This window comes from Methylobacterium sp. HJ2 (assembly GCF_056431005.1).
In genome coordinates this window covers 164,306-263,065 of the sequence record NZ_JBWJYM010000009.1, presented here as the reverse complement: position 1 = coordinate 263,065, position 98,760 = coordinate 164,306, and the positions used below count along the sequence as shown (strand labels likewise).

Genomic DNA, 98,760 nt, shown 5'->3' with positions numbered 1-98,760 from the left:
GGCCGGGTGCGGGCGGGCGCCCGGGCGCAGCCGAGCGGGGTGATCGCGACGGAGCCCCCGGCCGGGCCGGCGAGCGGCCGGACGGGCGCGGCGACGCGCGCGGTGCGGACGAGCGCGGCGGGCCGGGCGCGCGCGGCAACGAGCGCGGGGACCGCGGCGACCGGGACGGTCGTGGTGACCGGGATGGCCGCGCCGACCGAGACGGCCGCGGTGGGCGCGAGGGCCCCGGTCGGGCGGAGCGTGGCGGTCGCGGCGGCGAGGTGCGGGGCGCGGCGAGCCGCCTCGACACGACGCGGCGCACCGAGTTCCGGCAGTCCATCACGCGCTCCGGCGTCGAGCGGGTCCGCAACGTGAACTTCGCGATCAGCGTCGGCACCGCGATCCCGCGCTCGGTGCGGCTCCACCGGCTTCCGCCGTCGATCCTCAGCATCGTGCCGGCCTACGAGGGCTACGACTACATCCTGGTCGAGGACGACATCCTGATCATCGATCCCGACACCTACGAGATCGTGGACGTGATCCCGGCCTGAACGGGCGGACGGCGCATTCCGGCGACCGGGTCGCCGGCTCGTCGGGATGCGCCCCGGACCTCAGACCGAGCCAGGCTGGCCCGAACCGGTCAGGTCGGTGAAGCCCCTCGCTTGCGGCGCCGCGGCGGAGAACGCCCTAGCGCGGCCCGTCGAGGAGCTTCGAGACGACCCGCGCAGTGTAATCCACCATCGGCACGATGCGGGCGTAGTTCAGCCGCGTCGGACCGATGACGCCGACCACGCCGACGATCTTCTGCGTCCCGTCGCGGAAGGGCGCGGCGATCAGCGACGAGCCGGAGAGCGAGAACAGCTTGTTCTCCGAGCCGATGAAGATCCGCACCCCGTCGCCGCCCTCGGCACGCGAGAGCAGATCGATCACGTCCTTCTGCGTTTCGAGGTCGTTGAAGAGCAGCCGGATCCGCTCGAGATCCTCGACCGCGCGCAGGTCGTCCAGGAGATTGGCCTGACCCCGCACGATGAGCTGGCGCGCCTCGGAGGGCCCGACCGGGGTGGCGAGCCCGGCATCGACCAGCCGCTCGGTGATGGCGTCGAGCTCCCGCTTCATCGCCTGCCGCTCGGTCTCGATCTCCTGGCGCAGCATCCCGAGCGTCCGGCCCTGGAGGCGCGCGTTCAGGTAGTTCGAGGCTTCCTGCAGCGCGCTCGCCGGCAGGCCCGGCGGCAGATCGAGCAGCCGGTTCTCCACCGAGCCGTCGTTCGAGACGAGAACCACGAGGGCGCGGCTCGGATCGAGGCGCACGAACTCGATGTGCTTGAGATGCACGTTCGACTTCGTGGTGAGCACCACGCCCGCCCCGCGCGACATGCCCGACAGCAGCGTCGAGGCCTCGGCGAGCGCGGAGTCGAAGGTGTGCCGCGAGGCGGCGGCCCGCATCTGCGCCTCGATGCGCTGCTGCTCCTCGTGCCCGACATCACCGAGCTCCAGCATCGCGTCGACGAAGAAGCGCAGGCCCTGCTCCGTCGGCAGGCGGCCGGCCGAGGTATGCGGCGCGAAGATCAGGCCGGAATGCTCGAGGTCCGACATCACGTTGCGGATCGAGGCCGGCGACAGCGCCATCGGCAGGATCCGCGCGAGGTTGCGCGAGCCCATCGGTTCGCCCGTGGTGAGATAGCTCTCCACGATCTGGCGGAAGATCTCGCGGGCGCGCTCGTTCAGGGCGCCGAGCGGCGGGATGGGGGAAGTCTCGGGAAAACTGCTGTGTTCTGTCACGGGTACGATCCTGGCCGGACGATTGTGTCCGCAGCGCGCCGGTCGATCAATCGCCACGGTCGATCGGCGATAGGTTGTGTCCTGCGGGACGCGCCTGCGCGGTGGCGCGGGTTGCCGCAGGAGCTTCCGGGCCGTATGAGCCCGGCCTCCATTCGGACGTGAGGAGCGGGCATGCGGCCCTCGAAGCGCGCAGCCAACGAGCTGCGCAAGGTTACGCTGGAGCGCGCCGTTGCGCGCTACGCCGAAGGCTCCTGCCTCGTCACCTTCGGCGAGACGAAGGTGCTGTGCACGGCCTCGCTGGAGGACCGCGGGCCGCCGTGGCTGCGCGGTTCGGGGAAGGGCTGGGTCACGGCCGAGTATTCCATGCTGCCGCGCGCCACCCATACCCGCACGCGCCGCGAGCTGTCCTCCGGCAAGCCTTCGGGCCGGACCCAGGAGATCCAGCGCCTGATCGGCCGGTCGCTGCGCGCCGTCACCAACCTGCCGGCGATGGGCGAGCGCCAGATCACCGTGGATTGCGACGTCCTGCAGGCCGATGGCGGCACCCGCACGGCCGCGATCACCGGCGCCTGGGTGGCCCTGCACGATTGCTTCACGTGGATGCGGGGCCGCTCGATCATCTCGGTCGACCCGTTGCGGGAGCACGTGGCGGCGGTCTCCTGCGGCATCTCCAAGGGGACCGCAGTGCTCGATCTCGACTACGCCGAGGATTCCGCGGCCGAGACCGACGCCAACTTCGTGATCACCGGTTCTGGCGGCCTCGTCGAGGTGCAGGGCACCGCCGAGGGCGCGCCTTTCACCGAGGCTCAACTCCTCGACATGCTCGGGCTCGCCAAGGCGGGCGTGGCCGATCTCGTCGCCCTCCAGAAGCAGGCCATCGCGTGAGCCGGATCCTCTCGGGCCGGGTCGTGATCGCGACCCACAACGCCGGCAAACTCGTGGAGATGCGCGAGCTGCTCGCGCCCTTCGGCGTCGAGGCGGTCTCGGCGGGCGAACTCGGCCTGCCCGAGCCGGAGGAGACCGGAACGATGTTCGCGGAGAATGCCGCGATCAAGGCGCACGCCGCCGCCGCGGCCTCCGGCCTGCCCGCCTTCGCCGACGATTCGGGCCTCTGCATCGATGCCCTCGACGGAGCGCCCGGCATCTTCTCGGCACGCTGGGCCGGCGCGTCAAAGGATTTCACCGGGGCGATGGATCGGATCTTCGCCGAGCTCGACCGGCGCGGCGCCACCGACCGGCGGGCGCATTTCGTCTCGGCCCTCGTGCTTGCCTGGCCGGACGGCCACAGCGAGCTGTTCGAAGGCCGGGTCTTCGGCGACCTCGTCGCCCCGCGCGGCGCCGCCGGGTTCGGCTACGACCCGATGTTCCGGCCGGACGGCCTCGACCGCACCTTCGGGGAGATCTCGTCGGCGGAGAAGCACGGGGTGAATTGGGAGAGCGGCGACGCACTCTCGCATCGGGCCCGGGCCTTCGTGGCGCTGGCGGCCGCCTGCCTGCGCCGCCCGGGATGAGGGGAGGGGGCGTTGCCGCCGGGCCGGCGCGCCCTCACATCGGGACCATGCCGCCGATTTATCATCCCACCCGCGACGCGGGGTTCGGGGTCTACCTGCACTGGCCGTTCTGCGCGGCCAAATGCCCGTATTGCGACTTCAACAGCCATGTCCGCCACGCGCCCGTCGACGAGGTGCGCTTTCTCGCGGCCTTCCGCGCCGAGATCGCGCACGTCGCGGCCCTGACGCCGGGGCGCGTGGTCACCAGCGTGTTCCTCGGCGGCGGCACGCCCTCGCTGATGCGGCCGGAGACTGTGGCGGGACTGATCGAGGCGGTCGATGCCGCCTGGGGCATCGCCGCGGGCGCGGAGATCACCCTCGAGGCCAACCCGACGAGCGTCGAGGCGGGGCGCTTCCGCGGCTACCGCGCCGCCGGGGTCGGCCGCGTCTCCCTCGGGATCCAGGCCCTCGACGACGCGTCGCTGCGGACCCTCGGGCGGCTGCACAGCGCCGCCGAGGCGCTGGCGGCGATCCGGATCGCACAGGAGAGCTTCCCGCGCAGCTCCTTCGACCTGATCTATGCCCGGCCGGGCCAGACCCCCGAGGCGTGGCGGGCGGAGCTCGGCCGCGCCCTCGATCTCGCGGCCGAGCATCTCTCGCTCTACCAACTGACCATCGAGCCCGGCACGCCCTTCTTCGGCCTGGCGCAGGCCGGCAAGCTCGTGCCGCCTGACGACGAATCCGCCCGCATCCTCTACGACGTGACGCAGGAGGTCTGCGGCGCGGCGGGGCTGCCGGCCTACGAGATCTCGAACCACGCCCGCCCCGGCGCCGCCTCGCGCCACAACCTGCTCTACTGGCGCTACGGCGAATATGCGGGGATCGGACCCGGCGCGCACGGACGCCTCGTGACGGCGGCCGGCCGCATCGGCACCGTGACCCTGCGCGCCCCCGAAGCCTGGCTCGATCGCGTCGAGGCCGTCGGCCACGGCATCGCCGAAACCGAGGCGCTGTCCCCCTCCGATCAGGGCGACGAATTTCTGATGATGGGCCTCCGGCTCACCGAGGGCATCGATCCGGCCCGCTACGCCGCGCTGAAGGGCCGCCCGCTCGATCCCGACCGGCTCGACGCCCTCGTGCAGGACGGGCTCGTCGCGCGCCTCGGATCCGGCCGCATCGCCACCACCGTCCGCGGGGCGCCCGTCCTCAACGCGGTGGTGGCCGAACTCGGGCGCTGATCAGGCGCCGGGGCTCACGTCCCGGGCTTGGGAAGCGCGCGCGGCGCTGGGCTCACCGTCGTCACCGCGTTGTTGCGGATCTCGTAGACCGCGAGCGAGCGGTCGCTCATTCCGTCCGGCCGCAGCCGGAAGGTCCCGTCGATCCCGGCGAAGCCGGAGGGGGTGGTGAGCGTCGGCTCGGCGAAGCGCTGGGAGCCGTATTGCCGCGTCAGCGCCGCCGCGAGCGAGACGGCGTCGTAGGCGAGCGAGGCGACCCGCGGCGGGCTCGCGCCGAAGCGGGCCTGGTAGCGGCCCGAGAACGCTGCGAATCCCGCGGCATCCGGCGCGGCGAAGCGGCCACCCTGGAGGGCGGGCAGGGCGAACAGGCGCGGCTCGTTCCAGACCGCCGTGCCGATCGGCCGGACCCGGGCCGGGTTGAACCCGGCCTTCATCAGTGCCGCCGAGACGGCGGGCAGCCCGGACGCGGTCTCGGGCAAGAACAGCGCATCGGCCTGGGCAGCCCCGGTGATCAGCCCGGCGAGGCGCTCGACCGCGGGACCGGGCTGGCCGGCCGCGTAGCGCTCGATCGCGGCGAGGCGCGCGCCCCTGCGTGCCACAGCCTCGCGGAACTCGGCCTCGACGGCGTTGCCGTAGGGGCTCTCCGGGATCAGCGCCGCGAAGGAGCGCTTCCCCGAGGCCACCGCTTCGTCGACGATGCGATCGACCTCGGTCTGCGGCAGGAAGCTCAGCAGGTAGACGCCGCGCGCGGCCACCGTGGCATCCGTCGAGAAGGCGACGACCGGCTTGCCGGCATTGCGCGCCGGGAGGGCGGCGGCCTGGACGCTGCCGGCGAAGACCGGACCGAGCACGATGTCGGCGCCCTCGGCGAGCGCCGCCTGGGTCGCCTCGCGGGCACCGTCCGGCGCGCTGCGGTCGTCCTTCACCAGGATCTGGAGATCGGGCTGCTGGAACTCCTCGTAGGCGAGTTCGGCGGCGTTGCGCATGGCGGCGCCGATCGCGGCGCCCTGGCCGCTCAACGGCAGCACGAGGGCCACCTTGACGGAGCCCGCGCCGATGCGGCCCGGCCCGGCGGGGAGGGGGGGCGCGGGTGGCCCGGGCGCCTCCGCCTGCGCGGGGGGCGCCTCGACGGGAACCTGACGGACCTGCCGTCCGCCGTCGGGGCCGCCGATGCAGGCGCCGAGCGCGAGGGCGAGACCGGCCAGCGCGGTGAGAATGCCCACAGGAGGCTTCGAGCGCGCCATCGCAGGTCTCCTCGCGGTTCGGGACAGGCCACGCCTAAAGTCTACGCGAGAAAAGTAAACGCACCCGCGGGAAAGGTGAAAGATTCCCTCGCGGTCCGTGGCATTGTCGCCGCGATGAGCCAGCGTCCCGATCCCACCAGACCCCCTGCCGACCGTCCCGAGCCCTCGAGACGCCAGGGACCCGCCACCTTCACCGCCTTCGGGCTCGCCAGCGAGGCGGAGGCGCTGGATCCGGGCCTGCACATCGTGGCCACGCCGATCGGCAACCTGCGCGACATCACGATCCGGGCTCTGGCGACCCTCGCGGCGGCCGACGCGATTCTCGCCGAGGATACCCGCGTCACCCGGACCCTGCTGATGCATTACGGGATCACCACGCCGCTCCTCGCCTATCACGAGCACTCGACCGACGCGGTCCGCGAGCGCATGCTGCGCCGCCTGCAGGAGGGACAGGCGCTGGCCCTGGTCTCGGATGCGGGGACGCCCCTCGTCTCGGATCCCGGCTTCAAGCTGGTCCAGGCCGCGATCGAGGCCGCGATTCCGGTCACGCCGATCCCCGGCCCCTCGGCGGTGATGACCGCGCTGGTCGCCGCAGGCCTGCCCACCGACCGCTTCTTCTTCGAGGGCTTCCTGCCGCAGAAGCCGGGCGCCCGGCGCAACCGCCTCGGCGACCTCGTCCGGGTTCCCGGCACCCTGGTCCTGTTCGAATCGCCGCATCGCCTCGTCGAGATGCTGGCCGATGCCGCGGAGGTGCTGGGTCCCGAGCGACCCGCCGCGGTGACGCGCGAACTGACGAAGCTCTACGAGACCGTCCGGCGCGGCACCCTCGGCACGCTGAGCGCGGAATTCGCGGCTGCCGGCGCTCCCAGAGGGGAGATCGTGGTGCTGATCGGCACGGGTCCCGAAGCGGTGCCGGATGCCGCCTCTGAGGCCGACCTCGACGCCGCCCTGCGGGTCGCGCTCGCCCGCCACTCGATCAAGGACGCGGCGAGCCTCGTCGCGGCCGAGACCGGGCAGAAGCGTCGCCTCGTCTATGCCCGTGCCCTCGCGCTCAGCCGCGCGGAGGACGCTCCCAGGGAGGGGGACCGCGATGACGCCTGAGGCGGCGCAGCGCCGGGCTAGCGACCGGCGCGGCCGCCGAGCCGAATGGATCGCGCTGCTGGCGCTGATGCTGAAGGGGTACCGCCCGCTCGCAATGCGGGTCGGCCTCGCGGGCGGCGAGATCGACCTGATCGTGCGCCGCGGTCGCACGCTCGCCTTCGTCGAGGTCAAGGCGCGCGACCGGCTCTCCGACGCCCGCGTGTCGATCACCCCGGACAAGCGGCGGCGCTTCTCGCGCGCGGTTCGGGCCTGGCTCGCCCGCTACCCCGCGGATCCGCGCCTGACGCTGCGCGCCGATGCGGTCTTCCTCGGGCGCCGGGGATGGCCCGAGCACCTGCCCGATGCCTTCCCGATCGAGGGGGCGTGAGCGGGCGCGCCCGCGGTCGATCAGCCTCTGGCGGACCGGATCGCGCCGACCAGGGTGCGCTTGAGATCGGCTTGGCTGAAGGGCTTCTGCACCACCGGCCGGTCGCGGAACGGCTCGCGGATGCCGGCGCCGCCGTAGCCCGTCGAGAACACCAGGGGCAGCTCGCGCTTCGCGATCGCCTCGGCCACCGGGTAGATCGGCTCGCCCGCAACGTTCACGTCGAGGATCGCGACGTCGTAGCTCTCGGCCTGGGCCATCTCGAGGGCTGTCGCGAGACGCGCGGCCGGCCCGACGACGTCGCAGCCGAAGTCGAGGAGCATGTCTTCGAGCAGCATCGAGATCGCAGCTTCGTCCTCGACCACGAGGACCCGGACGCCCTGAAGAATGTCCTCGTTCGGTTCCGCAGTCACGCCGAGCTATCTTTCCTTCGATCCGCTCCGCACCGGAGCTGAGCCTTTCGGCACGTCCGGACGTGTGACCTGCCTGTGCAGATCATCTCCAGGACGTCGTTCCGGCACGCCGATGGGGCCTGCGGCACGGGTCGAGCCGTCGCCCGGAACGTCGAACGTGTCAAGCGTCGCGATCCGTCGACGGGCGCGCAGCCGAGCGGCAATGTTACGCAGTTATACATTTCGGCGAGATCGTGCGGCAGGCGCGCCTCAGTTGGGGCGGATCCGCAACGGGAGACCGGCGGGGTGCGCGCCCCTCACTGGTCCCGGAAGATCACCGTGGCACCCTTCTCGACATGGGTCGCGAGGTCCCGCGCGCTCCAGTTGGTGAGCCGGATGCAGCCGTGGGATTCGGTCTTGCCGACCTTCTCCGGCTCCGGGGTGCCGTGGATGCCGTAGGATTCGATGGCCAGGTCGATCCAGACCGCGCCGACCGGATTGTTCGGGCCGGCCTTGATCGTGAACTTCTCACGCGCCTTGACGCCCTTGAACGCGTATTTCGGATTGTAGGTATAGGTCGGATCGAAGGCGACCCGCTCGACCTTGGTCTCGCCGCTCGGCGCCGGCTTCTCGGCGCTGCCGATCGAGGCCGGGTAATAGGCCAGGAGCTTGCCCGCCGCATCGAAGGCCCGCACGTCGCGGCTTCCCTTGTCGACCTCGATTCGCGCGACTTTCGGCTCCTGCGGCAGGTCTTTCGCCTTCGGGTTATCACTGCCCATCGGGGTCACCGCCGCGACGAGAAGCGTCGTGCCGGCCTTGTCGAACGGTTTGCCCGGGTTCAGGGCGCTGAGCAGGTCGCGGCTCATGTGGAAGCGTTCGGCCAGCATCTCTCGGGCATTGGTGTAGCCGAGACCGTCGAGATCGGCCTGCTCCTCCATCTTGGGCGGGATGCGCGGCGTGAACGCGGTCTTCGCGTCGGCCTCCGACACGGTGTACGCCGTCACGACCGGATCGCCATCGGCGGCGAGCTTCCCGAACAGCTCCGGCGTCGGCTTCGACTCGGCGGGCAGGCCGTTCGCCGTCGCGTAGGCCGCCAGGGCGCGACGCAGGTTGTCGCCATCCTTCCCATCGATGGCGCCGGGCGAGAAATGCGCCCGGTCCAGCAGAACCTGGATCCTGATCCGCAACGGGTCCACCTGCTGTGCCGATCGCGCGCCCGCCGCCGCGGAGGGCTTGGCCGCCTCCGGTGTGTCCGTCACGCGCGCGCCGTTGATCGCCTCGGCGGTGAGCACCGGAGGTGGGCCGGCGCGCTCCTTCGACCGTTCGGCTGCCGCACCTGCGCCCGCCCAGACGATCAGCACCGCACCGATCAGTACGCCGCGCGTCGAGAACGCCCCTGTCATAGCCAAGCCGACTCCGGGAGCACCGCGCTCCGGCCGAACAAGTCACGCCGGCTTTGGCCTGTTCCGTCGCCTCTACTCACAAAGCCGGTGGCCGTTGCTGCGCTCCCGCTCGTCCAGATGCAGGTGGTTGGCGTGGGCCGCGTTGGTGCCCGGCCCCAGCACGGTCCGGAACATGCGGCAGGCCCTGGCCCGCACCGCGTCGAGGAAGCGCGCCTCGTCGGAGCCGGCTTGCTGCGCCGCCACGGCGAGCGCCGGGCGGCCTTCGAAATTGAAGCTCATCACATCGACGCCGTTGGCGAAGGCGTGCTCGCTGAGTTTCGCGTCCACGTCGTGGTTCTGGCCTCGGCATTCGTAGGACGTGCCGATCGCGATGCCGCGAAGGGGCGCTTTCATCTCGCGCTCGGCCACAACCTGCACCTCGGTCGCCCAGCGGGCGAGAGCCTCCGCGGCGACGCAGGTGAGCGTCGCCGATTGCGGCAGCGCGATCCCGTCGCCGAGCGCCGTGAGCTTGAGCGGCAGCGGCGCACCGCACTGGCCGTTCTCGAGGGCCGGCAGCGGCTCGAAGGCGACGCCGAGACGCTTCAGCCGGATCCGGCAGGCCGCGTCGTCCGGCGCGGCCACCTTCAGGGCGAGAGCGTCCGGGCCGGACAGATCCTGCGGTCGCGCTGGCGGCAGAGGCGGCGGCTCGGGAAGGCTCGACGGCTCGGAGGGCTTCGGCGGCTCGGCCGCCTTCTCGGTGCCCACGACGGGGCGCTCCGGGCGCAGGTCTGCGGGCCGCTGAGGCGGCGGCGGCACATCGCGCAGGGGTTCGGACGGCGCGGGTGGCGGGTCGAGTTCGCGCGGTCGCTCGGGCGGAAGCGGGGGCGCCGGTACGCCCGCCGCAGGCGCCTGCCCGGCGACCGGTGCGGCGGTCGCGATCGAGCAGCTGGCCGCGAGGAACAGGAGCGCCGCATGGACCACCCGTCTCCGGGGCCCGCCCCGCGCCCTTTCGTCGCGCGGGCGACGAAGGGCCGGGATCGGATCGTCGAATGTCAGCGCCACGTCGGCCCTCGCGCAGATTGCCCCCGGCGGGCGCCTCTGCCGCCGACGATCGGGCGGACCGGGCTCGGCCGCAAGGGCAACGCCGCAACGGTCGCACCGCGGCAGCGCGGCGAAGGCCCGGGCAAGGCCCGCCGGAAGCGTCACCGCCGCAGCGGGCGCGGAACGGTTCTCGCAGCTCGGTTTCGGCGGCAGGATGGCCCGAAAGCCGTGGCCAGCGTTCGGGCCAATGCTCTAAGGGTCGGGTCATTCCGCATCGACACCCCCGCGCCTGCCGGCCGGACCATCCGGGGCAGGCCGTTCACGACGAGGACAGCCATGACGGATCCGAACGGCGGGCTTCCGGCGCTCGACGCGCAGAACCCCTTCTCCGAGGTGCAGTGGGGCACGCCCTACGAACTCGCCCCCTTCGAGCGGATTCGGCCCGAGCACTACCTGCCGGCCTTCGAGGCGGCGCTCGCCGCGCACGAGGCCGAGATCGCCGCGATCATCGCGGATCCGGCGCCGCCGCGTTTTGCCAACACCGTCGCGGCGATGGAGCGGGCGGGGCAGGCCCTCGATCGGGTCTCGTCGGTCTTCTACAATCTCACGGGCAGCCACACGAACGCCGAGCTTCAGGAGATCGAGCGCGCGGTCGGGCCCAAGCTCGCCCGCCACGGCAGCGCGATCTATCTCGATGCCGCCCTCTGGGCGCGGATCTCGGCCGTCGATCCGGACGCCGAGGGGCTCGGTGACGAGGAGCGCCGGGTGCTCGACCGCTACCGCATCCGGTTCCGCCGGGCCGGCGCCGATCTCGGCCCGGAGGCCAAGGCCCGCATGGCCGCGATCGCCGAGCGCCTCTCGGAACTCGGGACGCAGTTCGGCCAGAACCTGCTCGCCGACGAGAGCAGCTTCGTGCTGCCCCTCGATGGACCGGACGACCTCGCCGGATTGCCCCCGTTCCTGCAGGCCGCGGCGGCGAGCGCGGCCGCTGAGCGGGGCGGTAGCCACCGCCACGTCATCACCCTGTCGCGCTCGCTGATCGAGCCGTTCCTCGTATTCTCGACCCGGCGCGACCTGCGCGAGCGCGCCTACGAGGCCTGGATCCGCCGCGGCGAATCGGGCGGCGCGACCGACAACCGTGCGATCATCGCCGAGACGGTGCGGCTCCGGGCCGAGCGCGCCCGGCTTCTCGGCTACGAGAGCTTCGCCCATTACAAGCTCGACGACACGATGGCCGCCTCGCCCGAGGCGGCGACCGGCCTGCTCACCGAAGTCTGGACCCAGGCCCGCAAGCGGGCCGCGGCCGAGCGCGACCGGCTCCAGGCCATCGTGCAGGCGGAAGGCGGCAATTTCGCCCTCCAGGCCCATGATTGGCGCCACTATGCCGAGAAGCTGCGCCGGGCCGAGCACGATCTCGACGAGGGTGAGATCAAGGCCTACCTGCCGCTCGACGGCGTGATCGCCGCAGCCTTCGACACGGCGAGCCGCCTGTTCGGCCTGACCTTCAGCGAGCTGTCGGACGTGCCGCGCTATCACCCCGACGTCCGGGTCTGGCGCGTCGGCAACGCCGATGGCTCCGAGGTCGGCCTGTTCCTCGGCGACTATTTTGCCCGCGCCTCGAAGCGCTCCGGTGCCTGGATGAGTGCCTTCCGCTCGCAGGAGCGCCTGAGCGGCACCGTGACGCCGATCATCGTCAACGTGATGAACTTCGCCAAGGCCCCGGCCGGGGAGGCGGCCCTGCTCTCCTTCGACGACGCCCGCACGCTCTTCCACGAGTTCGGCCACGCCCTGCACGGCCTGCTCTCCGACGTGACCTACCCGTCGCTCTCGGGCACGGCGGTCGCGCGCGACTTCGTGGAACTGCCCTCGCAGCTCTACGAGCACTGGCTGGAGCAGCCCGAGGTGCTGCGCGCCCATGCCCGGCACCACCGCACCGGCGAGCCGATGCCGGAGGCGCTGCTGGGCAAGCTGCTCGCCGCCCGCACCTTCAACCAGGGCTTCGCCACGGTGGAGTACACCGCTTCGGCCATCGTCGACATGACGCTGCACCTCTCGGGCGCGGGCGAATCAGGCCTCGACGTGCAGGCCTTCGAGGCCGATGCCCTGCAGCGGATCGGGATGCCGGCCGAGATCGGGATGCGCCATCGCAGCCCGCACTTCGCGCACATCTTCTCCGGGGACGGCTACGCGGCGGGCTATTACAGCTATCTCTGGTCGGAGGTGCTGGACGCCGACGCCTTCGACGCCTTCCGCGAGGCCGGGGACATCTTCGACCCGGAGACGGCGGCGCGGCTGCGCCGCTACGTCTACGGGGCGGGCAACCTGCGCGACGCGCGCGAGGCCTACACGCTGTTCCGCGGGCGGCTCCCGACGACGGCTCCGCTGCTGCGCCAGCGCGGTCTCGCGGCGTGAGCGTATCGTAACGGTTCGGTAAACAAGCGTCCTTAACCAAAGCTTTCGGGATGACGGCCTGACAGCTCGGGTGTGAGGACGATGACGACGAAGACCACCGGATCGCCCGCCGCGAAGGCGCCCGCCAGCTTGCCGGCCGGCGCCTCGCCCGAGGCACTGCTCAAGGCGGCGGTGAGCGGGGCCGCGGCTCCACCGACGCGCGCGCGGCGCCTCGACCCGCTGCTCGCGGGCATCGCGGGTGGCGGCCTCGCCCTCGGCCTGATCTGCGGCGCCGGGATCACCGCGGCCTCGCTGGCGCGCTCCGGGGGCGATCCCGCAGCCGAGCAGGTGCGGGTGGCTCTTGAGGCAGCCCGCGCCGACACGATGCGGCTGACCGCGGAGCTGGACCGCCTCGGTCGAACGCTCACGGCCCTGCAGGATTCCGACGCCGGCGCGCGCAAGGACGCGGCGCGCGCCGCGCAGACGCTCGGCGACCGCCTTGGCAAGGTCGAGCAGTCGATGAATGCCAAGCTGGCGAACCTCGGCGAGCGGATCGAGCAGGCCGGCCGCGAGCAGGGCGCGCAGATCGCGGCTCTCGCAGAGAAGCACGCGGCCGCCGCGCCTGTGCCCCCGCCGAAGGTGGAACCGGCCCGGATCGACGCCGCGCGCGCCGAGCCTGTGCAGACGGGAAGCCTCGCTGAGCGGAAATCCACCGCGCCCGAGCGGCCGCCGGTGATCGACACCTGGGCAGTGCGCGACGTCTACGATGGCACCGCCGTCCTGGAGGATCGCCGTCGTCGTCTGGTCGAGGTGGTGCGGGGCGATTCGGTGCCGGGCATCGGGCGCGTCGAGGCCCTCGAGCGGCGCGGTCGCGATTGGGTGGTGGTCACCCGTCAGGGCGTGATCACGCCGCAGCCCTGGTAGGTCCGATCTCCAGGATCGTGCCGCAGTCGCTCAGCTCGCGCTGAGCGGCGTCGGGGCCAGCGTCTCCGGGCCGGACGAAAGCCGGGCCTCGGGCGCCGCGGAAGCGGTCGGCAGGAAGCCGAGCTTGGCCCGGCGGCGTCCGTTGGCGAGCGCGCTGACGCGCTGGGCGCGCGTCGGGTGCAGGATCGCGGCGAGGCGCGAGAGCTCCTCGAGATCGGCGTCCAGACTCTTGGTGTCGAGGACGGGCATGGCGAGCCTAGCAGCAGCGACGCGGTGAACGGGGCGGGCCCAAACACCTGGGCCGTATGAAGAACGGGGAAAGCGCGGAAACGTTCCGCATTTCTCTGGCCCCGAACGATTTTTTAACTATTGCACCGCTTCGGCCCGGTTGCGGTGCGACTTCACACCCGCCCGGCCCGGCCGGAACCTGTTTTGACCGAGATCTTCGCCGAGGCCGGCCCCCACCCGGACGGTCAGCGCGTGTCCTCGCGCAGCAACTCGGTGTTGACCGCGAAGGCCGCCATCGCGCCCTCGGCGGCCGCCACGACGGCGAATTGCACCCGGCGCGAGGCATCGCCCGCGACGAACAGGCCCGGCACGTTGGTCCCCTCGTAATCGCTCGTCGGGACCACGCCCTTGGCGGTGAGGTCGCAACCGAGCCCCTCGATGAGATCCGAGGGCCGGCAGCCCGCAGGCATCAGAAACAGGCCCGCACAGGCGATCTGCTCCCCGTCCGCGAAGCGGATCCGCTCCAGCCGCCCGGCATCCCCCTCCAGTCCGGCAACCGGCGCCGTGACGATCCGGACGCCATGGCGGGCGAGGCGCGCCCGGTCCCCATCGTCGAGGTCGGTCGGCTGGCCGTCGGTGCAGAGGGTGACGTCTCGGCTCCAGGCGGTGAGTTCGAGCGCGAAGCCCTTCGCCGCCGGCCCGTGCGCGTAGGCCGCGAGCGGCCGGTCCCGTACCTCGTAGCCGTCGCAATACGGGCAGGTGTGGACGCCGGTGCCCCAGAACTCCGCCATGCCCTCGATCTCGGGCAGATCCTGATGCAGGCCGGTGGCGAGGATCAGGCGACGGCTCCGCGCCTGCCCGCCATCGGCAAGATCGACGATGAACGCATCGTCCTCGCGCCGCGCCCCAACCACCGCCACGTCGCGCCGTTCGACGTGCGGGTAGCGGTCGAGATCGGCCTGCGCCCGCGCCCGAAGCTCCGCGGGCGGCGTCCCGTCGCGGGTGAACACGCCCCATGTCCGCGGCGTCGCGGCGTTTCGGGGCTCGCCGATATCGCAGAGGAGGACGCTGCGGCGGCATCGCCCCAGGATCAGCGCGGCGTTGAGGCCGGCGGGACCGCCGCCCACGATGATGACGTCGCGCATCGGTGCCCTCTCCGGATCGCCTCCCGCTCGCCCGGGATCGCGGGAGCGGCTCCCGTGACGGGGCGGAAGAACCCTGCGATCCCGCCGAAGCCAACGGTGGGGCGGGCCGAGGTTTCCGGCAGCGGGCACGAAAAAGGGCGCCCGCGGGCGCCCCGATCCGTTTCGGCTATGGAGAAGCGGCTCAAGCGGCCGACTTCACCGGCACGCCCTTCTCGGCGAGGAAGGTCTGCAGCTCGCCCGACTGGAACATCTCGCGGGTGATGTCGCAGCCGCCGACGAACTCGCCCTTCACGTAGATCTGCGGGATGGTCGGCCAGTTGGAATAGGCCTTGATGCCCTCGCGGATGCTCTGGTCGGCCAGGACGTTCACACCCTTGAACGGCACACCGAGGTAGTTGAGGATCTGCACGACCTGGCCCGAGAAGCCGCATTGCGGCATCTGCGGCGTGCCCTTCATGAACACGACCACGTCCTGCGACTTGATCTCGGTCTCGATGGCTGCGTTGGCGTCCGACATGTGAGTGTCCCTACTGAATTATCCGTCAGTTAAGCGCTGGCCTCGGATCGTTTCAAGACCTGGGGTCCTCGAGACCTCGGCGTTGCCTACGAGACCGCGACCCTTGCAGGGCTTCAATCCTGCGGCAGCCCCGTGGTCAGCGCAAGCGCGTGCAGCACGCCCCCCATCCGCCCCTGGAGCGCACCGTAGACCATCTGGTGCTGGGCCACGCGGGTCTTGCCCTTGAAGGCGGCCGAGAGGACCGTCGCGGCGTAGTGGTCGCCGTCGCCCGCGAGATCGCGGATCTCCACCTGCGCGTCCGGCAGGGCCTCGCGGATCATCGCCTCGATCTCGCGCGCATCCATCGGCATGGGGCTAACTCCTGACGAGAATCGGGATCTCAGGCCGCGACGGCGGCCGGCTGGCGCGCCATGTAGTCCGGCAACCATCCCTCGTGCGCCTTGCGCAGGTCGGCCACCGGTATGGTCTCGCCGCCCGGCAGGGTCAAACGGTCGGATCCGGTGACGCCGATCACCGCCGCGTCGATCCCCTGGGCCGAGGCGCTGTAGAGAAGGTCGGAGGCGGCCTCGGCCTCGACGGCGAGCAGGTAGCGGCCCTGGTCCTCGCCGAACAGGTAGGCGTGCGCCGGGAGGTCCACCGGCACCTCCGGCAGGGCGGCGCCGATATCGCCCGCCATCGCCATCTCGGCCAGCGCGACGCCGAGGCCGCCGTCCGAGAGATCGTGGACGGTGTCGACGACCCCCGAGGTGATGAGGCCGCGCACGAAGTCGCCGTTGCGGCGCTCGACCGAGAGATCGACCGGCGGCGGCGCGCCCGCCTCGCGGCCCTCGATCACCGCGAGGTAGGCCGACTGGCCGAGCCAGCCTTCGCCCGACCCGATCAGCACCAGCACATCGCCCTCGCGCTTCAGGGCGAGCGTCGCGTGGCGCGCCACGTCGTCGATCACGCCGACGCCGCCGATGGTCGGGGTGGGCAGGATGCCGACGCCGTTGGTCTCGTTGTAGAGCGAGACGTTGCCCGACACGACCGGGAAGTCGAGGGCCTTGCAGGCCTCGCCGATGCCCTGGAGGCAGCCGACGAGTTGGCCCATCACCTCGGGCTTCTCCGGGTTGCCGAAGTTGAGGTTGTCGGTGATCGCAAGCGGGCGCCCGCCGACCGCGGTGATGTTACGCCACGCCTCGGCGACGGCCTGCCGGCCGCCCTCGACAGGGTCCGCCTCGCAGTAGCGCGGGGTGACGTCGCAGGTGATCGCGAGGCCCTTCGGGCCGTCCTCGACGCGCACGATCGCGGCATCGCCCCCGGGCTTCTGCACGGTGTTGCCCAGGATGTAGTGATCGTACTGCTCGTAGACCCAGCGCTTCGAGGCGAGGTCGGGCGAGCCGACGAGCCGGCGCAGGACGTCGCAGAGGGAGGTCGGTGCCGACACCTCGGCGGGCTTCAGCACGGGCAAGTGGGTGTTGGCGATGTGGGGCCGGTCGTAGAGGGGCGCCTCGTCGCCGAGTTCCTTGATCGGCAGGTCGGCCACGGTCTCGCCGTGCCACTTGATGACGAAGCGCAGGGTATCCGTGGTGCGCCCGATCACCGCGAAGTCGAGGCCCCACTTCACGAAGATCGCCTCGGCCTCGGCCTCCATGCCGGGCTTGAGCACCATGAGCATGCGCTCCTGGCTCTCCGAGAGCATCATCTCGTAGGGCGTCATGCCCTCCTCGCGGGCCGGCACCTTCTCGATGTCGAGCTCGACGCCGAGGTCGCCCTTGGCGCCCATCTCGACGGCCGAGCAGGTCAGGCCCGCCGCGCCCATGTCCTGGATCGCGATCACGGCGCCCGACCGCATCAGCTCCAGGCAGGCCTCGAGCAGCAGCTTCTCGGCGAAGGGGTCGCCGACCTGAACGGTCGGGCGCTTCGATTCGGAGGCCTCGTCGAACTCGGCCGAGGCCATGGTGGCGCCGTGGATGCCGTCGCGTCCGGTCTTGGAGCCTAGATAGACGATCGGGTTCCCAACGCCGGTAGCCGCCGCGTAGAAGATCGCGTCGGTCCGCGCGAGGCCGACCGCCATGGCGTTGACCAGGATGTTGCCGTCGTAGCGCGGGTGGAAGCCCACTTGGCCGCCGACGGTCGGCACCCCGAAGGAATTGCCGTAGCCGCCGATCCCCGCGACCACCCCGGAGACGAGGTGGCGGGTGCGCGGATGATCCGGCGAGCCGAAGCGGAGGGCATTGAGCGCCGCGATCGGGCGCGCGCCCATCGTGAAGACGTCGCGCAGGATGCCGCCGACGCCGGTCGCGGCGCCCTGATAGGGCTCGATGAAGCTCGGGTGGTTGTGGCTCTCCATCTTGAAGACGCAGGCCAGGCCGTCGCCGATGTCGATCACGCCCGCGTTCTCGCCCGGTCCCTGGATCACCCAGGGAGCGCTGGTCGGCAGGCCGCGCAGGTGCTTGCGTGACGACTTGTAGGAGCAGTGCTCGTTCCACATCGCCGAGACGATGCCGAGTTCCGTCAGCGTCGGTTCGCGCCCGATCAAGCCCCGGAAGCGCGCGTACTCGTCCGGCGTCAGACCGTGCTGACGGACGAGCTCTGGCGTGATCGGCACATCGTTGCGGAACATGCTCTGGGTCTCGACAAGTAATGGCCATGCCAGATGCATGGCCAGCGGACGAGGCCGGACCGGGCCACGCGTGCAAGCCGCTTCGGCTCTAGTGCGGTGCACGCACAGGTGCAACATCCGTCGGGACGCTTCCGTCGCATGGACGCACAGGGATGTTATCCAACCTCAGGTATCAATTCAACGCCGCCTGCGCCCGTTCGGGAGACACGGACGGGCCCTGCCGACAGCGATCGATCGCTGCGTGGACCGGCTCCGGTCCGGCGACGAAGGCGATGTAGTCGAACCCGTCCGCGCGCCGGCTCGCCATCAGGAGCTGGAAATGCATGCGGAACAGATTCCAGCGCCGGCGGGCCACCGTGGCGGGCTCGATCAGGTCCTCGATCTGCACCCGCATCACGGCCGGCCGGCCCGGCCCGGGCGAGGGGATGCCGGAGGCCGTCAGAGGGTCGCGCAGGTGGATCGACAGCCAGTCCCACGGCGCCCGGACGTCGAGCCAGCGGATCGCCTCCGCCCCGGCGACGCGGGCGAGCGCCGCCCGCACCGGCGCTGCGGCCGGGTCGAGGCCGATCCAGGGGATCACGCTGCCGAGCGTCACGAAGGAGACCGGTCGGCCGCGGCGTCCGAAGTCCGGATCGCGGTCGAGCACCCGCGCCAGCACCTCGGCGCCGAGGAAGCTCGACGAGGAATGGCCGATCACCACGATCTCGTCGGCCTCCCCGTCGGCGGCGCGGATCCGCTCGGCGAAGGCATCGAGGCGGCCCGCCATCGCCGGCACGCGGCCGGCGGCGTGGTCGTGGGTGAAGGCGGTGTCGTCGACGAGATGGGACACGTAGAAGGGCTTGCCGCGGGTGATCCAGGTGAGGCCCGCGAGGATCGCGTAGGTTGCCGGCGGCACCAGGGGGATCGCCCACAACCGCAGGTCTGCCGGCAGGGCGAGAAGCGCACCGACGGCGAGGGCGAGACTGAGGAGGGCGAGCCCGAGATAGATCCGGTGCACCCCGACGATGACGGTCGAGAAGCGCCGCGCCTCCCGGCGCAGGCGGCGGGCGTAGCCGCTCCGCCTCAGGCGCAGCATCAGGGCGGGCACCGCCAGAAGGCGGCGCCATTCCGGGCGCGGGAAGCGCTCCCGGACAATGTCGTCCCAGCGCAGCAGGCTGTAGCGGGTGCGCGTGCCGCCGACCTCGATGGTCCAGTCCAGGCTGAGTCCGTCCGCGCTGCGCAGGGCCTCGGTCACGGCGATGGCCAGGCCGCGCCGCTCGGCCGTGAGCCGCGCCTCGCGCCGGAACAGGCCCCAATAGGTCTCCGGCTGGCGCGGGTCGAAGCCCGGACAATAGAAGACGGTGCGGGTCGCGACCGGCCGGGGCGCTCCGCCGGGCAGGGTGGCGTCTGGTCGGCTCTCGGAAATGGGGCGTGCTCTCTCGGGGGCGGGCTCTGACGGCGTCACGCCCCTCCTACGCAACCGGCACGACACAGACGAGGGAAAATCGCGGGGCCTCCCGCGCTCCCGGCCGAGGGTGGACCCGATCGGGCGGACATGGGAGAGACCCCGACCTGCGGCCGCCTCTCGATCGGCGGCCCCCTATCGTCAGGATGGATTCCAGCATGAGCGAACGCATCATCCTCCGCGCCGGCGAGGCCCTCGTCGCGGGCGGTCCGCCCAACACGGCCGCCGAGCCCGAGGTGATCATCGGCGAGCTCGACGGGCCGGTCGGCACCGCGCTCGCGACCCTCACGGGCGATCAGGTCGTCGGCCACAGCCGCGTCTTCGCCCTCCTCAACACCGACATCATGGTCCGCCCGGTGACGCTCTGCGTCTCCAAGGTCAGCGTCACCGAGAGCAAGTACACCTCGATCCTAATGGGAACGGTGCAGTTCGCCATCGCCAACGGCGTGCTGGACGCCGTCCGGGCCGGCTACATCCCGAAGGAGAAGGCCAACGATCTCGGCATCATCTGCTCGGTCTGGCTGAGCCCCGGCGTGATCCAGGCCGAGACGGTCGATCACAAGGCCCTGTTCGAGATTCAGCGCAGGGGCATGACCGAGGCGATCCGCAAGGCGATGAGCAACGAGCCCTCGATCGACTGGCTCCTCGAGAACCAGGACAAGATCACCCACAAATACTATCAGATGGGTCTCGACGGGAAGATCTGAGCCTCGCCGGCCGCGCGGGTCTGCAATTTCAGGTTGTAGACCCGTGAGTGAGGAAATCTGCGATGGCCGCGACGAATTTGTCGCCGTAGGCCTCGCGCTTGCGCTCGCCGACACCGTGGACCGTGCGCAGGGCCCAGAGGTCCACGGGTTTGGCCCGCGCCATCTCGATCAGGGTGCGGTCGGGGAACACCATGAAGGCGGCGATGCCCTCGCCGCGCGCGATGGTGGCGCGCAGGCCCCGCAGGTGCTGGAACAGGGCCTCGTCGCCCTCGCTCAACGCCAGCGCCTCGTCGTCGCGGGCGGCGGGGGCGCCGCGGCGGCGCTCTCGGGTCTCGGTCTTGGGCTCCGGGTCGGGCCGCAGCTGCACCGGCTCGCGCCCGAACAGGATCGCCTCGCCCTTCGGCGTCATCGAGAGCCCGCCGTAGCCGTCGGTGTTCTCGGCGACCGCGCCCGCGGCGAAGAGCTGGCGCAGGATCGCGCGCCAGGCCGCCACCGGCTTGTCGGCGCCGACCCCGAAGGTCTTGAGCTGGCCGTGGCCGTTGCGGCGGATCTGCTCGCTCTCCTTGCCGTGGACCACGTCGCAGATATAGGCGGCGCCGAATCGCTGCCCGGTGCGGACGATCGCCGACAGCACCTTCTGGGCGGGGACCGTGCCGTCCACGAGCTGGACGCCGCCGCGGCAGAGGTCGCAGCGCCCGCACGGCGCGCTCGCCTCGCCGAAATAGCCGAGCAGCGATTGGCGCCGGCAGCTCGCGCCCTCGCAGAGGGCGATCATCGCCTCGAGCTTGCGCCGCTCGACGCGGCGGCGCTCGTCGGGCACCTCCTTCTCGTCGATCTGGCGGCGGCGCAGCGCCATGTCATCCAGGCCGTAGAGGGTCAGCGTGTCGGCGGGCAGCCCGTCGCGGCCGGCACGGCCGATCTCCTGGTAGTAGCCCTCGACGTTGTTCGGCATGTCGGCGTGGCAGACGAAGCGCACGTCCGGCTTGTTGATGCCCATGCCGAAGGCGACGGTCGCCGCCATGACGATCCCGTCCTCCTGCAGGAAGGTGTCCTGGTTGCGCATCCGCGTGCCCTGGTCGAGGCCGGCATGGTAGGGCAGGGCGTTGAAGCCGTCGGCCTTCAGGCTGTCGGCGAGCTGCTCGGTGCGCTTGCGCGACGAGCAGTAGATGATCCCGCTCTCGGCCCGGCGATGCTTCAGGAAGCGCTCGATCTGCCGGGTCGGGTTGTCCTTCGGAGCGAAGGTCAGGCGGATGTTCGGCCGGTCGAACGAATGCACGAAGGTGCGCGGATCGCGCCCGGCCGGGAACAGACGCTCGGCGATCTCGGCCCGGGTGGCGGCGTCGGCGGTGGCGGTGAGCGCCAGCGTCTGCACGTTGCCGAGCGCCTCGCGGGCGCGGGCGATCTCCCGGTACTCGGGCCGGAAATCGTGCCCCCATTGCGAGACGCAATGCGCCTCGTCGACGGCGAGCCGCCGGACGCCGGCCCCGCGCAGGGCGTCCATGCAGCCGTCCATCAGCAGGCGCTCGGGCGAGACGAAGAGCAGGCGCAGCTCGCCCGCGCGGATCTTGCGCCAGGTCTCGCGCGAGGCGGCCTCGGCGATCGAGGAGTTCAGCGTCGCGGCCTCGAGCCCGAAGGCGCGCATCTGCTGCACCTGGTCGTGCATCAGCGCGATCAGCGGCGAGACCACCACCGTGAGGGAATCCTCCACCAGGGCGGGCAACTGGTAGGTCATCGACTTGCCCGACCCCGTCGGCATCACGGCGAACACGTCGGCGCCGTCGAGCACCGCGCCGATCACCTCGTCCTGGCCGGGGCGGAAATCGTCGTAGCCGAAGGTCTTCTGAAGCGCGGCGCGGGCCTCGTCGAGGCGTTGGGACATGGGGACTCGGCGGCTTGGACGGGGACGAGACGACTCGGCGGATCGCCGCAATCTGGGACGGCGCCCACCCTACAGCGGCACCGCGACGGTCGCAGCCGAGACATGTGCCGCAGCACCCGGTGACCGGCAAGGTGACCGACCGGGCGCCGCGTACGTGGCAGCCCGGGTGCGGCTCGACAAGAGCGGTGCCATGCGCCCGGCACCTGTCAACGCGTCGCGTGTCTACCGCGCGGTTCCGGCGAATGCGCCGACGTCGCACCCGGTGAGGGAGGGCGCGTCGGCCGGACCGGATCGCCCGATCCGCAGCCGATGTCGGCTCTGCATCGAATGGAGCCTCACCGCGTCGCGACGGCCAAGGCCGCGCCCGCCATCACCGTACCGGCTCCGCGATTGATCGCCCGCCGCGCGCGGGCGGAGACGAACAGGCGCCGGACCCGCGCCGCGGCGAGCGCGTAGGCGGTGAGCGTCGCGCTGAGCACGACCCCGATCGTTGCGGCGATCTCGATCATCCCGAGCGGGGTGAGATGCTCCAGATCGATCACCGTCGGCAGGAGCGCGAGAAAGAACAGGACCACCTTCGGGTTCCCGAGCGTCAGGCCAAGGCCACCGAGAAAGAGGCGGGCGCCGCTCTCGCCGCGGACCGGCTCGCTGGCGAATGGTTCGACCGGTGCGGTCCAGGCACGCCACGCAAGATAGGCGAGATAGGCCGCACCGAGATAGCGGATGGCGAGAAAGAGCGCGGCGAAGCTCTGCGCGAGCAGGGCGAAACCCGTCGCCGCGACCGAGAACCAGAGCAGGTCACCGGCGAGGAAGCCCGCGATGAAGGCGGGGACGCCGCGGGATCCGCGCGCCAGCACGCGGGCGACGAGGGCGACGATGCCCGGGCCGGGTGAGGCGACCGCGACCGCGTAGACGAAAGCGAACAGGGCGAGGCTCGACAGGGGCATCCCACGGCTCAATCGGTCTGTGAGGACACGACGCGCCCGTCCGCGATTCGGATCACGTCGGCCCGGTCCTGCAGTTCGGCGAACATCACCGGATCGGCGCCCGTCATCCAGACCTGCCCGGGGAGCGCTTCCAGAGCGTCGAACAGCCCGGTTCGGCGGCGTGGGTCGAGATGGGCGGCGACCTCGTCCAGCAGAATCAGCGGAGCGATGCCGCTCATCGCCTGGACGAGGCGGGCATGGGCGAGCACCAGCCCGATCAGCAGGGCCTTCTGCTCCCCCGTCGAGGCGGTGGCGGCGGGCACGTCCTTCGGCCCGTGGCGCACGACGAGGTCGGTGGTCTGCGGGCCGATCAGGGTGCGGCCGGCGGCGCGGTCGCGGTTGCGGCCCTGGCGCAGGGCGAGGCGGAAGCGGTCCTCGGCCTCGATCGCCGGCCAGACCGCGACGAGGTCGTCGAGGTCGCCCTCGAGCCGCAGGGCGGCCCAGGGAAAGGGCTGCGCGTCGTCCCGGGTCTCGCCGATCAGCCGGTCGAGGCGCTCCGCCGTCTCGCGGCGGGCCAGCGCCACCGCGACGCCGAGTTCGGCCACCTCGCGCTCCACGGCGTCGAGCCATTGCCCGTCGCCGGGGCGCTCCTCCAACAGGCGGTTGCGCGAGCGCAGCGCACGCTCCAGGGCCGAAACGCGGGCGCCGTGCGCGGCGTCCACGGCCAGGACGAGCCGGTCGAGGAAGCGGCGGCGCTCGCCCGCCGGTCCCCGGAACAGGCCGTCGAGATCCGGCGTCAGCCAGACCACCCGCAGGAATTCCGAGAAGGCCACGGGCGAGGACACCGTGCCCCCGTCGATGCGGCAGATCCGGCTGGGGCGCCCGTCATAGCCCGGCGGCTCCATCCCGGTGCCCAGACGGTGCTCGTCGCCGTCGCGGGCCAGCGTCCCCGACACCGCGAAGCCCCCCGGCCCGCTCTCGCGCGCCATCACCGACAGATCGGCCCGGCGCAGGCCGCGGCCGGGCGAGAACAGCGAGATCGCCTCGAGCAGATTGGTCTTGCCGGCACCGTTCTCGCCGACGAGGGCCACGAACCGGCGCGCGACGACGAGGTCGAGGTCGGCATGGTTGCGGAAGTCGCGGGCGATCAGCCGGGTGAGACGCTGGGCGCCGTCGAGGGGCTCCATGCCGATATGCGTCCTGCTTCCGTCCTGTCGTCCGACGAGGGCTCCGGCCCCTGCCTGCGAGCGATCCTTACCAGGGTTCGAGCCGGCTCCGAGCGTGCGATCTCAGCGCGGTGCGGCGTGCCGGACCAGCATGTAGAGATAGAAGGCCTCGATCGCGAGAAGGATCGTGCTGCCCACGGCGGCGTGACGCAGCGCGCCCGCGCCGTCCCCTCTCCGCGTGCGCTCGACGAGGCTCGGGATCAGGGTCGCGGCTCCGAGGACCGGCAGGACGGCGAGGGCCATCCGCCGCGGCAGCGTCCAGTTGACCGCCTCGTCGAGCCCCCATTGCATCGGCAGCCGCTCGATCCCGGCAAAATGCCGGTCCGCCCAGAACGCGAGAGCGCAGACCAGCGCGAGGCCGCCCGCCGCGACGAGCCAGGCCGTAGAGCCGGGCCGGCGCCCCATCACACCCGCATCGGCATCAGCACGTAGAGAGCGGGGGCGCCTTCCCGGTCCTGGATCAGCGTCGGCGAGCCGGGATCGGCGAGCTTGAACAGGGCGGTGTCGCCCTCGAGCTGGCTGGTGATGTCGAGGAGGTAGCGGGCATTGAAGCCGATATCGATGCCCGCCGCCTCGTAATCGACGTCGAGCTCCTCGGTGGCGCTGCCCGAATCCGGGTTGTTGACCGAGAGGGCGAGGCGACCCTCGCCGAGGCCGAGCTTCACGGCGCGGCCGCGCTCGGAGGAGATCGTCGAGACGCGGTCGACGGCGCGGGCGAAGGCCTCGCGCTCCACCGTCAGGCGCTTGTCGTTCCCGGTCGGGATCACGCGCTGGTAATCCGGGAAGGTGCCGTCGATCAGCTTCGAGATCAGGGTCACGCCGCCGGCGAATTGCAGGCGGATCTTCGCCGGGGAGAGGTCGATCGCGACGCTCTCGCCGCCGTCGTCCACGAGCTTCTGGATCTCGGCCACGGCCTTGCGGGGCACGATGACGCCGGGCATCCCGGCGCTGCCCTCCGGCGCGTCCATCTCGACCCGGGCGAGGCGGTGTCCGTCGGTCGCGACGGCGCGCATCTTAAGGCCGCCCTCGGTCTCGATCGTGTGCAGGTAGATGCCGTTGAGGTAGTAGCGCGTCTCCTCGGTCGAGATCGCGAACTGGGTCTTGTCGATCAGGCGCTTCAGGTCCGCCGCGGCGATCGAGAAGCCGTGGGGCAGCTCGCCGGCGGCGAGGTCTGGGAAGTCGCCCTCCGGCAGGGCGCCGAGCGCGAAGCGCGAGCGGCCCGAGCGGATCGTCATCTGGCCGCTCTCGCCGCCGGTCTCCAGGGAGACCTGGGCCCCGTCGGGGAGCTTGCGCACGATGTCGTAGATCACGTGGGCCGGCACCGTGGTGGCGCCGGGATCGACCACGTCGGCCGGCACCCCTTCCGTCACCTCGATGTCGAGATCGGTCGCGCGGAGCTGGAGCGCGCCGCCCTCGGCCCGGAGCAGCACGTTCGACAGGATCGGGATCGTGTTGCGCCGTTCGACGACGCGGTGCACGTGGCCGAGCGATCGAAGGAGGGCCGCGCGCTCGACAGTGACTTTCATCGTTCGAACTCTGACTGCTGACAGGCCGCCGCGCGCGGCGGCCTCCGTACCGGAGGGGGCCGTTCAGCTTGGCGAAGGGGCGTTGCGAAGGCAAGGGCGTCGGCCCCGGCCCCGCACAGGCGGAAGCACCCCCGCGACGCCCGCGCGCGGGCGGATTGCGCAGGGACGCTTCCCGGAAGCCGCGAGGGCGCTCGGCCGTCTCAGTCCTGCAGCATGCGCTTCAGGAGCTCGACCTCATCGCCGAGCACCGCGTCCTCGCCGATCTGCTTCTCGATCTTGCGGACCGCGTGCAGCACCGTGGTGTGGTCGCGCCCGCCGAAGCGACGGCCGATCTCGGGCAAGGAGCGCAGCGTCAGCACCTTCGACAGGTACATGGCGATCTGGCGCGGCTTCACCACCGCCGCGGTCCGGCGCTCGGACAGGATGTCGGAGCGCGAAACGTTGTAGCGGGACGCGACGAGCTTCTGGATGTCCTCGATCTTGATCCGCTTCGGCTCGCGGTTCTTCACGAGGTCGCGGATGGCCGTCTCGGCCGTCTCCATCGTCACCGCCGTGCCGGTCAGCGTGGCGTGGGCCAGGAGCCGGTTGACGGCGCCTTCGAGGTCGCGGCCGTTCGCGGTGATCGAGCGGGCGACGTAGGTGGCCACCGTCGGGGAGACCTCGAAGGCCGGATGGGCGGCGCGGACCGCGGCGATCCGGGCCGAGAGGATGGAGACCCGGAGCGTCTCGTCGAGATTGCCGATCTCGACGACGAGGCCGCCCGCGAGGCGCGAGCGCACCCGCTCGTCGAGCGCCTCGAGATCGCTCGGAGGCCGGTCGGAGGCGACGACGACCTGACGGCCGGCATCGATCAGCGCGTTGATGGTGTGGCCGAACTCGGCCTGGATCGACTTGCCCTGGATGAACTGCACGTCGTCGAGGATGAGGAGGTCGATGCCGCGCAGGCGCTCCTTGTAGGCCAGCGCGTTCTGCGTCTTCAGTGCGTTGACGAAGCCGTACATGAAGCGGTCGGCGGTGAGGTAGATCACCCGGCGCCCGGTCTCGCGGGCGGAATGGCCGATGCCGTGCAGCAGGTGGGTTTTGCCGAGGCCGACGCCGGCATGGAAGTAGAGCGGGTTGTAGAGCGCGCCCTCGCCGTCGTGCCGGGCGACGCGCTCGGCGGCGGCATGAGCGAGCGCGTTCGAGCGCCCGACCACGAAGCTCGCGAAGGTGAGGCGCGGATCGAGCGGCGTGCCGTTGAGATCGCCGGGCTCGCCGCCTTTCTCGGGCATCGCCGCGACGGCGGGCACCGGCGCCGGCTGCGGTGCGGCGTGGAGACGGGCGAGCGGACCGCTCGTCGGATTGGCCTTCGAGGCGCCGGCGGCCGCCGGCCGGACCGGGGCACCGGTTCCGCGCACGCCCACCTCGATCCGGGCGACCTCCTCGACCTCGGCCTTGAAGGTGGTCAGCACCCGATCGAGGTAATGGGATTCGATCCAGCTCTTCAGGAATCGGGTCGGCACGGTGAGCCGCGCAGTGCCCTCCGCGACTTCTTCGAGCTCCAGGCGCGCGAACCAGCTCGCGAAGACGTCCTCGCCGAGTTCGGCCCGCAAGCGTCGCTTCACCCGTGCCCAGGCCGCCGAGATCTCGGAGCCGTTCTGGCCGTTCCGGCCATTTCCGTCGTCGCCCGCAATGGTCCCGTCGACACGCATCAATCGCTCTCCTCGTCCCGGGGACGGGAACCGCCGACGGGACGTACGCACTACGCTGGGAGCCCCGCGAATACGGGCAGGGCGCAGTTCACGAACGGAGTCAAGGACCGCGTCCGCGACATTCGTCGATGAGAGGACGCTATCAACAAAGAGCTAGCGTAGATTTAACAGTGGGATTTGCGGGGACAGCGTCGCGCGGCCTGCAGCCAGCTTGCGACGGGGTGTTTCGGGCACCGCTATCACTTTGCCACGCCAGCAGATTCGCGATCGTACACGGTCCCGGTGCTGTGGATCGCGCACGCGGTCTCCACCGATCGCGCGCCGCACGGGGCGACCGGGCATTCGCCGGACAGAGTCAACGGGGCGTTACGGGGATCGGGCCTGAGTCGGACGCCGCGTTCGGGGCAGCGCCGAGGGTGCATGCATCGCGCGCGGGCGTGCTGAAGCGATCAGCATCCGCGAGCGAAGCGTCGACGGTCCGGCGGGCGCGACCGGCCGAGCAGCGGACATGAAAAAGCCCGGCGCGCGGGCCGGGCTCTTTCGGATCGGACGGTGTAGGCCCTGATCAGGCGGCAGCGGCCGGAGCGGCCAGGGCCTTCACGCGAGCGGCGAGGCGCGAAACCTTGCGCGACGCGGTGTTCTTGTGGACGATGCCCTTCTGGGCAGCGCGCATGATCTCCGGCTGAGCGACGCGCAGGGCGTCGCCGGCCTGGGCCGAGTCGCCGCTGGCGATGGCTTCCTCGACCTTGCGGAGGAAGGTGCGCATGCGGGAGCGGCGCGAGCGGTTGATCGCGGTACGCTTGGCGATCTTGCGGGTCATCTTCTTGGCCGACACGGTGTTGGCCATGGGCATCCTCGTCTCGTCGGGCGATACCGACGGGCCGGTACATACCGGGGGTCGGTCAACGCGTGCAGGTTATCGGGCAATAGCGAGGCCGCAGCGCGCGAACGCTCCGCTCCGGCAGAGCGGGCTCTATAGCCATGAGGGGGCGACGCGTCAACGCGCGGAGGATGTACAACGGCTTCGGAGGGCCTGGATCGCCTTGCTCCCGGTCTGAACGGTCGAGATGGTAGGCGAAATTGTTAGCGGAGGACCGTGGCGTGGCGGATCGGGAGACGGCGCATCGGATCGGCGAGGCCGACGCGGCGCGAATCGCACGGTTCAGCCCGGCCTCCGGAATGGTGACGCCGCGATTCTCCGGACCTGCCAGCTTCATGCGGCTGCCGATCCGCGCGCCCGACGATGCGGAGGGCGTCGAGATCGGCCTCGTCGGGATCCCGTTCGACGGGGCGACCACGAACCGGCCCGGCACCCGGCTCGGGCCGCGCGGCGTGCGCGAGGCCTCGACCGGCACCCGCAGGATCAACCACGCCACGGGTGTCGCTCCCTATGCCCTGGCCGCCTGCGCCGATCTCGGCGACGTGCCGGTCAACCCGATCGATGCGGCCGAGACCTGTCGGCGCGTCGAGGCGGCCATGGCCGACCTGTGCCGCGCCGGGATCGTGCCGCTCGCGGTGGGCGGGGATCATCTCGTCACCTACCCGATCCTGCGCGCGCTCGGCGCCCGGCGCCCGCTCGGGCTCATCCACATCGACGCCCACAGCGATACCGACGACGCGCAGTACGGAGACACCCGGCTCACGCACGGGACGCCGTTCCGGCGTGCGGTGGAGGACGGCGTCCTCGACCCTCACCGCACCGTGCAGATCGGCATCCGGGGCAGCCTCGACGCGGCGGACGAGCGCGACTGGGCCTGCGCGCAGGGGATCCGGGTCATCACCATGGACGAGGCGGTCGCGCGCGGCCTGCCCGAGATCGTCGCCGAGGCGCGCTCCATCGTCGGGACCGGGCCGACCTACCTGAGCTTCGACATCGACGCCCTCGATCCGGCCTACGCGCCGGGCACCGGGACGCCCGAGATCGGGGGCTTCACGAGCCGCGAGGCGCTCTACCTCGTGCGGGCGCTGCGCGGGCTCGATCTCGTCGGCGCCGACCTCGTGGAGGTGGCTCCGCCGCTCGACCCGTCGGGCGTCACGGCTCTGGCCGGCGGACAGATCGCCTTCGAGATCCTGTGCCTGCTCGCCGATGCGGTGGCCGCGCGCCGGGCCCTGGCGGCGGACCCGGACCCGGTCTGAGCGGGCCGGCCCTCAGGCGAAGGCGTAGCCGCCCACGATCTTGAGCCCGACCGCGCGGCCGGCCTCGTAACGCTCGCCGTCGAAATCCTCGACGAGAAGCGGGCGGCCGTCGCGCTCGACCTCGATGCGCTGGCGGCCCTGGCTGCGGTGCGAGGCGCGCACGCTGCCCTGAAGATGGGCCGCCGCCGGCTCCGTGAGCTGGAATTGCCACGGGCGCACGTAGAGCTTGACCGGGCCGAGCAGGCCCGGGGGCGCCACGACGCCCTGGACCGGACGGCCCTGGACGCGGACCTGTCCGCCATCGGCGATGGCCTCCACCTCGACGGCGTCGCCGAGGAATTTCAGCACCGTGGCCGAGGCCGGATTGTCCTGCACCTCGTCGGGTGTGCCGACCTGCTCGAGGCGGCCGCGGTCGAGCACCGCCACGCGGTCGGAGAGTTCGAGCGCCTCGTCCTGGTCGTGGGTGACGAAGATCGTGGTCTGGCCGGTGCGATCGTGGATCTCCCGCAGCCAGCGGCGCAGGTCCTTGCGCACCTGGGCGTCGAGGGCGCCGAACGGCTCGTCGAGGAGGAGCACGCGGGGCTCGACCGCGAGCGCGCGGGCGAGCGCCACGCGCTGGCGCTGGCCGCCGGAGAGCTGCGACGGGTAGCGGTCGGCAAAGCCCGAGAGCTTGATCAGGTCGAGAAGGTCGCCGACCCGGCGCCGGATCTCCGCCTTGGCCGGCCGGTCCGCGCGCGTCCGGGCGTTGAGCCCGTAGGCGATGTTGTCGGCCACGCTCATGTGCTTGAACAGGGCGTAGTGCTGGAACACGAAGCCCACGGCGCGCTTCTGCACGGGCAGCCCGGTGGCGTCGTCGCCGCCGAACAGCACCCGCCCGCGATCGGGGAAGTCGAGCCCCGCGATGATGCGCAGCAGCGTGGTCTTGCCGGACCCCGAAGGACCAAGCAGGCCGAGCAGCTCGCCCGCGCGCACGTCGAGGTCGAAATCGTGCAGGACCGCGGCCGTGTCGAAGGTCTTCGACAGGCTCTCGACCCGAATCGCCGTCGAATTGCGCGCCGTCTCGCTAATGGCGCCCGCCCGCGGCGAGCGCTCCGGCGTAGCGCCACTCGAGGACGGATTTGACGAGGAGCGTGACAAGGGCGAGGCCGGCGAGGAGAGAGGCGACCGCGAAGGCAGCGACGAAGTTGTACTCATTGTAGAGGATCTCCACGTGGAGCGGGATCGTGTTGGTGAGGCCGCGGATGTGGCCCGACACGACGGAGACCGCGCCGAATTCGCCCATCGCGCGGGCATTGCAGAGGAGCACGCTGTAGAGCAGGCCCCAGCGGATGTTCGGTAGCGTGACGGTGAGGAAGGCGTGGCGCCCGGAGGCGCCGAGCGTCAACGCGGCTTCCTCCTCGGCGGTGCCCTGCTCCTGCATCAGCGGGATCAGCTCGCGGGCGACGAACGGGAAGGTGACGAAGATCGTCGCCAGCACGATGCCGGGCAGCGCGAACAGGACCTGGATCCCGTGCGCGGCGAGGAAGCCGCCGAACAGGCCCTGCGAGCCGAAGACCAGCACGTAGATCAGCCCCGACACCACCGGCGAGACCGAGAAGGGCAGGTCGATCAGGGTGACGAGCAGGCTCTTGCCCGCGAACTCGAACTTGGCGACCGCCCAGGCCGCCGCGATGCCGAAGACGAGGTTGAACGGCACGGCGATCGCCGCGACCGTGAGCGTCAGGCGGATCGCCGCGAGCGCGTCCGGCTCGCGGAAGGTCGCCAGATAGGTCTCCCAGCCCTTGGCGAAGGCCTGCGCGAAGACCGTGGCCAGGGGCAGCACCAGGAACAGGGCGAGGAAGACCACGGCGATCGCGATCAGGATCGTGCGGACGACCGGGCCCTCGCTCACGGCGCTGGCGGGCTGCCGGGACGCGCCCGCGGGGCGATCGATGGCGATGCTCTCAGACATAGCCGAACCTCCTGCGGCTCCAGGCCTGGATCAGATTGATGGCGAGCAGGGTGAGGAAGGAGATCGCCAGCATGATCGTGGCGATAGCCGCGGCGCCCGCGAAATCGTACTCGGAGAGCTTGATGACGATCAGGAGCGGCGCGATCTCCGAGACGTAGGGCAGGTTGCCGGCGATGAAGATGATCGAGCCGTACTCGCCCACGCCGCGGGCGAAGGCGAGCGCGAAGCCGGTGAGCACCGCGGGCACCAGCGGCGGCAGGACCACGCGGGTCAAGGTGCCGAACCGGGTGGCGCCGAGCGTGGCGGAGGCTTCCTCGACCTCCTTGTCGATCTCGGCGATGAGCGGCTGCACCGTCCGCACCGCGAAGGGCAGCCCGATGAACACCATGGCGATGAAGATGCCGACCGGCGTGTAGGCAGCCTGGATGCCGAGCCGCGCGAGCTGGGCCCCGACGAGCCCCGTCGGCGCGTAGAGGCTCGCCAGCGCGATGCCGGCCACCGCCGTCGGCAGGGCGAAGGGCAGGTCGACCGCCGCGTCGACGATCCGGCGGCCCGGGAAGCGGTAGCGGCTGAGCACCCACGCCACGACGAAGCCGAAGACCGAGGCCGTCAGCGCGGCGAGCAGCGACACCCCGAAGCTGATCTTCAGGGCGCTCGCGACCCGCGGGTCCGTCGCCACCTCGACGATGCCCGAGAGCCCGAGCCCGGAGGCGCGCAGGACGAGGGCCGCCAGCGGCAGCAGGACGACGAGGCTGAGGCAGGTCAGCGTGTAGCCGAGCGTGAGGCCGAAGCCCGGGATCACGCTCGGCTGGCGCAGGCGCCGGCGCGGCCTGACGGGTGCGGTCGCCGCGGCCCTGTCCGGACCGTTGCCCACGCTCTTGGTCGGATCGGTCATGGCGACCTCAGCGCCCGGCCCTGCTCAGTTGATCGAACAGGCCGCCGTTGTCGAAGTTCCGCTTCTGGATCTCGTCCCAGCCGCCCTGCAGATCCTCGATCTTGAACAGCTTGATCTCGGGCAGGAGCGCGAGGTCCTTCGGGTCGGCGGCGGCGCGCTTGATCGGCCGGTAATGGTGCTTGGCGAAGATGGCCTGCGCCTGGTCGCCGTAGAGGAACTGCAGGTAGGCTTCGGCCTGCTTGCGGGTGCCCTTGGCCTCGACGTTGGCCTCGACGAGGGCGACCGGCGGCTCGGCGTAGATCGAGGTCGGGGGCACCACCACGTCGAACTTGTCCGCGCCGAACTCCTGCAGAACCAGGAAGGCCTCGTTCTCCCAGGTCGGCAGCACGTCGCCGAGCCCGCGCTGGGCGAAGGTCACGGTCGAGCCGCGCGCGCCGGTGTCGAGCACCGGGACGTTCTTGTAGATCCGGCCCACGAAGGCGTCGGCCTTGGCGTTGTCGCGGCCATCCCGCTCGTAGGCGTAGCCCCAGGCCGCGAGGAAGTTCCAGCGCCCGCCCGCCGAGGTCTTCGGATTCGGGGTGATGACCTTGATGTCGGGCTTGGCGAGGTCGTCCCAATCCTTGACGCCCTTCGGGTTGCCCTTGCGCACCAGGAAGACGACGGTCGAGGTGTAGGCCAGCCCCTCGTTCGGCAGTTTCGTGCGCCAATCGGCCGGGATCTTCTTCGAGAGCCGGGCGATGGCGTCGATGTCGGAGGGGATGCCGAGCGTCACCACGTCGGCCGGCACCCCGTCGATCACCGTGCGGGCCTGCGAGCCCGACCCGCCATGCGAGGCCCGCACCGTGAGATCCTCTCCGGTCTTGGCCTTCCACGCCTCGGCGAAGGCCGCGTTGATGTCGCGGTACAGCTCGCGCGTCGGATCGTAGGAGACGTTGAGGAGCGCGGTCTGGGCCGAGGCGACGCCCGGCAGCAGGCCGAAGGCGAAGACCAGGGTCCGCACCGCCCGACCGAGCCGGATTCGGGCATCGCTCCGGTGCGCATCGCTGTGGTCGGTCACGTCGCCCTCCTGGCTGCGGCGCACGCGGTGCGCGCCCTTTCCGAGGCGGATCAGGTGTTCGTTTTATAGAACGAAGTCAAGCACCGCCACGCTCTTTGCCGGTGTGATGCGTAGCCTCGCACTTCCGAAGCTGTCCGTCTTTCCGGTCGCGGATCGATTGACGCGGAAGAGTTTTCCGCGAGCGCGCTCGTTAGGAGATGAAGTCCGCTGCCATTCCGGTGTTCTATAGAAAGAACGATTTGTACGCTCATGGCGCATGATGGCCTGCTGCCGGCGCAGAGGATGTCGGATCGATCGCGGCGTCCTTCCTGATGTCCCCGGATTCCCAAGACGGCATCGGGGGATCGGACCAACCGCTGATCTGCGCCTCCACCATGACGACGCGCCCGCGCCGCCGTCTTCCCGGTTGACGCTGCGATCCTCCACCCCCTAGACACGACGGGCTCGCAGCGCGGCATCGGGAAGGGTGGCCGAGCGGTTTAAGGCAGCGGTCTTGAAAACCGCCGTGGGGGCAACTCCACCGTGGGTTCGAATCCCACCCCTTCCGCCAAAGTCTCCGATCGCCTTCGTCAAAGGCTGGCCATTTCGAATGCGATCAGTCATCCTCCGCCGCCGCGTCTAGTCGCTTGCGGGCTGGCTCGCTCTGTCCTTGGCTTCCTTCTCGCAATAGGTGCAGTAGCCGGCCGTTACCCACCCGCCGGATGTGTCGTTGCAGCTCTGTTTCCAGTAATAATCTTTGTATCCGATGCCGGCGGCGCTGTAAGCCCCTCCGCCCTTCCATTGCGAGCGGACGAGCCAGTCGCAATAATTGGCCGGTTTGAAATATGGGTCCGGATGCAAATACTTGGATTTCCAGCCCCTGTTGGTTCCGAAGATCGTCCCGCGAAGCGACTGCTTGAGCTCCTTCTGTCGGAGCCCCTTCTTGAAGATGTCGTCGCCACCGTCGAGCTCGAGGATATGCGGGCAGCTGTTGTTCTTCTGCCGGATCTCAGCCAATTGCGCCTCGTCATCGGCGTCCATATGGCGACTGACTGCTCCAACGCCGCTGTAGATCTTCACAGCGATCTGAGCGACGGTCCAAGCAATACCCGCAGCCATACCAACCTCCATGCTCGCGCGTGCTGAACGCGGTAAGGGTGAGACGCTGAGACGCTGAACCTCACTGTGCGCGACGATCGTCAAGATTGCGCGATGACGGCGCAAATAAGCATTGCCCGAAGAGCACGCTCGAAAGATCGAGCAGCGCCGCGCAAGCCATAACCCGAATCAGTGACCGTTCTATTGAATAGAAGACACTTTGCAGCAGGGACTCAATATCCCATCTGAAAGACGCCGAGCACACACCCAATCAAGGATGATTCGCACATCGTCTCGCGGCGAATGCCATGCATCTCACGAAGTCTGACGCGTGTCGCCGCCGATTGATTCGGGGTCGGGGGATGGCCGGAGGAGCCCGGCAAGACGCGCGGCCTGTCGATGCGCGCCGGGCAGGTCGTGCTCGCGCACCGCCGGATCGCGATGGGCACAGCCCAGGGCGGAGGCCCTTTTCGCGAGGACGGCGGCCATCGGTGGGTACGGTGACGCGCGCTGGCGGAACACCTTGGCAGCCTGCCGGTCGCACAGGCTCCCCGGTCGACAATCTCGGCCGGCGGGGGCGATCGCGGCTGCGTCGTCGCGCCCTCCGGCCCTGCCCGTCGGTCAGGCCTCGGGCTTCGGAAGGCGCAGCTTGAGCTGGTCGATCGTCCAGCGCCAGGACCGGTCGGCCTGCAGGCGCGCGACCTCCACGGACAGGCCGCCGTTCGGCAGGCGGGCGAAGGTCAGGGCGAGATCGCCGTTGCGGATCGCGGGCAGGATCTCGGCCTCGGGGAAGCTGGATCGCCGGCCGAGGAGGTCGGTGTAGAAGCGGCGGATCTCGTCATGGCCCGTCGCCACCACATCGCCCGCGGCCAGCACGGCGTCGGGCTCGTAGAGCGCCACCAGCCCTTCGACGTCGCCCGCATTGGCGCGGCGGTTGAAGAGGCGGGCGAGATCCTCGGGGTTCCTGGCGTGATCGCTGTCGCTCATCATCGTCCCTCCTCGGCGGCGCTGAGGGAATGGCCGGGATGCAGGCGGGTTCCGGTTCGATCGCTGACCGTGACCGCCACCGGCACCCCCACCTTGACGCTCTCCGATACGGTGCAGAACCGCTCGAACTGGGCGAGCACGCGGTCGATCCGGTCCATGTCCGCCGCCGCGGCGCCGAGGGTGATGTCGACGGCGATCCCGCCGATCCGGAGCCGGCCCTCGGCGTTGCGCGTCACCTGGCACCGCGCCCGCGCCTCGAGCCCGCGCGCGTCCTGCCGGAACTTGCCGAGTGCGAAGACGAGGCTGGCGCACAGGCAGTTCGCGACCGCCGTGACCAGCATCTGCTCGGGGAACGGGCCCGAACCCGTGCCGATCGGCTCCGCCTCATCGACCGTCAGCGCCGGCCAGGACGGGCCGAAATCCACCAGGAATTGATAGGCCGAGACCTGCCGGAGCGTGATGCTCGGTTCGGGTGCCATCGCATCGCTCCGCGTGAGGTCGTGATCGGTTCAGGGCAGGTGGGGGTCACGGCCGCGCGGACTTGCGGGCCCCGACCCGTACAGAGGAGGTCGTTTTGCAGCGCAACACTGTCCTCGTTGCGGTCCGGTCGAGCTTCCGAGAGGCATCCACGACCCTCGCCGGCGCGATACACAGCAGACGACCGATCCGGCCGGCGCAAAATTGACGATCCATCGATTTTGTCTCGTCGAAACGGGGCGCCGTCGGGTCCGCGCCTTGACCGCCTCGGCGTACTGGCATACCACATACCATTATAGAACGAACGGTCGGATCGTTAGTCGACCGGATGTTTCGCCGGGGCCCGGGTCGGGATCCCGGAGGGAGGGGCCGAATGCCGTGATGCGTTCACGTCCGTTCACAGCGTCGCCCGGTTTGGCCGAATAGTCCAGACCACGGCACGTATCGCCACAGCACCGATCCGCGATCCTGCAGTCTCTGTGGGACGATGGCGGTCCTCGTTCTGCGCGGATGCAGAACGCTCCATGTCAAGTCTGCCTCGGAAGCGAGATGAACCACGCCACCGATCAGAACGCCGTCATCGCCGCCATCGCCGACGCCGTCGTGGTCTCGGATCACAACGGGGCGATCACGGTCTGGAACGCTGCCGCGGAACGGATCTTCGGCTTCACGCAGGCCGAGGCGCTCGGACAAACGCTCGACATCATCACCCCGGAGCGCCACCGCCGCCGCCACTGGGACGGCTACCACAAGACCATGGAGACCGGCGTCACGCGCTACGGCACCACGCTCCTCAAGGTCCCCGCCCTGCACAAGGACGGCCGGACCCTGTCGATCGCCTTCACGGTCGGGATGGTGCGCGACGCCGAGGGCGCCGTCACCGGCATCGTGGCGCTGATCCGCGACGAGACCGAGCGCTTCGAGGAGGAGCGCCGTCTGCGCCGCCGCCTCGCGGAACTCGAGGCCGACGCCGCCCGGCTGGTCCAGGCCTGACACGATCTCGCCGGGATGGCGCGACCGTCCCGCGAACCCCGTCCTCGCAGAGGTCATCCAAGAGGAGCGTGCCGATTTCCAGGTGAGAGCCGCAACCGACCGACTTCACGCTTAACGCATCAACAACCCAGGGAGACGACCAAGATGAGCAAGCCGCTCGAGGGGATCAAGATCATCGACTTCACCCACGTCCAGGCGGGGCCCGCCTGCACGCAGCTTCTGGCCTGGTTCGGCGCCGACGTGATCAAGGTCGAGCGTCCGGGCGCCGGCGACGTCACGCGCACCCAGCTGCGCCACGTGGACGATGCCGATGCGCTCTACTTCACCATGCTCAACTCGAACAAGCGCTCGCTGACGCTCGACACCAAAACGCCCGAGGGCAAGGCCGTCCTGGAAAAGCTGATCCGCGAATCCGACGTCATGGTCGAAAATTTCGGCCCCGGCGCGCTCGATCGCATGGGCTTCTCCTGGGCCCGCATCCAGGAGCTCAACTCGGGCATGATCCTGGCCTCGGTGAAGGGCTTCTCGGACGGTCACCACTACGAGGACCTCAAGGTCTACGAGAACGTGGCCCAGTGCGCGGGCGGCGCCGCCTCCACCACCGGGTTCTGGGACGGCCCGCCCACCGTCAGCGCTGCCGCTCTCGGTGATTCGAACACCGGCATGCACCTCGCCATCGGCATCCTCACGGCGCTGCACCACAAGAACAAGACCGGCAAGGGCCAGAAGGTCGCCGTCTCCATGCAGGATTCGGTGCTCAACCTCTGCCGCGTGAAGCTGCGCGACCAGCAGCGCCTCGACGCGCTCGGCTATCTCGAGGAGTACCCCCAGTACCCGCACGGCGAGTTCTCGGACGTGGTGCCGCGCGGCGGCAACGCGGGCGGCGGCGGCCAGCCGGGCTGGGTGCTGAAGTGCAAGGGCTGGCAGTCGGATCCGAACGCCTACATCTACTTCACGATCCAGGGCCATGCCTGGGCGCCCATCTGCAAGGCGCTCGGCAAGCCGGAATGGATCGAGGACCCGGCCTACAACACGGCCCGCGCCCGCCAGGACAAGATCTTCGAGATCTTCGCCTTCATCGAGGATTGGCTCGCCGACAAGACGAAGTTCGAGGCGGTCGACATCCTGCGCAAGTTCGACATCCCGTGCTCGCCGGTGCTCTCCATGAAGGAGATCGCCAACGACCCGTCGCTGCGCGCCAGCGGCACGGTGGTCGAGGTGCCCCATCCGAAGCTCGGCTCGTACCTGACGGTCGGAAGCCCGATCAAGTTCTCGGACATGCAGGTCGAGGTGAAGGCCTCGCCGCTGCTGGGCGAGCACACCGACGAGGTGCTGCAGGATCTCGGCTACACCCCCGAGCAGATCGCGGCGCTGCACGAGGCCCGCGCGGTCTGAGCCGCGTCATCGGCTTGCGCCCGCCGGGTTTAGCCCGCACGGCGCAGGTGGCATGAGAGGACGGCGCGTCCCCGCGGGGCGCGCCGTCTTCGTTTGTCACCATCCCAACCCCTCCGCGCACGAGGATCGACGGCATGCGCCTGAGCCTGCGACACGTTCTCCCGGATCTGCCGCCGATGAGCACGCAGGAGCGCCTGCGCTCCGCCTGCGGCGCTCTCGTCGGAATCCTGGCGACCGCCCTGATCGGGCGGGCGGCGGTGGGCACCGGCGCCGCGCTTCCGGCGATCATCGCCCCGATGGGCGCCTCGGCCGTGCTCCTCTTCGCGGTGCCGGCGAGTCCGCTGGCGCAGCCCTGGTCGATCCTCGTGGGCAATCTCGTGGCGGCGCTCGTCGGCGTCACGGCGGGCCGGCTGGTGGCGGATCCGGCCGTGGCGGCGGCGCTGGCGATCGGCTGTGCCATCGGGCTGATGAGCCTGCTCCGCTGCCTGCATCCGCCGAGCGGGGCCGTCGCCCTCACGGCGGTGCTCGGCGGGAGCGCGATACACGATCTCGGCTACGGCTTCGTGCTCTGGCCGGTGGGCGCGAACTCGCTGGTCCTGCTCGCCGCCGCGCTCCTCTTCAACAACCTGACCGGGCGCGCCTACCCGCACCTGCCGCCCCGCGCCGCCCTCGATCACGGGACGGCCGATCCGACGCCGTCGACCCGCACCGGCTTCTCCTCGGCCGATCTCGACGCGGTGCTGAAGGACTACGACCAGGTGCTCGATGTCGGGCGCGGCGATCTGGAGATGATCCTCCGCCAGGCCGAAATCCGCTCCTATCGGCGCCGCTCAGGCCAGACCCGCTGCGCGGATATCATGTCGCGGGACGTGATCGCGGTGGCGCCCGGCGCACCGTTGCGCGAGGCCCTCGACCTGATCCGGCGTCACCACATCAAGGTGCTTCCGGTCACAGACGAGCGCGCCCAGGTGCTGGGGATCGTGACCCAGACCGACATCCTCGACAAGGCGGTCTGGGACGGGGGAGGGCCCCGCATCGGCCTCGGCCGCCGCCTGCGGCTCACGTTCAGCCGCGGCCGGGCGCCCTCGGGCGCGGTCGAGGACATCATGACCACCGCCGTCGAGGTAGTGCGGCCGGAGATGTCGGTGGCGGAGGTGGTGCTGCGCATGTCCGATGCCGGCCTCCACCACCTGCCGGTGGTGGACGAGCGCGGCAATCTCGCGGGCATCGTCTCGCAATCGGACCTCGTCGCCGCCCTGCTGGCCGACGCCGCCGAGCACAAGGCGGACGGGGACCAGCCGTCCGTCCTGCCCGAGCCGACGATGCTGCCGCGGGTGAAGCAGCCGAGCGGAACGCCGGCCTGACGGGCCCGACTGTCAGTCCTCCAGGAAGAAGGCGACGGCCTGGGCGACCACGTCCGGGTCGTAGGCGTGCGGGCCGTCGTACTCGACATAGGTGAGGTCGTAGCCCGCCCGCCGCAGCCCGGCGGCGTGGACGCGGGCGCTGCGGTCGATCGGGATCTGGGTGTCCCGGGTGCCGTGCGAGAGGAAGATGCAGGGCGCGCCGGCCTGAACCTGCACGGCGAGGAATCCCGCCGAGGAGACGATCAGGTGGCTCGCGAGGTCGCCGTTCGTCAGACCCATCGCCAGGGTGTAGCTGCCCCCGTCCGAATGGCCCGCGAAGGCGAAGCGGCCCGGATCGATCAGAAACCGCGCCGAGACCGCGGCGAGCGCCGCATCGAGCCGCTCGCGGTCCGGTCCGTGCCCGGCGATGACGAGGTCCCAGGTCGGGTATAGCGACTGGGGGGCGAGGAGCAGGAAGCCGCGCGCCGCGGCATGGCCCTCCAGCATCGGCAGGATCCGCTCCGCGCTGCCGCCGCCGCCGTGGAACAGCACGACGAGGGGCGCAGGCCGGCGGGCGTCGAGGCCCTCCGGCACCACCAGCACCGCGTCGCGCTCCGGGAACAGGCCGAGCGCGTGCCGGCCCGGGGGGAGGGGCGGCTCGGTCGGCAGGCGCGGGCGGAACGTGAGCCGGCCGGCGAGGGCGGGGTCGAGGATAGGACCGTCGGTCATCGCAGCACCGGAATGAAAAGACGTGCGGACCGGAGGTCCGCACGTCGTGGCGTTCGTCAGAGGGCGGTCGGCCTTCCGGCCGGCCGGATCAGGCCTTCTTCTTCAGCGTGCTCTGCGGGTTCAGGCTGCCGATGTTGCCGCTCTCGCTGCCGGCCTCCGGATCGATCACGGCATTGATGAGGGTCGGACGGCCCGAATCCATCGCCTCGTTGACCGCGCGGGAGAGCTCGTCCGGCGTCGTCACGTGGGCGCCGACGCCGCCGAAGGCCTCCATCATGCGGTCGTAGCGGGAATCGGCCACGAAGACCGTGGTGCCGGGATCGCGCCCGGTCGGGTCCTTGTCGGTGCCGCGATAGATGCCGTTGTTGTTGAACACCACGATGCAGACCGGCAGGTTGTACCGGCAGATCGTCTCGACCTCCATGCCGGAGAAGCCGAAGGCGCTGTCGCCCTCGACCGCGAGCACCGGCTTGCCGGTCTCGACGGCCGCCGCGATCGCGAAGCCCATGCCGATGCCCATCACGCCCCAGGTGCCGACGTCCAGGCGCTTGCGCGGCTGGTACATGTCGATGATCCCGCGGGCGAGGTCGAGGGTGTTGGCGCCCTCGTTGACGAGGATCGCGTCGGGCCGGGCCTTGATCACCGTGCGCAGGGCGCCGAGCGCGCCGTGGAAGTCCATCGGCGCAACGTTGCGGCGCAGCTTCTGATCCATCTTGGCGATGTTGGCGTCCTTCTTCGCCTTGATGGTGTCGAGCCACGCGGCCGGCGGCGCGGTCCAGCCGCCGCGCATGCCGTCGAGCAGGGCTTGGACGCAGGAGCCGATGTCGCCGACGAGCGGAGCGACGATCTCGACGTTCGAGTCCATCTCCCGCGGCTCGATGTCGATCTGGATGAACTTCTTCGAGCCCGGCGCGCCCCAGGTCTTGCCTTTGCCGTGCGACAGGAGCCAGTTGAGGCGGGCGCCGACGAGGAGCACCACGTCGGCGTCCTTCAGCACCGTGGAGCGGGCCGCGCCGGCCGATTGCGGGTGGGTGTCGGGCAGGAGGCCCTTGGCCATGCTCATCGGCACATAGGGGATGCCGCTCCGCTCGACGAGCTCGCGGATCGCCTCGTCGGCCTGGGCGTAGGCGGCGCCCTTGCCGAGGATGATGAGCGGGCGCTCGGCGCCCTTCAGGACGTCGAGGGCACGGGCGACGGCCTCGGTGCCGGGCCGCTGGGCCGGGGCCGGGTCGATCACCTTGACGAGGGACCGCGCGCCGAGATCGGCGTCGATCACCTGGGAAAACAGCTTGGCCGGCAGGTCGAGATAGACGCCGCCGGGACGGCCCGAGACGGCGGCGCGGATGGCGCGGGCGACACCGATGCCGATATCGGCCGCGTGCAGCACGCGGAAGGCGGCCTTGCACAAGGGCTTGGCGATGGCGAGCTGGTCCATCTCCTCGTAGTCGCCCTGCTGCAGATCGACGATCTCGCGCTCGGAGGAGCCCGAGATCAGGATCATCGGGAAGCAGTTGGTGGTGGCGTTGGCGAGCGCGGTCAGGCCGTTGAGGAAGCCGGGCGCCGAGACCGTGAGGCAGATGCCGGGCTTCTTGGTGAGGAAGCCGGCGATCGCGGCGGCGTTGCCCGCGTTCTGCTCGTGGCGGAACGAGATCACCCGCATGCCCTCGGCCTGCGCCATGCGGCCGAGATCGGTGATCGGGATGCCCGGCACGCCGTAGATCGTGTCGATGCCGTTGAGCTTCAGCGCGTCGATGACGAGGTGGAAGCCGTCGGTGAGTTCGGTCTCCGCCTCGTGGCGGGTATGGCCCGCATCCGTCGCGTGATTCATCGGGTGTTCCACGGAATCCTTGGCGGAGGTGGCGTGGTCGTGCGCGCTGCGGTCCATGACGCGTCCTTCTCAAGTGTCTCAACGCGCCGGCCGGGCGGCGCGATCTGTCGGGTCCGGGGTGATGGCGGTCCGGCGCAAGGGTCGGACCGCCGTGTCGTGGGGTGCTCGCGCTATTGCGCGGGGACGGTGGAGAGCCCCTGCTCGGGCTTCGTGTAGGCGGCGCGCATCGGCTTGAGCACGAAGAGCGCCATGAAGGCCGCCAGGATGTTGAGGCCGGCGGCGAGCAGGAACACGGTGTGCCAGCTGCCGGTCATCGTGGTCAGGATGCTCGTGTAGGGCACGATCAGGGCCGCCGTGCCCTTGGCGGTGTAGAGCAGGCCGGCGTTCGTGGCCGCATATTTCGAGCCGAAGATGTCGCCACAGGTCGCCGGGAACAGCGAGTAGATCTCGCCCCAGGCGAAGAACACGAGACCCGTGAGCAGCACGAAGGCGATCGGATCCTGGCCGAACACGCTGAGCGCGTAGATGCCGAGGCCCTCGATGCCGAACGAGATGAACATGGTGTTCTCGCGCCCGATCCGGTCGGAGACCCAGCCGAAGAACGGCCTAGTCACGCCGTTGAGCACCCGGTCGAGCGTCGCCGCGAAGGTGAGGGCCGGCAGGGTGATGCCGAGCAGGCTGACCGGCACGTCGGCGATGTGGAAGTCCTTGGCGATCGGACCGAGCTGGGCGGTGGCCATCAGGCCGCCGGCCGCCATCATCACGAACATCGCGTACATCACCCAGAAGATCGGGGTGCGCACGGTCTCGGACGGCTTGTAGTCGCGCCGGCTCTGGCTGACCTTGTTCACGGCCGGAACATCGCCCTTCTTCGGCGCGACCAGGAACAGGGCGAGCAGCATGACGATGAGGCCCTGGCCGATGCCGAACCAGAAGAAGGCGGCCTCGTAGCCCTGATACTTGATCATCGCCTGGATCGGCACGACGGTGAGGGCCGATCCCGCTCCGAAGCCCATCGCGGTGAGGCCGGCCGCGAGGCCGCGGCGGTCGGGGAACCACTTCAGCGAGTTACCCACGCAGGTACCGTAGACCGCGCCGGCGCCCGTGCCGCCGATGGCTGCGGCGATGTAGAGGACGGTCAGGCTGTCGGCATAGGCGTTGATCACCCAGGCGAGGCCGCAGAGAAAGCCGCCGATCAGGGTGACGATGCGCGGGCCGTACTTGTCGACGAAGTAGCCCTCGATCGGCACTAGCCACGTCTCGGTGACGACGAAGACCGTGAAGGCGATCTGGATGGCGGCACGGTCCCAGCCGTGACGCTCCTGGATCGGGTTGACGAAGAACGTCCACCCGTACTGCATGTTGGCGATCATGCACATGCACACGATGCCGAACACGAGCTGCAGCCAGCGGCCACCGCTCGGTTTTTGGCCTTGCTCAATCATCTGTTTCCTCCAAGGGTTCTTATTTGATGACGGCGCTGTTCGTCTCCGGTCGAGCTTCGGACGACGTCGCGCGCTGATTGAGCGGCAGCTCTGCCGCGACCCCCACTCCTCCGATCCGCGTCTTCTGGTCGACTGTATACCAGATGCAAGACTGTTCCGATTCGAGTCGCGCTGTCAATCAATGGCGGGTGAAGGTGCCGTGAATCTGTCACCTTGGCCGGGCTTCGGGCGAGGAAAGCGGCACTTTAGTGCCGGGCCGCGGATCCATCCCGCCGGGTCGGCCGCAGGAAAAAGGCCCCGATCCGGGGATCGGGGCCTGCAGAACCTGATGGATCAGGGCGTTCGGAACGGGTGTCCGAACGCCTCCGTTCCTCGGGGCGTTACTTCGAGACGACGGTGCCGTCCGGCCCGACCTTGACCTCCTGCTCGCGGTCGGCCAGCGCGACCTTGATCTCGTACTGCACCGACGACCCCTCGCGCTCGACCTCGGCCTCGTAGGCCTTGCCGCCGCCGGCCTTCTGCTCGGCGATGGCGAGGGCGTCCTTCAGCGAGGTCTTCGCGTTCTGGAAGTCGCTGACCTTCAGGCGCGTGAAGTAGCGCTCGATCGGCTGGTTCTCGCTCTTGTAGAGCGCGCCGGTGTCGGCGTTGATGCCGTACTCCACCAGCTTCCCGTCGGGGTAGACGACCTTGATGCTGTAATGGGCCGGGTTCTTGCTGTCGGCCTTCTCGAAATCGGCGTCGATGGCACGGCCCTTGTCGCCCTGGCTCTCGGCCGTGGCGAGGGCCTGGCCGAGGCCGATCTTGCTCTTCTGAGCGACCTGGTACTCCTTGAGGTTGCTGTCCGACTGGCTGGTCGCCGTGCCGGTGGTCGCCGGGTTCTGGGCGAGCGCGAGACCGGTGGTCAGGGCGAGGATGGCGGCGGTGGCGGTCAGGCGGCGGATCATGGCGGGGTCTCACGTTTCGGGATTGTAACGGATCCGAGCAACGCCGTGCCGTCCGCTTGGTTGCGCGGTCCCCTCAGCCCGGATGCCCGCGACCGTTGAGCGGGGTTGCGCCGCGCCGTCCCGCTTGGCATCCCGCTCGCGAGGCCGCGCCGCCGGGCGCGGCACGCCCGCGAGCCGCCTGGATGATTCCGCGCCTGCCCCAACCCTCAGAGGCCGTGCCGCTCTACGCCGCGGCCTGCGCCGAGCTTGCCGCGCGGGGCTTCGAGGGCGACCTCACCCTGGCCGACGGCGATCGCACGGTCTTCGCGACGGACAACTCGATCTACCAAGTGGTGCCGGGGGCGATCGCCTTCCCGCGCACCCAGGACGACCTCGTGCGGATCGGGCGCCTGCTCGACGATCCGCGCTTCGCTGAGATCGTGGTGCGTCCCCGCGGCGGCGGCACCGGGACGAACGGGCAGTCCCTGGGCGAGGGGCTCGTCGTCGATCTGTCGCGTCACATGACGCGGATCCTGGAGATCGACCCGGTCGCGGGCTTCGTGCGCGTCGAGCCCGGGGTGGTGAAGGATCAGCTCAACCGGGCGCTGAAGCCGCACGGGCTGTTCTTCGCCCCGGAACTCTCGACCTCGAACCGCGCCACGATTGGGGGCATGATCGCGACCGACGCCTGCGGCCAGGGCTCGTGCCTCTACGGGAAAACCCGCGACCACGTGCTCGAGCTGACCTGCGTGCTCGCCGACGGGAGCGTGCTGCGCACCCGGCCGCTGGATGCGGCGGACTTGGACGCCGTGACGGCCCGCGACGACCGGGCCGGCGCGATCCACCGCGCCGTCGACGCCGTGGTGCGGGAGAACGCGGACCTGATCGCCGAGCGGTTTCCCCCGCTGAATCGCTGCCTCACCGGCTACGATCTCGCCCATGTCCGCGACGGGCGAGGCCGCTTCGACCTGACTGCGCTGCTCTGCGGCTCGGAGGGGACGCTCGCGCTCTTCTCCGAGGCGACGCTGCGCGTCCTGCCGATCCCGAAAGCCTCGGTTCTGGTGGCGCTGAGCTACGTCGACTTCGACGCCGCTCTCCGCGATGCGCAGGCCCTGCTGCCGTTCGGGCCGGCCTCCATCGAGACGATCGATTCGACCGTGCTGGCGCTCGCCCGCAACGACACCGGCTGGTCCGGGGTCCAGGCCTTCTTTCCCGATAACCCGGGGGGACGCACGGTCGACGGCATCAACCTCGTGGAATTCGTCGGCGACGACGCGGCCGCCGTGGAGGCGGCGCTGGAGCGGCTGACCGCCGTGCTGGGCTCGGGGGACAACCCCTCGCGCCTCGGCTTCACGGTCGCGCGGGGTCCGGCCGTCGAGCGGCTCTGGACGATGCGCAAGAAGGCGGTCGGCCTGCTCGGCGCCGCGCAGGGCGAGGCGCGCCCCATTCCCTTCGTGGAGGATACGGCGGTGCCGCCGGATCGGCTCGCCGACTACATCGCCGAGTTCCGCGCCCTGCTCGACGGCCACGGCCTGCGCTACGGCATGTTCGGCCACGTGGATGCGGGCGTGCTGCATGTCCGGCCGGCGATCGACCTGAAGGACCCGGCGCAGGACGCGCTGATCCGCACGATCACCGAGGGCGTGGTCGCCCTCACGGGCAAGTATGGCGGCCTGCTCTGGGGCGAGCACGGCAAGGGCTTCCGCTCCGAGTTCGTGCCGGCGGTGTTCGGCCCGCTCGTGCCGGCGCTCGAGGCGGTGAAGCGCGCCTTCGACCCGGGCGACCGGCTCAATCCCGGCAAGATCGCCTCGGCCAAGGGGGCGGCACTCACCCGGATCGACGGCGTGCCGCGGCGGGGGGCGCAGGACCGCACCATCCCGCCGCCCGTGCGCCGGGCATTCGATGCCGCGCTGCATTGCAACGGCAACGGGGCCTGTTTCAGCTTCGACACCGACGAGGCGATGTGCCCGTCCTGGAAGGCCACGCGGGAGCGGCGCCACTCGCCGAAGGGCCGGGCCTCGCTGATGCGCGAGTGGCTGCGCCTCGCGGCCGAGGCCGGGACCGACCCGGCGGCGGCGCTGCGGCGGGCGAGCGCGGAGAACCGGCGCTCCGGCCTTGCCGCGACGCTCGGGGCGATCCTGCGCCGGCGACCCGACGACGCGGATTTCTCCCACACGGTGAAGGAGGCGATGGATGGCTGTCTCGCCTGCAAGGCTTGCGCGAGCGCCTGCCCGATCAAGGTCGACGTGCCGAGCTTCCGCGCGAAGTTCCTGGCGCTCTATCACGAGCGCTATCCGCGCCCGCTGAAGGATCATCTGGTGGCGGCCCTGGAGCCGATGCTGCCGCTCGCCGCCCGCGCGCCCAGGCTCGCGAACCTGCTCGTGGGCAACCCGCTCGCCCGCGCCGTGCTGCGCCGGGCGGGCCTCGTGGCGATCCCGGATCTCTCCCGGCCGCTGAGCCGGCTGCTGGCGGACCGCGCGGTGGCTGTGGCCAGCCCGGATGCGCTTCGGGCGCTGCCGGACGCCGAGCGCGCCCGCTCCGTCGTCGTGGTGCAGGATGCCTTCACCAGCCACTTCGACGCGCCGGTCGTTGCCGCGCTCTGCGATTTGCTGGCGGAACTCGGATACCGGCCCTGGCTGGCGCCCTATCGGCCGAACGGCAAGCCGCTGCACGTGCACGGCTTCCTCGGGCGCTTCGCCAGGGCCGCCGAGGCCAACGCCGCGATGCTGCACGCGCTGGCCGCGACCGGTGTGCCCCTGGTCGGGCTCGACCCGTCCATGACCCTGACCTACCGCTCCGAATATGCCGAGGCCCTCGGAGCCGAGCGGGCTCCGAAGGTGCTGCTCGTGCAGGAATGGCTCACCGCGCGCTTGGCCGATCTCCCGGTCCGCGGCGCCGACGGTCCGCGCCTGCGCCTGCTGACCCACTGTACCGAGCGCACCGCCCTGCCGAACGCCGGCAAGGACTGGCAGGCGCTGTTCGCCCGTCTCGGGCTGACGCTCGACGTGCCGGCAGCCGGCTGCTGCGGCATGGCCGGGACCTACGGGCACGAGGCCGGCCACCGGACCACCTCCGAGGTGATCTACCGGCAGAGCTGGGCTCGGCACGTCTCGGAGACCCAGGACGACACACTCCTGGCGACGGGCTATTCCTGCCGCTGCCAAGCCAAGCTCGTGGACGGCCGCAGCCTGCGCCATCCGGTCCAGGCGCTGCTGGACCACCTGCGGGCCGCGCCCGAACCGACGAGGAACGCCGCATGAGCACGTCGCCCATCGCCTACCGATGCGACCACATCCACCTGCGCAGCCGCGACCCGGTGGCGGCGGCGCGGTTCTACGTCGAGACCTTCGGCGCGCGCGAGACGGGGCGCGTCGGCGGAACGGCGGTGAGCCGCGTCGTGCTCGACATCGGGGGATTGACGGTCTTCATCGAGCAGGCGCCGCCGGACTTGCGCCATGCGGCCGAGCCGCCGCATCTCGGGATCGAGCATCTGGGCCTTGGCGTCGCCGACATCGACGCGGCCGTCGCCGACCTGGCCGAGCGGGGCATCGCCCTCGTCAGCGGCATCACGCAGGTGCGCCCCGAGCTGCGCGTCGCCTTCCTGGACGGCCCGGACGGTGTCCGGATCGAGATTCTGGAGCGCAAGCCCGTCTAAGCGGGCCGACTACACGCATGGCGCGAAATTCGGTGCCGCGGCACAGGGCCGCGCCGTGGGCGAATCCACTGGGCGGCGCTGCTCGGCCGGACGTTTTTTGGGGGTCACAGATACAACCCTTGGGTATCCTAACGTGTGTCTGGTAGTGTACGGAAGCGGCGCGAAGCGATGCGCCCCGTCCGCGGATCCGCGGATGCCGCGCGGGCATGGGATGGGCCTTAGGTGAGTCTTGGCATGAAGCCGGTTGTCGTGCTCGTGGCCGACGGTGACGAGCTGATCCGTCTGGTGACCGCAGACATGCTGACCGATGCCGGTTTCGAGGCCATCGAGGTGCGCAGCGCGGACGAGGCGCTGGCGATCCTGCGGGGTCCTCGGTCGGTGCGCCTGCTGATCACCGCGCGCCGGCTCGCGGGCCGCGAAACCGGCCTCCAGCTGGCTCATCGGGTACACGCGGAATGGCCGGACGTGGGCATCATCGTGACCGCCGGGGCGTCCCTCGACGTTGCTCGCGAGCTGCCTCCGGGGGCCCGGCTCCTGCGGAAGCCCTACGAGTTCACGGAGCTGATGCGGTCCGTCGAGGCCGAACTCGATCTCGGCGACGAGGACGCCTCGGCCCTGCCCATGGTGCCGGACGGCATACCCCTCCAGGGCGGCGCGCAGACCGGCAACGGTGCCGGAGCGCTGGCAACGCCCGCGACCGAGCCGGACAAGAGCTGAGATCCCGCCCTGTGGATCACGGGGATAGCCGGGACAAGCCGACCCCGAGCCAACCTATGTCGTTTCAGCCGGCAAACCGTTGAGGATCCGGCGGTTTTCGCGGTGCATCCTCGTCCGCATGGGACAGTTCGCACGAGGACGTCATGCGTTTCGAGGTTCGGCCGACGGGTAGCCTGTGGGAATGGGTCTTGGTGAACGATCTCAGCGAGATCCTCGCCGAGTCGGTCCGCACCTTTCCGTCCAAGACACAGGCGCAGGCCGCGGCCTTGGCCTGGTCGCAGATGGTGCAGAAGGCCGGGCGCTCGCTCGGGCGATGACGCCCCCGGTTCGCGGTCACGCGCCCTAGGCCGCCTTGGCCGCGCGGTCCTGGTAGCCGAGTCCGGACACCCGCACCTGATTGCGGCCTGTCCGCTTGGCCAGGTAGAGCGCCGCGTCCGCGGTGACGAACCATTCCTCGATCGTCCCGTCCGGGTAGCGGCTCGCGTGCATCACCCCGATGCTGACGGTGACGACACTGAAGGCGTGGCCCGTATGCGGGATGCCGGTCGCGGCGACCGCCGCGCGGATGCGCTCCGCGCAATCCGAGGCCTCCTCCTCGGTCACGCCCGTCAGGATGACCGCGAATTCCTCGCCGCCGATCCGGCAGGCCAACCCGCCGGCTTCGCCCGCCGCGCGCCGTAGGACGTCGGCCACGGCCCGGAGCGCGCCGTCGCCCGCCACATGGCCGTAGATATCGTTGTAGCGCTTGAACGAATCGGTATCGAGCAGCAGCAGCGCGACGGGCCGGTCCCGGGCCGTGCGCCGCGCCTCGGCGAGCGCCCGGTCGAAGCGCCGCCGGTTCGGCAGATCGGTCAGGCCGTCCGTGCTCGCCAAACGCTCCAGTTCCGCGTTCGCGGCCTTCGCTGCGGTCTCGGCGCGGATGCGCAGCCGGATCTCGCCGTGGAGCCAGACCGTCAGGGTGCCGATGCCGCAGCAGATCACCAGCACCATCGCGCCGATCGCGAACGCCTTCGGCTGCCAGGTCGCGTCGATCAGCGCCACGTCGCGCGCGACGTTGATGCGCAAGGGCCAGTTGCCGACGCGCATGAAGCTGTAGATCCGCTCGACGCCGTCCATGGTCGAGCGCGCGACGTGGTGACCGGCGTCCTCGCGGATGAAGCGCTGGACGCTCGGCGCCGCCGACATGTCGATCCCCGGCACCAGGGTTCCGGCCGGAGACCGCACGAGCAGGGTGCCGTCCGCGTGGAAGAAGTTGATGGCGGTGCCGGGCTCGACGTTCAGGCGCTCGAAGATCCCGTTGAAGTAGGCGACCTCGAGCGTGCCGAGGACGACGCCGGCGAAGGATCCGTCCGCGTAGGCTAGGCGCCGCGTGAGCGGGATGACGGCCTTGCCCGAGACCGCGGAGACCACCGGGTGCCCGATATGGAGGCCGATCTCCTGGGATGCCCGATGGATCCTGAAATATTCGCGCGCGGCGGCGTTCAACGGCCGCGGAACGACGGCGCCGGAATCGATATAGGCCTGCCCCTGGGTATCGAGAACGTAGATCGAGCCGAACCCCTGTGCCGTCGCTGAGCGATCGAACAGGGCGAGCTGGCGGATCTGAGGGGAGGCGTTCTCCAGATCGGGATTCTGCAACCGCGCGACCACGGCCTGCAGGGAGAGATCGTAGAGTTCGAGGTCGCGATCCAGCGTGCGTTCGACGCTGCGGAGCAGCGTTTCCGAGTCGCGCTTGGCCTCGCTCCAGGCCGTGCGCTGGAGGTTGACGATCAGACCCGTGGCCATCGCGCCGAGTGCCACGATGACGGTCAGGCTGGCGGCGAACAGCACCCGCGAGAACCGTGTGAGGCGTTCCGCTCCGTCTCGCCGCGGTGGTGTGAGCTGCATCTGCCGTCGCCACGTCTGTCCGGGTCGACCGTAGCGCGGATGTCCTAAGCTGCCGTTGCACCTTTGCTTGGTGTTGCACGTAAGAGTTGGATGCGCGCGGGTCGGCCCTCGGACGAACGGCGTTTCCCGAGGCCCACGAGACGCGGCTTGGTCCGCCCGGCCGCCGCGCTCACAGCCCGAGATCGGAGAGGCCGGGATGATCCGCGGGCCGCGGCCCCGACCGATCCCAGCGGAACATCCGCTCGTCGGCGCTGATCGGAAGGTCGTTGATGCTGGCGTGGCGCGCCCGCATCAGGCCGTTCGCGTCGAACTCCCAGTTCTCGTTGCCGTAGGCCCGGAACCACGCGCCGTCGTCGTCGTGATACTCGTAGGCGAAGCGCACCGCGATCCGGTCGTCCGTGAAGCTCCAGAGTTCCTTGATCAAGCGGTACTCGTGCTCGCGCGACCATTTGCGGGTCAGGAACGCGACGACGGCGGGGCGCCCCTGGAAGATCTCCGCGCGGTTCCGCCAGCGCGTATCCTCCGTATAGGCGAGCGCGACGCGCTCGGGGTTGCGACCGTTCCAACCATCCTCGGCGGCGCGCACCTTCAGAATCGCGGAGTCGCGGGTGAAGGGCGGGAAGGGGGGGCGGCTCTCGGACATCGTCGGCTCCTCGCGATCTGTACCGATCGGTACAGACCCGCGGGCGGAGCGTCAATCGAATGATCCTGTCGCCGGACCGGCGATAATTCCTTCGGGACGCTGGAAACAAAATGCAACCGTGACCGTTGCCAGGACGGATTATAATGCGGGAGAGCAGGATGACTGCGCGCTGGAAGACGTTGGCGGAGATCGCGGCCGAGCGGCAGATCTCGATGGCGGAAGCACAGAAGATGGTCGATCACGCCGATTGCCCGAAGGTGTTCAAGCTTCACGGCACGATCTACCTGATCTGATGCATCATCCGTCGCGGCACGCGCCGCCGACCCCGATCCGCATCGCCTGGGCCGGCGCTGCTCTGGCGATGGCTGTCCTCGTCGGTGCGTCGGCGGCTGCGTTCGCGGCGGACGGCGTGACGATCACCAGGGCGAGTCTGCAGACCCCGCCGGATTCGCACGAGCCTCAGAAGGCCCTGGTCGAGGTCAGGAACGCCGGCTCCGCGAGCGTGAGCGCAGTGGCGATCACCTGCGCCTTTCTCGGCACCGGCGGTCGCAACCTCGACAATGCCAAGGCCCTCATCGCCGACCTGGCTCCGCATGCGGACGCGAAGGCCGAGGCGATCTATTACGGCTATCCGCGTGCTCGGACTGTCGAGTGCCGGATCGGCGACCCGTGATCTCCACGGGTCCGAAGTCCGGCATCCCGAGCCGTGTTGCCGGCGAAACGGACCTTTGTGCTGCCGCCGCGCAGCCTCTGCACGATCGGACCGGGCAGCCCAGGCCGAATTGAGTTCGGACCCTGCCAGTACGGCATGAAGATCTGACCTCGCGGTCTATGACCTCGTGCCCGAACAATCTCGGGGATCGTTGCGACTTTGCTCGCGCCAAGCTCGGGCGATCACGATAGAGCAGGGTCCAGGCGCGTTGGCTGTTCCGGCTAGAACGGTCGCTCGACCTGATCCTCTCGGTCCGCAACCTTGGCCATGCCGTCGTGCCGTTCGACGGTCCAGGAAATCCCATGCTCCGTTCGTCGATCCAGGCCTCCCTCGCGGCCCTGCTGCTTACCGGTGCCCTCGCGGGGTCGGCCTTGGCCGCCGCCGACGTGCCCTTCGAGACGGTGAAGGGCTGGGAGGTCGAGCGATCGGCCGGGAATGCCGGCCCGAACGGCTGCCTGATGAGCCGCGCCTACAAGGACGCGGATGACGGCAACGCCGCCAGCGCCGTCGTGTTCGCCCTCGACGGCAGCAACGCCAACCTCGTCCTCGTCTACGAGAAATGGGGCTGGAGCAAGAAGGAGAGCGTCAAGGCGCCGCTCAGCCTGGACAAGAAGCTCTACGCGCCGAAAGCGACGTGGACCGGCGACGGTACGAGCCTCGCCGCACAGTTTCCCGACAGCATCGTGCCGAATCTCCTGGCCGCCAAGACGATCGTTCTGAAGTTCGATGACGGCGACGCCGATTTCGAGATCCCCGATTTCGCCGCGGGCTACGAGTCGCTGCGCCGCTGCAATCTCGCCAAGCCGGCCGCGACGGCAGCGGCCCCGGTTCCGGCACCCGCGCCCGCCACGCCCGGCCCGGCGGGCGCCTACACCGTGACGACGATCGGCACGGGCAAGGACTTTGCCGGGTGCATGGCCCTCAACGAGGCGGCTGGCCTGTCCCTGGTCGGGGTGGGCCAGAATCTCGGCCTGATCGCCAATGCGTCGAAGTTCCCGTTCGACAAGGGCGCCTCGGTGAAGGGCAACTGGCGCGTCGACCAGGGCGCCACGGTGCCGTTCGCCATTACGGCGGACACGGCGCGCACGGTGAGCCTCGACGTCCCGAGCACCCGCGAGGCCGTGGTCGCCCTGACGACCGGCAAGGTCGTCACCATCGAGGCCAACGGCGTCGCGGTGCCGTTCACGCTGGCCGGCATGAATCAGGCCTTCGACAAGCTCGCCACCTGCATGGAAACCAAGAAGGCCCCCTGACGCCGGGCCAAACACGTCCCGACCGCGGGACGTGTCACGGGCGTTGACCGGCGACGGCGATCCGCCCCCGGAGGCACGGGCCGCCGCCGCATCGGATCCCGAACCCTGCCCGGCGCGTCAATCGCGCCGGGCGACCCGGATCACCGAGGCGGCCGGCGCCCCGTTCGATGGGACGCTCCTTCGCGCGTCGACACCCGAAGCCTGCTGCCGGGCGCTCGCCCTGTGCGGATCCTCACCCGCTGCCGCCCTCGGTCGCTTGACGCCGGACAGCCGGGTCGTCATTTCGGTTTTTACATGACGATCGTCATGCAAAAGCCAGGGAAGTCGACCATGTCCAACAAGCCAGCCGTCCTCGTCACCGGTGCCTCCTCGGGGATCGGCGCCGTCTATGCCGATCGCTTCGCCAAGCGCGGGCACGATCTGATCCTGGTCGCCCGGGACGCGGGCCGGCTCGAGACCCTGGCCGAGCGCCTGCGGCGCGAGACCGGCGTCGCGGTCGACGTGGTCCCGGCCGACCTCACCGACGCCGGCGATCTCGTCCGGGTCGAGGCACGCCTGCGCGCGGATGAGCGGATCGGCATCCTGATCAACAATGCCGGCGCCGCCGGCCACGGCGGCTTCCTCGACCAAGACCCGGATCAGACGGCCGCGCTGATCAACCTGAACGTCGTGGCGCTGACGCGGCTCGCGAGCGCCGTCGCCCCGCGATTCGTGGCGCAGGGCTCGGGGTCGATCGTCAATATCGGTTCGGTCGTCGGTCTCGCGCCGGAACTCGGCATGGCGACCTACGGCGCGACCAAGGCCTTCGTGCTGTTCCTCAGTCAGGGTCTGCAGGTCGAGCTCGGTCCGAAAGGCGTCTACGTCCAGGCGGTGCTGCCGTCCGTCACCCGAACGGAGATCTGGGAGCGCTCCGGCCGCGACGTGAACGCGCTGCCGGCCGCGATGGAGACCGCGGAACTGGTCGATGCCGCCCTGGTCGGCTTCGACCGGCGCGAGAGCGTCACGATCCCGCCGCTGCCCGATGACGGTCAGTTCGCCGCCTTCGACGCCGCCCGCAAGGCGATGCTGCCGAACTTCATGCAGGCGCACGCCGCGGCGCGCTACCGCGACGCCGCCTGATCCCGCAGGTAGGCGACGAGCCGGGCGGCCGCGGCGAGCCGGTCGCCCTCGTTCCGGATCGTGAGATCCGCGTCGATCGTCACGCTGCGGGAAAGGCGCGCCGCGAGGTCGCCGTCCTCCGGCCGGCCGCGCGCGGCGAGGCGCCGGGCGAGGATCTCAGGCGCGGCCGTCACCGCCACCACCCGCGTCGCGGGAAGCCGTCTGCGCGCCTCGGCCACGACCCGGCGGGAGACGTTGCAGACCACGAGGCGCCCCTGCAAGGCGGCCTGCACGGTCTCCGCCGGAACCGCGTAGCCGAGGCCATGGGCGCGCCAGCTCAGGGCGAAGGCGGCCTCCGCGTGCCCGCGCTCGAACGCCGCCTCGGCGATCTCGACATTGTCCTCGTGCGGCGACGGCGGTCGCGTCACGAGCCGGCTGGGGAAGGCGAAGGCCGGGTCGTCCCGGAGCTCGGCCCGTGCGAGGTCGATCAGGGTATCCTTGCCGGCGCCGCTCGGTCCGACCACGAGGACGAAGCCGCCCGCCATCACACCACCCGCTCGCCCGCGCGCCAGACCTGGCGGACCACCGGCACGTCCTGCGCCATCCGCACGCGCACGAGGTCGGCCCGCAGCCCCGCGGCGATCCGGCCGCGGTCGTCGAGACCGGTGGCCCGCGCGGGGTTCGCCGTGACCGTGGCGATGGCCCGCGGCAGGTCGATGCCCGCGACCCGGCCCGGAAGCTGGAAGACCGCCATCAGCAGGCTCGCCGGCACGTAATCCGACGACAGGATGCTCAGGAGCCCGGCCTCGGCCAGGTCCTGCGCCGCGACGTTGCCGGAATGCGAGCCGCCGCGGATCAGATTCGGGGCACCCATCATCACGGTGATGCCGGCCGCGTGCGAGGCCTCAGCCGCCTCGCGGGTCGTCGGGAACTCGGCGAGCGCCACGCCCTCGCCGCGCGACAGCGCTACGTCGCCGAGCGTCGTGTCGTCGTGGCTCGCCAGCGGGATGCCGCGGGCGCGCGCCAGCGCGACCAGGATCGGTCGGTTGCGGTCGTTCAAGGCGCGCCCCTCCCGCATCTTCCGCTCGGTGTTGGCCCGGATCTCCTCGATCGGCCGGCCGCCGCGGCCCGCATACTGGTAGTACTTGGCGACGTCGCGGAACTGCCGCTGGCCCGGGGTGTGGTCCATCAGCGAGATCAGCCCGACCGGATAGCGATCGGCAAAGGCCTCCACCGTCTCGACCACGTCGGCGGAGGGAATCTCGCAGCGCAGATGCGTCCGATGCTCGACCCGGAACAGGTCGGCGCTGCGCGCCGCGGCAATCGCCCCGGCGAGCGCCTCGAGCTCCGGCCCGAGGCCGCTCCCGTCCGGGTCGCTGCCCGCTCGGAGCGAATCGAAGACGGTGGTGATGCCGGAGGCGGCGATCTGCGCATCGTAGGCAAGTACCGCCCCGAGGGGGTGCCAGCGCACGCCGGGGCGCGGCGCGTAGTGGCTCTCCAGATGATCGGTATGCAGCTCGACGAGCCCCGGGATCAGAAGGTCGCCGTCGAGGTCGAGCCCGCGCTCCGGCGGGCGGCCCGCGCCGATCTCGGCGATGCGGCCGTCCACCACCGCGAGCCAGCCGGTCTCGACGCGATCCGGCAGGACAAGGCGCGCGTTCTCGACGATCCCGATCGCTCCCGTCATCGCCCGCTCCGTGCTCATGCGGCGGCCCTCTCTCCGAAGGCCGCGACGTCGACGATCCGGGTGGCGACGGCCTCGCGCACCTCCGCATCGTGAAAGATCCCGAGGATGCCGGCGCCGGCCGCGACCCGCTCGCGGATCAGCGCGATCACCACGGCGCGGTTGCGCGCGTCGAGCGAGGCGGTCGGCTCGTCGAGGAGCAGGAGGGGTCGGGGCGCGATCAGCCCGCGGGCGATGTTGACCCGCTGCTGTTCGCCGCCCGAGAAGGTCGCCGGCGGCAGGTCCCACAGACGCTCGGGCAGGCCGAGGCGGTCGAGCAGGTCGGCCGCGCGGCGTCCCGCGACCTCCGCACTCAACCCACCCTCGATGCCCGCCGCCTCGACCACCGCCCGGGTGCCGACGCGCGGGATCACCCGCAGGAATTGCGAGACGTAGGAGACCACGGACCGACGGAGCGCCAGGATCTCGCGCGGCTCGGCGCGGGCGACGTCGATTACCCGCTCGCCGTCGCGGATGCGGATGGCGCCCCGCGCGCAGCGATAATTGCCGTAGGCCATCTTCAGGAGCGACGACTTACCGGTGCCCGAGGCGCCGCCGAGGACGACGCATTCGCCCGGATGCACCGCGAGATCGACGCCCGCGATCACCGGCAGCACGGCGCCCCCGCGCAGGTGCAGGGTGAAGCTCTTGCCCACCCCCTCGAACGCGATCAGCGGGTGGGTCATGCGGCGAGCACCGAGGAGACGAGGAGCTGGGTGTAGGCCTCCTGCGGATCGTCGAGGACTTGGTCCGTCAGACCGGTCTCGATCACCCGGCCGGCACGCATCACCAGCATCCGGTGCGACAAGAGCCGCGCCACCGCGAGGTCATGGGTGACGATGATCACCGCGAGGCCAAGTTCGGACACGAGGCGGCGCACCATGTCGAGGAGGCGCGCCTGCACCGACACGTCGAGCCCGGAGGTCGGCTCGTCCATCAGCACGAGGCGCGGATGGGTGACGAGGTTGCGGGCGATCTGGAGGCGCTGGCGCATGCCCCCGGAGAAGCGCGTCGACGGGTCGTCGATCCTGTCCCCGGCGATCTCGACCCGGGCGAGCCAGTCGAGGGCGCTGGCGCGGATGCGCCCGTAATGGCGCTCGCCGACGCCCATCAGGCGCTCGCCGACATTGCCGCCGGCCGAGACGGCCATGCGCAGGCCCTGCGCCGCGTCCTGGCGGACGAAGCCCCAATCGGTCCGCATCAGGGCCCGGCGCTCGGCCTCGGGCAGCGCGGCGAGGTCGCGGGTGACGCCGTCGCGCATCCGGTAGGCGACGCGGCCCGCATCGGCCGCGATCTCCCCGGCGATCAGCGCGAGCAGGGTCGACTTGCCGGAGCCGGATTCGCCCACCACAGCCAGCACCTCGCCCGCGTCCAGGCTGAAGCCGATGCGATCGCAGGCGGAGCGGGCACCGTAGCGCTTGGTGAGATCGCGAGCGACGAGGAGCGGCTCGGTCATGCGGCCTCTCCCGCGCGGGTGCGGCGATCCTCGCAATGGTCGGTATCCGAGCAGACGAACATGCGCCCTCCGGCATCGTCGAGCACGACCTCGTCGAGGTAGACGCCCTCGGCGCCGCAGAGCGCGCAGGGCGTGTCGAAGCTCTGGACCCGGAAGGGATGGTCCTCGAAATCGAGGCTGCGCACCCGCGTATAGGGGGGCACCGCGTAGATGCGCTTCTCCCGACCCGCGCCGAAGAGCTGGAGCGCCGGGCAATCGTCCATCTTCGGGTTGTCGAACTTGGGCGTCGGGGACGGGTCCATGACGTAGCGTCCCGCCACTTCCACCGGATAGGCGTAGGTGGTGGCGATGTGGCCGTGGCGGGCGATGTCCTCGTAGAGCTTGACGTGCATCAGCCCGTATTCGGAGAGCGCGTGGAGTTGGCGCGTCTCGGTCTCGCGCGGCTCGAGGAACCGCAGGGGCTCGGGGATCGGCACCTGATAGACGAGGACCTGTCCCTCGGTCAGTGGCGCCTCCGGGATACGGTGCCGGGTCTGGATCACCGTGGCGTCCTGCGTGCGCGTCGTGGTGGCCACCCCCGCGGTCGCGGTGAAGAAGCGCCGGATCGAGACGGCGTTGGTGGTGTCGTCGGCGCCCTGGTCGATCACCTTGAGCACGTCCGAGGCGCCGAGGATCGCGGCCGTCACCTGCACCCCGCCGGTGCCCCAGCCGTAGGGCATTGGCATCTCGCGCGCCGCGAACGGCACTTGGTAGCCGGGGATCGCGATGGCCTTGAGGATCGCCCGGCGGATCATCCGCTTGGTGCCCTCGTCCAGATAGGCGAAGTTGTAGCCCGCCTCCGGCATCGTCCGCGCGCTCACTCGGCCGCCTCCCGCATCGGATCGCCGGGCGCCGTCCCGCCCGCCGCGTGCTCCGCGCGCAGCCGCCGGACCAGCTCCAGCTCGGCCTGGAAATCCACGTAATGCGGCAGCTTCAGGTGCTCGACGAAACCGGTGGCCTGAAGGCTGTCGCAATGGGCGAGGACGAATTCCTGGTCCTGGGCCGGGGCGACCACGGCCTCACCGAGTTCCGCCGCCCGCAGCGAGCGGTCGACGAGCGCCATCGCCATCGCCTTGCGCTCGCTCTGGCCGAAGGTGAGGCCGTAGCCCCGGGTGAATTGCGGGGGCACCCCGTCGCTGCCGTGGAACTGGTTCAGCATCTGGCACTCGGTCACCGGCACGGTGCCGAGCGTGACCGGAAATCCGAGTTCCTCCGGCACGATGTCGAGCGCGACGGTCCCGAACCGGATCTCGCCCACGAAGGGGTGGGTGCGGCCGTAGCCGCGCTGCGTCGAGTAGGCGAGGGCGAGGACGAAGCCCTCGTCGCCGCGGGCGAGCGTCTGCAGGCGCAGGGCCCGGTCGGCCGGGTAATCGACGGGCTCGCGGGTGAGATCGCCCACGGGCCGCCCATCCTCCGGCGGTGAGGGCTCGACCAGCCCGGCCGTCCCGAGGATGTCCGTCACCCGGGAACAGAGCCCGGCATCGGGACCGGGCTCCGTCTCGGAGGCCGGCTCCGGCTCGGCTCCGGCGGCGAGGGCGAAATCGATCAGCCGGTGGGTGTAGTCGAAGGTCGGGCCGAGCACCTGTCCGCCGGGCAGGTCCTTGAAGGTGGCCGAGACGCGGCGCGAGACCGCCATCGCCCCGGTCTCGAGGGGCTCGGTCGCGCCGAAGCGCGGCAGCGTCGTCCGATAGGCCCGCACCAGGAACACCGCCTCGACCACGTCGCCGCGGGCCTGCTTCAGAGCGAGCGCGGCGAGATCGGGATCGTGCAGCGAGCCCTCGGTCATCACCCGGTCGACCAGCAGGCTCATCTGCTCGCGGATCTGCGCCACCGTGAGATCGGGAACGGCGGGATCGCCCCGCCGCGTCTCGGCGAGCAGGCGGTGGGCGTTGTCGATGGCAGCCTCGCCGCCCTTGACGGCCACGTACATCGCTCAGGCCTCCGCCGGCACGAGGAGCCGCGCCGAGCGCGGAAGCCCGGCGACGCGGCCGGGCGCCGTCAGGACGAGATCGACCCCGCGCGGGAAGGCGGCGCGGTTGGCCCGCAGTCGCTCGGGCCAGTCCGGCGGCAGGGGGCTCGCGGCCAACCGCGCCGTGCCGCAAATCCCGGGTCCGTCGAAGGCCTCACCGCCATCCTCTGCAATCCGATCGAGCGCCAGGATCAGGGTGGCGGATGTGTCCGGGTAATTCGGGCTTCCCTGCGCGAAGGCTGCGAAGTCCGGGCAGGCGGCCGGATCCGCGATGAGCGCGAAGGTGGCCTCGGCGGACGAGGCCACGATCGGCGCCCCGGTGTGGAAGCGCAGGAACGCGGCGACCGCGGGCTCGGACCCGAGCGCCGGGTCGACCCAGAGCGGCGTGTCGGCATCGGCAAGCGTTAGCGCCAGCGCCGCGAGTTCCGGCGTCAGCGGCCGGGGCGGCGCGAGATCCGTGCGCAGCGGGCGCACGCGGCAGGGACGGGCCATCGCGTCCATGACCGCGCGAAAGACCTCCTGCGCGTCGTGCACGGGATCGGCGAAGCCGCGGGCGAGCGTCATCAATCCTCGCCCCGGGCCAGCGTGAAGAAGTTGACGCGCGTCGCGGCCACACGGCGGGCCAGGGCTCGCGCCTCGTCCGCCCGTCGCTCGGCCACGGCCTGCAGCGCCTCCTCGACGACGGCGCGGTGCTCCGGGCGCTGCCAGTGGGCGTCGAGGATGGCGGCGAGCCGCGCCCGCGCCCGGTCCCGTCCGAGCAGGTAGGCGAAGCCGGTCTCGCCGCCGGGCAGCCGGACGGCCGCTCGCGTCACGGTCGCCTCGCCGAGATTGAAGGCCCGCCCGTCCCCGCCGATCCGGCCGCGGGTCATCACCAGACCGGTCTCGGGCGCACGCAGATCCTCCGCCTGATCGGACAGGCCGGTCCGCACCAGGGCGGCCTGCAATTCGGACAGAGTCGCTGAGGCGGTGAGCGCCATCGCGGCGCGGCGCCCGGCGATCTCTGGCGCCGCGGGCGCGGTTGGTGTTTGCCTGCCGTCGGAGTGCATGCTGCGATGGCTCCATATTTGTCTATATGTTTAGACAACCGAGCGATGACGCGCAAGGGTGACGCGGAGCCGTGATGAAGGATGTGCACGACAAGCCGGTGACGCTTCTGCGCCGGGGCGAGGGGCTCGCCGCGTGGCGCCAGATCGCCGACGCGCTCGTGGCCGAGATCGGCCGAGGGGCGCTGGCGCCCGGAAGCCAGGTGCCGACCGAGGCGGCTCTCGCGCTGCGATTCGGGGTCAACCGCCACACGGTACGGCGCGCGCTCGCGGCCCTGGCGCAGGCCGGGCTGGTCCGCGCCACGCAGGGGCGCGGCACCTTCGTGGAGCAGGGACAGATCGCCTATCCGATCGGCCCGCGCACGCGCTTCTCCGAGAACGTCTCGCGCGCCGGCCGGGAGGCGTGGGGCGAGCTCGTCGCATCCGCCGCCGTCGCGGCCGACGCCGAGACCGCGGAGGTCCTGGGTCTGGAGCCCGGCAGCGCGGTGCTCGAGATGCGCACCCTGCACCGGGCGGACGGCGTGCCGATCTCGGCCGCCCGGACGCTCCTGCCGCTGCCCCGGTTCTCCGGATTCGATGCGGCGTACGGCCGGACCGGCTCGATCACCCGCGCCTTCGCGGCCTTCGGCGTCGGCGATTACACGCGCCTCTCGACCCGGATCGGTGCGCGGGCGGCGCAGGCCGAGGAGGGGGCGCAACTCGATATCGCGCCCGGGCGCACGCTCCTCACGGTGTCGAGCGTGAACGCCGATCCGGAGGGCCGGCGGATCCAGTGGACCCGCAGCCTGTTCGCGGCCGACCGGGTCGAACTCGTGGTGGAATGAGCACGCGAGCGCTTTCCTTCGATCCAGGGATCACGGGACGCGCTCGCGCTCCTGGGTGTAGCGCATCCTTTCGGAGGGCCGAAGGCCGCTTCGGCGGACCATGCCCTAGCGCGCCGCGCCGCCGATCAGGGCGCGACGCAGCCGGCTCGACACGGCGTCGATCGCCGCGACGGTCACGAGGATCATCAGCACCAGGCAGGCGACCTGCTGGAGTTCGAGTACGCGGATCAGCTCCGTCAGGTACTGCCCGATGCCGCCCGCGCCGACGATGCCGATGATCGTGGCCGAGCGGGTATTCGATTCGAAGAAGTAGAGGACCTGGCTGCCGAGCACCGGCAGCACGCCGGGCACCAGCCCGAAGCGGATACGGTGGAGCGCGCTCCCGCCCGCGGCGAGGACGCCGTCGGAGGCCTTGCGGTCGGCGGTCTCCACCGCTTCCGAGAACAGCTTGCCCAGCGCCCCGAAATCCGAGCAGGCGATCGCGAGCGCGCCGGCAAAGGGGCCGAGCCCGACCACGTTGATCCAGATCAGCGCCCAGATCAGCACGTCGACGGAGCGCATCACGTCGAGGCCGCGGCGAATCGCAAAATGCAGGACGGGGTTCGGCACCACGGTCTTGGCCGCCAGGAAGGCGACCGGAAACGCCAGGATCGCCGCCGTCAGCGTGCCCAGGAACGCGATCGCCAGGGTCTCGCCCAGGGCTTGGAGAAAGACCGGAAGGCGCCCGCCGGCGGAGGGCGGCAGCAGCATCAACGAGAATTCGCCGAGGCGCCCGAGCCCGTTGACGATGCGCGACGCCGAGAAATCGAGGCGGACCATCGCGAAGAGCGCGAGGCCGACGACGGCCGCGACGATGCCCGCGACGGCGAGGCGGTTGCGCCACGACACCCGGAAGGCATCGGGATGCCGGGCACGCAGGGCGTCGATATCGACGGCGGAGGTGGGGCGCCCGCTCACCGGTCGGATTCCAGCCCGATCAGGCGATGGCGCAGCCGCTCGGTGGCGAGATCGATCGCCATCACGGTGGCGATGATCATCAGCAGGATCGCGCTCACATCCGTGTAGTAGAAGTTGCGGATCGCCACGAGAAATTCCTGGCCGATCCCGCCCGCACCGACGAAGCCCATCACGCCGGCCCCCCGCACATTGATCTCGAAGCGCAGCAGCCCGTAGGAGGCGAAGTTCGAGAGGACCTGCGGCAGCACCGCGAAGCGGATCGCGGCAAGCCGCGAGGCGCCCGAGGCCGTGAGACCCTCGACCGGCTTCATGTCGATGTTCTCGACCACCTCGGCGAAGAGCTTGCCCAGCGCACCCGTGGTGTGGATCGCCAGCGCCAGCACGCCGACCATCGGGCCAAGCCCGAAGGCGATCACGAAGATCAGCGCGAAGACCACCTCCGGGACGGTGCGGAACAGCTCGAGGCTGCGCCGCGCGATGAACCAGCCGGTACGCGTTCGGGCGATGTTGGCGGCCGCGCCGAAACAGAGGAGAAAGGCCGCGACCCCGCCGAGAAGCGTGCCGAGATAGGCCATCAGCAGGGTCTCGCCGAGAAGCGCCGCCCATCTCGAAAAACCCCAGTACCAGTCCGCGACGTCGCCGCGCAGGTTGGCGAGGGTCAGATGGGGCAGGATCTGCGCGATATAGGCGGGGAACTTGCCGATATTCTCCGCGAAGACCACGGGACGGATTTCGGCGACCCAGCCCGCCGCGAGGATCAGCCCGGCGATGAGCACCAGACCCGCCAGGATCCGTCGACGGCTGGCCGCCACCGCCCGGCCATACGCCCCCACCAGCGCCGCGGCGCGGGCGGGTTCCGCGATGTGTCGGCTCATCGGGGGATCGTCCGGCCCGGCACCCTCGCCGATCAGGACTTGCGGCGCTGGTCGTCGTTGAACTTCAGCATCTCGATGATCGGCTGATAATCCTTGAGCGTCACCGCCGTGAGGTCGAGGTCCTTGCCGTCGGAGAGACGGTCGAAGGCCGACTTGTCGCTCTTCGGCAGCGTGACGAAGGCCTCGACGATCTTCGCCTTCAGCGCGTCGGGCAGGCTCGCCAGCATGGCGAAGGGTCCCTCGGGCAGGAAGGCCGACTTGAAGACGACCCGGAAGTCGGCCTGGCTCATCTGTGTGCCGTCCGGCTTCTTCAGCATGCCCTTCACGGCCATGCGGGTGACCATCGTGTCAGTCTCGGAATTCCAGAGATTCGCGGCGGCGTCGGTGGTGCCCTGGACGAGAGCCAGCACGGCATTCTCGTGGCTGCCGGCGAAGACCGTCTTGCCGAAATGCTTGTCGACGTCGTAGCCGGCCTTGTTGAGGAAGAAGCGCGGCGCCTGATTGCCGGAGGTGGAATTCGGATCGACGAGAGCGAGGCTCTTGCCCTTGAGATCCTCGACCGTCTTGTAGGGGCTGTCCGCCCGCACGTAGATCACCGAGTAATAGCCGGAGGCTCCGTTGTTGTGCTTCTGGTTGACGATCGGCTCGATCTTGACGCCGGTCATCACGGCGCGGGCGAACGAGGCCGGGCCGTAGAAGGCGATCTGGATGTTCCCGGCGCGCTGCCCCTCGATCACGGCGGCGTAGTCGTTGGCGACCCGGAGCTTCACCGGCACGCCGAGCGACCGGGTGAGATACTCCGTCAGCGGCGCGTAGCGGTCGGTGGTGCCGGACGCGTTCTCGGCCGGGATCACCGCGAGGGTCAGCTCGGGGTATGTCGCTTTCCAATCCTGCGCGGCGGCGGGAGAGGCGATCAGGGCAAGCGCGGCGAAGGCGCCCGCGAGGGTGCGGCGGGTCAGCATCGTGTGTCTCCTGGAACCAGTGAATCCTGTCGCAGCCCGGCCTCAGGCTACGAGGGCTGCCTGCCGGACGGCGTCCGGAACGGCGATCGGACGGTCCATCACCTCCCCGGCCTCGAGACCGTAGAGCTGTTGGGCGACATCCTCGGTGAGGTCGAAGGCGCGGCCGTCGAACACCACGCGGCCATCGGCGAGCCCGACGAGGCGATCGCAATAGGCGCGGGCCAGATCGAGGGAGTGGAGGTTGCACAGCACGGTGATGCCGAGGCGCTTGTTGGCGTCGGCCAGCGCGTCCATCACCAGCTTGGTGTTGCGGGGATCGAGGGAGGCCACGGGCTCGTCCGCCAGGATGATGTCGGGCTCCTGCACCAGGGCACGGGCGATGGCGACGCGCTGCTGCTGCCCGCCCGACAATTCGCCCGCGCGGTGGGCGGCGAACTGACCCATGTCGAAGCCGTCCAGCGCCGCGAGCGCCATCGCCCGGTCCTCGGGTGCCCACAGCTTCAGCAGGGAGCGGTGGCTCGGAACCTGGGACAGGCGCCCCATCAGGACGTTCGTCAGCACGTCGAGCCGGCCGACGAGGTTGAATTGCTGGAACACCATGGCGCAGCGCGCGCGCCAGCGCCGGAGGTCGCGGCCCTGCAGGGCCGTCACGTCGAGACCATCGTAGAGGATCCGTCCGGCCGAGGGCTCGGCGAGGCGGTTCAACATGCGCAGCAGGGTCGACTTGCCGGCGCCGGACCGGCCGATCACGCCGACGAAGCTGCCGCGCTCGACGCGCAACGAGACCCGGTCGACCGCGAGCCGATGGCCGTAACGCCGCGTGAGGTCTTCGACGATGAGCATGCGGGTCCGTCCACCGTGACTGCGCGATCTCCGAAGCGACGGCGGACCCGCCTCGTCCGGGAGCGCCGCGACGAAGACCCGGAGCCGCGCACCGATCGCGCCGGGTCCCGGTCCGGATCTGTCTTCCTTAAACGCACCGCGCGTAACGGTAGGATGACAGCGGCCCCCTCGGCGGGTCTTCACCCCTCGTAGCGTTCCAGGAAATCCTCGATCGGCAGGGCGCGGAAGTCGGGCAGGGCGCGGCGCAGCCGCTCGTGATCCCAGTCCCACCACCCCAAGGCCAGCAGGCGCTCCGCGACCGCCACGGAGAATCGCCGCCGCAGCACCCGCGCCGGGTTGCCGACGACGATCGTGTAGGGGGCGACGTCGTGGGTCACCACGGTGCCGGCGCCCAGGACGGCGCCGGTCCCGACGCTGCGTCCGGGCAGGACGACCGCTCCGTGACCGATCCAGACGTCGTGCCCGATCTCGACCGCCTTCGCCCGGCGGCGCTCGAAGAAGGCGGCCTCGTCCGGTTCCTCCGGCCAGTAGGCGTTCGCCCGATAGGTGAAATGCGCCTGCGAGGCCCGCTCGACCGGGTGGTTGCCCGGATTGATCCGGACCTGAGCGGCGATCGAGCAGAACTTGCCGATGCGCGTGTAGATCACCTCGCCGTCCTCGACGATGTAGGAATAATCGTCGATCCGGGTCTCGGTGAGCCGCGTGCGGGCGCCGATCTCGGTGTAGCGGCCGAGCCGGCAATCGACGATCCGCGCGCTCGGATCCACGCTCGGATTGGGCCCGAGTCGCTTTGCGGACATGGAGACTCCTAGTCGGTGAAGGGGATGCGCCGCAGGACGCGGAACGGCGCGGCGCCGTCCTGGCGCAGCAGCGTCACGGCGTCGATCACGAGCGGTTCGGCAATCTCCGCGTAGGCGGCCGCGAGCGCCGCGTGCCAGGGCCCGATCGCGTCGTCGGGCAGGCGTCCCGTCAGGGTCATGTGGAAGCGGAACGCCTCGAACACGTGCGGGTAGCCCCAGCGCTCGAACAGGGCGCGTCGGCGCGGATTGAGGCTGTCCGCCCCGCGCCGAGCCCGGTCCGCGTCGGTGAGGGGCGCGCGCAGGCCGTCGAGCGCGGCGACGCATTCCGCCGCGAGCAGACCCAGACCCGGCGGCGGCGCCTCCGGCACCAGGGCCAGGAAGGCGCCGAGCCGGGCGACGCCCATGGCGCCCACCACGAGCGGCGGGCGCGGCGCGGCGAGAGCCGCGCAGGCCGTGACGAGATCGGCCTCGTCCACACCGGAGGCGAGGCGCATCGGCGCCTTCAGCGTGGCGTGGAATCCGTAGATCCGCGGCTCGGCCGTGATCGCCGGGAGCGCCTCCCGCAGCGGCGCCGGCAGGCGGGGCGCCGGGCCCGCGCCCAGGATGGCCGTACCGAAGGCGGCGAGCGCCGACCCCTCGGCGGGGGTGAAGTAGAGCGCGTAGCGCGGGGAGGTGTCCAAAGGGGCCGTTCTCGGAGCCGACCGCACCCGGCGGGTGCGGTCTCATAATGCGGGGACCGCACAAGTTTGATGACGCCCCGCCGAGCCCGCAAGGCGATCCGCGCGCGGCATCTCCCCAAACCCCGCCGGTCCGCCTAATCTGGGGGCAGGAGACCGGCATGGCGCACGACCACGACCACGACCACCATCACGACCACGACGGGCAGGCGCACGGCAGCACCCTGTCGGCGATGGAGCTGCGCGTGCGCGCCCTCGAATCGATCCTCGTCGAGAAGGGGTATGTCGAGCCCGCCGCGCTCGACGCGCTGATCGAGACCTACGAGACCGAGGTCGGCCCTCACAACGGCGCGCGCGTCGTCGCCCGCGCCTGGACCGATCCGGGATTCCGAACGCGCCTGCTCGCGGACGCGACGCCGGCGATGCGGGAAATCGGCGTCGGGGGCCGGGGCGGGGAGCACATGGTGGTGGTGGAGAACACCCCGGCCACGCATAACCTCGTGGTCTGCACCCTGTGCTCCTGCTACCCCTGGCCGGTGCTCGGCCTGCCGCCGGTCTGGTACAAGTCGCCGCCCTACCGCGCCCGGGCGGTGAGCGAGCCGCGCGCGGTGCTCGCCGATTTCGGCGTCGTCCTGCCCGCCGACACCCGCATCCGCGTCTGGGATTCGACCGCCGAGCTGCGCTACATGGTGCTGCCGATGCGCCCGCCCGGCACCGAGGATCTCGACGAGGCCGGGCTCGCCGCCCTGGTCACCCGGGATGCGATGATCGGCACCGGGCTGCCGCGCCCGCCCGGAGACACCGCATGAACGGCGGCCAGGATCTCGGCGGCATGCACGGGTTCGGGCCGGTCGCACCCGAGCCCGACGAGCCCGTTTTCCACGCGCCCTGGGAGCGCCGGGTCTTCGCCCTCGCGATGGCGATGGGGTTCACCGGTGCCTGGAACCTCGATGCCAGCCGCGCGGCGCGGGAATCGCTCCCGCCCGGCGAATACCTCACGGCGAGCTACTACGCGATCTGGCTCAAGGCGCTCGAGCGTCAGGTTCTGGAGCATGGGCTCGCCACTGCGGCGGAACTCGCATCGGGCGCCGTCTCCGCGCCGCCGGCCGCGATCGCCCGCGTCCTGACGGGCGAGGCGGTCCGGCCGCTGTTCGGGCGCGGCTTCCCGAGCGACCGGCCCGTCGCCGCACCGGCGCGCTTCGCGGCGGGCGACGCGGTTCGCGCCCGCGTCCTCAATCCGCGGGGGCATACGCGCCTGCCCCGCTACGTCCGCGGCCGAACCGGCACGGTCGAGCGGGTGCATGGCGGCTTCGTCTTCCCCGACAGCAACGCCCGCCTCGCGGGCGAGGCGCCGCAATGGCTCTACACCGTGCGCTTCTCCGCGCAGGAACTCTGGGGGGCGGAGGAGGGCGCGGCCGGGGATGCGGTCTCGGTGAACGCCTTCGAGAGCTATCTGGAGCCCGCAGCCGATGCTTGAGACCCCGAAGGCTGCGCCCGCGGAGACGCCGGTCTTCGCCGAGCCCTGGGAGGCGCAGGCCTTCGCCCTGGTGGTGGCGCTGCAGGATCGCGGCCTGTTCACCTGGAGCGAATGGGCCGAGGCCCTGGGCGCGCAGACCCGGCGCAGCGGCGGGACGGCGGATTACGCCGCGTGGATCGCCACGCTGGAGGACGTGCTCTGCGCCCGCGGGATCGTCGCGCCGCCCGCGCGGGCGGCGCGGCGCGACGCCTTCGCCCGGGCCGCCGCCGCGACCCCGCACGGCGAACCGATCCGGCTCGCGAACGATCCCGAGGCGATCGCTCCCGAGGCGAACGACCGTCAGACGGCCGAGGCCCGGCCCGCTTAGCGCGCGGCGCGGATCAGATCGCCGCCGCGAACGGGCGCTCGGCGATGGCCCGGCGGGCGGCCGCGTATTCCCGCGCCAGCCGGCCGACGAGATCGGCGGCCGGCACCACGGCATCGACCCCGCCGATGCCCTGGCCGCAGCCCCAGATGTCCTTCCAGGCCTTGCGATGGCCGCCCTCTCCCGAACCGAAATTCATGGTCGAGGGATCCGAGACCGGCAGCGCGTCGGGATCGAGCCCGGCGGCCTGGATCGAACCGCGCAGGTAATTGCCGTGCACGCCGGTGAAGAGGTTGGTGTAGACGATGTCGCCGGCCGCGCCGTCGACCACCGCCTGCTTGTAGGCCGCGGCGGCATTCGCCTCCTCGGTCGCGATGAAGGCGGAGCCCACATAGGCGTAGTCGGCGCCCGCGGCCTGCGCGGCGAGGACAGCCGCGCCCGTTCCGATCGCCCCCGAGAGGGCGACCGGCCCCGAAAACCAGCGGCGGATCTCGGAGACGAGGGCGAAGGGCGAGAGCGTCCCGGCATGCCCGCCCGCGCCGGCAGCCACCGCGATCAGGCCGTCGGCGCCCTTCTCCACCGCCTTGCGGGCGAAGGCGGCGTTGATGACGTCGTGCAGCACGAGGCCGCCCCAGCCGTGCACGGCCGCGTTCACCTCCGGCCGCGCGCCGAGCGAGGTGATGACGATCGGCACCCGGTACTTCTCGCACACGGCCAGATCCTGCTCGAGCCGGTCGTTCGAGCGGTGGACGATCTGGTTGACCGCGAAGGGCGCCGCCGGCCGCTCGGGATGGCGCGCGTCATGCGCGGCCAGCGCCTCGGTGATCTGCGCCAGCCACGCATCGAGGAGCGCCGCCGGCCGCGCGTTGAGCGCCGGGAAGGACCCGACGATCCCGGCCTTGCACTGGGCGATCACCAGATCCGGGTTCGAGATGATGAAGAGCGGCGCCGCGATCACGGGCAGGGCGAGGCGGGCGTCGAGGCCGGGGAGGGCGGTCATGCGGGGTGTCGTTCCGGAAAGGCCCTCAGAGGGCACGGCTCGGCCGCCGGCCGGAATCTCGGCCGGGATCGCAGCGACCGTACCATCCTTGCGAAAAACTCGGCAAGCCGATGGGTGTCCCGGACGTTCGACGGTCGCCGCGCAGCGACCCGGGGTACCGGCACATCGAAAACGATCCGGTGCCGATCGGTCAGCGCGGCGCCCGCGTCCTGTCGAGAAGGCGGCCGCCGAGCAGACCGTTCAGGCCGATCACGAGACCGACCGCGAGGAGATGCACGGCGAGATCCGTCGCCGTGGCATCGTGCGGATGGAACGGCACGAGGAGCGCCGCCGCCGCCGCCGAGGCGGCCAAGCCGGCAAGCGCGGCGGTCAGATTCGGACGCAGGGGGCAGGCCCGTCGCAGCATCACGACGAGCAGAACGGAGAGCGGCAGCGACACCGCCATCAGGAAGACGAAGCAGCCGACCATCTCGGTGCCGGCCGCGTTCTCGGTTCCCGGCGCGACCGTGCTGCGCAGGCAGCCGAGGCCGCTCGACCCGAGCCAGATCGCGAGCGGCGGAAGCGGCAGCAGGGCCCAGGCCGTGGAGCGGCCGGGGACGCTCGACTGGAAGGCCGCGAAGGCGGCGGCGATCGCGGTCAGCACGGCGGCGAAGGCCGCCACGCGCAGATCCGGCACGCCGAGCCGGGCCACGAGGGCGCCGGTATCGGCCATCGGCAGCATCGCGACACCGAGGCCGAGCGCGGCTCCGCACCACGCGACGGCGCGCAGTCCCGGGGCCGGAAGCCGGCGGACGGGCCGCAGCGCGCCGGCGAGATCGTCGAGGAGCCGGTCGTGGCGCGTCGGATCAGACATCCCGGCCTTCCTTGTCGGCCGAGAGCGCGACACGCAGGGCCTTGAGCGCCCGATGGAAATTCACCTTCAGCGCACCCTTCGTCCGCCCCGTCAGGGCAGCGGTCTCCTCGAGGGAGAGTTCACGGAAGCCGAGATGCTCGATCGCCTGACGCTGGCCCTCGGGCAGGCGGGCGACGGCGGAGGCGAGGTGGCTGGCGCGCTGGCCGGCCTCGATGCCGTGGCCGGGGGAGGGGCCGTCATCCGCCTGCGCCTCGTAGGCGATCGGGTCGTAGACCTCGCGCGGCCTGCGCGCACCGCGGCGGATCGCGTCGACCGAGCGGCGCTGGGCGATGGCCCGCAGCCAGGGCAGGAACGGACGGGCCGGATCATAGGTCGCGCGCGCGCGATGGACGGTGATCAGGGTCTCCTGCACCACGTCGTCCACCGTCGCGCCGCGGATGCCCTGGCCGCGCGCCACGGCGGCGATCAGCGGGACGCAGTCGCGCAGGAGGATCCGGTAGGCCGCGGCATCGCCCTCCTGGACGGCCCGCATCGCGGCCGACAGGGCAGCCTCAGCGGCCGGTCGAGCGGACATGGGAACCTGAGCTCCGATTCGGGCCTCGGGCGCGGCCCCGAACGGGCCGAGTGGGCCATCCAGCCGCATGACGCTCATGACAGTCTACGTCCCCGGCGCGCGCGTGGCTACGCTCGCCGGCGGCAGCGACGCCGGAGGAGCCGTGTCGCCGTCGCGGCGCAGGATCGGGGCTGAAGGCATGGCGACCTCTCGGAGGGACACCGTGCATTCGCCGTCGCGCCCGGGAGGTTACGGCGGAGCGCCTCAGGGAGGCAGCGGAATGAATTCGGCCCGGTCGTCGGCCGGCAGGTCGAACTGGCCCCGACCCCATTCCCCGCGGCGCCATTCCTCCTTGGCCTCCTCGATCCGCTCGCGGCGGGAGGACACGAAGTTCCACCAGAGGTAGCGCGGCCCCTCGAGCGTCGCGCCGCCGAGCGCGACGAGGCGGGCGCCCAGAGGGCCGGCCGCGACCGTGATCGCGTCCCGGGGGCGGAACACCATCATCTGCCCGGATTCGAAGGTCTGGCCGGCGATCGAGACCGAGCCCTCGACGATGTAGAGGCCGCGATCCTCGTGGTCCGAGGGGAGCGGCAGCCGGGCCCCCGGGGCGAGGCTGACGTCGGCGTAGAAGGTGTCCGTGAACAGCCGCGCCGGGGCGACCTCGCCGTAGGCCCGCCCCAGGATCAGGCGCAGGCTGACGCCCTCCGCCTCGATCACCGGCAGCGTGTCCTTGGCATGGTGCTCGAAGCTCGGGGCGACCTCCTCCTTGTCCTCGGGCAGAGCGACCCAGGTCTGGATCCCAAACAGGGCGTGGGGCGCGCGGCGGGTATCGACGCCGGTGCGCTCGGAATGCGTCACGCCGCGTCCCGCCACCATCCAGTTCACCGCGCCCGGCAGGATGGTCTGGTTCGCGCCCGTGCTGTCGCGGTGCTGGAACTCGCCGCGGTAGAGGTAGGTCACGGTGCCGAGCCCGATATGCGGGTGCGGGCGGACGTCGACCCCCTTGCCGGTGACGAACTCGGCCGGCCCGGCCTGATCGAAGAACACGAACGGTCCGACCATCTGGCGCTTCGGCGAGGGGAGGGCGCGCCGGACCTCGAAATCGCCGAGATCGCGCGCACGCGGCACGATCAGGGTCTCGATCGCGTCGATGCCGACCGCGTCCGGGCAACCCGGCTCCAGGGCAGGATTCCAACTCATCGGCCACCTCGCGCCACATCCAGGGGGCGAGTCTGCCCCGGGCGGCCGGGGCGGTCCAGTCTCGCAGGGCTCAGCGCCGCGCGCGCTGGTGCAGCAGGTTGAGAATGAGCGCCGTCCAGCCCGTCTGGTGGGACGCGCCGAGCCCCCGCCCGGTATCCCCGTCGAAGAACTCGTGGAACAGGAAGGGCTCCTCCGCGCCGGGCTCGGGCGGGATCGGCGCGGGACCGCCGGCATAGGGCCGGTGGCCGTCGGCGCCCGTCTCGAACAGGGCGATCAGCCGGTCGGAGAGCGCATCCGCGATGGCGTTGAGCGTCGCGTTGCGGCCGGAGCCGGTGGGAAATTCCACCAGGAAGTCGTCGCCATAATAGGCATGGAAGCGGCGGAGCGCCTCGATGATCAGGTAGTTCACCGGCATCCAGACCGGGCCGCGCCAGTTCGAGTTGCCGCCGAACATGTTCGACGTGGAATCGGCCGGGTCGTAGCGGACGGTGAAGGAGGCGCCGAACTCGTTCAGGACGTAGGGCGCGTCGCGATGCGCCTTCGAGAGCGAGCGCACCCCGTGGTCGGAGAGGAACTCGGCCTCGTCGAGCATGCGGCGCAGGAGCGCCTTCATGCGGTGGCCGCGCAGCAGCGAGAGCAGCTTGCGGTCGCCGACGCCGCCCTCCGCCCAGCGCGAGACGAGGCGGGCGAGATGGGGCCGGTTCTCCAGCACCCAGTTCAGGCGCCTGGCGAAATCGGGCAGGCGCTGCAGCACCGAGGGCTCGATCACCTCGACGGCGAAGAGCGGGACCAGCCCCACCATCGAGCGCACGCGCAGGGGGAGCATCCCGCCGCCCGGTATGTCGACCTCGTCGTAGTAGAACTCGTCCTCCTCGTCCCAGAGGCCGAAGCCCTCGCCGCCCATGTCGGTCATCGCCTCGGCGATCAGGAGGAAATGCTCGAAGAATTTCGAGGCGGTGCTCTCGTAGACGTCGTTGTGCAGCGCGAGTTCGAGGGCGATGCGCATCATGTTGAGCGCGTACATCGCCATCCAGGCGGTGCCGTCGGCCTGATGGATGCGCCCGAAGCCCGGCGGCGGGCGCGAGCGGTCGAACACCCCGACATTGTCGAGGCCGAGGAAGCCGCCCTGGAAGACGTTGCGGCCGTCCGCGTCCTTGCGGTTCACCCACCAGGTGAAGTTGATCAGGAGCTTGTGGAACACGCCCTCGAGGAAGGCGAGATCGCCGCGTCCGCCGCGCCGGTCCCGGTCGATCTCGAAGACCCGGTAGGTCGCCCAGGCGTGGACCGGCGGGTTGGCGTCGCCGAATTCCCACTCGTAGGCCGGGAGCTGGCCGTTCGGGTGCATGTACCATTCGCGGGTGAGGAGCAGGAGCTGCTTCTTGGCGAAATCCGGGTCGAGCAGCGCCAGCGGCAGGCAGTGGAAGGCGAGGTCCCACGCCGCGAACCAAGGGTATTCCCAGGTATCGGGCATCGAGAGCACGTCGGCGCCCGCGAAATGGCGCCAATGGACGTTGCGGCCGCCGCCGCGCTCGGCCGGGGGCGCGGGCTGGAGCGGGTCGCCCTGTAGCCAGAGCCGCACGTCGTAGCAGTAGAGCTGCTTCGTCCAGATCAGCCCGGCCGCCGCCTGCCGGAACGCGGCGCGGGCCTCCTGCCCCTCGATCCCGTCCTGGAGCATGTCGTAGAAGGCGTCCGCCTCCGAGATCCGCCGGTGCACGATGGCGCCCTCGCGATCGACGGGGCGCGGCCGGGTGCCCGCGCAGAGCCTGAGGCTGACGCGGCGCGTCTCGCCTGGGCCCAGGCGCAGGGCGTAGTGCAGCCCGAGCTTCGTTCCCCCGTCGCGCCGAACCGCGTCGGCGTCCCGGTCGACGATCGCCGCGTGGAGGCCGTCCTTGAACGGCCCGGCGGCCTCGGGCTGACAGCCGTGGAGGCGCAGGTTGGTGTCGTTCTCGCAGAACAGCACCTCCGGCTCGCCCTCGTAGGTGAGGCGGTAGCGCCCGAGCCGGGCATGGTCGCAGGCGACGCTGCCGTCGGGCATCGCCGTCATTCGTGGGCGCGGGCCGTTCTCCCGCCACGACCAGGTGTTGCGGTACCAGAGCTGCGGCACGACGTGGAGATCGGCCGTCTCCGGCCCGCGATTGGTCGCCGTCACCACCGCGTGGATGTCGTCGACATCCTCCTTGGCGTATTCGACCGTCACGTCGAAGAAGCGTCCGCCCTCGAAGATGCCGGTATCGGCCAGCTCGTATTCGGGCATGGAGCGATCGCGCCGCAGGCCCTCGCGCACCAGCGCGTCGTACGGGAAGGGACCTTGCGGATAGCGGTAGAGGAACTTCAGGTAGGCGTGGCTCGGGACCGCGTCGAGATAGTGGTAGATCTCCTTGACGTCCTCGCCGTGGTTGCCCTCCTCGTTGGTGAGGCCGAACAGGCGTTCCTTCAGGATGTGATCGCGCCCGTTCCAGAGGGCGAGGGCAAGGCACATCTGCCCGCGCTCGTCGCAGATCCCCGCGAGGCCATCCTCGCCCCAGCGATAGGCCCGCGAGCGCGCCTCCTCGTGCGGCAGCGAGCGCCAGGCGTTGCCGTCGCGGCTGTAATCCTCCCGCACCGTGCCCCATTGGCGCTCGGCCAGGTAGGGGCCCCACAGGGACCAGGCCCGCTCGCCGCGCGCCTGCTCGGCGAGGCGGCGGCGCTCGGCCCAGGCATCGAGCTCGCTCACGGCCGGCCCCCGGCGCCGACGGTGCGCGAGCCCGGGCGAACGATCCTGAACGGGGTTGAAGCGGTCATCGGTCCCGTGGGCTGTGAGGCGGACGGGCCCGGCATGCATCATCAGCGCCAAGCTGCGCCTCAGCGCCAAGCTGCGCCTCGGGCGCCCGAGACCCCCGACCACTCGGCTACGGCGTGCGCGGAGCCTCGTCCGGCGCGCGCAGCCGGTAGCCGATGCCGGTCTCCGTGAGCAGGATCCGGGGCCGCTCGGGATCGGCCTCGAGCTTCTGGCGGAGCTGACGCACGTAGACGCGCAGGTATTGCGGGTCGGACGAGGTCGAGACCGCCCCCATCAGCTGGGCGTGGGTGAGCACCTTGCCGGCGTGCAGCACCAGGACCCGCAGGAAATCGTACTCGCGCGGCGTCAGCTTCACCTCGGCGTCGTCCACCCGCACGATGCGGCGCACGAGGTCGACGCTGAGGCCGTCGACGCGGAAGATCGGGCGCTCGCCCTGGACCGCGAGCTGGTGGCGCAGGGCGTTGCGCAGGCGGGCGAGCAGCTCGGCCATGCCGAAGGGCTTGGTGACGTAATCGTCGGCGCCGCCGTCGAGGGCCTCGACCTTGCCGGCCTCGTCGTCGCGGCTCGACAGGACGAGGACGGGCAGATCCGGGTGTCGCTCGCGCAGCGCGCGCAGGAGATCGTGCCCGCGCATGTCCGGCAGGCCGAGGTCGAGGATGACGAGGTCGGCCCGCTCGCGCGCCAGGCTCTCGAGGGCGGACCGGCCGTCCGGAGCCTCCAGGACCGTGTAGCCCTGGCTCGACAGCCCCATCCGCAGGAGCTTCCGGATCGGCGGCTCGTCGTCGACGACGAGGATGGTCCCGCTCATGCCGCAACGTCCTTGCCCGGGCGCGTCCGGCGCGCGCCGGCGCCCGGCACCGGCAGGGTTACGGTGAAGATCGCGCCGCTCCGGTCGCGGCGGTTCCCCGCGTCGACGGTCCCGCCCATCGCCTGGACGAAGCCGCGCGAGATCGCGAGGCCGAGACCCGTGCCGGCGCGGACGCGGTCGCCCTTCCGGATGCGGTAGAACCGATCGAAGACCCGCTCGCGCTCGTCCTCGGGCAGGCCCTCGCCCTCGTCCAGCACGGCAAGCCGGAGGCGCGCGGCATCGTGGGTGGCCTGTATCGTCACGGTCGAGCCCTCCGGCGCGTATTTGGCGGCGTTGTCGAGCAGATTGACCAGCACCTGCTCGAACAGGACCGGATCGAGGTTCAGGGTCGGCAGGTCGGCGGGCAGGTCGAGGACGATCCGGTGTCCCGCCAGGATGGGCCCGAGCCGGCGGAGCGCCGTGTCGACGCTCTCGCCGACATCCTGCGGCGCGAGGTTCGGCGCCACGGCGCCGGCCTCCAGCCGCGTCATGTCGAGGAGGTTCGCGATGAAGCGGTTGAGCCGCTCGGCCTCAGTGATGATCGTGGCGAGGAGATCGACCTTCGACTCGCGGGGCAGCGCGGCGTCGAGGTCGCGCAGCGTGCTGGCGGCGCCGAGCACCGAGGCCAGGGGCGTGCGCAGGTCGTGGCTGATCGAGGTCAGCAGGGCCTGGCGCAGGCGGTCCGTCTCGCTGGCGCGCTCGGCCCGGTCGAGATCCTCCACGAGCCGCACCCGCTCGATCGCGAGCGCGCCCATATCGGCGAGCGCGTCGAGGAGCCGGCGGCCCTCCGGCGTCAGGATCGGGCCGGTGCCGTCCGCGTCGAGGCCGATGACCCCGATCGTGCCCCGGCCGGTCCGCATCGGCAGGAACAGCCGCCGGGCCCCCGGCAGGGTGTCGGCGCCCCGTCCCGCCGGCCGATCGTTGGCGAAGGCCCAGTGCGCGGCGGCGAGATCGGCCGCCTCGAGACGGTCCTCCGGCGGATAGCCGGCCCGGACCGCGACGGTTTCCCCCTCCGGCAGCAGCAGGACGACCCGGACCTTCAGCATGGCGGCGACCTGCGCGGAGGTCGCCCACAGCACGTCGTCGAGGGTGCCGCAACCCGCGAGCTTTCGGCTGAAGCCGTAGAGGCGCTCGGTCGAGCCGGCGCGGGCCTGCGCGATCACGGCCGTCCGGCGGGAGCGGGCGGCGAGGTTGGAGACCAGCACGGCGACGAGGGTGAAGAGCAGGAAGGCGGCGACGTTCGTCGGATCGGCGATCGTGAAGGTGTAGACCGGCGGCAGGAAGAAGAAATTGTAGGCGAGGGAGGCCGCCACCACCGCCAGGAGCGATGGGCCGAGCCCGAAGCGCACGGCGACCGCCACCACGGCCGTGAGCAGGAACAGGTCGGCGTTCTCGACGCCGAGATAGGGCTGGAGCGCCAGAGCGACGCCGAGGCCGGCTGCCGTGGCGAGCAGCGCGAGCGCGTAGGGCCGCGGGTCGGGGGCGGAACGCGGCGCCACCGTCGCGACGGACCGAGCGCGGGCGGGCTCTCCCGGGACCGCGTCGCCCGCGACGACGTGCACGCTGATGCTGCCGCTGCGCCGCACGAGGTCGTGCACCACCGAGCCGTTCACCAGCTCGAAGACCCAGGACCGATCCGCCTTGCCCACCACGATGTGGTTCACGTTGGCGGAGCGGGCATAGGCGAGGATGTCGTCGGCGATGCGCCGGCCGCCCGGCAGGGTGACGGCGTCGCCGCCGAGCCTGTCGGCGAGGCGCAGGGTTTCGGCGAGGCGATCGCGCTCGCTCTCACCGAGCGCGGCGGCGCGCACGCCCTCGACGTTCAGCGCGGTCCAGGGCGCGTGCAGCCGGTCGGCGAGGCGCTTGGCGTAGCGCACGAGGCCCGGCGCGCGCGGATCCTCGCTGACGCAGACCAGCACCCGTTCTCCCGCGCCCCAGGGGCCCGAGATGGCGTTCGCCCGCATGTGGCTGAGAAGCTCGTGGTCGACCCGGTCCGCCGTCCGGCGCAGGGCAAGCTCCCGCAGCGCCGTGAGATTGCCGCGCGAGAAGTAGTGCCGCAGCGCCCGCTCGGCATTGTGCGGCAGGTAGACCTTGCCGTCCTTCAAGCGCTGGATCAGGTCGTCGGGGTTGAGATCGATCACCTCGATATCGTCGGCGCGGTCGAGAATGCCGTCCGGCACCGTCTCGCGCACGCGGATGCGGGTGATCTGCGCCACCACGTCGTTCAGGCTCTCGACGTGCTGGATGTTGAGCGTGGTGTGCACGTCGATGCCGGCGTCGAGCAGCTCCTCCACGTCCTGATAGCGCTTCGGATGACGCGATCCCGGCGCGTTGGTATGGGCGAGTTCGTCCACCAGGGCGAGCGCGGGGCGCCGTGCGAGCAGGGCGTCGAGATCCATCTCCGCGAGGGTGGCGCCGTGATAGGGCACGGCGCGCCGCGGGATGACGTCGAAGCCCTCCAGCAGCGCCTCGGTCTCGGCCCGGCCGTGGGTCTCGACCACACCCACCACCACATCCGTCCCGGCCTTGAGGCGCGCGCGCCCGACCGTTAGCATCTCGTAGGTCTTGCCGACGCCGGGTGCCGCGCCGAGGAAGACCTTCAGGCGCCCGCGGGTGCGTGCCTCGCGCTGCGCGGCCCGCAGCAGCGCGTCGGGAGAGGGGCGATGCGGGTCGCGGCCGGGTTCGGGCATGGCCCACCATAGAGCAGGCCGGAAAAAAATGGATCGGTCTCGCGGGCAGGCGCGCGGGCCGTCCGCCGAGAGGCGCGCGCCGGCGTCAGAGCACCGCGCCCTCGTCGAGGGTGTCGAGGTCGAGCGGCACGCTGAAGATCGCACCGACGCCGTGCGCGAAATGGCGGACGACGCGCGCCCAGGTCTCGCCGACCAGGATCATCTCTCCGATCGCCGGCGCGTCGTCGATGAGCAGGCCGACGCCCGAGGCCGACAGGTTCAGGACACGGGCGACCCTGACCGTGCCGTCTTCCCGCGTGACCTGCACGTCGGCCTTCCTCGGAACGACCCTGCGGTGGACGCGGACTTGGTCGGCCGATTGCTTCTGCTGCCGCGCCAGGCTCACGAGGCGCCGCGCGACCGTTCCGGGCGTCGGGCGCCGGCTTCTCAGGCGGACCGCGAAATCGCAGGTCTCCGCCCGTACCACCTCGGTCTCCATCAGCCCGACTTCGCGGATGCTGCAGGAGAGGATCTCCCCGATCGCCGGCCGCACGGCGGATCTGAGCAGAATGCCCTCGGTCGAGATGTTGATGGTGACCGCGTAGAAGTCGGATCGGCCCCGTCCCCAGCACACCACCGGAAGGATGACGGAGTGCCGCTGCTGGGATCTTCGTTCGGTCATCAGGTCTTCCGCGCCACATCCCGTGATGCGTCGGCGCGGCCTTCCGCCCGGTGACCCAAACCGGGAAAATTTTCTCTATTCTCGATGAGGTTGTGGACTGCGTGCGCGGATCCGAGCGTGGCGGCGGGCGCCGGAGCGGCGGGGCCCACCTGAGATCGCTGGATTCACTCCGCCGCCAGCACCGAGGGCGCCGCGCCGTCGTCGAGGAACATCCGGTAGGCCGGATTGTCGGTCTCGTCGAAGCAGGGATAGCCGAGCTCCGCGATCGCGCGGTCGAAGCGGTCGCGGTCGCCCGGACGGACCTCGATCCCGGCGAGCACCCGTCCGTAATCGGCGCCGTGGTTGCGATAGTGGAACAGGCTGATGTTGAAATCCTCGCCGAGCGCCTCGAGGAACTTCAGCAGCGCTCCGGGGCGTTCGGGAAACTGGAAGCGGTACAGGCGCTCGTGCGCGATCCCGACCGCGCGGCCGCCGACCATGTAGCGCACGTGGACCTTGGCCATCTCGTTGTCGCTCATGTCGAGCACGCGGTAGCCCGCGCCCGTGAGGCCGCCGACGAGATCGCGCTTCTCGGCCCGGCCGCCCGCGAGGTTGATGCCCACGAAGATCTGCGCGTCGGCGCCCCGCGCATAGCGGTAGTTGAATTCGGTGATGGCCCGGGGGCCCAGCGCCCGGATGAAGGCCCTGTAGGCGCCGGGCGTCTCGGGGATCGTGACGCCGAGGAGCGCCTCGCGCTCCTCGCCGATCTCGGCCCGCTCGGCGATGTGGCGCAGGCGATCGAAATTCAGGTTCGCGCCCGACGAGATCGCAATCAGCGTGCCGGTGCCGCCGTGCTCGGCGGCCCAGGCCTTGGCGCCCGCGAGGCTGAGGGCGCCCGAGGGCTCCGAGACCGCGCGGGTATCGTCGAAGACGTCCTTCACCGCCGCGCACATGGCATCGGTGTCGACGGTGATCACCCCGTCGAGGTGCTCGCGGCAGAGGCGGAAGGTCTCCTCGCCGGCTTGGCGCACGGCGACGCCGTCCGCGAACAGGCCGACGGTGGGCAGGACGACCCGCGCATCCGCCTTCAGGGCCTCGGCCATGCAGGCGGCGTCGTCCGGCTCTACGCCGATCACCTTGGTTTCGGGCCGCAGATACTTCACGAAGGTCGCGACGCCGGCGGCCAAGCCCCCGCCGCCGATCGGCACGAAGATCGCCTCGATCGGCCCGGTATGCTGCTGCAGGATCTCCTTGCCGATGGTGCCCTGGCCGGCGATCACCTCCGGATCGTCGAAGGGATGCAGGAAGGTGAGCCCGCCCTCGGCCTCGCGGCGGCGCGCCTCCGCGAGGGCGTCGTCGAAGGCATCGCCGTGCAGGACGACCTCCGCGCCGCGCGCCCGGCAGGCATCGACCTTGATGGCGGGCGTGGTGCGGGGCATCACGATCACGGCGCGCACGTTGAGCTTGGCGGCGGCGAGTGCCACGCCCTGCGCATGGTTGCCGGCCGAGGCGCAGACCACGCCGCGCTCGAGTTGCTCGCGCGAGAGGGCGGTCATCTTGTTGTAGGCGCCGCGGAGCTTGAACGAGAACACCGGCTGGAGATCCTCGCGCTTCAGCAGCACCGGGCGCCCGAGGCGGGCGGTGAGGCGCGGCATCGGGTCGAGCGGGCTCTCGATCGCCACGTCGTAGACGCGGGCGGTGAGGATCTTGCGGATGTAATCGGTCACGGGCGCGGTCTGCTTGCGATCTCGGTCGAGGTCCCGAGATAGCCGCTCGGGCGCGCAGATGCGAGCGCGACCGCGCGGGCCAGCTATGCCAGCCGCTCGATCAGCGCGGCGATCCAGACGAGGGCCGCGACCATCTGCGCCAGGAAGGCGCCGGCGGAGGCGAGATCCTTGACCGTGCCGACGGCAGGATGCCGGCCCGGATGGAGATGGTCGCAGAGCTTCTCCAGAGCGGTGTTCAGGAACTCGGCCGCGAGCATCAAGAGCAGGCTCGCGATCAGCGCGACCTTCACCCAGAGGCTCGCGCCGAGCACGAGCGCCGCCGGGACACCGACGGCGAGCAGCGCCAGTTCCTGGCGCACCGCGCGCTCGGTGCGGGCGCCGTGGCGCAGGCCGCGCCAGGAATTGAGGAAGGCGAGGACGAGGGCGGCCATCAGGCGGCGTTGTCCGGCACGGCGCGGGTGATCCACTTGGCGAGCAGCGGGCCCGTCACCAGCACCACGAAGAGCCGCAGCGTCTGCACCGCCAGCACGAACGACACGTCGGCGCGCGTGCCGACCGCGATGATCGCCACCGAATCGAGGCCGCCGGGGCTCGTCGCCAGGAAGGCCGTGAGGAAATCGATGGCGAGGATATGGGTGAGCGCGTAGGCCCAGCCGCCGCAGAGCAGGATTACCGCGAAGGTGGCGACCAGGATGCCGGGCAGCGCCCGGAACGTGAGCCGCAGCGTCTCGCGGGTGAAGCGCAGGCCGACATACCAGCCGATGGTCGCGTAGGCGAGTTCGAGGATCGCGGCGGGCAGCACCATCGGGGCGATCCCGGTGGCGTGCAGCGCCGCGCCGAGCACCATCGGCCCGACCAGCGCCCCGGCCGGCACCCGGAGGGCCATCGCGACCGCGGCGCCGACGGCGGCGATGGCGAGCGTCAGAAGGACGTCCGGCGCGCTCTGGACCTCGACCGTCGCCACGGCCGTCGCTTGCGAGCCCGCGAACAGGAACCGCGTCACGATCGAGGCGGACAGCACGACCGCGACGACCCGCACGTACTGCATGAAGGCGACGAGGCGCGGGTCGGCGCCGAACTCCTCGGACATCGCCACCATCGCGGAGGCGCCCCCGGGCGAGGAGCCCCAGGCCGCCGTGGTTCCGGGCAGGATGCGCAGCCGCGTGAGCGCCCAGCCGACGAGCCCGCCCGCCGCGACCGTGACCAGAACCACGGCGACGATCAGCAGACCGTCGTCGGCGATCGTGCCGGCGATGCTGCCTGTGACCGCGTGCGCCACGAGGCAGCCGATCATCGCCTGTGCGGCCATGAAGCCCGCCTTCGGGACCGCAAGCCCGGCGCCGCCGACCCCGAAGGCGATCGCGGCCAGCATCGGGCCGATCAGCAGCGCGGCCGGGAACTGGGCCAGGTACAGGCCATAGGCGATGCCGGCGGAGACGGCCACGAGGCCGCACCAGAGCGCGATCGTTCTCAGGAGGGGCACGGGATCAGGTCGGACGCTGCGAGGGCGCGCCGGGACGTGCGGCGACGCCCTGCCGGCTACACCGCTTCGGCCCGCCTGTCACGGCGCGGCAGGGCACGCTCCGGTGACGGCAGGCCCGCATCGTCGCGGCAGGCCGCCGTGCCGGCGGGAGCATGGGCGCGGAAAAAGGCGGCGAGATGCGCGAGGCCCGCCGCGCGCGGGTCGCTCCCCCGCCATGCCAGCGCGATGGTGCGGCCGGGCCCGTCGACGTCGAAGCCGCGGGTGACGGTGAGCCCGCTCGGGTCTGGGCCCGCGGGCACCGCCAGCGCCGGCAGGAGGGTGTAGCCCGCCCCCGCCGCCACCATCGAGCGCAGGGTCTCCAGGCTGGTGGCGTGCCGGCCGGCGGAGCTGCCCGCCCCGCAGGCCGCGACTGTCTGGTCGCGCAGGCAATTGCCCTCGTCGAGGAGGAGGAGATCGGGCCCGGCGATGTCGCGGGCGCGGAGGGCGCCGCCCTGCGCCAGGGGATGCTCGGCCGGGCAGGCGAGCCAGAACGGCTCGATGAAGAGCGGCGAGACGGTGAGGCCGGCCCCCGGCAGCGGCACCGACACGAGGGCCGCGTCGATCCGGCCGTCGCGCAGACCGTCGAGGATCTCGGCCGTACGCAGCTCGCTCAGCGCCAGGGTCAGAAGGGGGAATTCCTGCCGCAGCAGGCGCAGGATCAGCGGGAAGTAGTAGGGTCCGAGCGTCTGGATCGCCGCCAGCACGAGCCGGCCCGTCAGCGGCGCGCCGCGTCCCTCGGTGGCGAGAGCGAGCAGGCGCTGCGCCTCGAACAGCACGGTGCGGGCCTGCCGGACGATCATCTGCCCGGCCGCCGTCAGCAGCACCCGCCGGTTCGAGCGCTCGAACAGGACGAGGCCGAGGGTGCTCTCGAGCTTGCGCACCTGCACGCTCAGCGTGGGTTGGCTGACGTTGCAGCGCTCCGCCGCCCGGCCGAAATGGCCTTCGTCGGCGACCGCGACCACGTATTCGAGGTCGCGCAGGGAGAGGCCGGCGATGTTCATAGGCTGTGCCTATCACAGTCTTTGCGACGATGCATTTGCCCTCGGGTCACGGCAGGGTCATAAGGTCTCTCCAGAACGGTTCCAGCTTGCCCGGGTTGTCCGGGACAGCCTGCGGTTCAGACGGAGAGACGGTACGCATGAGCGAGCAACGCCCGATCCTGACCACGCGCCAGGGCCATCCGGTCCGCGACAACCAGAGCACCCGCACGGTGGGCGAGCGCGGCCCGGCGACCCTCGAGAACTACCAGTTCATCGAGAAGATCACCCATTTCGATCGGGAGCGTATCCCCGAGCGCGTCGTCCATGCCCGGGGCGCCGGCGCCCACGGCTATTTCGAGGCCTACGGCAAGATCGGCAACGAGCCCGCTTCGAAGTACACCCGCGCCCGGGTGCTGAACGAGACCGGCGTCAAAACACCGATGTTCGTGCGGTTTTCGACGGTGGCCGGCGCCAAGGAAAGCCCTGAGACGGAACGCGACCCGCGCGGCTTCGCGGTGAAGTTCAAGACCGTCGACGGCAACTGGGACCTCGTCGGCAATAACCTCAAGGTCTTCTTCATCCGCGATGCGATCAAGTTCCCCGACATGATCCACGCGTTCAAGCCTGACCCGGTGACGAACCGGCAGGAAGCCTGGCGTTTCTTCGACTTCGTGGCGCAGCACCCCGAATCGATCCACATGGTGACGCATCTGAAGTCGCCGTGGGGCATCCCCGCGAACTATCGCGAGATGGAGGGCTCGGGCGTCAACACCTACAAGCTCGTGAACGACCAGGGCGAGGCCGTCCTCTGCAAGTTCCACTGGGAGCCCAAGCAGGGCGTCCGCAACCTGACCTCGGCCCAAGCGTCCGAGATCCAGGCCAAGGACGTCGGCCACGCGACGCGCGACCTCTACGACAACATCAAGGCCGGCAACTTCCCCGAGTGGGAATTCTGCGTGCAGATCATGCCGGACGGCCCGAACGACCATCTGTCGTTCGATCCCCTCGACGACACCAAGCTGTGGCCGGTCGAGGACTTCCCGCTGCTGCCGGTGGGCCGCATGGTGCTCGACCGTGTGCCGGACAACTTCTTCGCCGAGGTCGAGCAGTCGGCCTTCGGCACGGGCGTGCTCGTCGACGGCATCGACTTCTCGGACGACAAGATGCTGCAGGGGCGGACGCTGTCCTACTCGGACACGCAGCGCTACCGCGTCGGCGCCAACTACCTGCAGCTGCCGATCAACGCGCCGCAGCCTGGCGTGAAGGTCTATTCGAACCAGCGCGACGGGCAGATGACCTACGCGGTCGACGGTACCGGCCCGAACAAGCACATCAACTACGAGCCCTCGACGCTGGCGGAGGGCCTGCGCGAGGCTCCGAAACCCGCGCGCGACTACCACCAGACAGTCCAGGGCAACCTCGGCCGCTACCAGACCACCCGCACCGAGGACGACTACACCCAGGCTGGCGTGCGCTACCGTTCGTTCCAGGATTGGGAGCGTGACGACCTCATCGCCAATCTCGTCGCCGACATGAAGCAGTGCCCGGAGCCGATCCAGCTGCGGATGGTCTGGCACTTCTGGCACGCCGACGAGGATTACGGCCGCCGCGTCGCCGAAGGCGCCGGGATCGATCTGGAGAAGGCCAAGGCCCTGCCGCCGCTGCCGGGCCGTGCCGCCCCGGGCAAGCGCCTGCAGGCCGAGACCTACACCGATGGCAGCCGGTCCCGGCCGATCGCCGCCGAGTGACCGGCGCGTGAGCCGGCCGCGGAAAGCGACCGGCCCCTGATCGAAATGCGGCCCCGCGCGGTTACTCCCGCGCGGGGCCTTTCGTCATGACGAAGCCGTGCCCCGGATCGCGACGGCGTGCGAAGGGGGGATCGGATGGGTCAGGTTCTGAGGGCCGGTGGGCCGGTCAACGTCACCATCGGGGGCATGAAGGTGACTTACCTCGCCCGCAGCACGGCCGCGCGCGACAGCATGGGCATCTATCGCGTCGAGCTCGCCCCCCGTTCGCCCGGCGCGGGCTTGCATCGGCACAGCGTCCTGACCGAGACCTTCGAGGTCCATGCCGGCCGCCTCACCGTGCGGATCGAGGGGCATACCCTCGAACTCGGCCCCGGCGACTTCGTGCTGATCCCGCCCGGCCAGCCGCACGCCTTCGCCAACCGCGGCGACGCGCCGGTCCACTTCACCCTGAGCTTCACGCCCGCGCTCGGGCGGGAGGGCTTCTTCGAGGGGCTGGCCACGCTTTCGGCCTCCGGCCGCCTGAGCGACGAGACCGCCATGGACGAGCTGATGGCCGATTACGACCAGGAACCGCTGGAGGGTTTCTCGGGGTGGCACCGGCTCGACTGACGCCCGGCACAGCCGCGGAGCGTGCGCGATCGCGGGACGGCCGCAGATTGGCTGCCTGCCGCCGAGACGGACCCTTGCGGCGCCGCGTCCTTCCGTCGACAAGCATCGGATGATGCCGAACGCCGAGACATCGCCTGCCGATCCCGTCCACAGCGGGCACGAGAGCTATCCGGACGCGCAGATCCGGACGATCCTGCGCCGCACCCGCACGATCGCGCTGGTCGGTGCCTCCGCCAATCCCGCGCGGCCCAGCTGGATCGTGCTGAAATACCTGCTGGATCGCGGCTACGCGGTGACGCCCGTGAACCCGGGGCTCGCCGGCCAGGAGTTGCTCGGCCGCCGGGTCGTCGGCAGCCTGTCGGAGCTGCCCGAGCCGGTCGACATGGTGGAGATTTTCCGTGCATCCGCCGCGGCGGGCGGCCTCGTCGATGAGGCGCTCGCCCTCGTGCCGTTACCCACCGTGATCTGGATGCAGCTCGGCGTTCGCGACGACGCGGCGGCGGCGCGGGCGGAGGCGCGCGGCGTCACCGTCATCATGAACCGCTGTCCGAAGATCGAATACGGCCGTCTCTCGGGCGAGATCAGCTGGAGCGGCGTGAATTCGCGGATCATCAGCGCGCGCAAGCCCGTGCTGGCCCAGAAGGGCGTGCAGAAGCTGACGATCGAGGCACGCGCGCCCCGCTCCTGACAGCGCGAAGGCCGGGCGCAATATGAGGTATCCAGATACCGCACCGTGCAAGCGCCTCTGAAACATCGGTTTTCGAGCGGTCCCGTGCGTCCGTTCGGTTGACGTGGCGGCGTTCGACCGCTATGCACCCGCCAACGCCGCCGCGTCCCAGACGCGGCGGCGGCTGATTTTTCAGAACACACCCATCGAACGCCACGGGACTTGGCCATGAAGACCACTTCGCTGAAGCCCGCCGACGTCGACAAGAAGTGGATCGTGATCGATGCGGAGGGCCTCGTCGTCGGCCGTCTCGCCTCGATCGTGGCGATGCGCCTGCGCGGGAAGCACAAGGCCGCCTACACGCCCCACGTCGATTGCGGCGACCACGTCATCGTCATCAACGCCGACAAGGTGAAGTTCACCGGGCGCAAGTACACGCAGAAGAGCTACTTCTACCACACCGGCTATCCGGGCGGCATCAAGGAGCGCACGGCCAAGTTCGTGCTCGAGGGCCGCTTTCCGGAGCGCGTGGTCGAGAAGGCCGTCGAGCGCATGCTCCCGCGCGGCCCGCTGTTCCGCCAGATCCTCGGCAACCTCCGCGTCTACAAGGGCGCCGAGCACCCGCACGTAGCCCAGCAGCCGCAGTCGCTCGACGTCGGCGCCCTCAACCGCAAGAACGTGAGCGCTTGATCATGGCGACCCTTCAGTCCCTCGCCGATCTCAACCGGTCGAATGCCGGCGGCTCCGATGCCCCGAACGAGGCTCCGGTCCACGTTCAGAAGCTCGATGCCCAGGGCCGCGCCTATGCCACCGGCAAGCGCAAGGACGCGGTCGCCCGCGTCTGGATCAAGCCCGGCTCGGGCCAGGTCACCGTCAACAAGCGGCCGGTCGAGATCTACTTCGCCCGTCCGGTGCTCCGGATGATCCTGCGCCAGCCGCTGCAGGTCGCCAATCGCGTCGATCAGTACGACATCGTCGTCACGGTCGCGGGCGGCGGTCTCTCGGGCCAGGCCGGCGCCGTCCGCCACGGCCTCTCGAAGGCTCTGACCTACTACGAGCCGGAACTGCGCGCGCCTCTGAAGCGCGAAGGCTTCCTCACCCGCGACGCCCGCGTCGTCGAGCGCAAGAAGTACGGCCGCGCCAAGGCTCGCCGCAGCTTCCAGTTCTCGAAGCGCTGAGCGGCCTCACCGCTCGCAATCGACGCTGCAAACGAGAGGGCGGTCCCGATTGGGGCCGCCCTTTCGCGTTCGGATCAGGCCTGCAACGCCCGCTCGAGCTCGGCCTTCGACATAGTCGACCGGCCGGAAATGTTCTGCGCCTTGGCCTTCTTCATCAGCTCGGCCTTGGTCGAACCGGACTTACTGCCGGCCGACGACCCGCTCTTGCGAGCCGCAGCCGCCTTCTTCGCCACGTCCTTGGGCTGCTTCGAGAACTGGTTGCCCTCGGCACTGTCGGCGCGCTTCTTGGCGGTCGAGCGGTCGTACTCGGACTTCGTCATCGCCTTGCGCGCCTTCTTGGGCAGGTAGCGCTCGCCGGTCTCGCCGCTCTTCTCGCCCGAGCGGGTGCCCCATTCCTCGTCGGTCCATTGCTTGAGATGATTGTCGTCGGCCTTCTTGCCGGCGTAACCACCGCCCTCCTTCTTGTATTCCTGGGTCGCCATCTGCGCCTTCCGGGCCGACCATTGGCCCGGCTTGCCGCCCTTGGACGACTTCGTGACCTTCTTCTTGACCGTGTCCCAAAGCTTCGGGTCGGTCTTCTTCGCAGTCTCCGACATGTTCGTTCGCCTCGCGTCAGGTTTGGCGGTCAACAGATCGTGCCGCGCCATGTTCCTGGACGGCGGCGCCCCGGCGGTGAGCGGCTGTGGACAGCCCTGAGGGCAGCCTCGCGCGCGGCGGCGTCACATACGCTGCATTGACAGGGGCGACACCAACGGCCACCTCCCGCACCGCAGCCCTCGTCGGTTCGGATTTGGACGCGGCGGCGGGCAGGAGAGTGCAATTCCGATGGCGAGCGCGAACGGCCGGCCGGCGAATCCAACGGTCTTCATCGATGGCGAGGCGGGAACGACCGGCCTCGGGATCCGCGAGCGCCTGGAGCGTGACGGCCGCGTCGCGTTGCGCAGCATTCCGCACGAGAGCCGGAAGGATGTCGCGGCCAAGCGCGCCATCTTGGAGGCGGTGGACCTCGTCGTCCTCTGCCTGCCCGACGACGCCGCGCGCGAGACCGTGGCCCTGGCCGATTCCCTGCCCGGTGGCGGTCCGAAGATCCTCGATGCCAGCACCGCCCATCGGGTCAGCCCCGGCTGGGCCTACGGCTTCGCCGAACTGGCACCGGGACAAGCGGAGGCGATCGCGGCGGCCCGTCGCGTCGCCAATCCGGGCTGCTACCCGACCGGCGCGATCGCGCTGTTGCGCCCCCTCGTGGAGAACGGCCTGCTGCCGGACGACCTGGCGATCAGCATCAACGCGGTCAGCGGCTACAGCGGTGGCGGCAAGGGCATGATCGAACGCTACGAGGCGGGCACCGCCCCGGCCTTCGAGATCTATGGCCTCTCCTTCGCCCACAAGCATCTTGCGGAGACGCAAGCCTATAGCCGCCTGTCGCGCCGGCCGATCTTCGTTCCGTCGGTGGGCAACTTCCGGCAGGGGATGCTGGTGAGCATCCCGCTCCATCTCGATCTGCTGCCCGCCCGGCCGTCGATCGCCGAGATGGAGGAGGCGCTGGTCGCTTGGTACGCAGGGCGCGAACTCGTGACGGTCGTCACCGCGGCGGACGAGGGCCCGCAGCGCGAGCGCATCGAGCCGGAAGCGCTCAACGACAGTGATCGCCTGGAACTTCGGGTGTTCGGCTCGGAGACGCACCGCCAGGCCGTGCTCGTCGCGCGTCTCGATAATCTCGGCAAAGGCGCGTCGGGAGCCGCGGTTCAGAACCTCGGATTGATGCTCGGCCTCGACCGATAGGGCGCTGTCCGCCGGCTTCGCGTTCGGTCCCGCGCGGCGAGGACAGTCTCCGTCAAACAATCGCGCACGATCCTCATCGGCACGACGCGTCCTCGGCCGCGCGGGCGGACCATCCGCTCGGCACGGCGGCGACGCGCGCTAAGAAGATCAGCCAGTGTGCAGGCCGCGTCACGGAGACGGACGTCGGAAATAGACAGCGCGCATGGGCCGGCATCGTCTGCGTCGGCACGCGCCAGCGAAGATCTGCCTGGGCCAACGCGCGCAACTTGATTGAAAGAGACCCGCGCCTCAACAGGATCGTCGTCGGCACGGCATTCTGTATAAAAGCGCTCATGTCTGATTCGCGGCGCGAAAATTCGCTCCCCGGCAGAACTCGGTCGCTCACGACTGAAGCGAGTGAATCCAAAAAATTGCACGTACTGGTTGCGCCGCCAGGCTGAGCGCGACGCTCATGATGCATTTTCCAAGAACAGATTTTGTTCATATAACCCCTGGTCTTCCGCTTTATCTCTTTTGATCGCGGAAAAACCGCATGCTCCGCTTGACCGCTTCATCGAATAAGCTTGTATCGATGTGTCGGCATCGAAATTCACTTTGCAAGGTGCATCCGACCTTGCGGGCCGCACTATAGGCATTGCACACATGAGCGAACCTGAGATTGAGAGATCGCGACTGATCAGGCTCACAGTCGACATCGTCTCGGCCTATGTCAGCAACAACCATCTCCAGATGGTCGAGATACCCAAGCTGATCGGCGACATTCACGGCGCGATCCAGGGCCTGTCGGCCGCCGTCGCTCTCGGCGACCAGGGCCCGGCCAAGGCCTCGGCTCAGGAGGTCAAGCGCTCCATCGCGCCGGACTACCTGATCAGTTTCGAGGACGGGAAGCGGTACAAGACGCTGCGACGGCATCTGTCCCTGCGCGACCTGACGCCGGAACAGTACCGCGCGAAATGGGGTCTCCCCGTCGATTATCCGATGACGGCCCAAACCTATTCCGCGCAGCGCTCCCAGCTCGCCCGTGCTCTCGGCCTGGGCCAGCAACGCCGCCGTCCCGTGTCGGCCCGGCAGCCGGTCATCGAGTCGGAGACTCAGGCGGTCAAAGCCGAGGCGCCGAAGGCACGGCGTGCGCGGCGCGCCGTCGAGGCCTAGGGCAGCCCTCGACGGCGCTCGCCGCACGCGCTGCCGAGGCGACTCGCGTCTGCCGCAATCGCGCGATAGAGCGCGCCGACGACCAGCGAACGGGTCGCCGGCCGCTCCTCCCAAGGCTGCCGGAGGCGTCGTGCGCCGTCGCGACCGGAGCCCCGCATGCCTCGAATTCTCTGCTCGTTCACCCGCGCCGCCGTGGCCGCCCTCGTGCTCTGCGGTGCGCCCGCCCGGGCCCAACCGGCGCATGAAGGTGCAGGCGAGCCGCGCAAGGCACCCGAGCCTTTCGCCAGCCGGGAGGGGTTCACCAAAACGGTTCCGGAGGGCCGCGGCGAGGTCCAGCTCTCCTTCGCGCCCGTCGTGAAGCGGGCGGCGCCCTCGGTGGTGAACGTCTACGCCTCCCATGTCGAGAAGCGCTCGGACGCCCGCTCCAACGCGATGGAGGAGTTCATGCGGCGCTTCTTCGGCGAGGATAACGGCGGCCGCGGACCGCGCGGGGAGCGGGCGCAGAAATCCCTCGGATCCGGCGTTGTCGTCGACGCCTCGGGGCTGATCATCACCAATAACCACGTCATCGACAACATGAACGAGGTTCGGGTGGCTCTCGCCGATCGGCGGGAGTTCGAGGCCACGATCGTTCTGCGCGATCCGCGCACCGACCTGGCGGTGATCCGGATCAAGGATCCGGCGGCCGGCGTCGTGCCGATGCCCTACGGCAATTCCGACGCGCTCGAGGTCGGCGATTTCGTGATGGCGATCGGCAACCCGTTCGGAGTCGGCCAGACGGTGACGCAGGGCATCGTCTCGGCGCTCGCTCGCACGCAGGTCGGTTCGTCCGACTACCAATTCTTCATCCAGACCGACGCGGCCATCAATCCGGGCAATTCCGGCGGCGCCCTGGTGGATCTGCAGGGTCGCCTCGTCGGCATCAACACGGCGATCTACTCCCAATCGGGCGGGAGCCACGGCATCGGCTTCGCGATCCCGGCCAGCATGGTGAAGGCGGTGGTCGACAGCGCCCGCAACGGCGCCAGCACCGTGCGCCGGCCCTGGCTCGGCGCCCGGGTGCAGACCGTCACGCCCGACATCGCCGAGAGCATGGGCCTCGACCATCCCACGGGCGTGCTCCTGGCGAGCTTGCAGGCCAAGAGCCCGGCCGACGAGGCGGGCCTGAAGCGCGGCGATCTGATCCTCACGGTGGACGGCCAGAACGTCGACGATCCGGAGGCGTTCGGCTACCGCTTCGCCCTCAAGGGGGTCCAGGGGCAGACCAAGTTCGGAATCCTGCGCGGCACCGGCCGGCTCACCGTCCCGGTCAAGCTGATGCCGGCGCCCGAGACACGCCCGCGGGATGTCCTGAAGGTGCGCACGCGCTCGCCCTTCCTCGGCGCGACCTTCGTCAACACCTCGCCGGCCGTGGCCGAGGAGATGCAGGTCGATTTTCCGAGCGAGGGCGTCGCCGTCCAGGCGGTCGACGACAATTCCATCGCGGCCCGCGCCGGGCTCCAGAAGGGCGACATGGTGGTGGCGATCAACGGGACGCCGATCAGCGCGACGAAGGATCTCGACCGGCTGACGCGCGCGCCGCTGAGCGCCTGGGAGGTCTCGATCAACCGGGGCGGCCAGGTGCTGACCTCCGTCTTCGGCGGCTAGCGCGGCGCGCGGCCGTCGCCGCCGCAACGATCCGTCCTGCGCGAGGTCCGGCTTGCCGCGAGATCGGGCTTGCGAAGGACGCGATCCGCAGTGTTGATGCGCCGATGTCCGATCTGTTCGCCGCGTCCGAGCCGGTTCCGAGCTCGCAGCCGGGACAAAGCCCCGATCCGCGCGCGCCGCGACCGCTCGCCGATCGGCTGCGCCCCGCCTCGCTCCACGAGGTCGTCGGACAGGAGCACCTGACCGGACCGGACGGAGCGCTGACGCGGCTGCTCCGCGCGAAGAGCCTCGGATCGCTGATCTTCTGGGGACCGCCGGGCACCGGCAAGACCACGGTGGCGCGGCTCCTTGCCCACGAGACGGACCTGCATTTCGAGCAGATCTCGGCGATCTTCTCGGGCGTGCCCGATCTGCGCAAGGTGTTCGAGGCCGCGCGCAAGCGCCGGGCCTCGGGGCAGGGCACCTTGCTCTTCGTCGACGAGATCCACCGCTTCAACCGGGCGCAGCTCGACGCTTTCCTGCCGGTGATGGAGGACGGCACGGTGACGCTCGTCGGCGCCACCACCGAGAACCCGTCCTTCGAGCTGAACGCGGCGTTGCTGTCCCGCGCCCGGGTGCTGCTGTTCCGCAGCCTCGACGATGCGGCGGTGGCCAAGCTGCTCGCCCGCGCCGAGGATCTCACCGCCCGGGCCCTGCCGCTCACCGAGGAGGCGCGCGGCGTGCTGGTGCGCATGGCCGACGGCGACGGGCGCGCCGCCCTGACGCTCGCCGAGGAGGTCTGGCGCTCGGCCCGGCCCAACGAGACGTTCGATGCCGAGAGCCTCCAGGTCATCGTGCAGCGCCGGGCGCCGATCTACGACAAGGCGCAGGAGGGCCATTACAACCTGATCAGCGCCCTGCATAAGACCGTGCGCGGCTCCGATCCGGACGCGGCTCTGTACTATCTCTGCCGGATGCTCGATGGGGGCGAGGACCGCCTGTTCATCGCCCGGCGCCTCGTCAGGATGGCGGTGGAGGATATCGGCCTCGCCGACCCGCAGGCGCTCGTCGTCGCCACCGCCGCAAAGGACGCCTTCGACTTCCTGGGCTCGCCCGAGGGCGAGCTGGCGCTCGCTCAGGTCACGGTCTACCTCGCCTGCGCGCCGAAATCGAACGCGGTCTACGAGGCCTACAAGGCCGCGACCCGGGTCGCCAAGGCCAACGGCTCGCTGCCGCCGCCGCGCACCATCCTGAACGCGCCGACGAAGCTGATGAAGCGCATGGGCTACGGCGAGGGCTACCGCTACGACCACGACGAGCCGGACGCCTTCTCGGGCCAGGATTACTGGCCGGAGCGCCTCGGCCGCCAGCAATTCTACGCGCCGACCGACCGCGGCATGGAGAGCCGCTACGCCGACCGCCTCGCCCATTGGGAACGCCTGCGGCGCGAGCGGCGCGGCGAGGAATAGGGTTTCGGGGATGGACGTGCTCTGGAAGGGCCTGATCGGCGGCCTCGTCACCGCGGCGATCGTGCTGGCCTCGCGCCGCGGCAATGTCCTGCCGGGCATCCTGCCGCTGGCCCCGACCTTCGCGGTCATCGCCATGCTGGCCGTCGGCGCGAAGGGGGACGTCGGCGCGTTCCGCGAGACCTGCCTCGCGGGCCTGCGCACGATCCCGGCCTATCTCGCCTTCCTCGGCGTGGCGTGGTGGCTCGGAGCCTCCGATTACCGCCTCGCGATACTCGGCGCGCTCGTTGCTTGGCTCGTCGTCGCCCTGGCGACCTTTCTGGCGCCGCGCTGGTTCTGAGGCTGGACCGGCGCGCGCGCAGCCTGTAGGGGAGCCGCCCCCTCCCAGCCTGCTCCGAAGGACAGAAGCCCGATGGCGGCCTGCGGCCTCGATTTCGGCACGTCGAACACCACCCTCGGGCGCGTCGTCGGCGGCCTCCCCCGGCTCGTGCCGCTGGAGGGACGCCATCTGACGATCCCGAGCGCGATCTTCTTCTCGCCCGGCCGGGATGCGGTGATCGGACGAGCGGCGACGGAGGCCTATGTCGAGGGCGTGCCGGGCCGCCTGATGCGGAGCCTGAAATCCGTTCTCGGCTCCGGCCTGATCGAGGAGACGACGCCGCTGGGTCGCGAGCGCCTGCGCTTCCGCGACGTGATCGGTCGCTACCTCGCGGCCGTGAAGGCGCGGGCCGAGGCGGAGGCCGGCGAGAGCTTCGACACGGTGGTGCACGGGCGTCCCGTCCACTTCGTCGACGGCGACCCGGAGGGCGACCGCAAGGCCGAGGTGACGCTCCGGCAGATCGCCGGGGAAGTCGGGTTCCGCCACGTCTCCTTCCAGTACGAGCCTATCGCCGCGGCGCTCGACTACGAGCAGGGCGTCTCCCGCGAGGAGATCGCGCTGATCGCCGATATCGGCGGCGGCACCTCCGACTTCTCGATCGTCCGCCTGTCGCCCGACCGCCACCGCGCTGCGGACCGGGGCGCCGACATCCTGGCGAACGACGGCGTGCGGATCGGCGGCACGGATTTCGACCGCCTGCTCAGCCTCGGCACCGTGATGCCCCTGATGGGGCTCGGCAGCCCGATGCGGCGGGGGGACCTCGCGGTGCCGAATCACTACTTCCACGACCTTGCGACGTGGTCGAGCATCAACCGGCTCTACAACCCGAAGACCCTGCGGGAGATCGAGGAGACGCGCCGGGACGCCGCGCGGCCCGAGCTGATCGACCGCCTCTACGGCGTGGTCGAGGGTGAGCGCGGGCACGGCCTCGCCATCGCGGTGGAGGGCGCCAAGATCTCGGCCTCCGACACGGGCGCGGCGGCTCTCGACCTCGGCTTCGTCGAGGGCGGCCTCCAGGCCCGGATCGACCGCGACAGCCTCGGCGCACAGACCGGCACGCTGGCCGAGCGGATCGCCGCGCGCGTCGGGCGCTGCCTCGCGCAGGCCGGACTTCCGCCCGACCGCATCGACGCCCTGTTCCTCACCGGCGGCTCGACCGGCCTGCCGCATGTGCGGGCCGCGCTCGCCGCCTGCCTGCCCGGCGCCCGGGTCGTCGAGGGCGACACCTTCGGATCGGTCGGGATCGGGCTGACCGTCGAGGCCGCACGTCGCGGGGCCTGAGAATCCGGTCCGCGCGAATTGTGGTCGCGGGGCCAGGGTGATAGCAGCGCTGGCATGACAGGAAAGCCACCCCATCGCGGCGGCCCCGGCAAAGGCGGCCGGGGCACGGCCCCGGGCAAGCCCGCCGGCTCGCGCGGCGCGTCGCGCGGCCCCAGGACCGGCGCTCAGCGCCCGGAGCGCGCCCGTACCGGCCCGCGCAGCAGCGCCCTCGACGCGGCCAAGCGCGCCGCGCAGCTGCGCGGTGACGAGACGAGAGGGCGCGCGCCATGGTCGCCGACCGCCCCGGCCGGGGAGGGCGCGGCCAAGCCCCGGCGGGAGGAACGTTCCCCGGGAGCCGACCGTCCGCCGCGGGCCGAGCGTCCTGCCCGCGCGGAACGTCCTGGACGCGCGGAACGTCCTGCGCGCGCAGAGCGGCCTCGGGCCGAGGCGCCGAGGGCTCCGGCCGCCTCACGGAGCGCCGCGCGTCCCGTCGCCGAGGAGACCCAGGGTCCGACCCGGCGCGAGCAGCGCGCGGCCGCCTCGGCGACGCTGGCCTCGGGCGTACAGACCCTCACGGTCGAGGCGGACGAGGCGGGCATGCGCATCGACCGCTTCCTCACCGCGCGCTTTCCCCAGCTGCCCTTTGCCCGCGTCCAGAGCATCGTGCGCAAGGGCGAGCTGCGGGTGGAGGGCAAGCGCGCCAAGCCGAACGACCGGCTCGAACCGGGCATGAGCGTGCGGGTGCCCCCGCTGAAGCTCGACCCGGTGGCCGAGCGACCGCGCAGTCCGGTGCGCGACCGCGACGACGCCGAGTTCCTGCGCTCGCTGATCCTCTACGAGGACGCGGACATGATGGTGCTGAACAAGCCCTTCGGCCTCGCGGTCCAGGGCGGCTCCGGCACCGTGCGGCACGTCGACGGTCTGCTCGAGGCCCTGACGGGACCGGACGGCCAGAAGCCCCGCCTCGTCCACCGCCTCGACAAGGACACGGCGGGCTGCCTGATCGTGGCGAAGACGCGCCTGGCCGCGGCGACGCTCGCCAAGAGCTTCCGCTCGCGCGCCGCTCGCAAGATCTACTGGGCGCTCACCGCCGGCGTTCCGCGCGTGCGCCAGGGCCGGGTCTCCACCTACCTCGCCAAGGAGGAGCCGACCGATGCCGACGCGCGCATGCGGGTGGCCAAGCACGGCGACGAGGGTGCCTCGCACGCGCTGACCTACTACGCCATGGTCGATCAGGTGGCGCAGAAGCTGTCCTGGCTCTCGTTCAAGCCGGTGACAGGGCGCACGCACCAGTTGCGCGCGCACGCAGCCCATATCGGCCACCCGATCGTCGGCGATCCGAAATATTTCGATGTGGAGAACTGGGCGCTCCCGGGCGGCATCCAGAACCGGCTGCACCTGCTGGCCCGCCGGATCGTGATCCCGCACCCGCGCACCGGCCGGCCGGTCGATGTCAGCGCGCCGCTGCCGCCGCACATGGCCCAGAGCTGGAACCTGCTCGGCTTCGACGCCGCCCGCTACGATCCGATCGTCGAAGCGCCGGAGGCCTGAACCGCGGCCGGACCTCTCGGGGCACCGGACCTTGGATCGGGACAGGACGCGAATCGGCTGACGGCATCGGTCGGGCCTCGCACATGCGCGCCCGAACTCCCTTGGCAGCGGTGCGCGCAGACCAATATCCTAGGGGCATCCGCGACCGGCGCGATTCCCGGTCGCACGCTCTCCGCGAACAGCTCGGCGAGATCCCACGGACATGAATTACGCGACGCTGGCCTGCCTCGCCGCCCTCGGCCTGATCGGATCGACCGCGCTCGCGCCGGCCCAGCAACCGGCCCCCTCCGCAACCCAGGCCGCTCCGACCCAGTCGGCGCCGGCGCAACCCCTTCCGGGCAAAGCTCCCGCCGCACAGCGGCCACAGCCGGCACCCCCTGCCCAGGCCGGGGCGCGGACGAGCGAGCCGGCCGCGGCGCCGGCCCCGACCGTGGGACGGACGAGTTCCGGCTCGACCCGGGCCGAGCGGCGGCGGCGCTCGTTCGCGGCCTGCAACCGCGCCTCGCACCAGCGCGGCCTGCGGGGCGGGCGGCGGCGGCGTTTCCTGATCCGCTGCCGCCTCGGCTACGAACGCACACGCCTGCCGCCCGCCGCCAGCGCCCCCGCATCGGCCAACCCCCAGCAGCCCGCCGCCCCACAACCCGGACGGCGCCCATGAGAGCCGGACGACGCGGGCGGGACGATCGAAGGATCGGGGAGCGGCGCGGCCGGAGCGCGGCGTGAAGCTCGTGGTCTTCGACGTCGACGGGACGCTGGTCGATAGCCAGCACCTCATCGTCGCTGCGCAGGGGGCCGCCTTCGCCGAGCACGGAATGCCGGCACCGGGGCGCACCGAGGCGCTCTCGGTCGTCGGCCTCTCGCTGCCGCAGGCGTTCCGCAGGCTCGTCGGCGATGACGGCCCGATCCAGGCGCTGGCCGAGAGCTACAAGCGCGCCTTCCAGGCGCTCCGGCTCGATCCGAATTACGAAGAGCCGCTGTTCCCCGGCATGGGCGATCTGGTCGCGCGCCTGCACGCGCGCCAGGATGTCCGTCTCGGCATCGCGACCGGCAAGTCGCGACGCGGCGTCGAGCACCTGATCGCGGTCCAGGGCTGGCAGGGCTGGTTCTCGACGACGCAGACGGCGGACGACGCGCCCTCGAAGCCCGACCCGGCCATGCTGCTGCAGGCGATGGCGGAAACCGGCATCGGACCGGAATCCACCGTGATGATCGGCGACACCTCCTACGACATGGCCATGGCCGTGGCAGCAGGCGCGGCGGCGATCGGCGTCGGCTGGGGCTACCACGTGCCCGGCGCGCTCTACGCCGCCGGCGCCGTCACGGTGGTGCCGGATGCCGCAGGCCTCGGCGCGCTGTTCACCGATCCGGCCTGACGCGGGGCCTCGCGTCCGCCCGCGCGATATCCTATCTGCGGCCCATGAGCGACGACGTGACCAAGGACTGGCTCGGCGACGAGCCGGAGCGCCCCGATCCGATGCGGGCGGTGCGCAACCAGACCCGGCCGCAGCTGCCGAAACGGTTCTACAAGGCGGCGGCCTACGAGGCGGCCGAGGGCGGGTACCGGCTGATCCTGGACGGGCGCCCGGCCCGTACGCCCGGCCGCAACAGGCTCGCGGTGCCGAGCGAAGCGCTCGCCGCCCGCCTCACTGCGGAGTGGGAGGCCCAGGCCGAGGAGATCGACCCGGCGACGATGCCGGTGACGCGCCTCGTCAACACCACGATCGACGGTGTCGCGCCGCGCCGCGATGCCGTGATCGAGGATCTCTCGGCTTATGCCGGCACGGACCTCGTCGCCTATCGGGCCGATGCGCCCGAGCGCCTCGTCGCGGACCAGGCACGGGCCTGGGATCCGGTTCTCGACTGGGCCCGCGATACGCTCGGCGCGCGCCTGATCCTCAGCGAGGGCGTCATGCACGTCACGCAGCCGGAGACCTCGGTCGAGGCCCTGCGCGCGGCGATCTGCGCCGTCGACAACCCCTACCGGCTGGCGGCGCTCCACACCCTGACGACGCTGACCGGCTCGCTCCTGATCGCGCTCGCCGTCCTGCACGGGCGGCTGACGCCGGCGGAGGCCTGGGCGGCGGCGCATGTGGACGAGACCTTCCAGGCCGACGTCTGGGGCCGC

The 98,760-nt window shown here is 70.9% G+C and carries 97 protein-coding genes and 1 tRNA gene (1 of these 98 running past the window's edge); 40 read left to right on the top strand and 58 right to left on the bottom strand.

The annotated features are described in order from the left end of the window. Nucleotides 1–530: DUF1236 domain-containing protein (locus ACS5RC_RS21455; protein ID WP_478345937.1), on the top strand; the 530-nt coding region annotated here is incomplete at its 5' end. Between the two features lie 136 nt (nucleotides 531–666). Here the strand turns inward: ACS5RC_RS21455 and hrcA are convergent. Continuing rightward, nucleotides 667–1,758, bottom strand: coding sequence for a heat-inducible transcriptional repressor HrcA (hrcA, locus tag ACS5RC_RS21450; RefSeq protein WP_478345936.1), 1,092 nt, complete (start codon nucleotides 1,756–1,758; stop codon nucleotides 667–669). A gap of 171 nt (nucleotides 1,759–1,929) precedes the next feature. On the opposite strand from hrcA, the gene rph reads away from it, so the two are divergent. The 3 genes from rph to hemW are packed head-to-tail and all read left to right on the top strand — an operon-like array spanning nucleotide 1,930 to nucleotide 4,486. Continuing rightward, entirely contained in the window at nucleotides 1,930–2,643 is a 714-nt protein-coding gene (rph, locus tag ACS5RC_RS21445; RefSeq protein WP_478345935.1) for a ribonuclease PH, read from the top strand. Next, complete coding sequence (gene rdgB, locus ACS5RC_RS21440) at nucleotides 2,640–3,269, top strand: RdgB/HAM1 family non-canonical purine NTP pyrophosphatase (protein WP_478345934.1); 630 nt, start codon at nucleotides 2,640–2,642, stop codon at nucleotides 3,267–3,269. The genes rph and rdgB overlap by 4 nt, the downstream gene beginning before the upstream one ends. 47 nt (nucleotides 3,270–3,316) lie before the next feature. Continuing rightward, entirely contained in the window at nucleotides 3,317–4,486 is a 1,170-nt protein-coding gene (gene hemW, locus ACS5RC_RS21435) for a radical SAM family heme chaperone HemW (protein WP_478345933.1), read from the top strand. Nucleotides 4,487–4,500: 14 nt separating this feature from the next. Here the strand turns inward: hemW and ACS5RC_RS21430 are convergent, their stop codons facing one another. Next, nucleotides 4,501–5,727: a penicillin-binding protein activator gene (locus ACS5RC_RS21430; RefSeq protein WP_478345932.1), complete on the bottom strand. Its 1,227-nt coding sequence runs from the start codon at nucleotides 5,725–5,727 to the stop codon at nucleotides 4,501–4,503. 114 nt (nucleotides 5,728–5,841) lie between these two features. Here ACS5RC_RS21430 and rsmI point away from each other — a divergent pair, with 114 nt between their 5' ends. Both rsmI and ACS5RC_RS21420 read left to right on the top strand, forming a co-directional pair. Continuing rightward, the gene (rsmI, locus tag ACS5RC_RS21425) at nucleotides 5,842–6,828 is read left to right on the top strand and encodes a 16S rRNA (cytidine(1402)-2'-O)-methyltransferase (RefSeq protein WP_478345931.1); all 987 of its coding nucleotides are present in this window, start codon (nucleotides 5,842–5,844) and stop codon (nucleotides 6,826–6,828) included. Continuing rightward, nucleotides 6,818–7,195 (top strand): YraN family protein, encoded by a 378-nt coding sequence (locus ACS5RC_RS21420; protein ID WP_478345930.1) that lies wholly within the window; start codon nucleotides 6,818–6,820, stop codon nucleotides 7,193–7,195. The genes rsmI and ACS5RC_RS21420 overlap by 11 nt, the downstream gene beginning before the upstream one ends. Before the next feature lie 20 nt (nucleotides 7,196–7,215). On the opposite strand, the gene ACS5RC_RS21415 is transcribed toward ACS5RC_RS21420, so the two are convergent. From ACS5RC_RS21415 to ACS5RC_RS21405, 3 genes are all read right to left on the bottom strand, one after another. After that, the gene (locus ACS5RC_RS21415; RefSeq protein WP_478345929.1) at nucleotides 7,216–7,605 is read right to left on the bottom strand and encodes a response regulator; all 390 of its coding nucleotides are present in this window, start codon (nucleotides 7,603–7,605) and stop codon (nucleotides 7,216–7,218) included. A 296-nt stretch (nucleotides 7,606–7,901) separates the two neighbouring features. Continuing rightward, nucleotides 7,902–8,987, bottom strand: a complete 1,086-nt coding sequence (locus ACS5RC_RS21410; protein ID WP_478345928.1) for a L,D-transpeptidase family protein — start codon at nucleotides 8,985–8,987, stop codon at nucleotides 7,902–7,904. Nucleotides 8,988–9,059: 72 nt separating this feature from the next. Next, entirely contained in the window at nucleotides 9,060–9,947 is an 888-nt protein-coding gene (locus tag ACS5RC_RS21405; RefSeq protein WP_478345927.1) for an extensin-like domain-containing protein, read from the bottom strand. A gap of 396 nt (nucleotides 9,948–10,343) precedes the next feature. Here ACS5RC_RS21405 and ACS5RC_RS21400 point away from each other — a divergent pair, with 396 nt between their 5' ends. Together ACS5RC_RS21400 and ACS5RC_RS21395 are read left to right on the top strand one after the other, a co-directional pair. Beyond that, nucleotides 10,344–12,419, top strand: a complete 2,076-nt coding sequence (locus ACS5RC_RS21400) for a M3 family metallopeptidase (RefSeq protein ID WP_478345926.1) — start codon at nucleotides 10,344–10,346, stop codon at nucleotides 12,417–12,419. 81 nt (nucleotides 12,420–12,500) lie between these two features. Further along, the gene (locus ACS5RC_RS21395) at nucleotides 12,501–13,322 is read left to right on the top strand and encodes a hypothetical protein (RefSeq protein WP_478345925.1); all 822 of its coding nucleotides are present in this window, start codon (nucleotides 12,501–12,503) and stop codon (nucleotides 13,320–13,322) included. Nucleotides 13,323–13,352: 30 nt separating this feature from the next. On the opposite strand, the gene ACS5RC_RS21390 is transcribed toward ACS5RC_RS21395, so the two are convergent. From ACS5RC_RS21390 to ACS5RC_RS21365, 6 genes are all read right to left on the bottom strand, one after another. Continuing rightward, nucleotides 13,353–13,571 carry a hypothetical protein gene (locus ACS5RC_RS21390; RefSeq protein WP_478345924.1) on the bottom strand — a complete coding sequence of 73 codons (219 nt, stop codon included), beginning with the start codon at nucleotides 13,569–13,571 and terminating at the stop codon, nucleotides 13,353–13,355. Nucleotides 13,572–13,795: 224 nt separating this feature from the next. After that, nucleotides 13,796–14,695 (bottom strand): NAD(P)/FAD-dependent oxidoreductase, encoded by a 900-nt coding sequence (locus tag ACS5RC_RS21385; protein WP_478345923.1) that lies wholly within the window; start codon nucleotides 14,693–14,695, stop codon nucleotides 13,796–13,798. Nucleotides 14,696–14,876: 181 nt separating this feature from the next. Continuing rightward, the gene (grxD, locus tag ACS5RC_RS21380) at nucleotides 14,877–15,212 is read right to left on the bottom strand and encodes a Grx4 family monothiol glutaredoxin (protein ID WP_478345922.1); all 336 of its coding nucleotides are present in this window, start codon (nucleotides 15,210–15,212) and stop codon (nucleotides 14,877–14,879) included. 113 nt (nucleotides 15,213–15,325) lie between these two features. Beyond that, a complete protein-coding gene (locus ACS5RC_RS21375; RefSeq protein WP_478345921.1) occupies nucleotides 15,326–15,562 on the bottom strand; it encodes a BolA family protein in 237 nt (78 codons plus the stop codon). A 29-nt stretch (nucleotides 15,563–15,591) separates the two neighbouring features. Further along, nucleotides 15,592–17,817: a phosphoribosylformylglycinamidine synthase subunit PurL gene (gene purL, locus ACS5RC_RS21370; protein ID WP_478345920.1), complete on the bottom strand. Its 2,226-nt coding sequence runs from the start codon at nucleotides 17,815–17,817 to the stop codon at nucleotides 15,592–15,594. A 172-nt stretch (nucleotides 17,818–17,989) separates the two neighbouring features. Beyond that, nucleotides 17,990–19,195 (bottom strand): hydrolase, encoded by a 1,206-nt coding sequence (locus tag ACS5RC_RS21365; protein WP_478345953.1) that lies wholly within the window; start codon nucleotides 19,193–19,195, stop codon nucleotides 17,990–17,992. 224 nt (nucleotides 19,196–19,419) lie between these two features. Here ACS5RC_RS21365 and ACS5RC_RS21360 point away from each other — a divergent pair, with 224 nt between their 5' ends. Further along, on the top strand, nucleotides 19,420–19,968 hold the full coding sequence (locus tag ACS5RC_RS21360; RefSeq protein ID WP_478345919.1) for a formaldehyde-activating enzyme: 549 nt from the start codon (nucleotides 19,420–19,422) through the stop codon (nucleotides 19,966–19,968). A 28-nt stretch (nucleotides 19,969–19,996) separates the two neighbouring features. Here the strand turns inward: ACS5RC_RS21360 and recQ are convergent, their stop codons facing one another. From recQ to rpsT, 7 genes are all read right to left on the bottom strand, one after another. Further along, nucleotides 19,997–21,847: a DNA helicase RecQ gene (gene recQ / locus ACS5RC_RS21355; RefSeq protein ID WP_478345918.1), complete on the bottom strand. Its 1,851-nt coding sequence runs from the start codon at nucleotides 21,845–21,847 to the stop codon at nucleotides 19,997–19,999. 335 nt (nucleotides 21,848–22,182) lie between these two features. Further along, nucleotides 22,183–22,794, bottom strand: a complete 612-nt coding sequence (locus tag ACS5RC_RS21350; protein WP_478345917.1) for a LysE family translocator — start codon at nucleotides 22,792–22,794, stop codon at nucleotides 22,183–22,185. A gap of 8 nt (nucleotides 22,795–22,802) precedes the next feature. Then, entirely contained in the window at nucleotides 22,803–23,960 is a 1,158-nt protein-coding gene (recF, locus tag ACS5RC_RS21345; RefSeq protein WP_478345916.1) for a DNA replication/repair protein RecF, read from the bottom strand. A 102-nt stretch (nucleotides 23,961–24,062) separates the two neighbouring features. Then, nucleotides 24,063–24,404, bottom strand: coding sequence for a hypothetical protein (locus tag ACS5RC_RS21340; RefSeq protein ID WP_478345915.1), 342 nt, complete (start codon nucleotides 24,402–24,404; stop codon nucleotides 24,063–24,065). Continuing rightward, nucleotides 24,404–25,525 (bottom strand): DNA polymerase III subunit beta, encoded by a 1,122-nt coding sequence (gene dnaN / locus ACS5RC_RS21335; protein ID WP_478345914.1) that lies wholly within the window; start codon nucleotides 25,523–25,525, stop codon nucleotides 24,404–24,406. Before dnaN ends, ACS5RC_RS21340 begins: the two co-directional genes overlap by 1 nt. Nucleotides 25,526–25,725: 200 nt before the next feature. Beyond that, nucleotides 25,726–27,216 carry a chromosomal replication initiator protein DnaA gene (gene dnaA, locus ACS5RC_RS21330; RefSeq protein ID WP_478345913.1) on the bottom strand — a complete coding sequence of 497 codons (1,491 nt, stop codon included), beginning with the start codon at nucleotides 27,214–27,216 and terminating at the stop codon, nucleotides 25,726–25,728. A 565-nt stretch (nucleotides 27,217–27,781) separates the two neighbouring features. Then, the gene (gene rpsT / locus ACS5RC_RS21325; RefSeq protein WP_478345912.1) at nucleotides 27,782–28,063 is read right to left on the bottom strand and encodes a 30S ribosomal protein S20; all 282 of its coding nucleotides are present in this window, start codon (nucleotides 28,061–28,063) and stop codon (nucleotides 27,782–27,784) included. Nucleotides 28,064–28,395: 332 nt separating this feature from the next. Between rpsT and speB the strand changes: the two genes are divergently transcribed. Then, complete coding sequence (gene speB / locus ACS5RC_RS21320; RefSeq protein ID WP_478345952.1) at nucleotides 28,396–29,352, top strand: agmatinase; 957 nt, start codon at nucleotides 28,396–28,398, stop codon at nucleotides 29,350–29,352. 12 nt (nucleotides 29,353–29,364) lie between these two features. On the opposite strand, the gene ACS5RC_RS21315 is transcribed toward speB, so the two are convergent. From ACS5RC_RS21315 to ACS5RC_RS21300, 4 genes are read right to left on the bottom strand one after another with little or no spacing between them, the layout of a single operon-like run. Continuing rightward, nucleotides 29,365–30,489, bottom strand: coding sequence for a sulfate/molybdate ABC transporter ATP-binding protein (locus ACS5RC_RS21315; protein ID WP_478345911.1), 1,125 nt, complete (start codon nucleotides 30,487–30,489; stop codon nucleotides 29,365–29,367). Then, nucleotides 30,416–31,303, bottom strand: coding sequence for a sulfate ABC transporter permease subunit CysW (cysW, locus tag ACS5RC_RS21310; RefSeq protein ID WP_478345910.1), 888 nt, complete (start codon nucleotides 31,301–31,303; stop codon nucleotides 30,416–30,418). Before cysW ends, ACS5RC_RS21315 begins: the two co-directional genes overlap by 74 nt. Next, nucleotides 31,296–32,198, bottom strand: coding sequence for a sulfate ABC transporter permease subunit CysT (gene cysT / locus ACS5RC_RS21305; RefSeq protein ID WP_478345909.1), 903 nt, complete (start codon nucleotides 32,196–32,198; stop codon nucleotides 31,296–31,298). The genes cysW and cysT overlap by 8 nt, the downstream gene beginning before the upstream one ends. Before the next feature lie 7 nt (nucleotides 32,199–32,205). Then, nucleotides 32,206–33,216, bottom strand: coding sequence for a sulfate ABC transporter substrate-binding protein (locus ACS5RC_RS21300; RefSeq protein ID WP_478345951.1), 1,011 nt, complete (start codon nucleotides 33,214–33,216; stop codon nucleotides 32,206–32,208). Nucleotides 33,217–33,715: 499 nt separating this feature from the next. Between ACS5RC_RS21300 and ACS5RC_RS21295 the strand changes: the two genes are divergently transcribed. Next, a tRNA-Ser gene (locus ACS5RC_RS21295) sits at nucleotides 33,716–33,805 on the top strand. A gap of 68 nt (nucleotides 33,806–33,873) precedes the next feature. Here the strand turns inward: ACS5RC_RS21295 and ACS5RC_RS21290 are convergent. The 3 genes from ACS5RC_RS21290 to ACS5RC_RS21280 all read right to left on the bottom strand — a co-directional run bounded on the left by ACS5RC_RS21290 (nucleotide 33,874) and on the right by ACS5RC_RS21280 (nucleotide 35,798). Then, a complete protein-coding gene (locus ACS5RC_RS21290; RefSeq protein WP_478345908.1) occupies nucleotides 33,874–34,353 on the bottom strand; it encodes a hypothetical protein in 480 nt (159 codons plus the stop codon). A gap of 600 nt (nucleotides 34,354–34,953) precedes the next feature. Next, nucleotides 34,954–35,319, bottom strand: coding sequence for a YybH family protein (locus ACS5RC_RS21285; protein ID WP_478345950.1), 366 nt, complete (start codon nucleotides 35,317–35,319; stop codon nucleotides 34,954–34,956). Then, entirely contained in the window at nucleotides 35,319–35,798 is a 480-nt protein-coding gene (locus ACS5RC_RS21280) for an OsmC family protein (protein WP_478345907.1), read from the bottom strand. The genes ACS5RC_RS21285 and ACS5RC_RS21280 overlap by 1 nt, the downstream gene beginning before the upstream one ends. Nucleotides 35,799–36,345: 547 nt before the next feature. Here ACS5RC_RS21280 and ACS5RC_RS21275 point away from each other — a divergent pair. From ACS5RC_RS21275 to ACS5RC_RS21265, 3 genes are all read left to right on the top strand, one after another. Further along, the gene (locus tag ACS5RC_RS21275; protein WP_478345906.1) at nucleotides 36,346–36,789 is read left to right on the top strand and encodes a PAS domain S-box protein; all 444 of its coding nucleotides are present in this window, start codon (nucleotides 36,346–36,348) and stop codon (nucleotides 36,787–36,789) included. A gap of 144 nt (nucleotides 36,790–36,933) precedes the next feature. Then, nucleotides 36,934–38,184: a formyl-CoA transferase gene (gene frc / locus ACS5RC_RS21270; RefSeq protein ID WP_478345905.1), complete on the top strand. Its 1,251-nt coding sequence runs from the start codon at nucleotides 36,934–36,936 to the stop codon at nucleotides 38,182–38,184. A gap of 134 nt (nucleotides 38,185–38,318) precedes the next feature. Then, on the top strand, nucleotides 38,319–39,548 hold the full coding sequence (locus ACS5RC_RS21265; RefSeq protein WP_478345904.1) for an HPP family protein: 1,230 nt from the start codon (nucleotides 38,319–38,321) through the stop codon (nucleotides 39,546–39,548). Between the two features lie 12 nt (nucleotides 39,549–39,560). Here ACS5RC_RS21265 and ACS5RC_RS21260 read toward each other — a convergent pair whose 3' ends face one another. The 4 genes from ACS5RC_RS21260 to ACS5RC_RS21245 form a co-directional block, all read right to left on the bottom strand. Continuing rightward, nucleotides 39,561–40,256 (bottom strand): alpha/beta hydrolase, encoded by a 696-nt coding sequence (locus tag ACS5RC_RS21260; RefSeq protein WP_478345903.1) that lies wholly within the window; start codon nucleotides 40,254–40,256, stop codon nucleotides 39,561–39,563. 88 nt (nucleotides 40,257–40,344) lie between these two features. Beyond that, entirely contained in the window at nucleotides 40,345–42,084 is a 1,740-nt protein-coding gene (oxc, locus tag ACS5RC_RS21255; protein WP_478345949.1) for an oxalyl-CoA decarboxylase, read from the bottom strand. A gap of 170 nt (nucleotides 42,085–42,254) precedes the next feature. After that, the gene (gene oxlT / locus ACS5RC_RS21250; RefSeq protein WP_478345902.1) at nucleotides 42,255–43,529 is read right to left on the bottom strand and encodes an oxalate/formate MFS antiporter; all 1,275 of its coding nucleotides are present in this window, start codon (nucleotides 43,527–43,529) and stop codon (nucleotides 42,255–42,257) included. 380 nt (nucleotides 43,530–43,909) lie between these two features. Next, nucleotides 43,910–44,473 carry a PepSY domain-containing protein gene (locus ACS5RC_RS21245; RefSeq protein ID WP_478345901.1) on the bottom strand — a complete coding sequence of 188 codons (564 nt, stop codon included), beginning with the start codon at nucleotides 44,471–44,473 and terminating at the stop codon, nucleotides 43,910–43,912. 182 nt (nucleotides 44,474–44,655) lie between these two features. Between ACS5RC_RS21245 and ydiJ the strand changes: the two genes are divergently transcribed. The 4 genes from ydiJ to ACS5RC_RS21225 all read left to right on the top strand — a co-directional run bounded on the left by ydiJ (nucleotide 44,656) and on the right by ACS5RC_RS21225 (nucleotide 49,141). After that, the gene (gene ydiJ, locus ACS5RC_RS21240) at nucleotides 44,656–47,712 is read left to right on the top strand and encodes a D-2-hydroxyglutarate dehydrogenase YdiJ (RefSeq protein WP_478345900.1); all 3,057 of its coding nucleotides are present in this window, start codon (nucleotides 44,656–44,658) and stop codon (nucleotides 47,710–47,712) included. Beyond that, nucleotides 47,709–48,107, top strand: coding sequence for a VOC family protein (locus ACS5RC_RS21235; protein WP_478345899.1), 399 nt, complete (start codon nucleotides 47,709–47,711; stop codon nucleotides 48,105–48,107). Before ydiJ ends, ACS5RC_RS21235 begins: the two co-directional genes overlap by 4 nt. Before the next feature lie 234 nt (nucleotides 48,108–48,341). Next, entirely contained in the window at nucleotides 48,342–48,824 is a 483-nt protein-coding gene (locus ACS5RC_RS21230) for a response regulator (protein ID WP_478345898.1), read from the top strand. A 143-nt stretch (nucleotides 48,825–48,967) separates the two neighbouring features. Beyond that, nucleotides 48,968–49,141 carry a hypothetical protein gene (locus ACS5RC_RS21225; RefSeq protein WP_478345897.1) on the top strand — a complete coding sequence of 58 codons (174 nt, stop codon included), beginning with the start codon at nucleotides 48,968–48,970 and terminating at the stop codon, nucleotides 49,139–49,141. 25 nt (nucleotides 49,142–49,166) lie between these two features. Here the strand turns inward: ACS5RC_RS21225 and ACS5RC_RS21220 are convergent, their stop codons facing one another. Then, nucleotides 49,167–50,654 carry a GGDEF domain-containing protein gene (locus ACS5RC_RS21220; protein ID WP_478345896.1) on the bottom strand — a complete coding sequence of 496 codons (1,488 nt, stop codon included), beginning with the start codon at nucleotides 50,652–50,654 and terminating at the stop codon, nucleotides 49,167–49,169. A gap of 226 nt (nucleotides 50,655–50,880) precedes the next feature. Beyond that, nucleotides 50,881–51,354: a nuclear transport factor 2 family protein gene (locus ACS5RC_RS21215; RefSeq protein ID WP_478345895.1), complete on the bottom strand. Its 474-nt coding sequence runs from the start codon at nucleotides 51,352–51,354 to the stop codon at nucleotides 50,881–50,883. A 158-nt stretch (nucleotides 51,355–51,512) separates the two neighbouring features. On the opposite strand from ACS5RC_RS21215, the gene ACS5RC_RS21210 reads away from it, so the two are divergent. The 4 genes from ACS5RC_RS21210 to ACS5RC_RS21195 all read left to right on the top strand — a co-directional run bounded on the left by ACS5RC_RS21210 (nucleotide 51,513) and on the right by ACS5RC_RS21195 (nucleotide 54,438). After that, entirely contained in the window at nucleotides 51,513–51,647 is a 135-nt protein-coding gene (locus ACS5RC_RS21210; protein ID WP_478345894.1) for a hypothetical protein, read from the top strand. A gap of 68 nt (nucleotides 51,648–51,715) precedes the next feature. Then, entirely contained in the window at nucleotides 51,716–52,027 is a 312-nt protein-coding gene (locus tag ACS5RC_RS21205; protein ID WP_478345893.1) for a hypothetical protein, read from the top strand. A 341-nt stretch (nucleotides 52,028–52,368) separates the two neighbouring features. Beyond that, the gene (locus tag ACS5RC_RS21200) at nucleotides 52,369–53,319 is read left to right on the top strand and encodes a hypothetical protein (RefSeq protein ID WP_478345892.1); all 951 of its coding nucleotides are present in this window, start codon (nucleotides 52,369–52,371) and stop codon (nucleotides 53,317–53,319) included. Nucleotides 53,320–53,649: 330 nt separating this feature from the next. After that, complete coding sequence (locus tag ACS5RC_RS21195) at nucleotides 53,650–54,438, top strand: SDR family NAD(P)-dependent oxidoreductase (protein ID WP_478345891.1); 789 nt, start codon at nucleotides 53,650–53,652, stop codon at nucleotides 54,436–54,438. Here ACS5RC_RS21195 and phnN read toward each other — a convergent pair. From phnN to phnG, 8 genes are read right to left on the bottom strand one after another with little or no spacing between them, the layout of a single operon-like run. Then, a complete protein-coding gene (phnN, locus tag ACS5RC_RS21190) occupies nucleotides 54,420–54,962 on the bottom strand; it encodes a phosphonate metabolism protein/1,5-bisphosphokinase (PRPP-forming) PhnN (protein WP_478345890.1) in 543 nt (180 codons plus the stop codon). The genes ACS5RC_RS21195 and phnN overlap by 19 nt on opposite strands. Beyond that, a complete protein-coding gene (locus tag ACS5RC_RS21185; RefSeq protein ID WP_478345889.1) occupies nucleotides 54,962–56,104 on the bottom strand; it encodes an alpha-D-ribose 1-methylphosphonate 5-triphosphate diphosphatase in 1,143 nt (380 codons plus the stop codon). Before ACS5RC_RS21185 ends, phnN begins: the two co-directional genes overlap by 1 nt. 14 nt (nucleotides 56,105–56,118) lie before the next feature. Next, a complete protein-coding gene (phnL, locus tag ACS5RC_RS21180) occupies nucleotides 56,119–56,826 on the bottom strand; it encodes a phosphonate C-P lyase system protein PhnL (RefSeq protein WP_478345888.1) in 708 nt (235 codons plus the stop codon). Then, entirely contained in the window at nucleotides 56,823–57,596 is a 774-nt protein-coding gene (gene phnK / locus ACS5RC_RS21175) for a phosphonate C-P lyase system protein PhnK (RefSeq protein WP_478345887.1), read from the bottom strand. Before phnK ends, phnL begins: the two co-directional genes overlap by 4 nt. Continuing rightward, on the bottom strand, nucleotides 57,593–58,441 hold the full coding sequence (locus ACS5RC_RS21170) for an alpha-D-ribose 1-methylphosphonate 5-phosphate C-P-lyase PhnJ (RefSeq protein WP_478345948.1): 849 nt from the start codon (nucleotides 58,439–58,441) through the stop codon (nucleotides 57,593–57,595). The genes phnK and ACS5RC_RS21170 overlap by 4 nt, the downstream gene beginning before the upstream one ends. Before the next feature lie 11 nt (nucleotides 58,442–58,452). Further along, entirely contained in the window at nucleotides 58,453–59,565 is a 1,113-nt protein-coding gene (locus ACS5RC_RS21165) for a carbon-phosphorus lyase complex subunit (protein ID WP_478345886.1), read from the bottom strand. Nucleotides 59,566–59,568: 3 nt separating this feature from the next. Continuing rightward, the gene (gene phnH, locus ACS5RC_RS21160) at nucleotides 59,569–60,168 is read right to left on the bottom strand and encodes a phosphonate C-P lyase system protein PhnH (protein ID WP_478345885.1); all 600 of its coding nucleotides are present in this window, start codon (nucleotides 60,166–60,168) and stop codon (nucleotides 59,569–59,571) included. Further along, nucleotides 60,168–60,581: a phosphonate C-P lyase system protein PhnG gene (gene phnG, locus ACS5RC_RS21155; protein ID WP_478345884.1), complete on the bottom strand. Its 414-nt coding sequence runs from the start codon at nucleotides 60,579–60,581 to the stop codon at nucleotides 60,168–60,170. Before phnG ends, phnH begins: the two co-directional genes overlap by 1 nt. 143 nt (nucleotides 60,582–60,724) lie before the next feature. Here phnG and phnF point away from each other — a divergent pair, with 143 nt between their 5' ends. Then, complete coding sequence (gene phnF, locus ACS5RC_RS21150; protein WP_478345883.1) at nucleotides 60,725–61,471, top strand: phosphonate metabolism transcriptional regulator PhnF; 747 nt, start codon at nucleotides 60,725–60,727, stop codon at nucleotides 61,469–61,471. A 105-nt stretch (nucleotides 61,472–61,576) separates the two neighbouring features. Here the strand turns inward: phnF and phnE (ACS5RC_RS21145) are convergent, their stop codons facing one another. From phnE (ACS5RC_RS21145) to ACS5RC_RS21120, 6 genes are all read right to left on the bottom strand, one after another. Beyond that, complete coding sequence (gene phnE, locus ACS5RC_RS21145; protein ID WP_478345947.1) at nucleotides 61,577–62,437, bottom strand: phosphonate ABC transporter, permease protein PhnE; 861 nt, start codon at nucleotides 62,435–62,437, stop codon at nucleotides 61,577–61,579. Then, on the bottom strand, nucleotides 62,425–63,303 hold the full coding sequence (gene phnE / locus ACS5RC_RS21140; protein ID WP_478345882.1) for a phosphonate ABC transporter, permease protein PhnE: 879 nt from the start codon (nucleotides 63,301–63,303) through the stop codon (nucleotides 62,425–62,427). Before phnE (ACS5RC_RS21140) ends, phnE (ACS5RC_RS21145) begins: the two co-directional genes overlap by 13 nt. A gap of 32 nt (nucleotides 63,304–63,335) precedes the next feature. Further along, nucleotides 63,336–64,265, bottom strand: coding sequence for a phosphonate ABC transporter substrate-binding protein (gene phnD / locus ACS5RC_RS21135; protein WP_478345881.1), 930 nt, complete (start codon nucleotides 64,263–64,265; stop codon nucleotides 63,336–63,338). 42 nt (nucleotides 64,266–64,307) lie between these two features. Then, on the bottom strand, nucleotides 64,308–65,108 hold the full coding sequence (phnC, locus tag ACS5RC_RS21130) for a phosphonate ABC transporter ATP-binding protein (RefSeq protein ID WP_478345880.1): 801 nt from the start codon (nucleotides 65,106–65,108) through the stop codon (nucleotides 64,308–64,310). A 179-nt stretch (nucleotides 65,109–65,287) separates the two neighbouring features. Next, nucleotides 65,288–65,908 (bottom strand): LbetaH domain-containing protein, encoded by a 621-nt coding sequence (locus ACS5RC_RS21125; protein WP_478345879.1) that lies wholly within the window; start codon nucleotides 65,906–65,908, stop codon nucleotides 65,288–65,290. 8 nt (nucleotides 65,909–65,916) lie between these two features. After that, complete coding sequence (locus ACS5RC_RS21120) at nucleotides 65,917–66,588, bottom strand: DUF1045 domain-containing protein (protein ID WP_478345878.1); 672 nt, start codon at nucleotides 66,586–66,588, stop codon at nucleotides 65,917–65,919. A 158-nt stretch (nucleotides 66,589–66,746) separates the two neighbouring features. On the opposite strand from ACS5RC_RS21120, the gene nthA reads away from it, so the two are divergent. Genes nthA through ACS5RC_RS21105 form a run of 3 tightly spaced genes read left to right on the top strand, consistent with a single transcriptional unit; the run spans nucleotide 66,747 to nucleotide 68,429 of the window. After that, entirely contained in the window at nucleotides 66,747–67,394 is a 648-nt protein-coding gene (gene nthA / locus ACS5RC_RS21115; RefSeq protein WP_478345877.1) for a nitrile hydratase subunit alpha, read from the top strand. Continuing rightward, the gene (gene nthB / locus ACS5RC_RS21110) at nucleotides 67,391–68,062 is read left to right on the top strand and encodes a nitrile hydratase subunit beta (RefSeq protein WP_478345876.1); all 672 of its coding nucleotides are present in this window, start codon (nucleotides 67,391–67,393) and stop codon (nucleotides 68,060–68,062) included. The genes nthA and nthB overlap by 4 nt, the downstream gene beginning before the upstream one ends. Beyond that, nucleotides 68,055–68,429 (top strand): nitrile hydratase accessory protein, encoded by a 375-nt coding sequence (locus ACS5RC_RS21105; RefSeq protein WP_478345875.1) that lies wholly within the window; start codon nucleotides 68,055–68,057, stop codon nucleotides 68,427–68,429. Before nthB ends, ACS5RC_RS21105 begins: the two co-directional genes overlap by 8 nt. A gap of 13 nt (nucleotides 68,430–68,442) precedes the next feature. Here ACS5RC_RS21105 and ACS5RC_RS21100 read toward each other — a convergent pair whose 3' ends face one another. The 12 genes from ACS5RC_RS21100 to ACS5RC_RS21045 form a co-directional block, all read right to left on the bottom strand. Continuing rightward, on the bottom strand, nucleotides 68,443–69,426 hold the full coding sequence (locus tag ACS5RC_RS21100; RefSeq protein WP_478345874.1) for an NAD(P)H-dependent flavin oxidoreductase: 984 nt from the start codon (nucleotides 69,424–69,426) through the stop codon (nucleotides 68,443–68,445). 190 nt (nucleotides 69,427–69,616) lie between these two features. After that, the gene (locus ACS5RC_RS21095; RefSeq protein ID WP_478345873.1) at nucleotides 69,617–70,279 is read right to left on the bottom strand and encodes an NrsF family protein; all 663 of its coding nucleotides are present in this window, start codon (nucleotides 70,277–70,279) and stop codon (nucleotides 69,617–69,619) included. Then, nucleotides 70,272–70,853, bottom strand: coding sequence for an RNA polymerase sigma factor (locus ACS5RC_RS21090; RefSeq protein WP_478345872.1), 582 nt, complete (start codon nucleotides 70,851–70,853; stop codon nucleotides 70,272–70,274). Before ACS5RC_RS21090 ends, ACS5RC_RS21095 begins: the two co-directional genes overlap by 8 nt. A 243-nt stretch (nucleotides 70,854–71,096) precedes the next feature. Then, nucleotides 71,097–72,032: a pirin family protein gene (locus ACS5RC_RS21085; protein ID WP_478345871.1), complete on the bottom strand. Its 936-nt coding sequence runs from the start codon at nucleotides 72,030–72,032 to the stop codon at nucleotides 71,097–71,099. Between the two features lie 70 nt (nucleotides 72,033–72,102). After that, the gene (locus ACS5RC_RS21080; protein ID WP_478345870.1) at nucleotides 72,103–74,745 is read right to left on the bottom strand and encodes an MGH1-like glycoside hydrolase domain-containing protein; all 2,643 of its coding nucleotides are present in this window, start codon (nucleotides 74,743–74,745) and stop codon (nucleotides 72,103–72,105) included. Between the two features lie 175 nt (nucleotides 74,746–74,920). After that, a complete protein-coding gene (locus ACS5RC_RS21075; RefSeq protein ID WP_478345869.1) occupies nucleotides 74,921–75,619 on the bottom strand; it encodes a response regulator in 699 nt (232 codons plus the stop codon). After that, complete coding sequence (locus ACS5RC_RS21070) at nucleotides 75,616–78,348, bottom strand: DUF4118 domain-containing protein (RefSeq protein ID WP_478345868.1); 2,733 nt, start codon at nucleotides 78,346–78,348, stop codon at nucleotides 75,616–75,618. The genes ACS5RC_RS21075 and ACS5RC_RS21070 overlap by 4 nt, the downstream gene beginning before the upstream one ends. Nucleotides 78,349–78,433: 85 nt before the next feature. Beyond that, on the bottom strand, nucleotides 78,434–79,009 hold the full coding sequence (locus ACS5RC_RS21065; RefSeq protein WP_478345867.1) for a PilZ domain-containing protein: 576 nt from the start codon (nucleotides 79,007–79,009) through the stop codon (nucleotides 78,434–78,436). Between the two features lie 164 nt (nucleotides 79,010–79,173). Continuing rightward, nucleotides 79,174–80,832 carry a threonine ammonia-lyase, biosynthetic gene (ilvA, locus tag ACS5RC_RS21060; protein ID WP_478345946.1) on the bottom strand — a complete coding sequence of 553 codons (1,659 nt, stop codon included), beginning with the start codon at nucleotides 80,830–80,832 and terminating at the stop codon, nucleotides 79,174–79,176. Beyond that, a complete protein-coding gene (locus ACS5RC_RS21055) occupies nucleotides 80,799–81,146 on the bottom strand; it encodes a diacylglycerol kinase (RefSeq protein ID WP_478345866.1) in 348 nt (115 codons plus the stop codon). The genes ilvA and ACS5RC_RS21055 overlap by 34 nt, the downstream gene beginning before the upstream one ends. Further along, nucleotides 81,146–82,198: an AbrB family transcriptional regulator gene (locus ACS5RC_RS21050; RefSeq protein WP_478345865.1), complete on the bottom strand. Its 1,053-nt coding sequence runs from the start codon at nucleotides 82,196–82,198 to the stop codon at nucleotides 81,146–81,148. The genes ACS5RC_RS21055 and ACS5RC_RS21050 overlap by 1 nt, the downstream gene beginning before the upstream one ends. Before the next feature lie 56 nt (nucleotides 82,199–82,254). After that, on the bottom strand, nucleotides 82,255–83,238 hold the full coding sequence (locus ACS5RC_RS21045) for a LysR substrate-binding domain-containing protein (protein ID WP_478345864.1): 984 nt from the start codon (nucleotides 83,236–83,238) through the stop codon (nucleotides 82,255–82,257). A gap of 137 nt (nucleotides 83,239–83,375) precedes the next feature. Between ACS5RC_RS21045 and ACS5RC_RS21040 the strand changes: the two genes are divergently transcribed. The 5 genes from ACS5RC_RS21040 (at nucleotide 83,376) to rpsI (ending at nucleotide 87,419) form a co-directional block, all read left to right on the top strand. After that, nucleotides 83,376–84,965, top strand: coding sequence for a catalase (locus tag ACS5RC_RS21040; protein ID WP_478345863.1), 1,590 nt, complete (start codon nucleotides 83,376–83,378; stop codon nucleotides 84,963–84,965). A 135-nt stretch (nucleotides 84,966–85,100) separates the two neighbouring features. Beyond that, nucleotides 85,101–85,574, top strand: coding sequence for a cupin domain-containing protein (locus ACS5RC_RS21035; protein WP_478345862.1), 474 nt, complete (start codon nucleotides 85,101–85,103; stop codon nucleotides 85,572–85,574). A 112-nt stretch (nucleotides 85,575–85,686) separates the two neighbouring features. Continuing rightward, nucleotides 85,687–86,262: a CoA-binding protein gene (locus ACS5RC_RS21030; RefSeq protein WP_478345945.1), complete on the top strand. Its 576-nt coding sequence runs from the start codon at nucleotides 85,687–85,689 to the stop codon at nucleotides 86,260–86,262. Nucleotides 86,263–86,469: 207 nt separating this feature from the next. Beyond that, nucleotides 86,470–86,931 (top strand): 50S ribosomal protein L13, encoded by a 462-nt coding sequence (rplM, locus tag ACS5RC_RS21025; RefSeq protein WP_478345861.1) that lies wholly within the window; start codon nucleotides 86,470–86,472, stop codon nucleotides 86,929–86,931. Nucleotides 86,932–86,933: 2 nt separating this feature from the next. Further along, complete coding sequence (rpsI, locus tag ACS5RC_RS21020; RefSeq protein WP_478345860.1) at nucleotides 86,934–87,419, top strand: 30S ribosomal protein S9; 486 nt, start codon at nucleotides 86,934–86,936, stop codon at nucleotides 87,417–87,419. Between the two features lie 74 nt (nucleotides 87,420–87,493). On the opposite strand, the gene ACS5RC_RS21015 is transcribed toward rpsI, so the two are convergent. Then, complete coding sequence (locus ACS5RC_RS21015) at nucleotides 87,494–88,015, bottom strand: DUF5872 domain-containing protein (protein WP_478345859.1); 522 nt, start codon at nucleotides 88,013–88,015, stop codon at nucleotides 87,494–87,496. A 229-nt stretch (nucleotides 88,016–88,244) separates the two neighbouring features. Between ACS5RC_RS21015 and argC the strand changes: the two genes are divergently transcribed. The 9 genes from argC to ACS5RC_RS20970 all read left to right on the top strand — a co-directional run. Further along, a complete protein-coding gene (argC, locus tag ACS5RC_RS21010) occupies nucleotides 88,245–89,201 on the top strand; it encodes an N-acetyl-gamma-glutamyl-phosphate reductase (RefSeq protein ID WP_478345858.1) in 957 nt (318 codons plus the stop codon). 642 nt (nucleotides 89,202–89,843) lie between these two features. After that, a complete protein-coding gene (locus tag ACS5RC_RS21005) occupies nucleotides 89,844–90,353 on the top strand; it encodes a Ros/MucR family transcriptional regulator (protein ID WP_478345857.1) in 510 nt (169 codons plus the stop codon). Between the two features lie 156 nt (nucleotides 90,354–90,509). Continuing rightward, a complete protein-coding gene (locus ACS5RC_RS21000) occupies nucleotides 90,510–92,000 on the top strand; it encodes a Do family serine endopeptidase (protein ID WP_478345856.1) in 1,491 nt (496 codons plus the stop codon). Between the two features lie 104 nt (nucleotides 92,001–92,104). Continuing rightward, nucleotides 92,105–93,448 (top strand): replication-associated recombination protein A, encoded by a 1,344-nt coding sequence (locus tag ACS5RC_RS20995; protein ID WP_478345855.1) that lies wholly within the window; start codon nucleotides 92,105–92,107, stop codon nucleotides 93,446–93,448. 10 nt (nucleotides 93,449–93,458) lie between these two features. After that, nucleotides 93,459–93,785 (top strand): GlpM family protein, encoded by a 327-nt coding sequence (locus ACS5RC_RS20990; protein ID WP_478345854.1) that lies wholly within the window; start codon nucleotides 93,459–93,461, stop codon nucleotides 93,783–93,785. Between the two features lie 72 nt (nucleotides 93,786–93,857). Next, nucleotides 93,858–95,105 (top strand): Hsp70 family protein, encoded by a 1,248-nt coding sequence (locus ACS5RC_RS20985; protein ID WP_478345853.1) that lies wholly within the window; start codon nucleotides 93,858–93,860, stop codon nucleotides 95,103–95,105. 54 nt (nucleotides 95,106–95,159) lie between these two features. Continuing rightward, on the top strand, nucleotides 95,160–96,635 hold the full coding sequence (locus ACS5RC_RS20980; RefSeq protein ID WP_478345852.1) for an RluA family pseudouridine synthase: 1,476 nt from the start codon (nucleotides 95,160–95,162) through the stop codon (nucleotides 96,633–96,635). 719 nt (nucleotides 96,636–97,354) lie between these two features. Further along, nucleotides 97,355–98,008, top strand: a complete 654-nt coding sequence (locus tag ACS5RC_RS20975) for an HAD-IA family hydrolase (RefSeq protein ID WP_478345851.1) — start codon at nucleotides 97,355–97,357, stop codon at nucleotides 98,006–98,008. A 44-nt stretch (nucleotides 98,009–98,052) separates the two neighbouring features. After that, nucleotides 98,053–98,760 carry the 5' portion of an ATP12 family chaperone protein gene (locus ACS5RC_RS20970; protein WP_478345850.1) on the top strand. 81 nt of this gene lie beyond the right edge of the window, so only the first 708 of its 789 coding nucleotides appear in the window; it begins with the start codon at nucleotides 98,053–98,055; its stop codon lies beyond the right edge, outside the window.

What these genes read in the sequence shown, in the direction of transcription:
- rph (WP_478345935.1), top strand. Translation starts at nt 1,930, where the DNA reads ATGCGGCCCTCGAAGCGCGCAGCCAACGAGCTGCGCAAGGTTACGCTG.
- hemW (WP_478345933.1), top strand. Translation starts at nt 3,317, where the DNA reads ATGCCGCCGATTTATCATCCCACCCGCGACGCGGGGTTCGGGGTCTAC.
- ACS5RC_RS21430 (WP_478345932.1), bottom strand. Translation starts at nt 5,727, where the DNA reads ATGGCGCGCTCGAAGCCTCCTGTGGGCATTCTCACCGCGCTGGCCGGT.
- rsmI (WP_478345931.1), top strand. Translation starts at nt 5,842, where the DNA reads ATGAGCCAGCGTCCCGATCCCACCAGACCCCCTGCCGACCGTCCCGAG.
- ACS5RC_RS21420 (WP_478345930.1), top strand. Translation starts at nt 6,818, where the DNA reads ATGACGCCTGAGGCGGCGCAGCGCCGGGCTAGCGACCGGCGCGGCCGC.
- ACS5RC_RS21410 (WP_478345928.1), bottom strand. Translation starts at nt 8,987, where the DNA reads ATGACAGGGGCGTTCTCGACGCGCGGCGTACTGATCGGTGCGGTGCTG.
- ACS5RC_RS21400 (WP_478345926.1), top strand. Translation starts at nt 10,344, where the DNA reads ATGACGGATCCGAACGGCGGGCTTCCGGCGCTCGACGCGCAGAACCCC.
- ACS5RC_RS21395 (WP_478345925.1), top strand. Translation starts at nt 12,501, where the DNA reads ATGACGACGAAGACCACCGGATCGCCCGCCGCGAAGGCGCCCGCCAGC.
- ACS5RC_RS21390 (WP_478345924.1), bottom strand. Translation starts at nt 13,571, where the DNA reads ATGCCCGTCCTCGACACCAAGAGTCTGGACGCCGATCTCGAGGAGCTC.
- ACS5RC_RS21385 (WP_478345923.1), bottom strand. Translation starts at nt 14,695, where the DNA reads ATGCGCGACGTCATCATCGTGGGCGGCGGTCCCGCCGGCCTCAACGCC.
- grxD (WP_478345922.1), bottom strand. Translation starts at nt 15,212, where the DNA reads ATGTCGGACGCCAACGCAGCCATCGAGACCGAGATCAAGTCGCAGGAC.
- ACS5RC_RS21375 (WP_478345921.1), bottom strand. Translation starts at nt 15,562, where the DNA reads ATGCCGATGGATGCGCGCGAGATCGAGGCGATGATCCGCGAGGCCCTG.
- purL (WP_478345920.1), bottom strand. Translation starts at nt 17,817, where the DNA reads ATGTTCCGCAACGATGTGCCGATCACGCCAGAGCTCGTCCGTCAGCAC.
- ACS5RC_RS21360 (WP_478345919.1), top strand. Translation starts at nt 19,420, where the DNA reads ATGAGCGAACGCATCATCCTCCGCGCCGGCGAGGCCCTCGTCGCGGGC.
- recQ (WP_478345918.1), bottom strand. Translation starts at nt 21,847, where the DNA reads ATGTCCCAACGCCTCGACGAGGCCCGCGCCGCGCTTCAGAAGACCTTC.
- ACS5RC_RS21350 (WP_478345917.1), bottom strand. Translation starts at nt 22,794, where the DNA reads ATGCCCCTGTCGAGCCTCGCCCTGTTCGCTTTCGTCTACGCGGTCGCG.
- recF (WP_478345916.1), bottom strand. Translation starts at nt 23,960, where the DNA reads ATGGAGCCCCTCGACGGCGCCCAGCGTCTCACCCGGCTGATCGCCCGC.
- ACS5RC_RS21340 (WP_478345915.1), bottom strand. Translation starts at nt 24,404, where the DNA reads ATGGGGCGCCGGCCCGGCTCTACGGCCTGGCTCGTCGCGGCGGGCGGC.
- dnaN (WP_478345914.1), bottom strand. Translation starts at nt 25,525, where the DNA reads ATGAAAGTCACTGTCGAGCGCGCGGCCCTCCTTCGATCGCTCGGCCAC.
- dnaA (WP_478345913.1), bottom strand. Translation starts at nt 27,216, where the DNA reads ATGCGTGTCGACGGGACCATTGCGGGCGACGACGGAAATGGCCGGAAC.
- rpsT (WP_478345912.1), bottom strand. Translation starts at nt 28,063, where the DNA reads ATGGCCAACACCGTGTCGGCCAAGAAGATGACCCGCAAGATCGCCAAG.
- speB (WP_478345952.1), top strand. Translation starts at nt 28,396, where the DNA reads ATGGTGACGCCGCGATTCTCCGGACCTGCCAGCTTCATGCGGCTGCCG.
- cysW (WP_478345910.1), bottom strand. Translation starts at nt 31,303, where the DNA reads ATGTCTGAGAGCATCGCCATCGATCGCCCCGCGGGCGCGTCCCGGCAG.
- cysT (WP_478345909.1), bottom strand. Translation starts at nt 32,198, where the DNA reads ATGACCGATCCGACCAAGAGCGTGGGCAACGGTCCGGACAGGGCCGCG.
- ACS5RC_RS21290 (WP_478345908.1), bottom strand. Translation starts at nt 34,353, where the DNA reads ATGGCTGCGGGTATTGCTTGGACCGTCGCTCAGATCGCTGTGAAGATC.
- ACS5RC_RS21285 (WP_478345950.1), bottom strand. Translation starts at nt 35,319, where the DNA reads ATGAGCGACAGCGATCACGCCAGGAACCCCGAGGATCTCGCCCGCCTC.
- ACS5RC_RS21280 (WP_478345907.1), bottom strand. Translation starts at nt 35,798, where the DNA reads ATGGCACCCGAACCGAGCATCACGCTCCGGCAGGTCTCGGCCTATCAA.
- ACS5RC_RS21275 (WP_478345906.1), top strand. Translation starts at nt 36,346, where the DNA reads ATGAACCACGCCACCGATCAGAACGCCGTCATCGCCGCCATCGCCGAC.
- frc (WP_478345905.1), top strand. Translation starts at nt 36,934, where the DNA reads ATGAGCAAGCCGCTCGAGGGGATCAAGATCATCGACTTCACCCACGTC.
- ACS5RC_RS21265 (WP_478345904.1), top strand. Translation starts at nt 38,319, where the DNA reads ATGCGCCTGAGCCTGCGACACGTTCTCCCGGATCTGCCGCCGATGAGC.
- ACS5RC_RS21260 (WP_478345903.1), bottom strand. Translation starts at nt 40,256, where the DNA reads ATGACCGACGGTCCTATCCTCGACCCCGCCCTCGCCGGCCGGCTCACG.
- oxc (WP_478345949.1), bottom strand. Translation starts at nt 42,084, where the DNA reads ATGAATCACGCGACGGATGCGGGCCATACCCGCCACGAGGCGGAGACC.
- oxlT (WP_478345902.1), bottom strand. Translation starts at nt 43,529, where the DNA reads ATGATTGAGCAAGGCCAAAAACCGAGCGGTGGCCGCTGGCTGCAGCTC.
- ACS5RC_RS21245 (WP_478345901.1), bottom strand. Translation starts at nt 44,473, where the DNA reads ATGATCCGCCGCCTGACCGCCACCGCCGCCATCCTCGCCCTGACCACC.
- ydiJ (WP_478345900.1), top strand. Translation starts at nt 44,656, where the DNA reads ATGATTCCGCGCCTGCCCCAACCCTCAGAGGCCGTGCCGCTCTACGCC.
- ACS5RC_RS21235 (WP_478345899.1), top strand. Translation starts at nt 47,709, where the DNA reads ATGAGCACGTCGCCCATCGCCTACCGATGCGACCACATCCACCTGCGC.
- ACS5RC_RS21230 (WP_478345898.1), top strand. Translation starts at nt 48,342, where the DNA reads ATGAAGCCGGTTGTCGTGCTCGTGGCCGACGGTGACGAGCTGATCCGT.
- ACS5RC_RS21225 (WP_478345897.1), top strand. Translation starts at nt 48,968, where the DNA reads ATGCGTTTCGAGGTTCGGCCGACGGGTAGCCTGTGGGAATGGGTCTTG.
- ACS5RC_RS21215 (WP_478345895.1), bottom strand. Translation starts at nt 51,354, where the DNA reads ATGTCCGAGAGCCGCCCCCCCTTCCCGCCCTTCACCCGCGACTCCGCG.
- ACS5RC_RS21210 (WP_478345894.1), top strand. Translation starts at nt 51,513, where the DNA reads ATGACTGCGCGCTGGAAGACGTTGGCGGAGATCGCGGCCGAGCGGCAG.
- ACS5RC_RS21205 (WP_478345893.1), top strand. Translation starts at nt 51,716, where the DNA reads ATGGCTGTCCTCGTCGGTGCGTCGGCGGCTGCGTTCGCGGCGGACGGC.
- ACS5RC_RS21200 (WP_478345892.1), top strand. Translation starts at nt 52,369, where the DNA reads ATGCTCCGTTCGTCGATCCAGGCCTCCCTCGCGGCCCTGCTGCTTACC.
- ACS5RC_RS21195 (WP_478345891.1), top strand. Translation starts at nt 53,650, where the DNA reads ATGTCCAACAAGCCAGCCGTCCTCGTCACCGGTGCCTCCTCGGGGATC.
- phnN (WP_478345890.1), bottom strand. Translation starts at nt 54,962, where the DNA reads ATGGCGGGCGGCTTCGTCCTCGTGGTCGGACCGAGCGGCGCCGGCAAG.
- ACS5RC_RS21185 (WP_478345889.1), bottom strand. Translation starts at nt 56,104, where the DNA reads ATGACGGGAGCGATCGGGATCGTCGAGAACGCGCGCCTTGTCCTGCCG.
- phnL (WP_478345888.1), bottom strand. Translation starts at nt 56,826, where the DNA reads ATGACCCACCCGCTGATCGCGTTCGAGGGGGTGGGCAAGAGCTTCACC.
- phnK (WP_478345887.1), bottom strand. Translation starts at nt 57,596, where the DNA reads ATGACCGAGCCGCTCCTCGTCGCTCGCGATCTCACCAAGCGCTACGGT.
- ACS5RC_RS21170 (WP_478345948.1), bottom strand. Translation starts at nt 58,441, where the DNA reads ATGCCGGAGGCGGGCTACAACTTCGCCTATCTGGACGAGGGCACCAAG.
- ACS5RC_RS21165 (WP_478345886.1), bottom strand. Translation starts at nt 59,565, where the DNA reads ATGTACGTGGCCGTCAAGGGCGGCGAGGCTGCCATCGACAACGCCCAC.
- phnH (WP_478345885.1), bottom strand. Translation starts at nt 60,168, where the DNA reads ATGACGCTCGCCCGCGGCTTCGCCGATCCCGTGCACGACGCGCAGGAG.
- phnG (WP_478345884.1), bottom strand. Translation starts at nt 60,581, where the DNA reads ATGGCGCTCACCGCCTCAGCGACTCTGTCCGAATTGCAGGCCGCCCTG.
- phnF (WP_478345883.1), top strand. Translation starts at nt 60,725, where the DNA reads ATGAAGGATGTGCACGACAAGCCGGTGACGCTTCTGCGCCGGGGCGAG.
- phnE (WP_478345882.1), bottom strand. Translation starts at nt 63,303, where the DNA reads ATGAGCCGACACATCGCGGAACCCGCCCGCGCCGCGGCGCTGGTGGGG.
- phnD (WP_478345881.1), bottom strand. Translation starts at nt 64,265, where the DNA reads ATGCTGACCCGCCGCACCCTCGCGGGCGCCTTCGCCGCGCTTGCCCTG.
- phnC (WP_478345880.1), bottom strand. Translation starts at nt 65,108, where the DNA reads ATGCTCATCGTCGAAGACCTCACGCGGCGTTACGGCCATCGGCTCGCG.
- ACS5RC_RS21125 (WP_478345879.1), bottom strand. Translation starts at nt 65,908, where the DNA reads ATGTCCGCAAAGCGACTCGGGCCCAATCCGAGCGTGGATCCGAGCGCG.
- nthA (WP_478345877.1), top strand. Translation starts at nt 66,747, where the DNA reads ATGGCGCACGACCACGACCACGACCACCATCACGACCACGACGGGCAG.
- nthB (WP_478345876.1), top strand. Translation starts at nt 67,391, where the DNA reads ATGAACGGCGGCCAGGATCTCGGCGGCATGCACGGGTTCGGGCCGGTC.
- ACS5RC_RS21105 (WP_478345875.1), top strand. Translation starts at nt 68,055, where the DNA reads ATGCTTGAGACCCCGAAGGCTGCGCCCGCGGAGACGCCGGTCTTCGCC.
- ACS5RC_RS21100 (WP_478345874.1), bottom strand. Translation starts at nt 69,426, where the DNA reads ATGACCGCCCTCCCCGGCCTCGACGCCCGCCTCGCCCTGCCCGTGATC.
- ACS5RC_RS21095 (WP_478345873.1), bottom strand. Translation starts at nt 70,279, where the DNA reads ATGTCTGATCCGACGCGCCACGACCGGCTCCTCGACGATCTCGCCGGC.
- ACS5RC_RS21090 (WP_478345872.1), bottom strand. Translation starts at nt 70,853, where the DNA reads ATGTCCGCTCGACCGGCCGCTGAGGCTGCCCTGTCGGCCGCGATGCGG.
- ACS5RC_RS21085 (WP_478345871.1), bottom strand. Translation starts at nt 72,032, where the DNA reads ATGAGTTGGAATCCTGCCCTGGAGCCGGGTTGCCCGGACGCGGTCGGC.
- ACS5RC_RS21075 (WP_478345869.1), bottom strand. Translation starts at nt 75,619, where the DNA reads ATGAGCGGGACCATCCTCGTCGTCGACGACGAGCCGCCGATCCGGAAG.
- ACS5RC_RS21070 (WP_478345868.1), bottom strand. Translation starts at nt 78,348, where the DNA reads ATGCCCGAACCCGGCCGCGACCCGCATCGCCCCTCTCCCGACGCGCTG.
- ACS5RC_RS21065 (WP_478345867.1), bottom strand. Translation starts at nt 79,009, where the DNA reads ATGACCGAACGAAGATCCCAGCAGCGGCACTCCGTCATCCTTCCGGTG.
- ACS5RC_RS21055 (WP_478345866.1), bottom strand. Translation starts at nt 81,146, where the DNA reads ATGGCCGCCCTCGTCCTCGCCTTCCTCAATTCCTGGCGCGGCCTGCGC.
- ACS5RC_RS21045 (WP_478345864.1), bottom strand. Translation starts at nt 83,238, where the DNA reads ATGAACATCGCCGGCCTCTCCCTGCGCGACCTCGAATACGTGGTCGCG.
- ACS5RC_RS21040 (WP_478345863.1), top strand. Translation starts at nt 83,376, where the DNA reads ATGAGCGAGCAACGCCCGATCCTGACCACGCGCCAGGGCCATCCGGTC.
- ACS5RC_RS21035 (WP_478345862.1), top strand. Translation starts at nt 85,101, where the DNA reads ATGGGTCAGGTTCTGAGGGCCGGTGGGCCGGTCAACGTCACCATCGGG.
- ACS5RC_RS21030 (WP_478345945.1), top strand. Translation starts at nt 85,687, where the DNA reads ATGCCGAACGCCGAGACATCGCCTGCCGATCCCGTCCACAGCGGGCAC.
- rplM (WP_478345861.1), top strand. Translation starts at nt 86,470, where the DNA reads ATGAAGACCACTTCGCTGAAGCCCGCCGACGTCGACAAGAAGTGGATC.
- rpsI (WP_478345860.1), top strand. Translation starts at nt 86,934, where the DNA reads ATGGCGACCCTTCAGTCCCTCGCCGATCTCAACCGGTCGAATGCCGGC.
- ACS5RC_RS21015 (WP_478345859.1), bottom strand. Translation starts at nt 88,015, where the DNA reads ATGTCGGAGACTGCGAAGAAGACCGACCCGAAGCTTTGGGACACGGTC.
- argC (WP_478345858.1), top strand. Translation starts at nt 88,245, where the DNA reads ATGGCGAGCGCGAACGGCCGGCCGGCGAATCCAACGGTCTTCATCGAT.
- ACS5RC_RS21005 (WP_478345857.1), top strand. Translation starts at nt 89,844, where the DNA reads ATGAGCGAACCTGAGATTGAGAGATCGCGACTGATCAGGCTCACAGTC.
- ACS5RC_RS21000 (WP_478345856.1), top strand. Translation starts at nt 90,510, where the DNA reads ATGCCTCGAATTCTCTGCTCGTTCACCCGCGCCGCCGTGGCCGCCCTC.
- ACS5RC_RS20995 (WP_478345855.1), top strand. Translation starts at nt 92,105, where the DNA reads ATGTCCGATCTGTTCGCCGCGTCCGAGCCGGTTCCGAGCTCGCAGCCG.
- ACS5RC_RS20990 (WP_478345854.1), top strand. Translation starts at nt 93,459, where the DNA reads ATGGACGTGCTCTGGAAGGGCCTGATCGGCGGCCTCGTCACCGCGGCG.
- ACS5RC_RS20985 (WP_478345853.1), top strand. Translation starts at nt 93,858, where the DNA reads ATGGCGGCCTGCGGCCTCGATTTCGGCACGTCGAACACCACCCTCGGG.
- ACS5RC_RS20980 (WP_478345852.1), top strand. Translation starts at nt 95,160, where the DNA reads ATGACAGGAAAGCCACCCCATCGCGGCGGCCCCGGCAAAGGCGGCCGG.